The sequence below is a fragment of the Streptomyces akebiae genome (genome assembly GCF_019599145.1).
Lineage (GTDB): Bacteria > Actinomycetota > Actinomycetes > Streptomycetales > Streptomycetaceae > Streptomyces > Streptomyces akebiae.
This window is the reverse complement of sequence record NZ_CP080647.1, coordinates 1,776,503-1,889,852: the sequence shown is the minus strand read 5'-3', so window position 1 is coordinate 1,889,852 and position 113,350 is coordinate 1,776,503. Positions and strand designations below refer to the sequence as shown.

Annotated in this window: 107 protein-coding genes and 1 pseudogene (1 of these 108 only partly in view); 60 read left to right on the top strand and 48 right to left on the bottom strand. The window is 70.4% G+C overall.

Translation table 11 applies throughout. The features are described 5' to 3' along the window. The 4 genes in view from K1J60_RS08315 to K1J60_RS08300 are tightly spaced (at most 60 nt apart) and all read left to right on the top strand, a layout consistent with a single transcriptional unit that may run on beyond the window. Positions 1–237: the final stretch of a winged helix-turn-helix transcriptional regulator gene (locus K1J60_RS08315; RefSeq protein WP_259407622.1), read on the top strand. The gene continues 651 nt to the left of window position 1, outside the view; 237 of the gene's 888 nt are visible here — the last part of the coding sequence; the start codon falls outside the window, past its left edge; the stop codon is at positions 235–237. Then, positions 234–755 (top strand): hypothetical protein, encoded by a 522-nt coding sequence (locus K1J60_RS08310; protein ID WP_220645618.1) that lies wholly within the window; start codon positions 234–236, stop codon positions 753–755. Before K1J60_RS08315 ends, K1J60_RS08310 begins: the two co-directional genes overlap by 4 nt. Beyond that, the gene (locus K1J60_RS08305) at positions 752–1,993 is read left to right on the top strand and encodes an MFS transporter (RefSeq protein ID WP_398683153.1); all 1,242 of its coding nucleotides are present in this window, start codon (positions 752–754) and stop codon (positions 1,991–1,993) included. The genes K1J60_RS08310 and K1J60_RS08305 overlap by 4 nt, the downstream gene beginning before the upstream one ends. Positions 1,994–2,053: 60 nt before the next feature. Then, on the top strand, positions 2,054–2,383 hold the full coding sequence (locus K1J60_RS08300; RefSeq protein WP_398683152.1) for a hypothetical protein: 330 nt from the start codon (positions 2,054–2,056) through the stop codon (positions 2,381–2,383). A 192-nt stretch (positions 2,384–2,575) separates the two neighbouring features. Here the strand turns inward: K1J60_RS08300 and K1J60_RS08295 are convergent, their stop codons facing one another. The 6 genes from K1J60_RS08295 to K1J60_RS08270 form a co-directional block, all read right to left on the bottom strand. Beyond that, positions 2,576–3,238 (bottom strand): class I SAM-dependent methyltransferase, encoded by a 663-nt coding sequence (locus tag K1J60_RS08295; protein WP_220645617.1) that lies wholly within the window; start codon positions 3,236–3,238, stop codon positions 2,576–2,578. 75 nt (positions 3,239–3,313) lie between these two features. Continuing rightward, the gene (locus tag K1J60_RS08290; protein ID WP_220645616.1) at positions 3,314–4,018 is read right to left on the bottom strand and encodes a cation transporter; all 705 of its coding nucleotides are present in this window, start codon (positions 4,016–4,018) and stop codon (positions 3,314–3,316) included. Then, a complete protein-coding gene (locus K1J60_RS08285; RefSeq protein ID WP_220645615.1) occupies positions 4,019–4,354 on the bottom strand; it encodes an ArsR/SmtB family transcription factor in 336 nt (111 codons plus the stop codon). 42 nt (positions 4,355–4,396) lie between these two features. Next, positions 4,397–6,916 (bottom strand): hypothetical protein, encoded by a 2,520-nt coding sequence (locus K1J60_RS08280; protein ID WP_259407621.1) that lies wholly within the window; start codon positions 6,914–6,916, stop codon positions 4,397–4,399. Continuing rightward, complete coding sequence (locus K1J60_RS08275) at positions 6,917–7,231, bottom strand: helix-turn-helix domain-containing protein (RefSeq protein WP_220651351.1); 315 nt, start codon at positions 7,229–7,231, stop codon at positions 6,917–6,919. A 48-nt stretch (positions 7,232–7,279) separates the two neighbouring features. Next, positions 7,280–8,386, bottom strand: a complete 1,107-nt coding sequence (locus K1J60_RS08270) for a tyrosine-type recombinase/integrase (RefSeq protein ID WP_220645614.1) — start codon at positions 8,384–8,386, stop codon at positions 7,280–7,282. 196 nt (positions 8,387–8,582) lie between these two features. On the opposite strand from K1J60_RS08270, the gene K1J60_RS08265 reads away from it, so the two are divergent. From K1J60_RS08265 to K1J60_RS08250, 4 genes are all read left to right on the top strand, one after another. Then, a complete protein-coding gene (locus K1J60_RS08265) occupies positions 8,583–9,806 on the top strand; it encodes an ATP-grasp domain-containing protein (RefSeq protein WP_220645613.1) in 1,224 nt (407 codons plus the stop codon). 74 nt (positions 9,807–9,880) lie between these two features. Further along, on the top strand, positions 9,881–10,987 hold the full coding sequence (locus K1J60_RS08260) for an MFS transporter (protein ID WP_259408240.1): 1,107 nt from the start codon (positions 9,881–9,883) through the stop codon (positions 10,985–10,987). Next, a complete protein-coding gene (locus K1J60_RS08255; protein WP_220645612.1) occupies positions 10,984–11,667 on the top strand; it encodes an HAD family hydrolase in 684 nt (227 codons plus the stop codon). The genes K1J60_RS08260 and K1J60_RS08255 overlap by 4 nt, the downstream gene beginning before the upstream one ends. Positions 11,668–11,714: 47 nt before the next feature. Further along, on the top strand, positions 11,715–12,578 hold the full coding sequence (locus tag K1J60_RS08250; protein WP_220645611.1) for a DUF317 domain-containing protein: 864 nt from the start codon (positions 11,715–11,717) through the stop codon (positions 12,576–12,578). Positions 12,579–12,646: 68 nt separating this feature from the next. On the opposite strand, the pseudogene K1J60_RS08245 reads toward K1J60_RS08250, so the two are convergent. Next, a pseudogene (locus K1J60_RS08245) lies at positions 12,647–13,842 on the bottom strand (IS110 family transposase). Between the two features lie 460 nt (positions 13,843–14,302). Here K1J60_RS08245 and K1J60_RS46855 point away from each other — a divergent pair. From K1J60_RS46855 to K1J60_RS08190, 11 genes are all read left to right on the top strand, one after another. Continuing rightward, positions 14,303–15,052 carry a DUF317 domain-containing protein gene (locus K1J60_RS46855; RefSeq protein WP_220645610.1) on the top strand — a complete coding sequence of 250 codons (750 nt, stop codon included), beginning with the start codon at positions 14,303–14,305 and terminating at the stop codon, positions 15,050–15,052. Further along, positions 14,986–15,873: a hypothetical protein gene (locus K1J60_RS08235; RefSeq protein WP_220645609.1), complete on the top strand. Its 888-nt coding sequence runs from the start codon at positions 14,986–14,988 to the stop codon at positions 15,871–15,873. Before K1J60_RS46855 ends, K1J60_RS08235 begins: the two co-directional genes overlap by 67 nt. Positions 15,874–16,173: 300 nt before the next feature. Beyond that, entirely contained in the window at positions 16,174–17,112 is a 939-nt protein-coding gene (locus K1J60_RS08230) for a SpaA isopeptide-forming pilin-related protein (protein ID WP_259408239.1), read from the top strand. Positions 17,113–17,193: 81 nt separating this feature from the next. Then, entirely contained in the window at positions 17,194–18,555 is a 1,362-nt protein-coding gene (locus K1J60_RS08225) for an ABC-three component system protein (RefSeq protein ID WP_220645607.1), read from the top strand. Further along, positions 18,552–19,040 carry a three component ABC system middle component gene (locus tag K1J60_RS08220; protein ID WP_220645606.1) on the top strand — a complete coding sequence of 163 codons (489 nt, stop codon included), beginning with the start codon at positions 18,552–18,554 and terminating at the stop codon, positions 19,038–19,040. Before K1J60_RS08225 ends, K1J60_RS08220 begins: the two co-directional genes overlap by 4 nt. Beyond that, a complete protein-coding gene (locus tag K1J60_RS08215) occupies positions 19,037–20,980 on the top strand; it encodes a DUF3732 domain-containing protein (RefSeq protein ID WP_220645605.1) in 1,944 nt (647 codons plus the stop codon). The genes K1J60_RS08220 and K1J60_RS08215 overlap by 4 nt, the downstream gene beginning before the upstream one ends. A gap of 416 nt (positions 20,981–21,396) precedes the next feature. Then, on the top strand, positions 21,397–21,750 hold the full coding sequence (locus K1J60_RS08210) for a DUF317 domain-containing protein (protein WP_398683151.1): 354 nt from the start codon (positions 21,397–21,399) through the stop codon (positions 21,748–21,750). 95 nt (positions 21,751–21,845) lie between these two features. Continuing rightward, a complete protein-coding gene (locus K1J60_RS08205; protein WP_317619702.1) occupies positions 21,846–22,154 on the top strand; it encodes a hypothetical protein in 309 nt (102 codons plus the stop codon). Positions 22,155–22,232: 78 nt separating this feature from the next. Continuing rightward, positions 22,233–22,919, top strand: coding sequence for a DUF317 domain-containing protein (locus tag K1J60_RS08200; protein WP_220645604.1), 687 nt, complete (start codon positions 22,233–22,235; stop codon positions 22,917–22,919). Positions 22,920–22,934: 15 nt separating this feature from the next. Next, on the top strand, positions 22,935–23,510 hold the full coding sequence (locus K1J60_RS08195) for a hypothetical protein (RefSeq protein WP_220645603.1): 576 nt from the start codon (positions 22,935–22,937) through the stop codon (positions 23,508–23,510). Next, on the top strand, positions 23,495–24,388 hold the full coding sequence (locus K1J60_RS08190) for a hypothetical protein (RefSeq protein ID WP_220645602.1): 894 nt from the start codon (positions 23,495–23,497) through the stop codon (positions 24,386–24,388). Before K1J60_RS08195 ends, K1J60_RS08190 begins: the two co-directional genes overlap by 16 nt. Positions 24,389–24,534: 146 nt before the next feature. Here the strand turns inward: K1J60_RS08190 and K1J60_RS08185 are convergent, their stop codons facing one another. From K1J60_RS08185 to K1J60_RS08135, 11 genes are all read right to left on the bottom strand, one after another. After that, the gene (locus K1J60_RS08185) at positions 24,535–24,987 is read right to left on the bottom strand and encodes an NUDIX domain-containing protein (RefSeq protein ID WP_259408238.1); all 453 of its coding nucleotides are present in this window, start codon (positions 24,985–24,987) and stop codon (positions 24,535–24,537) included. A 176-nt stretch (positions 24,988–25,163) separates the two neighbouring features. After that, positions 25,164–25,859 (bottom strand): hypothetical protein, encoded by a 696-nt coding sequence (locus K1J60_RS08180; RefSeq protein WP_220645600.1) that lies wholly within the window; start codon positions 25,857–25,859, stop codon positions 25,164–25,166. A gap of 103 nt (positions 25,860–25,962) precedes the next feature. Beyond that, on the bottom strand, positions 25,963–26,409 hold the full coding sequence (locus K1J60_RS08175) for a hypothetical protein (protein ID WP_259407618.1): 447 nt from the start codon (positions 26,407–26,409) through the stop codon (positions 25,963–25,965). An 81-nt stretch (positions 26,410–26,490) separates the two neighbouring features. After that, entirely contained in the window at positions 26,491–28,218 is a 1,728-nt protein-coding gene (locus tag K1J60_RS08170) for a relaxase/mobilization nuclease domain-containing protein (RefSeq protein WP_220645599.1), read from the bottom strand. Beyond that, on the bottom strand, positions 28,215–28,610 hold the full coding sequence (locus K1J60_RS45685; RefSeq protein WP_259407617.1) for a MobC family plasmid mobilization relaxosome protein: 396 nt from the start codon (positions 28,608–28,610) through the stop codon (positions 28,215–28,217). The genes K1J60_RS08170 and K1J60_RS45685 overlap by 4 nt, the downstream gene beginning before the upstream one ends. A gap of 263 nt (positions 28,611–28,873) precedes the next feature. After that, positions 28,874–29,146: a hypothetical protein gene (locus K1J60_RS08160; RefSeq protein WP_259407616.1), complete on the bottom strand. Its 273-nt coding sequence runs from the start codon at positions 29,144–29,146 to the stop codon at positions 28,874–28,876. Positions 29,147–29,208: 62 nt separating this feature from the next. After that, entirely contained in the window at positions 29,209–29,382 is a 174-nt protein-coding gene (locus K1J60_RS08155; protein ID WP_239757810.1) for a hypothetical protein, read from the bottom strand. A gap of 14 nt (positions 29,383–29,396) precedes the next feature. Next, positions 29,397–31,040: a hypothetical protein gene (locus K1J60_RS08150; protein WP_220645596.1), complete on the bottom strand. Its 1,644-nt coding sequence runs from the start codon at positions 31,038–31,040 to the stop codon at positions 29,397–29,399. Next, positions 31,037–31,654 (bottom strand): WhiB family transcriptional regulator, encoded by a 618-nt coding sequence (locus tag K1J60_RS08145; protein ID WP_220645595.1) that lies wholly within the window; start codon positions 31,652–31,654, stop codon positions 31,037–31,039. The genes K1J60_RS08150 and K1J60_RS08145 overlap by 4 nt, the downstream gene beginning before the upstream one ends. A 117-nt stretch (positions 31,655–31,771) precedes the next feature. After that, positions 31,772–32,527: an ATP-binding protein gene (locus K1J60_RS08140; protein WP_220645594.1), complete on the bottom strand. Its 756-nt coding sequence runs from the start codon at positions 32,525–32,527 to the stop codon at positions 31,772–31,774. Beyond that, on the bottom strand, positions 32,524–33,576 hold the full coding sequence (locus tag K1J60_RS08135) for a hypothetical protein (RefSeq protein WP_220645593.1): 1,053 nt from the start codon (positions 33,574–33,576) through the stop codon (positions 32,524–32,526). Before K1J60_RS08135 ends, K1J60_RS08140 begins: the two co-directional genes overlap by 4 nt. A gap of 818 nt (positions 33,577–34,394) precedes the next feature. On the opposite strand from K1J60_RS08135, the gene K1J60_RS08130 reads away from it, so the two are divergent. Beyond that, positions 34,395–35,300, top strand: coding sequence for a helix-turn-helix domain-containing protein (locus K1J60_RS08130; RefSeq protein WP_220645592.1), 906 nt, complete (start codon positions 34,395–34,397; stop codon positions 35,298–35,300). A 39-nt stretch (positions 35,301–35,339) separates the two neighbouring features. On the opposite strand, the gene K1J60_RS08125 is transcribed toward K1J60_RS08130, so the two are convergent. Genes K1J60_RS08125 through K1J60_RS08115 form a run of 3 tightly spaced genes read right to left on the bottom strand, consistent with a single transcriptional unit; the run spans position 35,340 to position 38,230 of the window. After that, the gene (locus tag K1J60_RS08125; protein WP_220645591.1) at positions 35,340–36,539 is read right to left on the bottom strand and encodes a metal-dependent hydrolase family protein; all 1,200 of its coding nucleotides are present in this window, start codon (positions 36,537–36,539) and stop codon (positions 35,340–35,342) included. A gap of 29 nt (positions 36,540–36,568) precedes the next feature. Further along, the gene (locus K1J60_RS08120; RefSeq protein WP_220651345.1) at positions 36,569–37,675 is read right to left on the bottom strand and encodes an MAB_1171c family putative transporter; all 1,107 of its coding nucleotides are present in this window, start codon (positions 37,673–37,675) and stop codon (positions 36,569–36,571) included. 12 nt (positions 37,676–37,687) lie between these two features. Further along, entirely contained in the window at positions 37,688–38,230 is a 543-nt protein-coding gene (locus K1J60_RS08115; RefSeq protein ID WP_220645590.1) for a hypothetical protein, read from the bottom strand. Between the two features lie 701 nt (positions 38,231–38,931). Here K1J60_RS08115 and K1J60_RS08110 point away from each other — a divergent pair. Next, a complete protein-coding gene (locus K1J60_RS08110; protein WP_220645589.1) occupies positions 38,932–39,372 on the top strand; it encodes a pyridoxamine 5'-phosphate oxidase family protein in 441 nt (146 codons plus the stop codon). 419 nt (positions 39,373–39,791) lie between these two features. Here the strand turns inward: K1J60_RS08110 and K1J60_RS08105 are convergent, their stop codons facing one another. After that, positions 39,792–40,997, bottom strand: coding sequence for a hypothetical protein (locus tag K1J60_RS08105; protein WP_220645588.1), 1,206 nt, complete (start codon positions 40,995–40,997; stop codon positions 39,792–39,794). Positions 40,998–41,167: 170 nt separating this feature from the next. Here K1J60_RS08105 and K1J60_RS08100 point away from each other — a divergent pair, with 170 nt between their 5' ends. Continuing rightward, a complete protein-coding gene (locus tag K1J60_RS08100) occupies positions 41,168–41,686 on the top strand; it encodes an NUDIX hydrolase (RefSeq protein WP_317619701.1) in 519 nt (172 codons plus the stop codon). A 20-nt stretch (positions 41,687–41,706) separates the two neighbouring features. On the opposite strand, the gene K1J60_RS08095 is transcribed toward K1J60_RS08100, so the two are convergent. From K1J60_RS08095 to K1J60_RS08035, 13 genes are all read right to left on the bottom strand, one after another. Next, positions 41,707–42,258 carry an NUDIX hydrolase gene (locus tag K1J60_RS08095; protein ID WP_220645587.1) on the bottom strand — a complete coding sequence of 184 codons (552 nt, stop codon included), beginning with the start codon at positions 42,256–42,258 and terminating at the stop codon, positions 41,707–41,709. Next, entirely contained in the window at positions 42,255–43,097 is an 843-nt protein-coding gene (locus K1J60_RS08090) for a class I SAM-dependent methyltransferase (RefSeq protein ID WP_220645586.1), read from the bottom strand. Before K1J60_RS08090 ends, K1J60_RS08095 begins: the two co-directional genes overlap by 4 nt. Positions 43,098–43,160: 63 nt before the next feature. Then, complete coding sequence (locus K1J60_RS08085; RefSeq protein ID WP_220645585.1) at positions 43,161–44,078, bottom strand: DUF2797 domain-containing protein; 918 nt, start codon at positions 44,076–44,078, stop codon at positions 43,161–43,163. A gap of 28 nt (positions 44,079–44,106) precedes the next feature. Beyond that, the gene (locus K1J60_RS08080; protein WP_220645584.1) at positions 44,107–44,802 is read right to left on the bottom strand and encodes a dTMP kinase; all 696 of its coding nucleotides are present in this window, start codon (positions 44,800–44,802) and stop codon (positions 44,107–44,109) included. A gap of 22 nt (positions 44,803–44,824) precedes the next feature. Further along, positions 44,825–45,892, bottom strand: coding sequence for a nucleoside phosphorylase-I family protein (locus K1J60_RS08075; RefSeq protein WP_259407615.1), 1,068 nt, complete (start codon positions 45,890–45,892; stop codon positions 44,825–44,827). After that, entirely contained in the window at positions 45,889–46,707 is an 819-nt protein-coding gene (locus K1J60_RS08070) for a hypothetical protein (protein WP_220645583.1), read from the bottom strand. Before K1J60_RS08070 ends, K1J60_RS08075 begins: the two co-directional genes overlap by 4 nt. Beyond that, a complete protein-coding gene (folE, locus tag K1J60_RS08065) occupies positions 46,707–47,351 on the bottom strand; it encodes a GTP cyclohydrolase I (RefSeq protein WP_220645582.1) in 645 nt (214 codons plus the stop codon). Before folE ends, K1J60_RS08070 begins: the two co-directional genes overlap by 1 nt. A 59-nt stretch (positions 47,352–47,410) precedes the next feature. Then, complete coding sequence (locus tag K1J60_RS08060; RefSeq protein ID WP_259407614.1) at positions 47,411–48,157, bottom strand: 7-carboxy-7-deazaguanine synthase QueE; 747 nt, start codon at positions 48,155–48,157, stop codon at positions 47,411–47,413. Next, positions 48,154–48,564: a 6-pyruvoyl trahydropterin synthase family protein gene (locus K1J60_RS08055; protein ID WP_220645581.1), complete on the bottom strand. Its 411-nt coding sequence runs from the start codon at positions 48,562–48,564 to the stop codon at positions 48,154–48,156. Before K1J60_RS08055 ends, K1J60_RS08060 begins: the two co-directional genes overlap by 4 nt. A 309-nt stretch (positions 48,565–48,873) precedes the next feature. Continuing rightward, positions 48,874–49,548 carry a hypothetical protein gene (locus K1J60_RS08050; protein ID WP_259407613.1) on the bottom strand — a complete coding sequence of 225 codons (675 nt, stop codon included), beginning with the start codon at positions 49,546–49,548 and terminating at the stop codon, positions 48,874–48,876. A gap of 28 nt (positions 49,549–49,576) precedes the next feature. After that, on the bottom strand, positions 49,577–49,975 hold the full coding sequence (locus tag K1J60_RS08045) for a DUF6415 family natural product biosynthesis protein (protein WP_259407612.1): 399 nt from the start codon (positions 49,973–49,975) through the stop codon (positions 49,577–49,579). Next, positions 49,975–50,418 carry an ATP-binding protein gene (locus K1J60_RS08040; protein ID WP_259407611.1) on the bottom strand — a complete coding sequence of 148 codons (444 nt, stop codon included), beginning with the start codon at positions 50,416–50,418 and terminating at the stop codon, positions 49,975–49,977. The genes K1J60_RS08045 and K1J60_RS08040 overlap by 1 nt, the downstream gene beginning before the upstream one ends. A gap of 14 nt (positions 50,419–50,432) precedes the next feature. Beyond that, positions 50,433–51,233: a TauD/TfdA family dioxygenase gene (locus K1J60_RS08035; protein WP_220645579.1), complete on the bottom strand. Its 801-nt coding sequence runs from the start codon at positions 51,231–51,233 to the stop codon at positions 50,433–50,435. Positions 51,234–51,401: 168 nt separating this feature from the next. On the opposite strand from K1J60_RS08035, the gene K1J60_RS08030 reads away from it, so the two are divergent. The 3 genes from K1J60_RS08030 to K1J60_RS08020 all read left to right on the top strand — a co-directional run bounded on the left by K1J60_RS08030 (position 51,402) and on the right by K1J60_RS08020 (position 54,496). Next, positions 51,402–51,821, top strand: a complete 420-nt coding sequence (locus tag K1J60_RS08030) for an NUDIX hydrolase (RefSeq protein ID WP_220645578.1) — start codon at positions 51,402–51,404, stop codon at positions 51,819–51,821. Positions 51,822–51,842: 21 nt separating this feature from the next. After that, positions 51,843–52,991, top strand: coding sequence for a helix-turn-helix domain-containing protein (locus K1J60_RS08025; protein ID WP_220645577.1), 1,149 nt, complete (start codon positions 51,843–51,845; stop codon positions 52,989–52,991). A gap of 260 nt (positions 52,992–53,251) precedes the next feature. Then, on the top strand, positions 53,252–54,496 hold the full coding sequence (locus K1J60_RS08020) for a helix-turn-helix domain-containing protein (protein ID WP_220645576.1): 1,245 nt from the start codon (positions 53,252–53,254) through the stop codon (positions 54,494–54,496). A gap of 67 nt (positions 54,497–54,563) precedes the next feature. On the opposite strand, the gene cutA is transcribed toward K1J60_RS08020, so the two are convergent. Further along, a complete protein-coding gene (gene cutA / locus K1J60_RS08015) occupies positions 54,564–54,890 on the bottom strand; it encodes a divalent-cation tolerance protein CutA (RefSeq protein WP_220645575.1) in 327 nt (108 codons plus the stop codon). A 1,224-nt stretch (positions 54,891–56,114) separates the two neighbouring features. Between cutA and K1J60_RS08010 the strand changes: the two genes are divergently transcribed. From K1J60_RS08010 to K1J60_RS07990, 5 genes are read left to right on the top strand one after another with little or no spacing between them, the layout of a single operon-like run. Further along, a complete protein-coding gene (locus tag K1J60_RS08010; RefSeq protein WP_259407610.1) occupies positions 56,115–57,320 on the top strand; it encodes a site-specific integrase in 1,206 nt (401 codons plus the stop codon). Next, positions 57,230–57,760 carry an HNH endonuclease gene (locus tag K1J60_RS47100; protein WP_398683150.1) on the top strand — a complete coding sequence of 177 codons (531 nt, stop codon included), beginning with the start codon at positions 57,230–57,232 and terminating at the stop codon, positions 57,758–57,760. The genes K1J60_RS08010 and K1J60_RS47100 overlap by 91 nt, the downstream gene beginning before the upstream one ends. A gap of 49 nt (positions 57,761–57,809) precedes the next feature. Continuing rightward, positions 57,810–59,114, top strand: a complete 1,305-nt coding sequence (gene pcaDC / locus K1J60_RS08000) for a bifunctional 3-oxoadipate enol-lactonase/4-carboxymuconolactone decarboxylase PcaDC (protein WP_220645573.1) — start codon at positions 57,810–57,812, stop codon at positions 59,112–59,114. Positions 59,115–59,157: 43 nt separating this feature from the next. Then, a complete protein-coding gene (locus tag K1J60_RS07995) occupies positions 59,158–59,793 on the top strand; it encodes an MBL fold metallo-hydrolase (protein ID WP_220651338.1) in 636 nt (211 codons plus the stop codon). Between the two features lie 59 nt (positions 59,794–59,852). Next, positions 59,853–60,632, top strand: a complete 780-nt coding sequence (locus tag K1J60_RS07990; RefSeq protein ID WP_033529863.1) for an exodeoxyribonuclease III — start codon at positions 59,853–59,855, stop codon at positions 60,630–60,632. 60 nt (positions 60,633–60,692) lie between these two features. Here the strand turns inward: K1J60_RS07990 and K1J60_RS07985 are convergent, their stop codons facing one another. Next, positions 60,693–62,552 (bottom strand): SGNH/GDSL hydrolase family protein, encoded by a 1,860-nt coding sequence (locus K1J60_RS07985; RefSeq protein ID WP_220645572.1) that lies wholly within the window; start codon positions 62,550–62,552, stop codon positions 60,693–60,695. A 158-nt stretch (positions 62,553–62,710) separates the two neighbouring features. Here K1J60_RS07985 and K1J60_RS07980 point away from each other — a divergent pair, with 158 nt between their 5' ends. Further along, the gene (locus K1J60_RS07980) at positions 62,711–63,160 is read left to right on the top strand and encodes a DUF6278 family protein (RefSeq protein ID WP_220645571.1); all 450 of its coding nucleotides are present in this window, start codon (positions 62,711–62,713) and stop codon (positions 63,158–63,160) included. A 150-nt stretch (positions 63,161–63,310) separates the two neighbouring features. Next, positions 63,311–64,054 carry an amino acid ABC transporter ATP-binding protein gene (locus tag K1J60_RS07975; protein WP_220645570.1) on the top strand — a complete coding sequence of 248 codons (744 nt, stop codon included), beginning with the start codon at positions 63,311–63,313 and terminating at the stop codon, positions 64,052–64,054. 155 nt (positions 64,055–64,209) lie between these two features. On the opposite strand, the gene K1J60_RS07970 is transcribed toward K1J60_RS07975, so the two are convergent. Together K1J60_RS07970 and K1J60_RS07965 are read right to left on the bottom strand one after the other, a co-directional pair. Further along, positions 64,210–65,808: a CocE/NonD family hydrolase gene (locus K1J60_RS07970; RefSeq protein ID WP_220645569.1), complete on the bottom strand. Its 1,599-nt coding sequence runs from the start codon at positions 65,806–65,808 to the stop codon at positions 64,210–64,212. Positions 65,809–65,915: 107 nt separating this feature from the next. Next, a complete protein-coding gene (locus K1J60_RS07965; protein ID WP_220645568.1) occupies positions 65,916–66,671 on the bottom strand; it encodes a hypothetical protein in 756 nt (251 codons plus the stop codon). Positions 66,672–66,802: 131 nt separating this feature from the next. Here K1J60_RS07965 and ggt point away from each other — a divergent pair, with 131 nt between their 5' ends. After that, the gene (gene ggt / locus K1J60_RS07960) at positions 66,803–68,608 is read left to right on the top strand and encodes a gamma-glutamyltransferase (protein WP_259407609.1); all 1,806 of its coding nucleotides are present in this window, start codon (positions 66,803–66,805) and stop codon (positions 68,606–68,608) included. On the opposite strand, the gene K1J60_RS07955 is transcribed toward ggt, so the two are convergent. Together K1J60_RS07955 and map are read right to left on the bottom strand one after the other, a co-directional pair. Next, complete coding sequence (locus K1J60_RS07955; RefSeq protein ID WP_220645567.1) at positions 68,601–71,180, bottom strand: ATP-dependent Clp protease ATP-binding subunit; 2,580 nt, start codon at positions 71,178–71,180, stop codon at positions 68,601–68,603. The genes ggt and K1J60_RS07955 overlap by 8 nt on opposite strands. A gap of 202 nt (positions 71,181–71,382) precedes the next feature. Then, positions 71,383–72,150 (bottom strand): type I methionyl aminopeptidase, encoded by a 768-nt coding sequence (gene map / locus K1J60_RS07950; protein ID WP_220645566.1) that lies wholly within the window; start codon positions 72,148–72,150, stop codon positions 71,383–71,385. A 73-nt stretch (positions 72,151–72,223) separates the two neighbouring features. Between map and K1J60_RS07945 the strand changes: the two genes are divergently transcribed. The 9 genes from K1J60_RS07945 (at position 72,224) to K1J60_RS07905 (ending at position 83,728) form a co-directional block, all read left to right on the top strand. Beyond that, positions 72,224–72,496, top strand: coding sequence for a helix-turn-helix domain-containing protein (locus K1J60_RS07945; protein ID WP_220645565.1), 273 nt, complete (start codon positions 72,224–72,226; stop codon positions 72,494–72,496). A 179-nt stretch (positions 72,497–72,675) separates the two neighbouring features. Continuing rightward, on the top strand, positions 72,676–74,310 hold the full coding sequence (locus K1J60_RS07940; RefSeq protein WP_220645564.1) for a hypothetical protein: 1,635 nt from the start codon (positions 72,676–72,678) through the stop codon (positions 74,308–74,310). 247 nt (positions 74,311–74,557) lie between these two features. After that, on the top strand, positions 74,558–75,400 hold the full coding sequence (locus tag K1J60_RS07935) for a nitrilase-related carbon-nitrogen hydrolase (protein WP_220645563.1): 843 nt from the start codon (positions 74,558–74,560) through the stop codon (positions 75,398–75,400). Between the two features lie 63 nt (positions 75,401–75,463). Continuing rightward, the gene (locus K1J60_RS07930; protein ID WP_220645562.1) at positions 75,464–76,750 is read left to right on the top strand and encodes an aspartate aminotransferase family protein; all 1,287 of its coding nucleotides are present in this window, start codon (positions 75,464–75,466) and stop codon (positions 76,748–76,750) included. Between the two features lie 48 nt (positions 76,751–76,798). After that, complete coding sequence (locus K1J60_RS07925; protein ID WP_220645561.1) at positions 76,799–78,364, top strand: PucR family transcriptional regulator; 1,566 nt, start codon at positions 76,799–76,801, stop codon at positions 78,362–78,364. 155 nt (positions 78,365–78,519) lie between these two features. Beyond that, positions 78,520–79,362 carry a nitrilase-related carbon-nitrogen hydrolase gene (locus K1J60_RS07920; protein WP_220645560.1) on the top strand — a complete coding sequence of 281 codons (843 nt, stop codon included), beginning with the start codon at positions 78,520–78,522 and terminating at the stop codon, positions 79,360–79,362. Positions 79,363–79,527: 165 nt separating this feature from the next. After that, complete coding sequence (gene hydA / locus K1J60_RS07915) at positions 79,528–80,931, top strand: dihydropyrimidinase (protein WP_220645559.1); 1,404 nt, start codon at positions 79,528–79,530, stop codon at positions 80,929–80,931. Between the two features lie 11 nt (positions 80,932–80,942). Continuing rightward, positions 80,943–81,962: a TIGR03842 family LLM class F420-dependent oxidoreductase gene (locus K1J60_RS07910; RefSeq protein WP_220645558.1), complete on the top strand. Its 1,020-nt coding sequence runs from the start codon at positions 80,943–80,945 to the stop codon at positions 81,960–81,962. Between the two features lie 197 nt (positions 81,963–82,159). Next, positions 82,160–83,728 carry an NCS1 family nucleobase:cation symporter-1 gene (locus K1J60_RS07905; protein ID WP_220645557.1) on the top strand — a complete coding sequence of 523 codons (1,569 nt, stop codon included), beginning with the start codon at positions 82,160–82,162 and terminating at the stop codon, positions 83,726–83,728. A 44-nt stretch (positions 83,729–83,772) separates the two neighbouring features. Here the strand turns inward: K1J60_RS07905 and K1J60_RS07900 are convergent, their stop codons facing one another. Beyond that, a complete protein-coding gene (locus K1J60_RS07900) occupies positions 83,773–84,444 on the bottom strand; it encodes a hypothetical protein (protein ID WP_220645556.1) in 672 nt (223 codons plus the stop codon). 190 nt (positions 84,445–84,634) lie between these two features. On the opposite strand from K1J60_RS07900, the gene K1J60_RS07895 reads away from it, so the two are divergent. The 14 genes from K1J60_RS07895 to K1J60_RS07830 all read left to right on the top strand — a co-directional run bounded on the left by K1J60_RS07895 (position 84,635) and on the right by K1J60_RS07830 (position 100,577). After that, positions 84,635–85,330: a DUF4232 domain-containing protein gene (locus tag K1J60_RS07895; RefSeq protein ID WP_259407608.1), complete on the top strand. Its 696-nt coding sequence runs from the start codon at positions 84,635–84,637 to the stop codon at positions 85,328–85,330. A gap of 58 nt (positions 85,331–85,388) precedes the next feature. After that, on the top strand, positions 85,389–86,246 hold the full coding sequence (locus tag K1J60_RS07890) for a class I SAM-dependent methyltransferase (protein ID WP_220645555.1): 858 nt from the start codon (positions 85,389–85,391) through the stop codon (positions 86,244–86,246). A 64-nt stretch (positions 86,247–86,310) separates the two neighbouring features. Beyond that, the gene (locus K1J60_RS07885; RefSeq protein ID WP_220645554.1) at positions 86,311–88,173 is read left to right on the top strand and encodes a gamma-glutamyltransferase family protein; all 1,863 of its coding nucleotides are present in this window, start codon (positions 86,311–86,313) and stop codon (positions 88,171–88,173) included. A 118-nt stretch (positions 88,174–88,291) separates the two neighbouring features. Then, positions 88,292–89,140: an inositol monophosphatase family protein gene (locus K1J60_RS07880; RefSeq protein ID WP_220645553.1), complete on the top strand. Its 849-nt coding sequence runs from the start codon at positions 88,292–88,294 to the stop codon at positions 89,138–89,140. 278 nt (positions 89,141–89,418) lie between these two features. Beyond that, on the top strand, positions 89,419–90,831 hold the full coding sequence (locus K1J60_RS07875; protein ID WP_220651335.1) for a phytoene desaturase family protein: 1,413 nt from the start codon (positions 89,419–89,421) through the stop codon (positions 90,829–90,831). 104 nt (positions 90,832–90,935) lie between these two features. Then, a complete protein-coding gene (locus K1J60_RS07870; RefSeq protein WP_220645552.1) occupies positions 90,936–91,928 on the top strand; it encodes an SCO3242 family prenyltransferase in 993 nt (330 codons plus the stop codon). 32 nt (positions 91,929–91,960) lie between these two features. After that, positions 91,961–92,809 carry a sugar phosphate isomerase/epimerase family protein gene (locus tag K1J60_RS07865; RefSeq protein WP_220645551.1) on the top strand — a complete coding sequence of 283 codons (849 nt, stop codon included), beginning with the start codon at positions 91,961–91,963 and terminating at the stop codon, positions 92,807–92,809. Positions 92,810–92,911: 102 nt separating this feature from the next. Beyond that, positions 92,912–93,697: an EboA domain-containing protein gene (locus K1J60_RS07860; RefSeq protein ID WP_220645550.1), complete on the top strand. Its 786-nt coding sequence runs from the start codon at positions 92,912–92,914 to the stop codon at positions 93,695–93,697. A 320-nt stretch (positions 93,698–94,017) separates the two neighbouring features. After that, a complete protein-coding gene (locus K1J60_RS07855) occupies positions 94,018–94,872 on the top strand; it encodes a TatD family hydrolase (RefSeq protein WP_220651334.1) in 855 nt (284 codons plus the stop codon). 10 nt (positions 94,873–94,882) lie between these two features. Next, complete coding sequence (gene eboE, locus K1J60_RS07850; protein WP_220645549.1) at positions 94,883–96,115, top strand: metabolite traffic protein EboE; 1,233 nt, start codon at positions 94,883–94,885, stop codon at positions 96,113–96,115. 103 nt (positions 96,116–96,218) lie between these two features. Further along, positions 96,219–97,619, top strand: coding sequence for an alkaline phosphatase family protein (locus tag K1J60_RS07845; protein WP_220645548.1), 1,401 nt, complete (start codon positions 96,219–96,221; stop codon positions 97,617–97,619). Then, entirely contained in the window at positions 97,616–98,809 is a 1,194-nt protein-coding gene (locus tag K1J60_RS07840; protein WP_220645547.1) for a cytochrome P450, read from the top strand. The genes K1J60_RS07845 and K1J60_RS07840 overlap by 4 nt, the downstream gene beginning before the upstream one ends. Positions 98,810–98,978: 169 nt before the next feature. Then, positions 98,979–99,488 carry an O-acetyl-ADP-ribose deacetylase gene (locus K1J60_RS07835; protein WP_220645546.1) on the top strand — a complete coding sequence of 170 codons (510 nt, stop codon included), beginning with the start codon at positions 98,979–98,981 and terminating at the stop codon, positions 99,486–99,488. A gap of 234 nt (positions 99,489–99,722) precedes the next feature. Next, the gene (locus K1J60_RS07830; RefSeq protein ID WP_220645545.1) at positions 99,723–100,577 is read left to right on the top strand and encodes a hypothetical protein; all 855 of its coding nucleotides are present in this window, start codon (positions 99,723–99,725) and stop codon (positions 100,575–100,577) included. An 86-nt stretch (positions 100,578–100,663) separates the two neighbouring features. On the opposite strand, the gene K1J60_RS07825 is transcribed toward K1J60_RS07830, so the two are convergent. Continuing rightward, positions 100,664–101,032, bottom strand: coding sequence for an ArsR/SmtB family transcription factor (locus K1J60_RS07825; protein ID WP_033529834.1), 369 nt, complete (start codon positions 101,030–101,032; stop codon positions 100,664–100,666). Between the two features lie 57 nt (positions 101,033–101,089). Here K1J60_RS07825 and K1J60_RS07820 point away from each other — a divergent pair, with 57 nt between their 5' ends. The 3 genes from K1J60_RS07820 (at position 101,090) to K1J60_RS07810 (ending at position 105,272) form a co-directional block, all read left to right on the top strand. After that, the gene (locus K1J60_RS07820) at positions 101,090–103,054 is read left to right on the top strand and encodes a heavy metal translocating P-type ATPase (RefSeq protein ID WP_220645544.1); all 1,965 of its coding nucleotides are present in this window, start codon (positions 101,090–101,092) and stop codon (positions 103,052–103,054) included. 179 nt (positions 103,055–103,233) lie between these two features. Then, on the top strand, positions 103,234–104,718 hold the full coding sequence (locus K1J60_RS07815) for an AlkA N-terminal domain-containing protein (protein WP_220651333.1): 1,485 nt from the start codon (positions 103,234–103,236) through the stop codon (positions 104,716–104,718). A gap of 62 nt (positions 104,719–104,780) precedes the next feature. After that, complete coding sequence (locus tag K1J60_RS07810) at positions 104,781–105,272, top strand: methylated-DNA--[protein]-cysteine S-methyltransferase (RefSeq protein ID WP_220645543.1); 492 nt, start codon at positions 104,781–104,783, stop codon at positions 105,270–105,272. A 21-nt stretch (positions 105,273–105,293) separates the two neighbouring features. Here K1J60_RS07810 and K1J60_RS07805 read toward each other — a convergent pair whose 3' ends face one another. The 4 genes from K1J60_RS07805 to K1J60_RS07790 all read right to left on the bottom strand — a co-directional run bounded on the left by K1J60_RS07805 (position 105,294) and on the right by K1J60_RS07790 (position 110,562). After that, positions 105,294–106,028: an SIR2 family NAD-dependent protein deacylase gene (locus tag K1J60_RS07805; RefSeq protein WP_220645542.1), complete on the bottom strand. Its 735-nt coding sequence runs from the start codon at positions 106,026–106,028 to the stop codon at positions 105,294–105,296. A gap of 56 nt (positions 106,029–106,084) precedes the next feature. Beyond that, the gene (locus tag K1J60_RS07800) at positions 106,085–108,514 is read right to left on the bottom strand and encodes a protein kinase domain-containing protein (protein WP_220645541.1); all 2,430 of its coding nucleotides are present in this window, start codon (positions 108,512–108,514) and stop codon (positions 106,085–106,087) included. 394 nt (positions 108,515–108,908) lie between these two features. Further along, positions 108,909–109,400, bottom strand: coding sequence for an NUDIX domain-containing protein (locus K1J60_RS07795; RefSeq protein WP_220645540.1), 492 nt, complete (start codon positions 109,398–109,400; stop codon positions 108,909–108,911). Between the two features lie 64 nt (positions 109,401–109,464). After that, a complete protein-coding gene (locus tag K1J60_RS07790) occupies positions 109,465–110,562 on the bottom strand; it encodes an ADP-ribosylglycohydrolase family protein (RefSeq protein ID WP_220645539.1) in 1,098 nt (365 codons plus the stop codon). Between the two features lie 200 nt (positions 110,563–110,762). Here K1J60_RS07790 and K1J60_RS07785 point away from each other — a divergent pair, with 200 nt between their 5' ends. Beyond that, a complete protein-coding gene (locus K1J60_RS07785) occupies positions 110,763–111,932 on the top strand; it encodes a glycerate kinase (RefSeq protein ID WP_220645538.1) in 1,170 nt (389 codons plus the stop codon). A 3-nt stretch (positions 111,933–111,935) separates the two neighbouring features. Here K1J60_RS07785 and K1J60_RS07780 read toward each other — a convergent pair whose 3' ends face one another. After that, a complete protein-coding gene (locus K1J60_RS07780) occupies positions 111,936–113,159 on the bottom strand; it encodes an alpha/beta fold hydrolase (protein ID WP_220645537.1) in 1,224 nt (407 codons plus the stop codon). Between the last annotated feature and the right edge of the window lie 191 nt (positions 113,160–113,350).

The following is a 113,350-nucleotide window of genomic DNA, read 5'->3' as shown; positions in this document are numbered from 1 at the left end:
TACCCCCTCGCCGAAGCTACCCACTCCCTGTGGGGCCAGGCCCTGACACCGTCTCCCTCAGCCCGCTCGGGACCATGGCTGACCACCCAGTCCCGACTTCCCGCGCCACCGGCCGCGCCCGCCCCGGGCCAGATGGCCAAGGCCCCGGCCACACCGTGGCAGCCCGGCGACCTCTTCTCCCACCCGATACCCGCCCGCCCCCTGGCGATCTCTCCGGCAGGAGGCCCGCGCCGATGACCAGCACCGCGATCCTCAACCAGCCGCACACCGGCCAGGTCATCAACACCTTGTCCCTGCCATCCCTGATCCGGCTGGTCAGCGAGATCGACGACAACGGCCCCATCAGCCACCAACGCGGCAGCCTCCAGGGCGCCTTCGGCGACCTCACCCGCCACCAGCTGCGCTACGCCATCGACGTCGCCCGCGCACTGGGCCTGGTGCATTTCGCCGACCACGCACCGGCCCGCTACCGGCTCACCGAAGCAGGCGAGGATCTCGCCGAGCTGTACGACACCGTCGCCCGCTGGTCCCGCACCCACCAATACCCCAGCACCGTCAGCGACTTCGTCACCCGCGTCCAGCACACCCTGAAACTGCTCGGGGACAACGGCGCCGTCTTCCCCACCGAGGCGGCCTTCGCGCTTGGTCAGCTGCGGACCACTCTGGCCGACTGGCTCCAGACGCATCCGCAGGTCCTTGACGCCGTGGCATCCCGCTCCTCCCACGCGGCGGATGAGACGGAGCACGCTGCGTGAGAGCCCGTACCGGAAACCGGCCCTCCCACCGACCGGTTTCCCCCCTGCTGCGCAGTGTCTATCTCCCGCGCAGCATGGACGCCGCCGCGTTCGCCATGACGACGTACGGCATCCCCCTGCTGGTCCTCGCCACCACCGGATCCGCGGCCCTCACGGGCTTGGCCTTCGCCCTGGAATGGGCGCCGCGGCTGATGGCCTTCGCCGTGGCTGGTGCCCTGGTCGACCGCCACGGCACCACCCGCGTCTTCCGCCTCGCGGCCACCGCCCGGGCCACCCTCGTCCTGGCCGCCGCGCTGCTCCTTGGGGCCCAGACGGGCGGGCCGGGGAAGACAATCACGGTGATGGTGCTCGCCGCCGGCACCGGTGTGCTCACCGAGTTCAGCTACGTCGCGGCCGAAACCGCGGGCGGGCTGGCAAGCCGTACCGCCGGTGCGCGTGCTCACCGTGTGCAGTCGGTGCTCCTCGGCATCGATCAGACGGCGACCCTGGCCGGACCCGCGCTCGCCGGACTGCTCCTCGCCCACACCGGCGCCACCGGCGTGCTCGCCGCGACCGCCGCCTTCTCCCTGCTCGCCGCCGCCCTCGCCCCCAAGCAGCACACCGACCAGCACGCCACTACCCCGGCGGCCGTACGGCAGGGATGGAAGACGGGCTGGCAGACCCTGCGCGCGCTGCCGGCACTCGGCTGGCTCGTCGCGGGGCTGACACTGTCCAACCTCGCCGTCGGCCTCCTGCAGGCCGCCGCCCCGGTGATCGTCGTCCAGCAGTTCGGCCACTCCAGCGCCGATGTCGGCCTGCTCTGGTCGGCAGCCGCCGCAGCCTCCCTGATCGCGATCTCCCTGTGCCGCCACGCCATCGACCGCTGCGGTCTGTGGCCCGCCGGGGCCGTCTGCGCGACGACCACGGCCTCGGCCTGCCTCACCCTCGCCCTCACGCACACCTACCCCGCCTATCTGGCGTTGATCGCGCTCTTCATGGCCGGCGAAAGCGGCATGACCGTCGTGCTGCGCACCCTGCGCTCCCACCTGATCCCCGCCGACGTCTTCGGCAACACCCTCGCGGTGACGATCCTGCTGCTCCTTACGCCCTTCCCGGTCGCAGGCCTGCTCGTTGCCGCCATCCCGCCCAGCCAGCTCGGCCATGCGATCACCGCCTGCGCCGTCCTGCAGGCAATCGGCCTCGCCACCGCCTTCACCCGGCTGCGCACCCTCCCGGACCTGCGCCCGTCAGCCGCCTGACCTCCACCTCGCACCTGCCTCGCCCACCCGTCCGCCTTCCTGGAGGGCTGCCCGATTCCCATGCCCTACGCCGTCAAGCAGGACGTCCTGCCGCTTCCCGAACCTGTTGGCCTTCGTATCGACAGGCGAACGATCACGGAGCAGTTCCACGACTTCGACACTGAACACCCATACGTCTACCGCGCGTTGGAGCGGCTCACCGCAGACCGGATAACGGCGGGAGCTACCCGCATCGGACTGAAGGCCCTCTTCGAAGCGCTGCGTTGGCGACTCCCGCAGGGCTTGCGAGGGCTGAACAACAACTGCACGGCCTTGTACGCCCGCAAGCTGATCGCCGATCACCCCGACTGGGCTGGCGCGTTCGAACTGCGCCGCCGACGTACCCCCTGACTCGACGGCGAACCAGACCAGACCAACTCCCCTCACCGCAACGCCAATTTGGAGCACTCTGTTGCCGTTTCGTATTGGTAATCACCGCGATCAGAACTTGCTGAATCCGTCGCTGCAGTACGAGGCGTACGGCTGTGGGTACGGCGGATTCGGTGAGGGCTCCGTGCTCGTCCGCGCTCGGCGCGGTGGTCTTCAGGGGCGAGTCTGGGTGACGCGCCACAGGCGGCGAGGCAGCTCGCCTTCCTCGAAGGCGTGGACTTCGTTGAGGGTCCAGCCGTCGGCGAGGGAGTCGACGAGGTGACGGGGGAAGAAGTGCACGGCGAAGCCGCCGTGCTCGTAGATGTCGTCGCCGTGCGGGGTTCCGGTGCCGTAGTGGGCGTCGCCGGTGTGGCGGACGGTGTAGATGAACACGCCGCCCGGACGCAGGACGCGCCGGATGTCGCGGACCAGGGCGTGGATCTCCTGGGTGGACAGGGCCATGCACAGCAGCATGTGGGCGAAGACGGCGTCCACGGAGGCGTCGGGCAGTGGCAGGGGCTCGCGCACGTCGTGAACAGCGGTGGTCATGCGCTCGGCCAGGCCCTGGCTCCGAGCGGTGTCTTTCAGTTGTTCGAGGCCGGTGGCGCTGAAGTCGGTCGCCTGGACGGTGAAGCCCTCATGTGCGAAGTACAGGGCGTCGCGACCGTGTCCCGCGCCGAGTTCCAGCACATCCTTGGCACCGTTGGCGCGGAAGACCTCGGCGGCGTGGACGGCGGGCGCGGAGGGCTCCTGGCCGTACATGCCGGGGTGGACGGCGTAGGTGCGCTGCCAGTGTTCCTGCTGGGTGTCGGCGAGGTCGCCGTCGTGGTGCTGCATGGCGTCTCCCGCAAGGGTTGCTGGTCGCTGTTCGTAGGGTGCTACGGCCGATCTTTCCACGGGGGGTGGGGCAGTTCAGCAGCAGGAGCAGCCGGGCTGGCATCCGCACGTGTCGGCCTGTGTGCCAGCGGGGGTGAGCTGGGCGGAGGGGGCGCAGCAGCCTTCGCCTCGCCAGGCGTCGCGTCCTTCCTTGGCCGCGATGGCGGCGATCACGAGGGCGGCGATGGGGTCGGCCCAGGACCAGCCGAGCAGCAGGTTCGCCAGCAGGCCGACGAGAAGGACGGCGGAGAGGTACGTACACAGGAGGGTCTGTTTGGAGTCGGCGACGGCGCTGGCGGAGCCGAGTTCCCGGCCTGCCTTGCGCTGGGCGGCGGACAGGAACGGCATGACGGCCAGGGAGAGGGCGGCGAGGACGATGCCGGGGAGGGAGTGGCCGGCTTCGCCGGTGCTGGTGAGTGCGCGGGTGGACTCGATGGTGACGTAGAGCGCGAGCGTGAAGAAGGAGACGGCGATGATCCGCAGGGTCGTCTTCTCCCGGGCCTCGCGGGCGGCGTGGTCGCGGGCGGAGAACTGCCAGGCGACAGCGGCGGCGGAGGAGACCTCGATGACGGAGTCGAGGCCGAATCCGATCAGAGCGGTGGAGGAGGCGAGGGTGCCCGCGGTGACCGCGACGATCGCCTCGACGACGTTGTAGGTGATGGTCGCGGCGACCAGAAGGCGTATGCGACGGGTCAGTGCGTCGCGGCGGGCGGAGCTGAGGCCGAGGGATATCGCGGTCATTCAGCAGCAGCCCTTCTCGTCGGCGTCCGTGCAGGTGCGGTCGGCCTCGACGGCGACGACCGCGTTGCGCAGGTCGTCCAGGGCGTGGCCGAGGCGCTCGTCGGCGAGTTCGTAGCGGGTGCGGCGGCCGTCCGGGACGGTGACGACGAGGCCGCAGTCGCGCAGGCATGCCAGGTGGTTGGAGAGCCGGGTGCGGGAGATCTCCAGTGCGTCGGCGAGGTCGGCGGGGTAGGCCGGGGCGTCGCGCAGGGCGAGCAGGATACGGCAGCGGATCGGGTCGGCCAGGGCCCGTCCGAACCGGGCGAGCACTTCGATGTCGGCAGCGAGAGTCAGCACTCCACGACAGTACAGCCAATCCTGAATTCACGAAACCGTGGACTAATCGGGGGTGGTTCGGCGTCGGGAGACTTCGGCGGCGTATTCGGGACCGAAGCCTGGGCGTTCGCGTTGCCAGGTGTCGGCGGTGTTCTGGTGGAAGCCGAGCAGGCGGCTGACGACGACGGACGGCACCTCGGAGACGATGTCCATCAGGGCCGTGTTGCGGCCGAGCCGTGGGCGGATGCCGATGACTTTGAGCCGGTGGTTGAGGTGGGAGGCAGCGAGCGGACGTCCGGCCTGCCCGCCGGGGAACAGCCACTTCCCCTCGCCTGCCGGGCTGGCATGACCCTTGCGGCGTCGTACGAGCTGGCGGACGAGATCGCCCAGAGGGGCGGGCAGCTCCACCGGGACGCGCCCGAGCTGCAGGGTGACCTTGTCGCCATGGTCGGCGACCTGGTCCGTGGTGAGCAGGGTGATGCGGCTGGTCGGCTGGGCGAACAGCAGGAGCAGCAGTCCGGCGGCGCGGTCGACGGCCTGCAGGTCCTCGTCGCCGACGAGGCGGCGAACCATGGCCCAGCGCTGATCCGGGACGAGGAGGTTCACGCTGAAGTCGGTGGACGGCAGGGGAGTTTGGAGCCGTCGGGTGTAGCCGCGGCGGCTGGTCCAGTTGAGGAACACGCGCACCAGGCACCGGGCGGCGGGTCCGTCGGCGAGCCAGGCGTCGAGGTGGTCCTGGGTGCATTCGGCAAGGCGGACGCCCTGCTGGTGCAGCCATTCCAGCAGCCGCACGATGTTCCTGACCTCATGCCGGACGGCGATGATCTGGCCGTAGGTGGTCGGTCTGCGCTCGGACAGGCGGCGCAGCCGTCGCAGTTGTGTCCAGGTGATGAAGCTGCGCAGCAGGCGACGGTCGTCGGCGTGCGGGACGCGTGCGTACGTCCTGCTCAGCCATTGCTCCAGGGTGGCGAGGTGTTCGTCGCGCTCGGACAGGGCGCCTCCGGCGACGAGCGTGGCGCGCAGGGCCTGGACGGCTTTGACCGGCGTCATCCGGTCCAGTGTGGCGTGGGTGACCGGTCCGTGGCCGGCCGCCAGGGCCGTGAGCAGCCTGTGGGTGGGCCGGTCCGCCAGCAGCGATCGCAACAGCGTGGTCGGCGACGTTTGCAGCAGAGCGTGGAAGACCGGCTCCAACTCCGGGCGCATCGCCACGCGGGTGCCGGACAGCACGGCGGCCAGGCGACGGCGGGCGGCGCACGGCGGGCACAGCCCGAAGTGGAAGAGCCTCACGACCGATTCACAGTCGGTGCAGGCACGTTGCGAGACGGGATGGGCCCGCCAGCAGCTCTTGCACAGCCTCTCGCCCTCCAGGGTCCGGCCGTGACAGCGGCGGGCTTGACCGCACTGGGAGCAGGTCGGTTTGGGCGCCCCGCACGGCTTGCACAGCGGCTCGCCCTCGGGGCTGCGGTACATCATGCGCCGCACGGTGTTGCAGCGGCTGCACGGCCGGTGTTCGCGGGCGTTCGAGGCGCAGGTGCTGCAGGTGGGGTGATCGGTGTCGGCGTAAAGACACGGGAGGGTGCGGGCGCAGGTGACGCACGTGGCCGTGGGCAGCTGGTAGCAGCGCCTGCAGACCGCTCCGGCCTCGGTCCGGGTGATGACTTCACCGGGCGTGCCGCACTGGCTGCACAGGTCGAGGTTGAGCGGGTCGGCCCGGTTGCAGTTCTGGCACAGCGGCCTGCCGTCGAGGGTGCGTCCGGCGACGTACCGGGACTTCCCGCACTGTGCGCACGACTGAGGCCGGGCATCGCGCCAGCAGATCCGGCAGCAGCGGAGGCTGTCGAGAACCATGTCCAGCTCGGCGGCGCGGCGGCAGAAGGGGCAGGGCGGGACGATCAGGCCGGTGGCACCGTGGTCGAGCAGAGCCCGGATGAGCGGGACGGTCTTGGGCGGTCCGGCGGCTCCGCCGCCGGTGAGCAGGTCGGGGTGGTCCTCCCACGCCCACAGCAGCCTCAACTGCCCTTGGCGGCTGCGTTCCACGGACCGGATCGCCGCGGCAGCGGCCGAGTGCGACAGCCCGATGGAGAGGGCGGCGATGTTGCGGGACAGTTCGTCCAGGGGATCACGTCCTTCGTCCGGAGGGTGGCGCCGGCAGCGAGGCCGCCCGTCGCGGTCGCGGCCCTGGTAGTTCCGGCTCCCGCAGATCACGCAGGGGTTGGCCCGCTGGATCTGCCGGCCCTTGCAGTACGAGCAGATCCTCAGCCCGTTCATCAACGCCCTCAGTGGCTTCTGCGCTCCGCACCGCGCGCACTCCGGCGGCCTCAGGCGCAGCGCGCCGTGCTGGAGCAGCGCGGTGATCAGACGCTCGATCGACCGTGGACCTTCGGGGCGGCCGGAGGTGAGCAAGTCCGGTGCGGCATCGAGGACTTCGGCGAGCCGTCGCCGTTCCGGGCGGCGCTTGACGGTGGCCACCAGGACGGCCTCGATCACCTCGGCCGTCAGCTGGGGTTCGACCATGCGCACCGTCTCGGCGATGAGCTGCTCGGGCTCGGCGGCGAACCGCGGCAGCACCGCGTCGGCAGCCACTCACCGGTCCTTGTCGGTCACGATCCGGGCCCGGCGGGGCCTAAAGTCCCCCACGCCCGCCGAACCGGGCTCGGCCGGGTCAGCCTCTGCCGCGGTGGCGCTCTTGCGGCGCCGGGCGCCTGCGGCCGGGACCGGCTCGATCAGGTCTTCCATCGAGCAGCCGAGGATGTCCAGCAGGGCCATCAGGGTCTTCAGGCTCAGGCGTTCGGGACGCTCGACCACCAGCCGATAGGTCTGGCTGGGGGAGAGATCGATCCCGCGCTCGGCCAGTTTGGGCCGCAGATCCGTGGTCGAGAACATGCCGCGGGTGGCCATCACCTCCCGCAGATGCCAGCGATAGTCCAGCTTCGCCACGTCCACTCCCTACTGTCCGCTGTGCAGTGCCCGGTCCAGGACCCTACGCATCATGCTGTTCATGAAGTCGCCGCTCACCCCGGTGTACAGGGCGGTGGTCGAGGCGAAGCGATGCCCGACCTGGTTCTGCACGAACACCGGGTCGGCGCCGTCCTCGATCTGGTGGGTGACGTGGCTGTGCCGCAGGCAGTGCGGCACCAGTTCCTTGCCCAGACCCAGCGCGTCCCGGTAAGCGGCGAACCGGTCCTCGATGTCCCTCGGCTGCAGCCGGCCGCCCCGCTCCGTCAGCCACAACGCCTGCTTCTTCGCCGAACCGGCATAGCGGGAGCGGACGTTGACCACATAGTCCTCGACCGCTTCCACCGCCCAGGGCATCACACTCAGCACCATCCGGCGACGCGGAGGCGAACCTTTCGACCGCTTGCCGTAGCGCACGTGCAGGGAGCCGAACCGGCCCAACTCCGGTGCCTTCGGGTTGCGGTAGAAGTCGGTGACGTCCAGCTTCGAGGTCTCCGTGCACCGCAGCCCCCAGCCGTAGATCGCCTTGAACACGGTGGCGTCCCGGTAGGCGGCCAACGCCCCCTTGCGGCCCAGCCGGACCGCCCGCTCGACCTGGTCGTCCGCGTAGTCGAGGAAGAGCTGGATCTCCTCGCGCGTCATCGGCCGGCGCTCCGGATCGCCCTCGTAGTCGACCAAGTGCGCGACGGTGTTCCACTCGTGGCAGATCTGGATGGGATGCGTACCGAACCGGGTCTCGCACTCGCCGGGCCACTGGTAGTGCGGCGAGGTGACGTAGTCGCAGAACAGCCGCATCGTGGTCTGGTAGCTGCGGATCGTCGACTCTTTGCGCCTCAACTCGGCGATCAGGTAGGTCATCCACTCGTCGAGGTCCGCCGCGGACCACTGCCACGGATAGCCGTTGGTGAACGCGCCGAAGCGACGCACCAGGTTCTGCCTGCGCATGACGGTCTTCGGCTGAAGGCGGCGGCCTCCGCGCTGCTGGCGGCCCCAGCCCTCCAACATCGCCTCAAACACGGCGTCTTCGGGATGCAGCAGCGAGACGCCGTCCAGCAGCACCAGTCGCGCCGAGCCCTCGCTCAAGCCTGACTTCGACACACGCCCTCCCGGCCGTCAGGTGCGCGAATCATGCATCAGATGCATGCCTGCTCGCAAAGGTGCAGGTCATGGCTCCCCATTCAAGAGAAAGGAAGGTGGCACAATGTCGCAGGTCACCAGCTCAGACGACTCGCAATCGTGCATCAAACGCAATTCCCCGGGGTCCCCCGTCGTCCTGATCGTCGCCGCCGCTGACATGGAGTCCGAGGCATACCGCGCGTACTGCCTTGAGAACGTCGCCGCCCACTACGACGTCGTCCTGATCACCGATGCCGAACCGACGTGGGAACGCCCCTACCTTCTGGACTGGGAGGTCGCCGACCCGACGGACCAGGCGGCCCTGAGCGCCGCCGCCCTGGCCCTGGCCGAGCGGCACCCGGTGGCTGGGGTGATGACGTGGACCGAGTGGTACCTCGTGCCCGTGGCCCGCCTCGCCCGCCGCCTCGGCCTGCCCACCCCCGGCCCGGAGGTGATGCAGGGCTGCCGCAACAAGGCCACCTCCCGTGCCCTGTTCGCCCGGCACGCGGTGCCCTCGGCAACCTCGAACGGCGTCCGCACCGTTGCGGAGGCGGCCCGCGCCGCACAGCACATCGGCTACCCAATCGTCCTCAAGCCCGCTGCGCGTGCCGCGAGCGCCGGAGTGATCCGCGTCGACACCCCCGAAGAACTGCCGGACGCCTACGCCTTCGCCGCCCAGGCCGCCCGCCTCGGGGCCGAGGGCACCGAGGTGCTGGTCGAGGAATACCTCGACGGTCCGGAGGTGAGCGTCGAATGCGTCACCTACCACGGCACCACCACCGTGGTCGCCGTCACCCGCAAGACGGTAGGACTCCCGCCGTACTTCGAGGAGATCGCGCACGCCGTCGACGCCGCCGACCCGCTGCTGGCCACTGTTGCCCCAACTGCCCAGGCCGCCGTGCAGGCCCTCGGCGTCACCGACGGCGTCAGCCACGTCGAACTCCGCCTCGTCGACGGCCGCCCCCGGTTGATCGAGGTCAACGCCCGCCTCGGCGGGGACATGATCGGTCACCTCGTGCACCTCGCCACCGGCGTCGACCTTGCCCGGGTGGCGGCGGACATCGCCTGCGGACGTGCCCCGGACCTCACCCGGACGCACAGCCGGGCAGCGGCGATCCGCATGATCTACCCCGCCCACCCGGGCACCCTCACCGCACGCCACCTCACCGACGGCTTCGGCGAGCAGGCGCCGTGGCTGGAGCGGGCCCACTTCCACCGCGATGTCGGCGACCAGTTGATGCTGCCGCCGGACGGCGACCTGTTCACCGCCCGCATCGGGTTCCTGATCACCACCGGCCCGACCGCCGACGTGGCCCAGGACCGTTCCCAGGAGGCATACCGCCACCTCACTGTCCAGGTCGCCCCGCATCCGACCGCCGTCCCCGCGGACTCGGCCACGTGAGCACGACGACTGCTCACGCCCCGGTCCACGGCCGCCGTCTGCTGACGGGGTACTTCGCCGCGCTCGGGGTCGTGATGGCTGTCTGGGGCGCGCGGATGCCGGCCGTCCAGCAGGCGGCCGACCTGAGCACCGCGGGTCTCGCCCTGGTCCTGCTCGCCGCCGCCGTCGGCATGGTCATCGGCCTTCACGTCGGCGGGCGTCTTGCCGCTCCTGCCCGGGAGCCGCTGCTGCTGACCAGCGGCGCTGTCGGCCTCGCCGCCGCCCTGGCGGTGATCGGCGTCTGTCGCACGCCGATCACCCTCGCTCTGGGGGCGTTCGTGTTCGGTATCGCGCACGGTGTGCTGGACGTGGCTCTGAACGCCGCGGCGGTCCGCTGCCAGGACCGTCTCGGACGTTTCATCATGTCGTCCTTGCATGCCGCCTACAGCCTGGGCGCGCTCGGTGGGGCCGGACTCGCCGCTCTCAGCGCCCACACCTCCCACACCTGGCTGTTCGCCGTCACCGGCCTCGCCGTCGCCTCGGCTGCTGTGGCCATGGCTCCAGTGGCCCGCACCCTCGGCATGTTCGAGCCCACTACCCCCGCCATATCCCGGCGTTCGCCGGACCCGAAGGACTCGAAGGACTCGAAGGACTCGCCGGGCTTGCCCCGGGCGCGCTTGTGGCTGCTGGGGGCGCTGGCCGCAGCGTGTCTGCTGGGGGAGGGGGCCGCAGCCGACTGGGCGGCCGTGCACCTGCACAGCCTGGATGCCTCGACGGCGGTCAGCGCCTCCGCGTTCGCCCTCTACAGCGCGTCTATGGCCGCCGGAAGGATCGCCGGGGACCTCCTCATCGCCCACTTCGGCGCCCCGATGGTCGTACGCATCGGGGCCGTCTTTGCCGCGGCCGGGCTCACAGCCGGCCTGGCCCTGGCCACCGTCCCGGCGGCCCTGGCCGGCTGGGCGGCACTGGGCCTGGGCCTGTCCGTCACCATCCCCAGCCTGATCACCGCCGCCGGACGCGGCGGCCCCGGCGCCGTCGCCACCGTCTCGGTCACCGGCTACGCCGGACTACTCGCCGGCCCCGCTCTCATCGGCGCCCTCGCCACCCTCACCGCCCTGCCCCACGCGCTGCTGCTGCCCGCCCTCCTCGCAGCCGCCGTCGCCGCCCTGTCCCGCAAAGCCCTGGAGAACCCCACCCCTTGACCAGCACTTCCCTCACTCTGACAGGCGTGGACGCCGTGATCGCCGACTACAACGGTGTCGTCGGTCTGCAGCCCACCAACGCCATGTGGACCCGCCTCGCCGACATCGCCGAGTGGCCCAGCGGGCAACTCGACTCCTTCCAGGACGCCTTCTGGGCTCCCCGGAATGAGTACGACGCCGGAGAACTGAGCGATCTCGCCTACTGGGCCAAGGTCCTCGGCCACCACCCCAGCCCGCGGTGGCTGCGCACCCTACGCGCCGCAGACACCGCCATGTGGATCCGTACCGACAACCGCGTCCTCGACATCCTGCACCGCGCCCGCCAGCCGGGACTGCCCATGGTGCTCCTCTCCAATGCCCCGCACTTCCTGAGTGACGTCCTTGACGCCACCGACTGGCGGCGCGAACTGATGACCGACGCCCTGTACTCGGCCCGCCTGGGCCTGTGCAAGCCCGACCCGGCCGCCTACAAACACGCCCTGGCCGCCACCGGCATCGACGACCCCGAACGCGTCCTGTTCATCGACGACCGTGAGGACAACTGCCAGGCCGCCGCCGAGCTGGGCCTGCGCACCCTGCACTACACCGGCCAACCCGCCCAGCTGGAGGCACAGTTGCTCCGCCCCCGCCCAGCTGTGGCCTTCCGCGCACCCGCGTACCCGCGCGGCACCAGCCGCTGACTGCCTCCCCTCCGCTCGACACCCCCACCCCGACCCTCAGGACCTTCGTGCCCGACACCGAAGAGATCGACGGCGACGTCTACGTGACCCCCCGCTACCTCGCCGGAACCACCTGGACCGGTGACCCCGCCCTGGCCCCGCTGCTCGCCCTGGGCTGGGGCCTGCAGCATGACGAGAACGGCAACGTCTACGTCACGGCCCCCGACCGCAAGGTCCGCCTCGGCTATCTGCCCGAAGGCCCCGACGACGGCCTGTGGCGGATCACCGCGTACGAGGACCCCTTCGCCCAGCCGAAGTGGGGTGCGTCCTTCAACAACATGTGCCCCACGGAATTCGTCACGGCCTTCACCGCCGCCCTCGCCGATGCTTACACGACCGGCCCGGCCGCCTACCTCCCCGAACCCGCCGACGACCCGGAACTGGACGCCTTCCGGGCCGTCGCCCCTCTCATCCAGCGTGGCTGGGCGATCCAGCACCCGAGGTGGGGCGTGCTGGAGGTGCGCACGCCCGACGGCCTGGCGAGCCTGGAGTACACCACTGGCCGCCTCGACGCCGGCCAGGAACTGACCACCCTTCAGGCCCGCTGGTATCTGCAGGGCGGACCTGCCGCCGCCGGCTGGTACGCAACCGCCTCCACCCACACCCCTGTCCACCTCGTCACGGCCCTCACCACCTGCGTCTCCGACCCCGAGCCCCTGCCCCGCTGGAAGGACTCGATGCTCCACTACCTCACCGACCGCGCCCAGCTCACGCCCGTGACCCCTCCCGGGCCCCCGATGCCGACCCCGCTCGACGTGCACCGCGCCGCCATCCGCCGCAGACCGGCCCTCACCGCCCGCAGTGTGCCGCGCTGGAGCACCAGCAGCCCGCCCGCCGCAGCCATCGCCCCGCGTGCACCCGTGCGCCGCTGACCCATCGGGCGCACGGGTGCACGTGACCTTCAACCCCGGCTCACCGAAAGGACTTCCCAATCGTGATGTCAAGCCGCTGCCGTGACGGGAGGTGAACCTTGGTAGCACTGTCCGTCACGCATCATCGCCCACAGCACATTGAGCCTGCGACGGGCGAGAGCGAGGAGAGCCTGCTTGTGCCCCTTCCCCTCGCTTCGTTTGCGCTGGTAGTACGCCTTGGAGGCGGGGCAGGCCGTGATACTGACCATCGCCGAGAGGTACATGCTCCGCAGCAGGCCGCGGTGGTATCGCCTGGGCCTGCGCAGGTTGCCGCTGACGCGGCCGGAGTCGCGTGGTCTGGGGGCCAGGCCGGCGAAGCCGGCCAGGCGGTCGGCACTGCCGAAGGCCTCCATGTCGCCGCCGGTCGCGGCAATGAACTCGGCGCCGAGTTTGGGGCCCATGCCGGGCAGGCTGCGGATCACCTCGCCGTGCGGATGCTCGCGAAACTTGGCCTCGATCAGGGCGTCGAGCTCGGCGATCTCCTCATCGAGGGCCATCACCCCTTGGCGAGGCGGGCCACCATGGCAGCGGCCAGCTTCTCGCCAGGCAGCGCGGTGTGCTGGGCCTGGGCGGCCTCCGTGGCCGTCTTCGCCAGGGCTGCGGCGCCGCGGACCTTGCGGTTCTTCAGCCAGGTCTCGATCCGCTTGGTGCCGGCACGGCGGATCGCAGTCGGGGTCTGGTAGCCGGTCAGCAGCATCACCGGCCCTTTGTTGACCAGCTCCAGCGACCGCTCCAACGCGGGGAAGATCTCCAGCAGTTGGGCGCGGAGCCGGTTGATCTGCCGGGTGCGGTCGAAGACCACATCCAGGCGCCGGGTGGTCAGGGTGCGCAGGTCGACGGCGATCTCGTCGCCAGGCCGCAGCAGGCCGAGGTCCCGGCGGACACGGGCCTGGTCGGCGATGACGAATGCATCCTTCGCATCGGTCTTGCCTTCGCCCTTGTAAGTGGCCGAGGCCCGGTGGACCGCCAGGCCGGTGAGGTAGGCCATCGGCTGGCCGTGGCCGAGGAGCAGGCCGATCAGCAGTGCGGCACCGCCGTGGTTGAGGTCGACAGCCCACAGCACGTCGGTGGATATCTCCAGGACATCACCGATGAGCTGAAGCAGCTCGGTCTCGTCGTTCAGGACCCGGCGGGACAGCAGCCGTTCACCGTCCCCGTTGATCACCACGCAGTGGTGATGTTCCTTGCCGATGTCCACTCCGGCCCAGATCTCGGGCACGGCCACCTCCGCCAGCTCGCCGTCTCACATGTCACCCGCAGACGACCTCGCCGACGTTGTCCTACAGCAGCGATCGGAGTCGCGTCTCCCAATTGGCGGTCGAGTCGTCGCGGGGCTCCGGGCGGCCAAGTCCTTTGAGCCATCCAACGGCTTCCCTGTGACAGCCATACCCAGAATCCCTGGGCCCTCCGATCTTACGAATGACCGGAGCAACCACCCTTGAAAGGTAGGACCTTGTGTCGCTCGGCCCTCTGGACGATCTCGACGACCATGGCGTGGTCGAGGTCCTCCCGCGCCACCTCGCCGGCCCCGGCATCCACGAGCTCGTCGACGTATGGCCCCCCTTCCCCTTCGACCAGGACTGGACCCTCAACCGCTCCGAGGACGGACCTGCCATCGCTATCAGTTTTGGCATGCGGCTGCTCGCCGGACACATCCCGTCTGAGACCCATCCACGCGGCGGCGAGTGGCTGGTCGCCGCGCACAAGGATCCCTTCCGACCCGCGACCTGGACGGCCACGCTCGATGCCAGCACCCGGTCGAACTCGTCCGCGACTTCTACGCCGAAGTCCTCGCCCTATGCGAGGCCGATGCCCGGGGCGAACGCGACCTGCTGCGCCCAGACGACGTTCGCCCCCAAGACGTATATCTGCCACTGCTCGCCGCAGGGTGGAGACACACGGTCAAGACGGACGGCACCCAGTGCTTCCGCAGTTCGGACGGATACGGTGTGCTCGAACACGCCTACGTTCGCAAGAACCCGGCCGCGCCTGTCTGGTCCGCCTGGGGTGGACCACCGGGTAGCACTCTGTGGAAAGCCACGTTCTCCTCCGCCGTCCCCGCCTCCCTGGTCGCGGCGTTCGCCTCGTCCCTGGCCTCCACCGTGCCGCTCGCGCGCGCCGTGTGGAGCGTTCCGGCCGAGGCCCGCCTGCACCTCACCCTTCCGAAGCCCGGACCGACTCAGTCGGACACAAGCCCGGACTGCCGCTCAGCGGGGCACCTTCGCCGGCGGCCACCGCGTCGCGCACGAACGCCAGGGCCTCGGCACCGAGCACCGGCCCAATGCGCCTGTCCGGTTCCGGACTTCCTGCCGGCCGCCGCAGGTGACCGCCCCTGCGCCCCTTCTGCTGTTGAGGAGCACCACCGCATTTGTCCCTGCACGTCCAGCACTTCTTCACCGAACTCCTCGACCTGCCAGTCCACGAACGACGGGTGATCGGCGACGCCTGTTACGCGGTGATCTCGCCCGATTCCCCGCTGCGCCTGCGCATCGAATTCGCCCAGACCATCCGACACCGCGAGTACGGCGGACTGCGCCTGAGCATCCTCCACCCGGATCAAGGCGTCCTCGACAACGCGTACCTGTCCTTCGCCGACCACAGCACCTTCACCGTGCGGGACTCCCGCATCGGCAGACAGCCCGGACACGACGGGTACGGCGTCATACGGGACTGGCACCACGACGACATCTCACCCTGGATCGGCGCGGCCCTCACGCCCCTGAGCCATGCCATCCAGGACTACCTAAACGTATGGGTTCCCGGACTCGCCCCGACCACTACGGCCGTCGCCGAACGGGATCGGTCGGTGCAGCACGACACCGATCCTGCGCCGGCGCGAGGATGCTGGCTCACCGACGCCGACTTCCTCACCCGCCTCCACCGCGCCACGCCGCTCTGGCTGGACATCGTTGACAGCGTCCTCGACGACGACTTTCCCCTCACTGAGGCCCTGACCGGAACCCGCGATCACGCCGCCCAACTGCTCGGCATCCCACCGGCATTCGGCCTCCTGATCGAAGCCGAGGCCGCCGCCCAGATCGTCCAGGCCGCCGGCCTGCCCGTCGGCTCACCTTTCGGCCCGGCCCTCGCCGCAGGCATCGACCACATCGCCGGCCTGCCCGCCGAACAGCAACAGCAACTCGTCAAGGCCGCTGCCCGCCGCTGCGCCCTCACCACTCCGGTCCCCGCGAGCCTCCGGCCAGCCATCGCCCCACCACGGTCCTCCAATCCGGCGCGGCCGAGCCGGGGACGGTGAGCTGCTCACCGTCCCCGGCACACGGCAAGAGGCGGCGCCGTCCTCGGCGCCGTCCTCTGGACCACACCCGGCAGGCGTCTGCCACGCCGACATCGGCACCGACGTCCGGATCCTGTTGCACGTCCTCGCGTCCACTCTGCGCCGGCACGCACCCACGTGCGACTTCGTATGCCACGCCGCCGACCAGTCGACCTGCTCAACATCGCTTCTCCCTGCACACTCCAGGAGCCATTGCTCTTGACCCGCATCGAATCCACTTGCCGTACGGCTTCGGCCGCTGTCGTCACGCTCGCCACCGCCATGGCCGGAACCCTGATGTGGGCGCCGGCCGCTGTGGCCCAGGACCCCACCCCGTCACCGCCTACCGCGCTCAGTGCCACCGAGACCGGCGGCTTCGCCATCCACAAGAAGGACTCCGCTGGCGCCGTCCTTGCCGGCGCCACGTTCACCCTCTTCGACTCTGCGGGCCAGCAAGTCGGCACCGGCATAACCGACGCCGACGGCCAGCTGGCCTTCAAGGACCTGGCCCCTGGCGTCTACCGGCTCAAGGAGGTCTCCAGCGGCAGTCCGCTGCACGACGTCGTGGACGACCAGGACGTCATCGTCACCCCGGGTACCGACGCGCCGCTGACGATCATTGACCCCTTCAAGCCCGCCACGGTCACGCTCAAGGCCAAGGCCAGCAAGAGCGGCAAGCCGCTGCCCGGATCCACCGTCAACATCGGCACCGGCGACGAGGTCGTTCTCACCCTCACCACCGGCTCCAACGGCACCGCGTCTGCCAAGCTGCCCGTGAACAGCCGTACCGGAACCGCCTTCTGGGTCAAACAGACAAAGGCACCCGAGGGATACGACCTCTACAAGCCCTCACGTGCCTACACTGCGAAGCCCGGCGCCCCGGTCACCGTGACCGTCACCAACGCCAAGACCGCCAGTACGACACCGACGCCCACAGCCACCCAGACGCCGTCCGGCAAGCCGACGCAGGACACCTCCGGCCAGGGCGACAGCACCGTCTCCTCGGCCCCCTCCACCGCCGACTCGACGTCCGACACCACGATCGCGGACAAGCCCGCCGCGAGCACCCTCGCCACTACAACCGAAGGCACTCTCGCCCACACAGGAGCCGACGCCACCCCCTGGCTGATCGGCGGAGCCGGACTGTTCCTCGCCTCCGGCGTGGGCGCGGTCGTCGCCACCCGCCGACGCCGTACTGAGGCCGGCGCACTCGAGAACTGACTCATCTGAGCCCGCCCGCTGTGAGCCCCAGGCATCCACCGGATGCCTGGGGCTCACGCACGTCCGGACACATTGTGGGCTGTGCCCAATCCCGCTCTAGCCTCGGCCGCTGTCGTCAAGGACAGTAAGCGCAACTGGCTGATCGTCCCCGAACCCCTTAACCAGGTGCAGTCCGGTCGCTACGATCTCCGGGCGGGCACGATGGAGCAGGTCGGAGCGGGGGATGCAATGAGCGGCAAGTCTGATCCCTTTGAGGCGTCCGCAGCCGCGCTCGGCTACCTGTACCAGCTGCGCATGGCTTTGCTGGTGTGCGTGGAGCATCTAGAGACAGGTTTCGACTGGACGGTTGCCATCGAGGCCGCAGACGACATCGAAGCCGTGCGCGATGCGTCCACAGACTGGTGGCAGCTCAAGCACCGGGCACCCGGGACGCGGATGACCGATGCCAGCAGCGACCTGTGGAAGACGCTGCGGATTTGGGCGACAGCCGTTTCCGGCCAGCAGATTGACCTGGAGCGGACGAATCTTTTTCTGCTGACAACCGGTATCGCGCCTGAGGGGACCGTCGGGTCCTACCTGGCGCCCAGTCGGCCAGGCGGACCACGGAATGAAGCAGAGGCGCTGAAGCTGCTGAATGCGGCCCGCGACAACTCGGCTGCGAAGAGCCCGACCGTCCTAGCCAACTTCGCAGCTTGGGACGCTCTGGATCAGGATCAGCGGTTGAACCTACTCAAACGCATCCAGGTACTCGATGAGGCCGACAACATCATGAAGGCCGGTGACCAGCTGCAGGGCCGGGCTGCCCTGGTTGTCGGTCACGCCCACGCGCAAGCCTTCCTTCAGCGTTTGGAGGGCTGGTTCTTTCAGCGCTGCATCGCCCACCTGGCAGGCAAGGGATCCGGTCCGGTCACTGGAGTCGAGTTCGATGACGTCTTTGACCAGCGCCGTAACCAGTTCCGGCCCGACAACCTTCCCATCGATGCCGACGTCGTCGACCTCACCGGCGAGGTCACCGAGCACACGGAGAAGACCTTTGTGCGCCAGCTGACGCTCGCCGGGATCGGTAACCGCCGGATCCGGATGGCAGTCAGGGACTACGTCCGGGCATATGAACAGCGCTCCCGGTGGTCCAACGAAAACCTTCTGCGCCCCGGCGAACTCGGCAACTACGAGCGGCGCCTGGTCGAGGAGTGGGAGAGACGCTTCAATGTCATGGTCGACGACCTTGGCGAGGACGCGGCCGAAACCGAGATGCGTGCACAGGCGAAGAAGATCTATGCCTGGGTCGAGCAGGACGCCCGGACCAAAATCAGGGAGGGCTGCGACGAGGCGTTCGTGACGACAGGCTCCTACCAGATGCTGGCCGACGAACAGCGTGTCGGCTGGCACCCAGACTTCGAAGCCCGGCTGATGGCCCTACTGGAGCCGGCGGCGGGCCGATGACCGCCCCCGTCGAGTTCAGCCGCGAGGAACGGGCCCTGTTCAACCCGGCGTTCATGGCTCTCGTCAGCTGCCGCGCCGTACAGGGACATCAGCGCGATGCGGGCTCCTGCCCGCTGCCCATTGCGGTCACTGCCGCGGTGATGGCTCTCCAGCCAGCCATTCGGGCGATCCTGCCAGGAACGACGAGGGCGAGCTTGCCCAAGTGGGCCGAGGACAACCAAGCAGTCCGTGTCCTGATGGCAGCCAATGCACCCGGCCTGGCCGCAATGGTCCGCCCCGGCATCCTTCTCTCCCTGCAGACGGATCTACTCAGCCTCGACCAGAGTGCACTACTGACCCTGCGCCCCCGCGCGATACCGGCAACGATCACCGGCACCTCAGATACCGTCGTCGCGATCCAAAAGACGGCACACATGCTCGGCCGCTGGCTGCCCACCGGCGGAAGTACCGCCACGACCCTGACTTTGCTCGGAGTGCGCCCGTGACCTACCAGATCAAATCGCTGGCCTTGTACGGGCACCGCCCCGGGCAGATGCGAGTCCTTGCACTCAACCCGGGCCGCCTCAACATCATCACCGGCGACTCCCGCACGGGTAAAACCTCGATCTGGACCATCACCGACTACTGCATGGGTAGCAGCGACTACCCCGTCCGCGCCGGCAAGGTACGCGACTACACCAGCATCTTCGCCCTGCAGCTGGTGCGCGGCGACCAGCAGCTGTTCATCGCCCGTTCGGCTCCCGAGAACAGCACCACTCCCGCTCCCCGGCTGTGTCTGCAGTTCCAGAGCGCGGGCGCACCCCCGCTGACCCGAGACGACATCGACTTCACCTTCCCGCTGGATGCCGCTCGCCGTCTCCTCAGCGAGTTCTGCGGCATCGACCGGACCATCCGTATCCCCGCAGCACGCGGCACCACCATGTCGCCGTCCATTCGCCACGCCCTGTTCTTCTGCCTCCAGGCACAGAACGAAATCGCCAACCCCGACCACCTCTTCCACTCCCAGGGACATGAGTGGCGGCCGCAGGCCATCCGCGACACGCTGCCCTACTTCCTGGGCGCAGTCGATCCGGAACAGGCCATACGCCACGCCCGCCTCAGACAACTGCGCACCGAACTGAAAAACGTCGAGCGGCAGATCACTCAGGTCGCCCAAGCAGCTCCCGCGCCCGGACAAGCCCGCGCCCTCATAGCTGAGGCCGAGAGCGCAGGTCTCCTGCCTGCACCGGTCGACGACACCGTCAGTCTCGACGAGGCACTGAGCATCCTTGCGTCCGTGCTCACCCACGCCCCTGGCGAACTCGGATACCCCGACTCCACCGACCACACTGCCCTGTTGGACCGCGAGCGACAGGAATTGCGCTCCCGCCATCAGCAGATCAGAGCGCGAATCACCGAGCTCCGCCAGACCCTGGCCGAAGAGAGCAGCTATCTGGTTCAGGCCAGGGATCAGCGAGAACGACTCGCCTCCCTCGGCCTGCTGGGGACCGCAACCGACGGCACCGGCCAGCACTGCCCCGTATGCGACAGCGTGGTCTCCCCGGCACAGCAGACGATTCAGGCGATCCGTGAGGATCTGGAGCGTCTGGACTCCGACGTCGCCTTCGTTAGCGACGACAGCCCTCTCGTCCAAAGCATGATCGCCGCCGAGGAAGAGCAACTTCAGCAACTGCGCGCCGAAGTGGTCCGCAACCGTGAACAGCGCCAAGCACTCGACGCTGGCGTACGAGAGGCGGCCCGCTACCGCAGCCAAGCCCTGCGCGCGGCTTCCGTCCAAGGCAGGATCAGTCTCTTCCTCGAAAACGCGGCCCGAGCGGAACACGCTCCGCCCATCGCCGACACGCGCGAGGAACTGAACCGGGAAATCACGGACCTTGAGGAGGTGCTCGGCTCCGACACGCAGGCCGACCGGCTCTCCAGCTGCCTCTCTTTGATCAACCAGAAGATCGCGACCAAGGCCCGCACACTTGGCCTGGAACACTCGGAACACCCCGTACGGCTGGACCTGCGCCGCCTCAGCATCGTCGCCGACACTCCTCGCGGCCCGGTGCCACTGAGCGACATGGGTAGCGGCGAGAACTGGCTGGGTTACCACATCGCGGCCTTGCTAAGTCTGCATGAGTGGTTCGCTGAGCAGGGACGCCCCCTGCCGCGCGTCCTGGTCCTAGACCAGCCCTCTCAGGTCTACTTCCCTTCCGACTACGACGGACCACAAGTGGATCTCGCCGGCGAGGACCGCACTTCACTTCTGCGGGTCTACCAGGCCATCAATGACACCGTGAGCCACCTCGACGCAGGCTTCCAGGTGATCGTTATGGAGCACGCGGACCTGGAAGACGACATCTTCCGCACTGCGGTTGTGGAACGCTGGCGCGGCGGGCGCGCAGCTCTCATCCCACCGGCCTGGATCGACCAAGGAGACTGACCCACCTCTGGGCGAAATTGCTGGCGGCGCCGGATTCCAACGCCCCGGCGCTCTCGGTGATGAGCTTCGCAATGGAGGCTCAAGTGCTACCGATGTGCCCTCGTGGCTGAGAACGTGGCACGAAATCTGAGACCCCACAATCGTCAAGGACACCAGTTGTCCGTTGAAGTCAGCCGGGCGCTGCGACGACTCACTTCCATGGCAAGGCAGTTTTGTGTCGCCGAGCGGCTCCAGCCCGCTGCGACCTGCGACGAGCGGATTGGATGGCAAGGAATGCCATGGGCTGGGTTCGATGCAGCGGTCACCAGTTCGCCTGGGGCAGACATGAAAGATCGCGGAAGGACTGGCCAACGCTCCTGGAGCATGTCAACGTGGACGCCTTCCAGGAAGAATACCAGGTCAGAGAGGTGATGCCGGTGGCCGTAGAGGTTACCCAGCCCGGATTTGCCGCGACTGTCGCGGCCCTGAGGCTGCGCTCCTGGAACCTCGGTCCGGGCCAGCCGACGCTGGTGACCGACCAGTTTACGGACGCCGACTTCAAGTTGGTCGTGGACGACCGCGCCGATGTCCATGTGAACAGCAAGGACGGGCGCTTCTACCTCGGGTGGTTCCCGACGGGTCGTCCCGGCACCGACGGTGAGGGCTGGGTGATCGCGGTCACCGGCACCGCGAAGGTCCGCGGGTACCGGATGTCGTTCGACACCGAGACTCCGGCGGCCATCGTCGCCGCTGCCGTGGCCCAGGTCCTCGCCACCTCCCAGCCGCTCTGAACAGCGGGACCGACGCCACACCACCGGGCGCCCTGCGCGCCGCATACCCTGCCCAGCTTCGGGACACCCTTGTCCGCTACCGCGAGGAGAACGCTGTGGACGAACCGCATCTGCACGAGATGAACGTCGGCGAACTCGTCGACTTTCTGGCCGCCTGCGACCGTGAAGCGACGGCCCGGCTCGCCATCAACCCGCTCTTTCCCATGGCCCACCGTATCGGCGGGGTGATCGCTGCCCAGGATGAGAACGGCGACCCGCTGGTCTTCATCACCGAGGCCAAGGACGCCGAGCAGGTCGGCCACCTCCCACCGGACGTCGCCGTCGAACTCACCTGGCACGAGCGGACCGAGGCTCCCGCGCGCCGCCGTCGCAGGGCGACCGGGCCACGCGACGACGGCAGCTGAACCACCAACGACCCTACGGAGGCGCCCCTGCACCCGCACGACCCCTACGACCCTGCCCACCCCGACCCGCAGGAGGCGGTGTACTGGGTCACCCCGCGCCACCTGGCCGGCGATGACGGCGCGCTCGGCGAGCGGATCGGCGACCTGCTGACCGGCCTGGGCTGGCGGCTGTGGCCGACCTCCCGCCACACCCTGCTGTACGTGAGCCCGGACGAGCTGCGCGGCGCCGAGTGGATCCTCGCCAGCTACCCCTTTGAACTCGGCGGACTGCCCGTGGCGTGGCAGTTGTCCGCCCGTCCGCATGCCGCGAGCGCCCTGACGGAGTGGAACGCCTACTTCACCACGGGTGTCCCGCACGAGGCGCTTGCCGACCTCCTCGTCGCGCTCGATGCCCGCGAGGCGCCCGACACCGGGTTCGACGGGCCTCAGGCGGTCATGGCCGCGCTTGTCTCACAGGGCTGGATCCGGGACGTGGACCGCCCTGCGACCGCGGCCACGGACCCCGGCTTCGCTTCCAGCGTGTCGCTGGAGGAACTGCCCAAGCTCATTCAGGACGCCGACCCGCGCCCCGATCTGATGGGCTGGCAGGCGTGGGCGGAGCCTGTTTTGGGCGCCCCCTATCTGTGGTGCGCCAGCTTCAGCGCCAGCGTCCCGCACGACCTGGTCGCGGCCTTCGCCGCCTCGCTCGCCTCCCCGGTCCCCGTGCCTCGGCGCACCCTGCCCGAGGGCGCGCAAGAGCGGCTCACCGTCGTGCGCCGTGACTGACGACGACGCCTCCTCATGCCGGCCGCCCCTCGCCCCGGGCGGTCGCTTCCGCTGCGTAAGGACACCGATCTGTCGGTTTCATACCTGTCCCCTGGACGACTCGCGGTCGCCAATGCCATCGCGGCGGCCGGGCCGGGACGTCACTACCTACGCGTCATCCGGCCGCTGGTTGCCCAGGAAGTGCTCGCCGAACTCCTCTACCTGGGCGGCAACACCCTTGTGCTCGGGCCGGTGAGCATGGAGCGCTTTGACCGTCTGACGCGCCTGGTAGACCGGGCCCTGGAGGATGCGGGTAATCGGTGCGGGTCGTCGGTGCTGTCGCTGGTGTCCGATGCCCCCACCGACTCGGGCCCGGCCCGGACGGTGACCCGGTACATCATCGAAGACGGGCAGTGCACCGAGGCCGGAGAGCTGAACGCGCGCGAGTACGGCGAATGCGCGGTCACGCTCGCCCGCGTCGAGGCTTACAGACGGCCGAGGACGCGCGCACGCTCGCCACCCTGCCCGGCCGTTTCGACTTTCTCTGACGAGCCTTTCGTCACCCACCCGCCCCACACTGACCCTTGGAGGTCTGCTTGCCCCTGCCCATGATCCGGCTGTCCATCTCTCCCACGAACGGGACCGCTCACCACGGCGTCCTGATCGACACCGAACCGTTGACGGTGTGCGCTACGCACTCGACCGATCTCGCACCGATCGCGGAGAACACCACGCACTCTTTGTGCCAGAGCTGTACACGCGCCTGGCTGATTCTGACAACGCAGCCGCACCCCGGCGGCGAACGAGATCTCCGGCCCGCCGCCGGCACCGGCAAGGGCGCCACCGCCCACCTACCGATCCCCGGCCATCTGCTGGGCTACTGCGGCAAGTCCCTTGACCCTCACTCGACTTCGGCCCGCCGGGTGTGCGCCAACTGCTCGGCGCTCGCGGCGGCCCTGGAGCGCTTCCACGGGCTCGCGGGCGAGGTGAGCGTGTCCTTCGACGGATCCTGCCCGCGCGACGAGGACCTGCTGTGGGCACCCAAAGGCCACGCCAATCTCGTCACGGGACACCGCCGCCGCGCCGCGACCGGCACCGGCCTGTGCGACACGCCGCTGGCCGGACCGAACCCCGAGGCCACCAACGAATGCTCCCCCTGCCGCCGAGCATGGAGGACCGAGCGTGACCGGCGGACCGCCGCGCTTCCCCACATGAGGGCACGCGCCCGCTGGTGGGACCAACGCCGTGAACTGGACACCTTCCAGGGCCGTGCCGATGGCCTCAACTCCGGCGACGCCTATACGCTTTCCGGCTGCCCGGACCAGCACCACGTCCTGACCGTGACCCACCCCGGCCGGAGTCGGCGACTTGCCGCCCTGGTCTATGTCCCCGCCGCCGACGAGATCGTGGAACTGGGCCTTCACCCCGATCGCCTGCTTGCCATCGAACGGCCGCACGCGCCGGAGGCGGGCATGCCCACGCTGCCATGACCACCTGTGGCGGCACGCACCAGCCTGCTCTGGACGCGCCGTGCCTGGCCGCCGCGTCACCCAAGGGCCCGGTTTCCTCGCCTTCGTAAGGTGAGGAAACCGGGCCCGTTTTCGTTGCGTCAGGCTGTGCCGTTCCGTCTCGGTGCTCACAGGAACTCGGAGGATGTGGGTGGCGTGGGGTCGTTCCTACGGGGTGGCAGACGCAGTGCGAGCTGTTCGACGTAGTGCCGGACATGGGGCGGCATCGGCTCGGGCAGAGCGTCCAGCGGGAACAGACGAAGGGCCTGCCCTTCGCCGAGGACCAACTCGCTCTCGGTGCCGTCCCAGACTGCGGCGAACACGTGGGGTGGCGTCTTGCCCTCCTCGTAGGCGGTGACAGCCACTTCCTCGATCACCGCCGGTACGATGCCAGTCTCTTCCAGCAACTCGCGCAGGACCGTCTCGAGCGGCGTCTCGTCCGCCTCACGTCCGCCGCCGGGAAGCGACCAGCGCCCCGGCCAGCCGATGCCGGCCTTGTCGTCCCGCAGCTGCAGCACGACCTCACGGCGCGGTGTAGTGACGAATGCGAAACACCCGCGGGTCTTCGTGGGACGGTCCACCACGCCGGTGACCTCTCTTCGTACGACAGCGTCCGGATGGCCCACGGCCGAAGCCGGAGCCGGAGCATGGCCCTCGCTGTGTGCAGGGCCCTGCAGCACGGTAATGCTGGATGAACAACGCCCCGTTCTCCACTGCCTGGCAGCGGGGAGAACGGGGCGCGACGGAGCGTCGAGTGTCAGCGGGCCTGCGCCGCCTGGACGGCGTCGGCGAGATGGGCGTCGACGAGAGCGGGCGCCCCGGACAGGACCACCAGAATCGTGCCGGTGCGGATCGCCGTCTGCTTGACGACGCTGCGCTGCCCGCCGACCGCGTAGGTGAGCAGCTGGCTCCACTGCTCGTCACCCAGGTCCGGGGCGGCCGTCTGCTTCGTGCCGATGTCGATGACGATGCTGCCCGACACGAGCTGGTACGTGGGGCAGGCGGTCATCGCGTCGAAGATCTCCCCGATGCCCTGCGAAAGCTTCGTCGCGGTGTCGCTGTACAGCTCCTCGGACACCTCGGAGTCGCTGCCGCCGGCGTAGGTGAAGGACGCCTTCGCCTTGCGGGGGAAGGACGGGCCGGTGCCGGTGGCCGCGCTGCTGCCGAGCTTGGCCAGTGCCGGGCAGCCGATCACGGTGACATCGTCGTGCGTGGCCGGGCGCTGCGGCTTGCGGCTGTAGCCCTCGCCGAGGTCGCTCTCGTCAAGGAGCCGCTTGCTCAGTGCGGCCGAGGACAGCGGCGCCGACGCTGCGGTATTCGAGCCCACCTTGCGCGGCGCGGCGGTTGTGGGGGAGGCCGGCTCGGCGGAGGTGGTGCTGCCCGTCGAGCAGCCGGTCAGAACCAGAGCGGCGAGAGCGCTGAGGCTGAGGATGGTCGTGGTGGGAAGGCGCATGCGAAACCCCTAAGTGGCCTGCGAAGCGGACAGGTTGACTGCGCCGGCCCTCCGGGAACCGGCAGAGAGAAGGGGAGTTGGGGTTTCAGGGGTTTCGCCGGCTTCAGTGGCCGAGGTGGCGCAGGCCCTCGTCGAGGGTGGGGTGGAAGTGATCGACCGGACCGGAGTTGCGGTTGAACCACACCGGGTCGAGGCGGGGCTCCGGCGTTGTGTGGCCGGCCCGGCAGCGCAGGTGGATCGTGTCGTCGCACATGCTGAAGATGATCCAGTCCCGGTATGCGCCGCACTCGGGGCACGAACGGACCTCGCCGTCGATGACGAGTGGCTGCTGCCAGCGCATCATCAGGCCCTCGACCTCCTGACGCGAGGGGACCCGCAGGTCCGGCGGCAGGAAGTCGGGCACCACCGCCTCCGCGGCCGGGTCCGGAGCCTGATCAGCAGTGGGTGCCGGGGGCTGGAAGCCGGGATGCGACTGCATGGTGTGCAGCAGGGCGTGGCCGGCACGCTGGGCTTTACGGAATTCACGGTGGGCACGAGCACGTCCGAACATCCGCTCTCCTTCTCTTTGTCTGACAGGCCACAAGGAGGGTGCCTCATACGCCTGACCTGCTTCAACTCTCAGACTCCGTAATCAGCGGGCCTTGCCCGGACCCTCGCCGCGGCCCGCTGCGGGCTTTGTCGCACGCCCCGGCGTACTGGCCGAGGTAGGGATGGAGCCGATGGGCATAGTGGTCGCGTCGGCGGGCAGATCGGCCATGCGGCGCAGCCGCCACACCAGCACGTCGCTGATGGAGTCGGCGGTGCCCAGCTCTCGCCGCTCGGCGGCCTCGGCCAGCAGCACTGCCGGATCGTGGCCGGCGCTCTCGGCGTCGGCGAGGGTGGCCGCGAGGGCGTACCAGCCCGGCTCGGCCAGGATCTGCTCGGCCAGCTGCGGCACCGCCGCTCGTAGGCAGGCGGCCTGTTTGTGCCGCAGTGGCTGCGACAGGTGCCGTCCCCGCTGGTACAGCACCCCCAATGGGATGCCGGCGGCGGCCTGGTAGGCGGCGCGCAGGTGCTCGGCGGCCTGGCGGGCGGCGGCGGCCTGCTGGGCGTGGTTCTTCTTCGCGTGCCAGTGGGCTGCGGCCGTGACGAGGAAGAACGCCATGTCGATCAGCATCGCCGTGGTGGCTCCGTCCTCTCCGCGGCCGAGTGCGGGTCCGCTGTAGACGAGGTCGCGGGCGGCTTCGCGCAGGGCGCGGTCGTGCCCGCGTTCAGCTCGTACGTGAGAGCGGGTGGCCCGTTCGAACGCGAAGGCCGCATCGCGCAGTTGGGTACGGGTGTGGGCGGCTGAGGTCTGGGCGAGTGCGTCCAGGATTTCCCCGGCCGCCGCGATCTGCGCGGCCACCGCCGCGTCCTGGCCGCCGTCGATGACCAGCACCGCCTGCCATACGGCCGTGGCTGCCCGGCGCCTGGCCGTGGCCGGGCCGCTCGGCGCCAGGGGGGTGGCTTGGTCCGAGGACGTGTCGGCGCTCGGTGAGGGGGTGTCGTTGGAGAAGCGTTTACGTATACGGGGCAGGGACAGGTCGGGGGAGAGGGTGGAACCGGCGTAGTAGACGGGCTCCTGGTCTTCGTTGCGGTCGTCGGGGAGCGCGACCTTGTAGCCGAGGAGGTCGCCGGAGGGCGCGACGCGTTTGTGGATCAGTACGCCGGCGTCGGCTAGGCGGTCGAAGAACTCCTCCTCACTCGTGGCGCCGGCAACTGCCTGCCGTACGGTCTCGCGCAGTTCCTCGCGGGCGGGGCGCTCGCGGCCCTCGCGTTTGGCCTTGTGGCGCTCGGCGCTGGTGGGACGTTTGGCGGCGGTGCCGTCACCGGTGTTGAGCTGCTTGAGTCCGTACTCGGCTTCGATCAGCCTGGCTTCGGTCTGGGACCGGGCGGCGTCGTTGTTCAGCCGTGGCTGGCGGCGGTCCTCGCGGACGAGTGTGGCGATGATGTGGATGTGGTCGTCGGCGTGCCGTACGGCGGCCCAGCGGCATGCCGCGTCGTCGCCGTCGGGGGCGATGCCGGTGGCCGCGACCATGCGCCGGGCGATGTCGCCCCACTGCTCGTCGCTGAGGATGGGGTCCTCGGGGGCTGCCCGGACGGACAGGTGCCATACGTGCTTCTTGGGCCGACGGCCTTTGGCGAGGGCCTCGACGGGCATGTCCAGCAGCTGCTGGAGGTCGGCGTATGTGGCGTTCGGGTCGCGGCCGGGATCGGGGGCGAGGCTGTCCCAGGCGGCAACCAGGTGGGGGTCGATGTGCTCCTCGTGGGTGCCGGGCCCGTAGAGGTAGTAGAGCAGGCCGATGGTGCGCTGCCCGCGATCGTGGACTCGGGGAATCATGCCGCGGTGGTCTCGGTCTCCAGGTAGTGCCGGGTGAAGGCGTCCACGCGGCGGGCCGCGCGGGTCACGGCGTCGAGGACCGCCACCGTGTTCGGGGCGTCCGCACCCGAGTTCAGGGCCTTGGCCACCTGATTGACGTTGTTGCCGATGTGTCCGAGGTGCCGGCGCAGGGCGAACAGCTCGTTCAGCACTTCGCGTTCGGTGGCGATCTCGGCGGCGGTGCGGTCGAGATCGCGGGCGGCTTTGAGAGCGGCGTGGGCAAGGAAACTGGCGACGCTCATACGGCACGCGGACGCTGCACGTGCGAGCAGCTGGTACTCGTCGTCGTTCATGCGGCAGCTGGGCTGGCGCACGCGCTTGTGCTCGTCACGCAGGCGCTCGCGCTGCTGCACGTGCGGCTTCGACGGTGCGGTGTGGGCGCACTGCTCGGTGTGGCAGGTATGCGTGTGATCTTCCCCCGGACGCGAGCCGCCCTCGGTCGCGTCCTGCTCGTTCGGCGCCCCCTGGCGCCGGACTTCTCCCGCCACTTCAGGGGCGGGGGAGGCAAGAGCATTGCTCCCGTCGGGAGCAATGCTCTTGCGATAACTTGCTCGCTCAGCAAGCGAGTTGGGGACCGGCTCATCCGGTGTGGGAGTGGGGCTCGTAGTCGAGTTCGTCATCGGGTGCGGTTCCTGGTGGCGCGGAGTCGGTGCTGGATTTCGGCGGCGAGGTCCACCATGGCGGCCGGTCCGTCGAGGACTCGGACGCGCGTTTCGGGTGTGTCCTGGACGAGCCACTGGCCGTTCGGTGCCAGCACTGCCGCGTGCAGGAGCTGGTGGGGGATCAGGGCGTCCGCCCAGGCGGCGGCCTCGGCGGCGGTGGGGGTGTACGTCCGTGGGCGTGGGCGTCGGATGGCGTTTTCCTTCCGGAGGGGGCGGTGGCCCCGCACGAAGCCGGGCCACCGCAGCGATTGAGTGCAGTGGAGTCGCCTGACCTGCGTCTAAGCAGGTGTCAGCCGCACTCGGGGCAGCGGGCGAAGTGCCGGCTCATCGCCCTGGCCATATTGCCTTTGAGCGTGATCGCCTGCTTCGCGCTGGTCTTGGCCGATGGGGTGCCGGCTTTGCGCTCCGCATAGGCGGTCAGGAAGCGGATGTCCTTCTCGAAGTCGGACTTGATGTGCGACATGCGCGGGCACGTCCTCACCGTGCACTCCTCTTCTTCGTGGTGGACGTGGCCGTTTCGTGGCGCAGACGCTCCAGGACCGGCGTAAGGCGGTCGTTGCGGATGCCGATGTCGTGCGCGCGCATGATTTCCCTGAGCTGGCTGCGCGTGACCTCGGCGTTCCCGTCCCGTTCCAGCAGCTTGGGCACGTGGGGACGGAGCTGGGTGACGAGCTGGTCCACACTCACCTTCCCCTGCCTTCGGGACGGCTTGCCCTGACCACCTCGGGACCGGTTCCGGGACGCCTTCGGCCTCCTGCGCGCGGGGACCGAGTGGGGACGGTTCCCGCCCGACTCGGTCCCCGTTCCGGTGTCGGGGTCACCGTGGTCCCCCTCGTTGGGGACCGGTTGGGGACGGTCCCCGTTGGACTCGGTCCCCGTTACGGAGTCGCGGGCATCGTGGTCCCCATTGGGGACCGGCGTCGGGGACGGAAGATCTGGGCTTTGAGCTGCGGTTTTGTCCCCGTGTTCCGGGCTCGCGTCTGTGCGGTCCCGTGTGGTGTCGGTCCCGGGGAGCGCGTGGTCCCGGTCCCCAGTCGGCGTGCGGTCCCCGGTTTCCAGGGCCGCGGGGGGACGGTCCCCGCTTTCGGCAGGTGCCATCTCGGGGACCGGATCTGCATGGTCTCCTTCGGGACCGTCCCCGATCGGTGTGGTGTTCGCATTGGGGACCGTGAGCAGGCGGATCGGCCGGTCCCCGGATGCCGTCCCGTCGGCGAGGGACGGGCGGACGGGATCGTGGGCCGTGTGGTCCGCGTCCTGTGACGGGTGAGTCCAGGGCGAGGGCAGGTCGACCGTCGCGAGCGCGGTGGCATGGCGGCGGGCGGCGAGCTGGTCCAGGAGAGCGCGCCTCTGCTTCAGGTCGGTGCCGACGTCGGCCTTGGCGAGGGCCTTGGACAGCCGCCGGGTGATCCGCCGTCCCCGCCAGCTCTCGCGGCTCTTGGCGGAACGTTCCGCCAGGCGGGCGGCCAGGGCGACTGCCTTGGCGGTGGCGCGGTCGCGGGTGATCTGGGCGGCGTCCCGGTCGCGTTCGGCGATGCCGAGGCGGGAGAGCAGACGCTCGCGTGCTTCCCGTCCGAGGGTGGCCAGGATGCCGTGCGAGGCGGCGCCGGGTTTGCGTAGTCGCAGCTCGATACCCATGGCCTGGTGCCACAGCATCGCCGCCATGATGGGGCCGACGAAGGCCCTCACGGTCCCGCCTACCGGGCCGGACTCGGCGTAGGCGGGGATCACCTGCACGCCGGTGATCATCCAGACCAGGACTCCGGGCAGGCCCGGTGCGCCCTGGGAGGTGAGGTTCTGGCGAGCCATCAGCGCGGTGGCGAACAGCGCCAGTTCGGCGGCGCCGAACATGGCGGCACGCTCGGTGGTGCCAGCCATGTCGAGGTAGTCGGCGGCGAACCGCCAGCTGGTGTCGGCGCTGTAAGCGGTGCAGCCGATTGCGGCGAGCGCTGCGACCCACACCGCCAGCGCAGACGACCGTTCCGTTCTGGCGCGGTCGCGGCTGCGCAGGGTAAGCCACCCGCCCACGAGTACGGCGAGGACCGGCAGCGCAACGGCGGCGGTGATCACGGGCGACAGCCCGAAGGCGACGGCAGCCAGGGGGATAGCGGTGGGGTGGGTCATGCTGCCCTTCCGAGCGCGGTGATCAGGGCATGGGTGTGCACCTGCCGGGGCACGGGCGAGGAGGTGGCCTCGTCCTCCTCGTCGTCGGGCGTGGGCTCGGCCTCGTCGTACAGGCCCCAGTAGCGGTCGCGGTCGGCGACGGCATGGGCCGCTCGACGCATCAGGTCCCGGGCCCAGTCGAGTTCGAGCTGGAGGGTGTAGGCGAGGCGCTCGGGGGACCATCCGCGGGCGTAGGCGTGGCGGACGACGGCCTCACGTTCGGCGTCGCTGAGGTGCACGTCGCGGCCCTGGAAGGCTGCCTTGACCCGCGCGTAGTCGAGGCGCTTGCTGACCCGGGCGTGCCAGGGGCGGCGCTCGATCTCGGTCAGCCCGCCCCACATCCCGTGCCGGATGTCGTTGTCCAGGGCGTAGTTGAAGCAGTCCTTCTTGACCGGGCATCGGCCGCAAATGGACTTGGCTTCCGAGGCGGCCTCGTGGTCCCGTGGGGCGTGGAAAAACAGCTCGTCGGCGTCCTCGGCCGGCATGCCGTAGCACAAGCCCCGGGCGTTCCAGCTGTGGTCGGCGATCCCGCGCAGTGTCGGGCGCGCGGTGTCGTTCGTGGTGATGGTGCGCAAGTCAGTCTCCGGGTACGCCTCAGCGGCGGCACCAGCGTGGGTGGGCGCGGTGATGAGGCGAGGCAGGGGCGCGGCGGTGCCGCACCGGAGGTGAAGTCGGTTGCGAGAGCGGCCGGTTCAGCGGCGCTGGAAGCGCCGGTCCGGGCCGCTGAAGTGGACCGGTGTGCACATGCCGGACAGGCGGGACAGGACGCGGTCGCCGATCACGTCGCGCAGGACCGGCTGCTGCGGGGGCACGCCCCGGTCGCGGACCGGCGGCAGGTTCGTGGTGAAGATCGTCGGCAGGCGGTTCTGGCAGCGCCAGTTCACCAGCCGGAAGGTGATCTCCTCCGTCCACTGCGAGCCCTTGGCGGCGCCGAGGTCGTCGAGCAGCAGCAGCGGCACCCGCACGATCCGGCGCAGCATGTGCTCCGGATCCACCCCGGACTGCGGGCGCATATCGGCGTACAGGTCGGCGGCAGTCGTCGCCTGCCAGGACACGCTGCACCCGGCGGCGGTCAGGGCCCGGATCGCGCCGTACGCCTGATGCGTCTTGCCCGCCCCGGTGCTGCCCCACAGCAGCAGCGACGGGCCGTGCGCGATCCGCCGGCGTCCGGCCTTGCCGTAGTGCGGGTTGAGGCCGCCGGCGTTCGGCTCGACCGCGGCCTCGGTGATGGAACGGACCCAGGCGGCGACGTCGGGGTGCTCGACCACGGCGTCGCGGTAGTCGACCGGGATACGCGCCTGCGCGGCCTCCAGCGCCGGGATCGGCTCCGGGGTGTCCGGCAGCGGCGCAGTCGGGTCGATGCCGCGTTCGGTCAGCCTGGCCTCCAACCGGGCGCGCAGCCGCTCGCCGATGGCGGGCTGAGGGTCGGCGAGGTGTGCGCGGGTCACAGGTGGCCTCCGAACGTCGTCGGCTCGGTCGGGTTGAGGTAGGGCGTGTATCCGGAGGTGCTGGCCCAGGGCCCCGCGCCGGAGGCGGATGACGCCGCCGAGGTGGCCTGCGGGGCTGCGTTGACGACCTCGTTCACCAGGCTCGGCAGCACGCTCGGGTGCAGGCCCTTGGCCCGCAGCCGCTCCAGGGCCGTGCGGATGTCCTGCGGGTCGAAGCGCTCGTCCAGCAGAACCCGGATCTTGCGCCCCAGCAGCCCGAGGACGTCCTCCGGCGGTCGGCGCTGGCAGTCCCTGACGTACTCGGCGACCAGCTCCTTCGCGGAGACCGATCTGGAGACGGCGTCGGGTGCGGGCGCCTCGCGCCCCCTAGGTACAGATCCAGGATCCAAGATCCTAGATCCAGAGCGGGAGTCCTCCGGGAGTCCTCCCGTAGTCCTCCGGGAGTCCTCCGGGACTGCCGTCTGACCTGCACTTTTCCCCGGCGGTGCCGCAGCGGATGCAGCCGGGCCGGTCTGCGGCACGGACAACGTCTCTCCGGGGCCCGTGGTGGTCTCTGCGGGCTGAGTGGCGTCCGCGACCGGGCGGTGCGCCCCTCCCTGCGGGCTCCCGGAGTGCTCCGGGAGGGTTCCGTGAGACGTCACGGACGGTGCCGTGCGCGTGGTGGGGCAGGCGCCGGTCTGGCACTTTCCGCACGGCTGGTGGCCCTGGTGGCGGGTGCAGCGCGGCACCCGGGACACCGTGGCCTTGTTGATCTTCTGGTGCTGCTCCCACGTCACGACGTGCAGCCAGGTACGTCCGTCGCATCCGGTGTAGCGGCATATCAACCCGGCGGTGGCCAGCTCCTCCAGGTCCTGGGCGACGTGGGCGGCGGTGTGCTCCGGGCGTAGTGCCCACAGGCGTCCGGCGATGATCGCCGGGTGGTCGCGGTGACGGCCGGAGTCGTCGGCCTGGGTCAGCAGCCCGATGAAGGTGAGCATGGCGGTCACTGAGCACTCCGCCAGCGACTCCGACTCGAACATCTCCGGCTTGACGGTGCGGATACGTGCCATCAGGCAGCACCGCCACTCCGCCGCACTGACGGGGTGGCAGGGGCACAGGCTGCCGCGCAGGCCGGGGTCTTCGGCCTTTCACGCAGGGCAGTCGGCATGCGAAACTCTCCCTTGAAGCAGATCCGTTCCGGTGCTGGTGGAAAGGGACCAGAGCGGATTCGTTGGGTGATCTCCGCGCCCTTCCCGGGGCGCGGGTGTCCTGGCCGTTTGGCGTCTGAGAGTTCCCGCTCTCAGGCGCCGTCGGCGTTTATGGGGCCGTGGCCCGTTGCGGTGGGCGGTGCGCGCCTCACGCGTCTCCTTCCGTGTCGGTCGCCGGGCGGATGCCCGGCGGGGGACCAGCAACATACGTGTGGCCTGCGAAGACATCCAGACTTAGCTCTTGCCTTCTCGACAACTCGTCGGGCGGCGCCCAGGGCGGGTCGAGGAGGCGGAGCGAGGCGAAGGAGAAGTGAGCCCCGGAGTCAGGCGTCGCACGCACCGAGCGGACTGGCCGCTGGGCTTAAGGGGTGCTGCGGCATGGCGCGGACTTCCTGACGGAGAGGGGAGAAACGGGGTATCCACTGCGGAGCCGGGGGGACTACTGCTGGGACTGCTGACCCCCAGGTACGCGGTGGAACACGCCGCGCCGCCGCGAAGAGGGGACCTCTCACACGAGGTGCGGGACCTCACCGCAGCCCAGAGGTGCTGGTGGGGAGGCCGAATCCAGAGGGCGAGCGGTATGCGAAGGCGCTCTGTTTTCGCTACGCTGAAGCTATTCCCACCAGAAGTAAAAGTCAACAAGATGCATTCACTTCAACTTGGAGAAAAAGCGAGGTCTGATGCCTGCCCGTCACTTCGACCGAGACCGTGCTCGCGCGGTACGGCGAGCTGCCGACATCTTCCAGAGTGAGGTGGCGGCAGAGCTGGGCGTGTCCGACTCCGCGGTGGCGAACTGGGAGGCCGGCCACTCCTCGCCCGATCCGGAGAAGCTGCCCGCATACGCGGCGGCCCTCAGGGGTGACCTGGACGATCTGTTTCCCCGTCGCGGCCTGCCCGATCTGGCTGATCTGCGCTGCGACGCCGGCATCTACCAGTACGAGACGGCCGCGGTGATCGGAACCAAGAGCGCCGGACCGGTCGCGGGAGCCGAGCGAGGCGACCGTCGGCTCAAGGACAGATACGTCCCGGCCCTGGCAGAGAAGTATGGCGTCAGCGAAACAGAGTTGCGCCGGGCCGAGGATCGTTCCATGGCCGCCGCAGAGGCGCGGAAGAACGGCACGGCGGAGGAGCCTGGAACCCAAGACACCACGGCTCCGGACTCGAGCGGGGTGCCGGGATCCCTCGCCGAGAAGATCACTCTGCTCCTGCAGCGCTCCTACCCCGGTCCGCAGGGACCCCCCTCGGACGCCGAGATGGCGGCCGAGGTGAATGCCCATGCCGGGGCGGAGATCATCACCGGGGAAGACTTCGCCGATCTTCGGGCCGGCGTCACGGAAACGGCGCCGCCCGTGGTCCTGGATGCGCTGGCCGCCGTTGTCGGTGTGTCCCGGATGTACTTCGAGCCGGACGAGGCCGTGGCCGCCCAGGTCTATGAGGGTCTCCAGTTGCTGGCCGCCGCGAAGAAGGGCGCCGTGGGCCGGGTGCGAGCTCGCGGCCTGGGTTCGAGGGGTCTGTCGCCCAAGGCGTTGGCGCTGGTCAACGAGCTGGTGGCGGAGATGACGGAGAAGGAAGCGGACACCAAGTAGTCCGGCCCGCAGCTTCTGGGCTGCGGGCCGGCGGCGTGGCTACTGCTGCTTCTCTGCTGGCCAGCTTGCCTCGTGCACCCGTCCTGCCGCGATCACGGCACGGATCTGCTGGAGGGCACCGAGGTCGTCCAGCGGATCTCCGCCGACGATCAGCAGGTCCGCGCGGAGCCCGGGCGCGATCCGGCCCGCCTTCCCGCCTAGCCCCAGGGCTCCGGCCGCGTCCACGGTGGCCATGTCGAGGATCCTGCTGTTGGGCAGGCCCAGGTGCTCGTAGAACGCGAGCGCCGGCACGAGCCCGTCGAACCCGGCCCGCTGAACGCCTGCGTCGGTGCCGGCGATGAGCTTGGCGCCGGCTTCGGCCATCTCGCGGACCAGGGCGAACATGGCTGCTGCCCGCTCTTCTCCGAAGAAGCGGGGCAGCATCTGCCAGTGCGGGCTGACGGCCGGGCAGACCGCGATGCCCTGGTCGATGATTTTTTTCAGGACGTCCTGACGGAGGTCGAAGCCGTCGCTCGTCATCCAGGTGCAGTGCTCGATCGTGTCCACGCCGGCGTCCACGGCCGCTGCGATGCCGTCCGCTCCGTGCGCGTGCGCGGCCACCGGCACTCCGGCCTGGTGTGCCTCGTCCACCAGGGCCTGGAGTTCCTCTGCGGAGAACTGGCTCTGCCAGCTCTTCGGCCCGTCCTTGGTCAGGCCGCCGCCGGTCACCATCGCCTTGATCACGCCGACACCCCCAGCGAGGTTGCGGCGCACGAGATCACGGACCTCGGCCACGCCGGAGACCTCACCGCCCAGGAAGTGGCAGTGGCCTCCGGGCGGGGTGGCTGGTGTGCCCGCGGACACGATGCGCGGGCCGGGAGTGCTGCCCCGGTTGATCTCCGTGTCGAGGCGGAGGGCCAGGCCGTTGCGGTCGCCCAGGTCGCGGACCGTCGTCACACCGCTGGACAGGAGCTGCTTCGCGCGCTGGCGCATGTCCTGCAGCAGTCTCTCGTCGCTGGACTCGTGGAGAGTGGCCACAGGGTCGCCGCCGCCGTCGAACGCGAGATGCACGTGGGCGTCGATCAGCCCGGGCACCACCGTCTCGTCGGGAAACGCCAGGAGGATCCCGTCTGCCCCGGCGCGGTCAGCGAGCTGCGTGCGCGGCCCGACTTCGATGATCGAGTCGCCCTCGACGAGGACGGCACCGTCCTCCAGGTACGTCCCGGACCCAGTCAGGACCCGGCCGGCTGTGATCAGCATCTCGTCTCGTCTCCCTCGTTCTTCCACGGTCACGCAGTCAGCCGGAGCGCTTCCGACACCGCGATCAGCTGACGGACATCAGCGTTCCGGTCGTCTTCCTGCGGCACTGCCAGGGCGACCGCCTGACCCGGTGCCGGGACGCCGTTCTTGATCATGGTCGCGGCGGATCGCAGGCGCCGGGCCAGCTGAGTCGGATCAAGGTCCAGCAGGCCGGTGCCGTCCTCCCCGCGGACCAGGTAGGGGCTGATGTCAACCAGTCCGTCCCGGCATTCCACTATCCGCCGGTGGTAGCGGCGGTGCACGCCACGCGCCCGCCACCGGTCCCAGAGCCCGCGGGAAGCAGGGCGCAGCTCATTCTCCGGATAGACCTCGATCAGCAGCTGCCACAGCGGGATCAGCCGACGGTGATCCCGCCGCCGGCGCAGCCACAGCCGCGTCGCCGTGATCCTGGCGCGAACCCCCGAATAGGTGATGCCCGCGACGAAGAGCAGACTCGACACCACCAGCCCGACCGCCACGCTCGCCGTGAGCTGGTGCGGCACGGACCCCCCGCTCCACCGGACGGCGACGAAGACCGCGCGGACGGCGCAGGCCGCCGCCATCGCGCCGAGGCCGATCGCGGTCATCCACAGACCCGTCGCGTGAGGGCGACGGGACATGCGGGCGTAGCGGGCGGACCACCGTCCGGCAGCACCGAGCGCATACATCAGGTACAGGCCGGCGCCGGTGTAGAAGAAGGCGACCTGGGGGATCGTCATGTCTGCCGTGCTGAACGAGCCGGCGAGCGCCTCGTGCGGCACGCTCACGGCCGCCAGGATGATCGCCGCCGTGACTGCGGCCACGACGGCGGCTTCCCACCGGGCACGACGCCGCGCTGCGTACCCGTCGGCCGAGTACAGGTAGAAGCACATCAGGAAGTAGACCGTCAGCAACAGTAGGACGTTCTGGACCAGCTTCGCCGTGCCGTGCCCGGCCACGGTGTCGATGCCGGTGGTGCCCCCCGGCATGGCCACCGGATACGACAGGCCCGCGCTCAGGAGGGAGAGGGCGACCGACCGGGTGGGAGCGTCGTGCGGGGCGCGCGACCACAGGTAGAGCCGCCATATGACGGCAGCCGCGATGATCAGCAGGAGCATCTCGGTCACGGACTACAACCATCCTCGCCGGTCGCCCAGGGCGGACTGCACTCGACGTACTTCCGGGTCGTCGGACAGCGGCGGGAGTTCGTCGAGCACCGAGGACCACTCCAGGATGATCGTGGCAGCGAGCTCGACCGAGCACTCCTCCTCTTCCTCGTACGAGCAGCGGCGGGCGACCCGCCGGATCAGCTTGGGATCGAGTACGGGGATGAGGGTCGCCCAGCCCTCGACGAAGTCGTCCGGGGACTCCTCCGGCGACTCCTCGGCCTGGTCCTCCTCCCACTCGGCGACGAGGATATGGAGGATCTCGTGGAGGATGATCTGCCGCTGGTGCAGCCGGGTCGTCTCCTGCTGGTAGAGGATCACGTCCATCTGCGGCATATCGATCCACAGCCCCGAGGGTCCCGGCTTCTCCAGCGGGAAGGGGCGCAAGACGATCGGGCGTCCGCGCCTCTCACTGAGCGCCCGGACCAGCTCCTCCACGTCCAGGGGCGGGTGAATGCCGAGGTTGCGCAGCTCTTGCCGCAGCCGCCGGTGGAGGTCGCGTTCCACGGTCCGCCTCTCAGCCGCACGCCACCGCCCCAGCCGCCGACGGCTCGCCTGCTCTCGCGCAGGCACCGGAGATTCCGGAGCGCCGCGACTTTCTCCCGGAGACATTGAGCAATCCCTTCGTACCGGCCGATCGGGGCTCTTACTCGGAGCCGGGCGCCAGCCACCACGGGTCAACGATGTTCGGGTCCCCGGACGGCATTCGTGAAGGTGATCACGGACGCCGACACCAGCACCGACCGAAGGGCACACGCCGCCCCAGCGATTGAGCCGCGAGGACACGCTCGATCCCCTCCGGACACACGGTCGCTAGCGCGAACGAGCATTCGGCCCGGTCGAAGCCCTTCGGTGAGGCTCACGGGAACAGTCTCGGACTTTACGTGAGGCCCGCATGAGATCAAGGCCGGAAAGCGACATCTTGAAGATCAATGAAAGGTGGTGATCAGTACCAATAAAACCTGCCAAATCATCCATTTCCGAGTTTTGATCATGGCCCTGAACTGCTGATTCGCTTGTGGTCATTTTGGTCGCTCGCGCATGGCGAGCTCGCGTTTCTGTTACCGGTTTGAGATATTCTGCAACGGAGTAATGCGGGCATGTCGTAGTCAATGCCGCATAATGTCGACGCTCTGAGTGTGAGGGCTTGTGTGGAAGCGGTCACTTCTGTGTCAATCCGCGAGGTGCTTCGCGTTACGATCCCGGGCATGCCTAGTGACAAATTCAGCCAGACGCTTGAACACTCTGAGTTCTGGAATGAATACCATCTGTGCACACTGACCACTCTGCGGACCGACGGAAGTCCGCATGTGGTGCCCGTCGGAGTCACCGTTGACGCCGACGCCGGAGTCGCCCGGGTTATCACACGCAAATCAAGCAAGAAGGTCGCCAATATTCAGGCGTTCCGTCCCGGCGAAGCCCGCGTGGCCGTTTGCCAGGTCGACGGAGGACGCTGGGCCACCCTGGAAGGACTGGCCGAGGTGCTCACCGACGCCGCAGCGGTCGACGATGCCGTGGCGCGCTACGCCGACCGGTACGGACGGACTCCGGCCCCGGACCCCGAGCGCGTGGTCATCGAGATCAAGATCGAACGGGCCATGGGACTGGCCGCACTTACCCGCCCTGCGTCGACTGAACGTGCCGCGTGATCTGGCCTCCTGCCCTGTTGCCGTACAGGCGGCGGCACGCGGCGTAGGCCGATCCCCACACAGCCCTCGGTGCCGCCGGGCACTTGAGGCTGGCGCTGGCGCGGCGTCGCAGGTGACGTGACGCTCAGTTGTTGGTGATGGCAGCGTCGCGGAGCATCTCGAAGAGCCTCGGAATCTCGTCCTCCGTGGCCTTCGTCGACATCGCGAGGTAGCCGATCACTTGCGTCATGTCGGCCGTCGTCATGATGCTGCGGGCCCTTCACGTGGACTGCCGCCCCAGCCCATCGGGCGCACATGTCGATGTGATCCGCGGTGCGGCAGTTGGTGATCCCGGACATGACGATGGTCAGTACGCCGCGGGCAGATGAGGTTTCGGGGCGATCCAGTCCTCGCTGCTGCCCAAGTGGCTCAGCAGATGATCAGTGCGTCGGCATCAACTCGGGTCGGGCGGCGACGGCATCGCGCAGGAAGCTGAGCTTGGAGTAGAAGGTGCTTCCCTTCGTCAGGCCACGTGCCGCGAGGTACGAGAGGAGCCAGTGATCGATGCGCTCCATCTCCCGCAGCACCGCTTCCTCATCGTGGTCGAGGAGGCTGCGCGAGCGCCGGTACTCCATCTCGCACTGCGAGAGCACGACGTCCGGTGCGGCCAGGAGCGAGCAGCGGTCGAAGAAGATGCCGAAGACGTGGCCGGTACGCATCGATTCGCACTGGATGTCGTAGCGGACACGCCGGAATGGCGGCAGCGCCTGCACCTGGAGGCCCAGCTCGGAGCGCAGGTACTCGCCGAAGCTGTCCGGGGAGATCTCGATGTCGGTGGAGATCTGCTCGCGGCGGGCGAAGGTGTCCTCCTCGAACCACTTGCGCTTGAGCACATGGGTTCTGTTGACCGTGGGGATGAAAGAGGCGTAGCCGCGCTCCTCGTCGGGACCGACGACGTCGAACATGTGGTTGTCGAAGTAGTGGATCTGGAATTCGTCCCGGTATTCCGGGCGGCAGTCGGCCAGCTCGCCGTGGCGAAGGGATTTGAGCAGCTCCATGGAGACGGGCCAGATGTCGGGGGCGGGCTGGAGGTTGTACTTGTACTCCAGCTCAGTCCCGGCGAAGTGGGTGTGGAAGTAACGCAAGTGGTTGTTGAGCCGCAGCGCCGACTCGGCGTGCGCGGTCAGCACCGGGTCCAGCCAGCGCAGCGCCTCCACCGGGCCGTTGCCGACGGGTTCGCGGGTGGTGCGGAGGAAGCAGGCGTCGTCGGCGTAGAACCGGATCTGCGCGTACACGTGGTAGCCGCCGCCGGGGTGCTCGGCCAGGTAGCACAGCGGTACGAGTCCAGGTGCCGCGGCCGTCCCGACCATCTCGCGCAGCGCGGTACCGGCGGTGGCGTCGGGGAACAGGTCGCCGCCCTCGATCCGGGTATCCGCGAGCCGGTCGCCGGCTGCGGTTAAGGCGGTGGTGGGGCACGTACCGAGCGTGTCCCACCGTACGACGACGGTGGTGCTGGGGAGACTGACCTCTTGCGGCGTCACTCGAACCAGCACGATCGGGTTGTCAGGGCGGCGGCTTGCGGTCTGGTTGAGCAGGTGGATTCCGCCCAGGACGATCCAGGCGGCTCGCGCCATGTCGCTGCTCATGGCTGGTACCCCTTTCTGGAAGCGGACGCCGCGATGGTGCCCTTGCTGCTGACCGCCCCCACGCCGCTGTCCGCGACGCGCCGTCTACAGCTCAGAACTGACCTGGTTGGGGGGCGTGATCGGGAGGCAACGCGCCCTGCCCGGGGCGCCTTCGGCATAGGGTGAGTCAGATGATCGACCAGGTGACCTTGGAAGCGGCGCTCGCCGATGCCCGCCTTGCCGCGCTGGAGTTCGACGGCGCACGGGCATGGTTGGAGAACGCCCGGCAAGGGCCGATGGAACCGCTCGCGGCCGAGGTCTGGGTTACCGACCCGACCTTCAGCCACGTCCTGCTCGTGAAGCACAGGGTGCGTGGATGGGTACCGCCTGGCGGCAAAGTCGAGTTGGGCGAGACACCGCGGGAGGCCGCTGTCCGCGAGCTGTGGGAGGAGACCGGCCTGCGCGGTGAGCTGCTGCCCGCGCCAGCGGCTGTCGCTGTGCGTTCCTACCGGGCCGACTGGTCGGCGACGCTGGGCTTGTCGTACGCCGCGGTCATCGGCCGCGACGTGCCACTCGGTGGGGAGAGCGGGCAGCCGCCGAGGTGGGTCGCCCTGGAGGAGGAGTGGGAGAGCGCCTTCCCCGAGGACCGCGACCGCATCGGCGCGCACGTCCGCCGACTGGCGGCCGGGCAGTCGGTCGGGGCGTACTGAGCCTCGCTCCAGGCTTACCGTCAGATGACCCGGTCGATCAGGTCCAGGGCTTCGGGGGCCAGCGTTACGAGCTGCAGGTCGTGCAGGAAGCGGACCCACACCGGCGCAAGACCGGGCTTCGCCGTGAACTCCGATTCGCTTATTCGGCCTTCGGCGTAGGCCGCGGTGCGGTGCGCGTGCTGCTGGAGCTGGTCGGGGTGTATCCATCGGGGGTCGCGCACCTCTCGGTCGGACGGTCGAATCGGCCCGGATACCTGGGCCTGGTAGATCCACCAGCGGTGGCCCACGGTCTGACAGGTCGGGCGGCGGCACCGGTTGGGCCGCCACCGCTCCAGCAGCAGATGAAGATGCGTGACGGCCAGGCCGACTTCCTCAGCGACCTCCGCGCGGGCTGCCTGGCCGGGGCCGCCGTGCTGGTCGACATGGCCGGCCACCGGGGCGATGCCGGCCGGGGGCGTCGCACGCTCGAAGACGAGCAGTCCGCCCGGTGAGGAGATGAGTACTCCGACGCTGGTGTGGTCGCAGCACGCCGCGCCGCTGTCGTCGCTGGTGGGTGGAGAAAACGCGGTCAACGCTCGCCCCAGGGCCGCTCGGCTACCACCACGAGCCAGCTCGTCACAGTCGGCGCGCCGGGTGAGGTCAGGGCGTACGCCTTGGACAGGATGTCCATCCGCTGGGCGTGGGTGAAGTCGCCGTCGGGCCGGGCGAAGACGGGTATCGACAGCCACGCCGCCTTCTCCGCCACGGTGCCGTGCTGGGCGACGATCTCGGTGTCCCGTACGGACAGCTCGGCGGCGGACAGGTGCTCGGCGACCGCTTCCAGCGGCAGCTTGGGCGGAGCTTTGTCGGACAGGGGTGGGGTGTAGCCGTAGTCCCGGGCGGCGATCTGTTGGATCAAGCTGTTCAGCGACGGCCTGGTGCGGGCGGCCTTCTCGTCCTCGTGGCGGACTCCGGCGAACCCCCCGCCCACGTTGAACACGAAAAGGCCGCCCGGCCGCAGGACTTGGCGAACAGCGGCGAACACGTCCGGCACGTGGGTCTTCCAGATCGCGGAATTGCACACCACGGCGTCGACGCCACCGGCATGGACATGGTCGGTCAGTTCTTCGGCCGGCGCCGCGACCCAGGTCAGACGCGTGTCGCTCACGGTGCGGCGGCCGACGCGCTGCATGGCGGCGGCGCTGTCCAAGGAGACGACTCTCGCTTGGGCCGGGGCGAGGGCGAGGATCGCCTCGGCGGTCGCTCCCGCACCGCCGCACAGATCGACCACCAGGCGGCTGTCCGCGAGGCGGGCGCGCTCGGCGAGGTCGCGGCTGGTGGCGCTGTACATGGGGTAGTTGCGGGTGAAGGCGGCGTACGCCTCGGCGGTGGAGTCCTCGTCCCAGCCGAGGACGGCGTCATGGGGTGCCACGGTCGGATGCCTCGCTTCGCAGAAGACCCCGGCCCGGCCGACCGGGCCGGAGTCGGCCGGGGGTCAGAACAACGCTGATTGGACGGCCGTACCTGGGGAGCTGAACGAGCCGAGCATGATGCGGCGGCCCTTCAGGGTGCCGAGGTCGAGCAGGTAGCCCACGTCGTCGTTGTCCAGGGTCGCGAGGACCTGGGAACCGACGCACGAGACGGGCGTGAATCCGTGCTCACCCTCGCGCAGGTCGTGCGGGTACAGCACCCGCGCGGCACCGGGGGCACGCAGCCGGTCGCCTTGAGCGGGCGGCGCCCACGGCTCCAGTACCGAGGGGATGTTCATGTCGGCCAGGGCCTCGACGGCGCGAGCGATGTCCTTCTCATGCGCCGCGCGGGCCGTGGACAGGTCCGGCAGGGTGGCGAGCGATTGGAGCTTGGCTGCAGCCCGCACAGTCTGGGGCAGATCAAGACGCCTGGTCAAGGCGTCTTCGAGATGGCGCACAGCGCGCCCGTCGTCGGCCTTGGCCAGATAGGTGGCGAACAGGGCGCCCTGTTCGTCGAGGCGGGAACGCTTGCGCGGCTCCGCCGCGGTGCCGACCTTGGTGGTTCCGTCCGCGAACGTGGCCGCGTACAGCCAGTGGGACTGGGCCATGTACTGCACGAGGGCCGCGGGAGCGTGGCCGCCCTGGTGCACTTGGTGGGCGAAGCGGAAGTCGTCCCGGCTGGCGCAGTGGGCGCACTGGCCGCTCTGTTCGGCGGGCGCGCGGTTGGGGCAGGCGACGGCTTCGACGCGGACGGTGTCGGCGAACTCGTACCGGCCGGTGCACCACCGGCCCGTACCGGCCTGGTATCCGAGCCGCCGGTTCATGATCTCGGCGTAGGCCAGCGGCCCGCCGGACAGCGGCGCTAGCAGCAGCCGGGGGTCTCCGGTCGCCCAGGTGACGCCGTGGCACACGTACTCGCCGTCGCGGGGTGGGGTCACCGGCATGGTGCGTTCCTCGACGTAGTTGGGGCGGTCAGATGCTGAGCTGGAGACGGCCGGCCAGCGCTTCGACGGCGGCCTTGTAGACCGCGTCGCGGTCCATGTCGGTCACGTCCATGGACAGCCATCCGCCGCGCTGCTCCTGCTCGCGCAGTTGCGCCAGGACGCTGTCCTGGTACCGAATGAAGTCCTCGTCACCGCTGCCGGAGTGGCCGGTCTCCAAGGAGGTGAACGAGCCTTTTCGGCGCAGGGCTTCACGGGCTCCGATACGCAGGAAGATCACCAGGTCGGGTTCGGTGAGGTGAGCGAAGACCTGTTCAGCGAGACGGGTGGGCACATCCGGATTGGCCGCGTAACGGGCGAGGATCTTGTGGTGCGCGTTGTCGAGGATCACGTGCGTGCCGGCGGTGAGCGCGGGCTGGATCACGAGCTTGTCCTGGAGCGTGTACCAGGTGGCCAGCGCCAGCAGCCAGTAGTGGTCGCCGCATGCCTGGGCGACGCGGGCATCTCGCCGGTAGACGAGCGCGTTGAGGCGGTCGACGTAGGCGGACAGTTCCTCGTCCATGGGGACGGTAGTGCAGTGCTTGCCGATCAGAATGGCCGGGTGGCCAGCGTCCTTGAGGGCCTGGTGCAGGTGGCTGGCAAGGGTGGACTTGCCGGCCCCGTCGATGCCCGTGACTGTGATCTCCAGCCCCCGCGCGGGGGTGTCTGTGTGGGCTGCGACCGTCATGGTCGTGTTCCTCCGGGGATGTTCAGGTCGGGCGGATCGCCAGGCGGTTCGCGATGATGTCGCGGATGTGGTCGACCAGGAGGGCCCGTCGTCGGATGACGTCACTGTGCCGCTCATTGGACAGGTCAGCGGGGTAGTGGCGGGCGAGGTTGTTGGAAATGACGTGGAGGTAGCCGAATCTGATGCCCGCTTGGCGCGCAGCCGCCCCCATGGGACCGATCTCCGGATCGACGAAGGCGTGCTCGGCGTGTTCGGACAACCAGTCCCGGTCTTCCAGGAGGATCGACGGCGAGGTGACGTGGACGCCGGTGTGCACACCGGTTTGGGCGGCGGCGAAGTCCCCGAAGAAGTCATCCCACTCCACGGGATCCCCGCCGACGAGGCTCTCGTTGCCAGTGGCGAGCCAGGCGTTGGGCTCGATCTCGGGGGACAACGCCCCGACCTTGCCGACGTAGACGACATCTCGGGCGCCGAGTTCGGCCAGGCGCGTGACGACGCGGCCGGCGACGTCACCCCAGATACTGTGCCGGAAGCCGAGGTACACCACCCGGCGGCCGTGTACGACGGCACGCTGCCATGCGTAGCCTGGGCCGCGCCTCCACACGCCGCCAGCTGGCGCGAGGTACTGCAGGCCCCAGCCGACGATCACGAGGTCGCTGGCGAGGTCGAGATCGATCGGTTCCACGGCCGCGCGGCATAGCGCGGTCTCCGGCAGCTGGTAGGTGACGGTGTCGGCCGGACGGCCGGTCATGGCCAGATAGGTGGCGATGATCAGGGCGTAGTGATGCACGTAGTCGTTGCCGGGGAACGCCTTGATCATCAGGTCATGGCCGTGGACCTCGGCGGTGGGGCGCTCGAAGTTGAACGGTTTGCCGGTCTTCTCGTGCTGGGAGATCGCGGCCTGGCGGTCGTAGCCGCCGACGACGCGGATGCTGTGCCAGCTCCGTTCCTGGATGAGGTGGTGGACCTTGATCTGCAGGTAGCGCAGCAGACTGTCCGGGCCCATGGTGTGCCCGTCCACCGCGATCGGAGCCGCACGCAGTGCCGTGTCGGTGCCCTGGGCGAGGACGAGGTCGGGTCGCAGGCTCACGCGCGGGCCTCCGGGATCCGCACGCTGCTGCCTGCCGCCTCGCGTACGACCGTGATGTTGCGCTGGATCAGGCCGAACCGGTCCTCGGGGATGGGGCCCAAGTTCTCGATGCGGGGCGTGCTGGGCTTCTCGTACGGGCCGCCGGGCAGCATTGCTATGCCCATGGCGCCGAGGATGACCGGGGCGGCGCCGTCGACGGAGGCGATCCACTCGTGCTCGCGCTGCTCCAGCAGCTCCAGGTGCCCGGTCCGGCCCAGTCCGAGAAGTCGATAGACGATCCGCTCCTCGACCATGCCGTTCTCCTCCAAGTAACGGGTGGCCGTCCAGCGGGTACGGCACAGCTGCTCCTCGGGCGCGGGGCGTCGAGAAGCGGGCAGGGCTATCGCGCCGACGTAATCGATGGAGGCGAAGTGGTCGTAGCAGCGCAGCCACTCCTCGTCGTCCGCGGCGTGCACCACGGCGCACAGGCGGAAGTCGTCGCTCAGGTCGCGGATCTCACGGGCGGCCTTGTCGCTGGCCTTGATGGTGGCGCGTCCGTCCTGCATGACGTCCGGAAGGATGATCTCCCGGGCCCCGACTGCGCGGGCCGCCTCGATCAGATCGAGGGCTGGCAGGGCATGGCCGAGCTCGAAGACGCCGTTGTCGACGATGACCTCCGCGCCGCGCTGCGCCTCGTGTTGGAAGAACGTCCTGTAGGCCGGGTCGGTCAGAACGCGTTGCGCGGCCACGTGGTGGATGCGGGCAGGTTCCTGGGCGACGAAGGCGTCCAGGTAGGCAGGCGGGGCGATCACGGAGACGTCGATGCTCTTGGCCATCACGCGGTCTTCCACTGGTTGGTGACGAGGGTGAGGAACTGCTGGGAGAGGATCGGATCGCTCTCGAATCGGCCGCCGGCCTGGAGCGTGGAGGTTCGGGCGGGCTCCATGCGTACGCCGCGCATGCTCATGCACAGGTGAGTGCCGCGCACGGCGACGGCCACGTCCTGACTGTCGATCACCCGGGAGATCTCCTCGGCGACCTCCCGGGTGAACCGCTCCTGCACTTGGAGACGACCGGCGTATCGCTGCGCGATCCGCCCGAACTTCGACAGGCCCACGACCTTGCCGAGCGGGACGTACCCGACGGCGACCTCCAGGTTCATCGGCAGCATGTGGTGCTCGCAGAGCGCCCAGACGCTCATGCCGCCGACCACAATCAGCTGCCCGCTGAGGGGCTTCTCGGTGAAGCACGTCGGCGCGACGACCGAGGCCGGAGACAGAAAGTCGCGGTACCAAGCCGCGACGCGGGCCGGAGTGCCTGCCAGTCCCTCCCGGTCGGGGTCCTCGCCGAGCGCGGACAGGAGCTGACGGACCAGATCTGCGACGCGTTCGGTGTCGACCGGCGTCGGTTGGGCCGGGCTGGGCTGCTCGGGCAGGGCAGGGCTCTCGCCGGCGGCCGGGCTGCAGAGGGCGTGGGTCATGGACTTCGCCTCGCTTCCAGGGACTGGGGAACATGGGGGGCGAGCAAGGAAGTCATCGGTCAGCGTCCGCGGGCTTCGGCGAACGCGAGGACGTGCAGACGCTGGGTGAAGTGCCAGCGGTGGATCGCGACGGCGTCCGCGAGTGTTCGGGTGGTCTCGATCAGGCCCTCCGGCGTAGTGCCCTCGGGCACCACCCACACCGGGTCCAGGCCGTACCGGTCCACCAAGGCGCGGATCTCGTCCAGCTCGGCCACCGTGCAGGTGACGAACTTGAACGCCGCCCGGCCGCTCGCCGCGAATGTTTCCAGCGCCGCGGGGACGATGCGTTTGGCCTCAGCTACACCGGAGTTGGAGAGTTTGGGCGAGACGTTGAAGCGGATGTCGTCGACCAGTAGCTCCCGATTGGGAGCGATGGTGCCGTTCGTCTCGAACTCCACCCGCTTACCGGCAGCCAGCAGTCCCCGAACGAGCGGGATCAGCTTCTTCTGCTGGAGCAGGGGCTCGCCGCCGGTGATGACAACCAGCTCCACGGCCGACCCGAGCGCCCACGCGAGCAGGCTCGCGACAGTTCGTCGCTTCGACTCCTTACGGGGGTCGAACTGAGTCCAGTCCCATGTGTACTTGGTGTCACACCAGTCGCACGTCAGATTGCAGCGCGAGAGGCGGACGAACAGTGCCGGCACTCCGCAGCTGGGGCCCTCGCCCTGGAAGGTCGGCTGTTCGACGCCGAAGCATTCGGCGACGATCAGCTCGAACTCCTCGTCGATCCCCGCGAGTGCCATCACGGGGGCCTCTGCGGCCGTCATCGCTGTTCCACGTCGAAGCGTGCCCAACTGCGTTCGGTCTCGCGCACTCGGACGGCGATCAGCCGCCCGAGTACGGCCGGCTCGACGTTCTGGATGAACCACCCGGCCAGGAACTGGGCCAGGCGCTCCGAGGTCGGCTCGAAGGGGAGGAGCTCGTCGAGGTTGCGGTGGTCGAGTTCGGCGTCAAGGAATTTCTTGAACGGGGCGAGGTCACCGAAGTCGGTGACGAAGCCTGGCTCCTCCAAGTGGAGTGCGGTGAGGATGACCTCGACCTGGTAGCTGTGGCCGTGCTGTCGCGAGCACTTGTGCTCGGACGGGAGGCTGGGCAGCCGGTGGCCGGCCTCGAAGTCGAAGGTCTTGCCGATGGTGAACGTGCCGGACGGGAGCGGTACGGAGATGAAAACCATGGGACCTTTCCCTTGGGACTCGGCGTCGCGGGCTGCGAACGGCGGCCCTGGTCGCGGGCGGACCAGGGCACGTACGCAGGGGCGGCGTGCCAGGAATGACGGTTCGGGCGTAGGCGGCTCAGCAAGTGATCAGCACTTCGGCACCAACTCGGGCCGGACGGCGATCACATCGCGCAGGAAGCCGCCCCTTGGAGTAGGAGGTGCGCTCCTTCGCCGGGCCACGTGCCGCCAGGGATGACAGGGGCCAGTGGTCGATGCGACCGATCTCCCGGGGCCGGGACGAGAACGGTCGGACAGCCGAGCGGCTGCCTAGGCGGCGGGAACGAGGTCATCCAAGTCGACGACGGTGACGCCTCGGAGCTCGCGCACGAGTTGCGAGGCCAGGAACCATGGGGTCAGCTGTCGCTGCTTGTACGGCAGAGGGGTGGTTGCCGACTCGCCGTCGAACTCGACGGGCTCAGGTTCGCCGTCGGGTCCGGTGCGGTAGAGCGTCCCGATTACTCCGTACAGTCGTGGGACCCTGACCCGGAGCGTGACGGCCCCGGCCCGCACGAGGTGTCCGCACTGCTCGACTGCGGCCTTCGCGTGTTCCAGACACAGGGGCGGCTGAGCCGTGAGGTGGCCCTCCCAGCCGTCCGCCGGCACGTCGGTCTGTTGCGCGGCCAGGAACAGGTATCCCAGCGCGGTGCGGCTGGACTGCTGTACGCACACCTGGCATCGCAATTCCTCCATGCACTCCCGCTGCCGCGAAGGGTGCACTTCCCGCCACCGTGGTCTTCCGGTGATCTCGTTGCCATAGCGGGACTGGGAACAGCGTGCCCAGAGCACGCCTCGCTCGTCTCGGTCGCGCGGCCCTTCGTCCAGGTAGAACAGGCCCTTGCTGCCGGGCCGCAGGCTCAGGTTCGAGAGTGAGTCGGCTTGTTCGCCGTGGCGGGCGGTGATGTACGGCACGAGGCGACTGGCTGTGACGGGCGTGTTGGTCATGCGGTTGCTTCCCTCGGCGTAGCGCGCGTCATGAGGCGGTATCTCCCATCAGGTCGAGAATCGCGAGGATGGCCAGGGCGAGCCGTCGGAGGTGGCCCGGTGCGTTATCGGAGTGGGGGTGCTCGGCGCTCAGGTAGATCAGGCGCCGCATCTCGTCGATCGGGTACGGCCGCACGAGGTACGGAACGACCTCCACGAACTTGGTGGTCGCCTTGCGGAACCGTTCCGCGATGGTCGTGACCTCATGCGGGGCGAGGTGCGGGTACTCGCCGAGTACGGCCTCCAGGCCGTCGTACAGCTGCTCATCGATCGCCTCGCTGGCGAGGGAGCGGCGCAGGGAATAGAGGAGCGTGCCCAACGTCTCGTGATCGTCGGAAGTCCGCCGACTCAGCAACTGTGTGGCGACGTCGGCCGTCACTGTGACCATCACGACCTCCCTTCGGGAATCGCGAGGGAGCACCACGTCATACTGCCGTCGGTACTGACCCCCCACTCCTTCGCGAGCGCGGCGATGAGCAGCAATCCGCGGCCGTTCTCGGCGGATTCGCCCGCCTCACGCAGCCGGGCCGGAGTCGGATTTCCGTCAGTGACCTCGATGCGCAGTTCGTCGTCGGAGCTCGTCACCCTGAGTCCGACCGGATTCCCTTGGCCATGTCGCAGGGCATTGGTCACCAATTCCGAGACGGCAAGGGTGGCCGTGTCGCACAGTGCCGTGAGGTCCCAGAGGCGCAGGTGGGCCGACGTGATCCGCCGCATCTGTCCGACACGGAAGTCAGCCGGGAGGAAGTCCACCTCGAAGCCACGCATGCCCGATTGATCCGAGCGTGAACCGGCCGTGGCGGCCGTCAACGCTCCGGCGGGGACCGTCATGGTTCGTTCCGTCGTCATCCCACCTCCGAGAGCATGGGCGGAGGAACCGCCTCCGGGGCAGGGGTGAACCCTCGCAGCATGGGAAAGCGGGGATGGCCAAGGGCACGCCAGCAGAGCCGATCTCCAGTGAAGGCGCGGCGCCCGTGCAGCCAGCGTTCGTTGTCCAGCAAATAGCCCTGACCGGGCGCCAAGGCCAGGGGCATCTGATGGTGTATGGCTGCGGCCCGCAGCTGTGGGATGTAGGGCAGAACGGTCGGACTCCAGCGTGCGAGCCCGTCAAGCCGTAGGCGTACGGACACCCGCTGGTCGCGGTGGAAGGTGAAGACCTGCGTGGTGTGACCGTCTCCGGCTCCGAAGAACGCTGTGCGAGGCTGTGCCAGCGCCGGCCCGGCCTCGCGCCCACCGATGAAAAGGCTGGTGTGGACAGCCTGTCCGTCGGTGAGCAGGGACTCCCCACCCGTCACTGCGGCCTGCCCGCACACGAGAAGCATCAGGCGGGGAGGATTGGGTGTGCCGGAACGCTCGGTGTGGGTATCGAGATCCCCGTTGCCGAATCCGGCGAAGCCCACCCGGTGCGTGTGGCGGCCTGTGTCGCGGATGGTGGTCAGGCCGTCCGAGTCGCTGTCGCGGTGCGGTACGAGGTTCATGATCCGGTTGGCGAAGGCGAGCACAGCGTTGCGTGAGGTGAGGCCATCGAGAGTGACCAGGCCCACGTCCCGCAGCTGTGCCGCGATCGTCGCCTCTGCCCCCGGCGCCGTGAGGTTGATGTGGTGGTGCGCGAAAGCGTCGGCGTATGGCTGGTGGGCTCGGCGCATCACGGATCTCCTTCGCTGCGATGTGGTGCTCCCACTGTTGGGAGCCGCTGGGCCTGGGGTAAAGCGACAGATTGTCGACTCGGGCAATTCGCCCACGAAGGAGTTCGGTTGGGGCTTGCGTGGTACGTTCCGAGCACCCCTGGCCATCCGCGAATTCCGAGGAGAGCGATGGCGTACACGCCCCCTACCTGGCCCGTCTCCGTCAAGGGTGTGGCAGTGGACAGCCGTCGGCGTGTCCTGCTGCTGAAGAACGAACGCGAGGAATGGGAGCTGCCCGGGGGCCGACTCGAAGCAGGCGACCCCACACCGGAGTTGACGGTGGAGAGGGAGATCGGGGAGGAGACCGGCTGGACAGTGAAGACGGGCCCTCTCCTGGACGTGTGGATCTACCAGCCCTTGCCGGAGACTCTGCCGGAACGGCGCGTAGTGATCGTCACCTACGGCTGCACCGTGCTCACCCCGGATATCGAGCCCGTAGTGAGTAACGAGCACAAGGAGATCGGCCTGTTCGCTGCGGACGAGGTGCCCGGCCTGACCATGCCGGATGGGTACAAGCAGTCCATCGCCGCCTGGTACGAGCGGATGTAGCCGGCCGTGGCCAGCGGGGAGGTGACACGCCGGGCTCAGCACGTCCTGTGGCACTGGGCCACGCCACAGGCCGAGGCGATCCTCGCCACGCGCGATCTCGGCGCCATCCTGCGGTTTCACCGCACCGTGCACGGCATGAACCAGACCGAACTCGGCCAGCTTCTGGGCTACGACAAGACGTACATCTCTCATCTCGAACTCGGCAAACGGAGCCTTGATGACCTCGGCTCCCGTCGGCATGTCGCTGACTCCCTGCGGCTTCCCCCGCACGTCCTCGGCATCACCGACCCTGCCGACACTGACCACCGCGCCATGCTGCAGTTCGGTGAGTCCACCGTCCGCCTCGCTGAAATCGCTCGGCAGTCCGGGCACGCGTCCGAAGCCGTCGCCGAGTTGTGGCCGCTGATCGCCCGGCTGGAAGCACGGGTGGAGGACGGACACACGGAACGGGACGTCCTCCACCTCCTGGCCCGAGCCCGGGTCGGCCTCGGCGTCGCACTCGGCAACGTCCTGCCGGAGGAGCGGCTGAGCACCGCTGCCCGCTGGACCGCGAAGAGCATCGACATCGCTCGATACTTCGGCGACCCGAGCTTCACCTCCTACGTGCTGCGCATGCACGGCAACGAACTGCGCAAGGCTCGTCTCCACGGAGCCGCCGTCGACCGACTGCTGCACGCGGTTGCCCTCGCGCCGAACCAGAAGGCAAGAGCCGCCGCACTTCCCCTCCTCGCCCGCGCCGCCGGCACACTCCGCAACCAGCCCTTGTTCGACGAGGTAATGCGGGAGACCGACCAACTCCTCGACCAGACCGAACACACGTCGCTGTTCAACCCCTATGCCCTGCATGAGATTCGGTTGCGCGGGCTGATCTCCACCGGCCGGATCGATCTCGCCATACAACTGGTCGACCAGGACAGCCCAGTTCCGACGACCACCGTCGCACCGCAGTGGCGCGTGATCGAGCTCATCACGGTGGCCCAGGTACGGCTGGCCGCTGACGACTGCGGCGGCGGCGCCCAGTCCCTGCACACCGCGGTTGATGAGGCAGTCCGCCAGCGGCTTCCCCACCAACTGCAACGCATTGTGCGCGCGGCGGGGAACCGGCTGCCGGACATCAAAGAGGCCGCAAGCCACGCCCTGGACCGGATGCGGCACGAGATGGCTGCCTAAAGCGGTCCTCTTCCAGACCATCACCGGCAAGCCCAGGACGACCGCCTCATCTGAACGTGAGGCGGCCGGGGCACGGTGGTCGCGATGCGGTCGGCAGCCCTCATGGGCGGGCGCCTTGCGGAACGTGGTCATGGACCCATCGCACCGCGTGTCCAGGTGGCCTGCCAGGGGAATCCAGAGGGGGAAAATCCTGTCAAGGGGGAAACTGCAGGGGGATTGGAACCATGATTGGGTTCAGTCCACCAACAGGGGTCACACTCATGCCAGCAGATCCGTTCGCCGAACTGCTTCTCCGGCTCCGGCAGGAGTCAGGACGCACGCAGGAGCAGCAGGCATCCGCGATCAACGCTGTCTCCGGCCGAGACACCATGACCCGCCGCGAGATCAACCGCTACGAACACGGTGAGAACATCCCCACCAACCACACGATTGCGCATATTGCGGTGGCCTGCGGCGTTCCCCCTGAACAACTGCGGCGGGAGGCGGCGGCCGCCCGCGGCCGGCGAAGGAAGGGGTACCGCCGTGAAGGGGAGGACCTGGACGACGTGAAACGCCGCACGCTGATCGGGGGTGCTGTCCTCGGCGCAGCCGCCGCTGCAGAGCCATGGGGCCGCCTTGCGCATGCCCTCGGCAGGGGAACCAAGATCGATTCGACCGCAGTTGCCACTCTCATTGATCGAGCCTGTGCTCTTCATGTGACCGAGCATCACCTCACGGCCCACCGGCTACAGAGCATGGTTGAGACGCACCTTGACGCAATCACTGCCGTGCTACCGCGCGCCGGCGAGCACGAGCGGGCTCTGGCTATTGCTGCCGGAGAAACAGCTGCCTTGGCCGGATGGGTCGCTTGGGACTTGGGCGACTACCAGAGGGCGCGCGCCTACTACGAGGTCACGCGGGACTGTGCAGAGGCCGCCGGGCACCCGCCGCTTCGGGCACTGGCCCTGACCTATGCAAGCTACGGAGCGGCTACACCTGAGAAGGCGGTAGAACTCTTGGCCCATGCTGCCCAGGACGTGCGGGGGCAGGGTAATGCCACCGCTGCTGCCTGGGTGCACGGCCGCTATGCGGAGGAAGCCGCGAATGCCGGAGACGACACGGGCGCTCTGCGAGCTCTGGACCGTGCCCGCACTGTGTACGACTTCGCCGACCACACCGAGGAACAGGCATGGGTGCGTTTCATGACCCCATACCGACTCGACTCCCTCTCGTTGTCGGTATATGGGCAGCTAGGACGGCACGAGTTGACCGAGACCGCAGACAACGCGGTAAGTCGTCTCGGCGGGGCCCTACCAGACTCAGGCGTTGTAGTCCTGGGTGACCTGGCCTCCGCACTATTGCGCGGAGGAGATATCGATCAAGGTGTGTACGTATCACGCCAGTTCGCAGCGGCGGCAGAGGCCCGGCCGAACACCATGGGTAGGGCTCGCGCCAAAAGTGTGGCTGCCCGGCTCCCCGACAGTGAGCAGGAACTCGCGCGTCACCTGGAACAGTTCGCTGCGTGAGCCCTCACGCTCTTGCTGTAGGTGAGGGTCTGTCCGCAAGCGCGACCGGACGCTCACTTCTGTGGATCTACTGCGCGGACGATTCTTCGACCACCCACGACAGGTATGCCTCGGACCCGCCGGTAACCGGGACGGTGATCCACTCCGGAACCTCGTAGCTGTGTTCCTTTGCCACCCACGCTGCAAGCTCCGGAAGCCGGTCCGTGGTCGTCTTGTATGAGATCCGCCATTCCTGGACCGTCTCGATGGCCCCCTTCCACCGGTAGACCGCGGTGAGCGGCTGGTCGATGTGGGCGCCGGCGGCCAGCCGGTTCTCAACCGCACCCCGCGCCAACGCCTTCGCCTGGTCCTCGTCGTCGATGGTCGTCTGCGCGATCACGATCTCGCTCGCCATGCAACTGCCTCTCCTGGTCGATGTACTACGACCCTACCCAGCCGACTACAGGTCCTCGAAGCCCGCCGGCCGTCGCCGGACAGTGATACGAGTCCGCAACTTCGCGGGAACGTGCGCAGTTGGGGGGTTGTCCACGCCCCGCTGCCTCGCCGCGACGGGCCAGAAGAGGGCCGCTGCCGAAACGCTGGTTCGCGCGGGCGGCGACGTCTCTGACGTTTCCAGTTGGCCTCCCGCGACCCGGCATTCGCCCACGGCAGACGAGAAAGAGCCCCAAAGGACTGGAACCTCCGCCGGGACCATGTCAACGTACAACGTCCCGGAAAACACCAGGTCAGTGACGGGATTAGGGCTTCCGGGCCGACCTGCAGACAGGTCGGTCATGACGGCAGCCGGTACCTCATGCTGCTCGGCCTCCTCGGAGAGGCCCCGACTCAAGGAGCACGACCTGTCGAATGCCGCTCTCCGATCCGCCAGTTTCACCGTTCGTGTCCCCTTGGCGCTCGGCGCCCTGAACGCGTGGACCGCGCAGGATCATGACCTGGCCGGGGTGCCGCGCCGTCCGTTGGCTTTCGTCCTGACCTCCAGGCAGGCTGGCGAGCCTCTGCCTTCCCGGGGGTGATGGCGCGTCTGAGGCTGCCTGGCGGAGAGGGGCGGCCTGGACGAGACCGGCCGCCAAGGCGAATTTTTCCTGTGTCATCAGGCCGACTCGGTATTTCGCCCAGGCAGACGTGAAAGACCCTCGAAAGACTGGAACCCTCTCCGGGGATATGTCAACTTACAGCACCCCGGAAGTGCGAGGTCGGTAAGCGACCCCCGGTTGATCCGATACCCCTTCTGTCGACGCACGCCCTCCGATCTGTCTGGCCGATCGTCTCTGTCTCCTTGCTATTTGTGCGCTATACCGCCTCACATCGAATGCAAATTCGGGGGCGCATCGATCGGCGTCGAGACTGGCAGTCGGGGACAAGCCCCTTGGCGGAGCGCGAGCGCAACATAGACCACGATCGCCGGTTAGCCAAACCGGCGATCCTCGCGACCATTGAGCGGTCCGCATTCGGCTGTGCTTGGCGGTGGAGCCGTAGCGGACGCAGTAGACGGCGCGCCCCAAACCCACCGAGGAGGCAGAGAGGGGCGCCGTCTGCTGCAGCCCTGATGGCCCACGGTCCCTTCGCTGAAGCGCAGCGGCGCCTCCGCTCCTGTGCTGTTTCCACACCCTCAAGGAGAGTGAGTTTCCTGGCCGAGCCAATAAAGAAGCTTCCGCCGAACGCAAAGGGGCAGATTCGGTACCGGTTCGTGGTCGATGTAGGGATCGACCCCGAGACCGGGAAGCGCAAGCAGCTAACTCGTACGTTCGGCACGCTGAAAGAAGCGAAGGCCGAGTATGCGCGCATCACCAACCGTCGCCAGGAAGGGACGTTCGTACCGCCGAATAAGGTCACCGTGAATGAGTGGCTCGATCGATGGCTAGCCATGAAGGCTGACGACCTGGAAGAGACCACCATCTACAATTACCAGATCACCTTGGACCGGGTGCGGGGGAGGTTGGGCAATATCCGTCTTCAGGAACTCACTGAAGAGGACATAGAAGAGTGGATGCATTGGGCTCTGAAGCACGGGCGCGTACGCGGTGAAAAGGCCGGCACTCCGCTCGGAGTGACCAGCGTGGACATGAGCCTTGCTCGGCTGAAGGACGCTCTAAACCGAGCCGTGACGCGTCGGCTGGTGACCATGAACGTGGCCCAGCACGTGACCATTCCGCGAAGGGCGCGCAAGGAAGAACGGAAGAAGAAGGAGGAGGTGAAGCCCTGGAACGTGCAGGAGGTTCAGGCATTCGTTCATGGCGTCAAGAGAGAACGGCTCTACGCCCCGCTTTTGCTGTCCCTCATGGGACTACGTCCGGCTGAAGTCTGCGGACTCCGGTGGGAAGACGTCGACCTGGACAACGCCACGATCATCATCGCCAACACGCGCACGATGATGGGCAACCGATACGTGGTGGAGAAGGACACCAAGTCCCTGGCCGGTGAGCGGGAACTTCCGGTGCCCGCTCCGGTGCTGGCTGCCCTCAAGTTGTTCAAGGCCCTCCAGGCCAAGGAGAAGCTGGCTCTGGGTGAGGCTTACGGAGACTCCGGCTATGTCTTGGTGCACGAGACCGGAGAAGCCTTCACGATCAAGCAGCTCCGCCGACGCGCGTACCGGCTCATGGAGATTCTTGGTCTCCGCCGAGTCCGTCTCTACGACGCTCGTTCGTCGTGCCTCACATACCTGGCCAACAACGGCGTGCCGGATCACATCCTTGCGCGATGGGCCGGACACACAAACGTGAAGACCACCAAGAAGTGGTACGTGAAGCCGGACGTAGAAGATCTTCGCGAAGCCGCCACCACTTGGGATGGCCTGCACGGGGTTGCGACGGAGGGGCAAGCGTGAGCCCGGCGGTCTACCAGCCGAGCGACTTGCCAAGCCGCATAGCCAGCAAGATCGAGGTGGATTCGGAGTCCGGCTGCTGGTTGTGGACCGGTAGCTGTAATCGAGAGAGCCCGTCCGGCTACGGCACCGTCGCCTACCAGGGGAAGACGCAACTCGTTCACCGTGTGGTGTTCAAGTTGCTGGTTGGGGAGATCCCGGAAGGCTTTCAGGTGAGTCACGCCGAGCCACGGGGGCCCAACCACACTCGATGCTGCAACCCGCATCACCTGGAAGCCGTGACGAGAGAGGAAGCTCTTCGGCGCCGGGACTGGGAGAGGGCACGCGCCCGCAGGACCCATTGTCGACACGGTCACGAGTACACGCCGGAAAATACGTACCTGGACCCCCGAGGGTTCCGGCAGTGCAGGGCCTGCCGTAGCGAGAGGGACAAGAGCCGTTAGGTTGGGACCGGCCATGTGAGATCCCGTGAGAGATGAGAGGGTTTGACGGGTGAGCGAGACACCACCGAACACCCTGCAATACCGCTTTGACGGGCCAGAAGAGGCTCCGGTCCTGATCTTGGGTCCCTCCCTGGGTACCACATGGCACATGTGGGACCGTCAGATCCCGGAACTGACCAAGCAGTGGCGGATCTTCCGCTTCGATCTGCCGGGCCACGGCGGCGCGCCGGCGTACCCCGGCGGCTCGGTCACCGAACTGGCCGCCCGCCTGCTGGCCACGCTCGACGCCGTCGGCGTGCAGCGCTTCGGCTACGCCGGCTGCGCGTTCGGCGGCGCCATCGGGGCCGAACTCGCGCTGCGCCACCCCGAACGCCTCGCCTCGCTCGCGCTGATCGCCGCCTCGCCCCGGTTCGGCACGGCCGACGAGTTCCGCCAGCGCGGGGTCATCGTGCGGACCAACGGCCTCGACCCCATCGCCCGGACGTCCCCGGACCGCTGGTTCACCGCGGGGTTCGCGGCGGCGCAGCCCGCGATCACCGAGTGGGCCGTGCAGATGGTCCGCACCACCGACCCCGGCTGCTACATCGCCGCCTGCGAGGCGCTCGCCTCGTTCGACGTGCGCGCCGAACTCGGCCGGATCGGCGTCCCCACCCTCGTCCTCGTCGGCTCCGACGACCAGGTCACCGGCCCCGCCGAGGCCCGTACGCTCGTCGCGGGCATCCCGGACGCCCGGCTCGCGGTCGTCCCCGGCGCCTCCCACCTCGTCCCGGTCGAGCAGCCCGCCGCCGTCACCGACCTGCTCGTCCGCCACTTCTCCACCGCCTGGCAGCCCGCCTACGACTCGGCCACCGGCCAGGTCGCCATCCCGGCGGCCCCGGTCAAGCCGGCCCTGGCCGCCGTCGCCGTCCCGCCGCAGACCGGACCGGTCGCCGAGATCGGGCCGGCCGTACTCCAGCCGGAGGCGACGGGCAGACCCGACCCGTACGACGCCGGGCTGAAGGTCCGCCGTGAGGTGCTCGGCGACGCGCACGTGGACCGGGCGCTGGCGTCGGCGGACGAGTTCTCCGGCGACTTCCAGGAGTTCATCACCCGCTACGCCTGGGGCGAGATCTGGGACCGGCCCGGCCTCGACCGCCGTTCCCGCAGCTGTGTCACCCTGACCGCGCTCGTTGCCGGTGGGCACCTGGACGAGCTCGCCTTCCACACTCGCGCCGCCCTGCGCAACGGGCTCACCCCGAACGAGATCAAGGAAGTCCTCCTCCAGGCGGCCGTCTACTGCGGGGTACCGTCCGCGAACAGCGCGTTCCGCGTGGCCCAGCAGGTCATCCGCGAGGAGACCACCCCCGAGGAGTGAGCCACCGCCGGCCGCCCGCCCGGGGCAGGATGGATCCATGACCATGAAGCTCACCAAGAAGTCGCACGCCTGCGTCCGGCTGGAGAAGGACGGACGCACGCTCGTCATCGACCCGGGCGGGTTCAGCGAGGAGGACGCCGCGATCGGCGCGGACGCCGTGCTGGTCACCCACGAGCACCCCGACCACTTCGACGAGGGACGGCTGCGGGCGGCCCTGGACGACAATCCGGGCGCCGAGATCTGGACCCTGCGCTCGGTCGCCGAGAAGATCTCCGCCGCCTTCCCGGGCCGGGTGCACACGGTCGGCCACGGCGACACCTTCACCGCAGCCGGCTTCGACGTGCAGGTCCACGGCGAACTGCACGCCGTGATCCACCCGGACATCCCGCGCATCACCAACGTCGGCTACCTCGTCGACGGCGGCCGCGTCTTCCACCCGGGCGACGCCCTCACCGTCCCCGACCACCCCGTCGAGACGCTGATGCTCCCCGTCATGGCCCCCTGGAGCAAGATCTCCGAGGTCATCGACTACGTCCGCGAGGTCGGGCCGCAGCGGGCGTACGACATCCACGACGCCCTCCTCACCGATCTCGCCCGCCCCATCTACGACCGCCAGATCGGCGCCCTGGGCGGCGCGGAACACCTGCGCCTGGCCCCCGGCACCTCGGCGGACGTCTGAGAGCGGCCGCTCTCCGGGCGGGACCGGCGTTGTCAGACCCGCCCGGTAGGTTGTGGGGCATGCGCATCGCGACCTGGAACGTGAACTCGATCACCGCCCGCCTCCCGAGGCTCCTCGCCTGGCTGGAGAGCAGCGGCACGGACGTGCTCTGCCTCCAGGAGGCCAAGATCGCCGAGGCCGGCTTCCCGTTCGACGCGCTGCGCGAGGCGGGCTACGAGGCCGCCGTGCATGCGACGGGGCGGTGGAACGGCGTGGCGGTGATCTCCCGCGTCGGCATCGAGGACGTCGTCAAGGGCCTGCCCGGCGATCCCGGCTACGACGGTTCCGTGGAGCCCCGCGCGATCTCCGCGACCTGCGGCCCGGTCCGCGTCTGGTCGGTGTACGTGCCGAACGGCCGCGAGGTCGACCACCCGCACTACGCCTACAAGCTCCAGTGGTTCGAGGCCCTCAAGGCGGCCGTCGCCGGTGACGCGGCCGGCAGCCGCCCCTTCGCCGTCATGGGCGACTACAACGTGGCACCGACGGACGACGACGTGTACGACGTCGCCGCTTTCGAGGGCCTCACCCATGTCACCCCCGCCGAGCGCGCCGCCCTGGCCTCCCTGCGCGAGGCGGGCCTCTCCGACGTCGTCCCGCGGCCCCTCAAGTACGAGCACCCGTTCACGTACTGGGACTACCGCCAGCTCTGCTTCCCGAAGAACCGGGGCATGCGCATCGACCTCGTCTACGGCAACGAGGCGTTCGCCAAGGCGGTCACCGACTCGTACGTGGACCGGGAGGAGCGCAAGGGCAAGGGCGCGTCGGACCACGCGCCCGTCGTGGTGGACCTGGAGGTCTAGGGGCGGTGGTTCGACAGCCCCGCACTGGACTGTCGAACCACCCCTGGGCTCCGTGGGCCGTCACAGCAGGCCGAGGTCCACCGCATCGGCGAGTGCGGCCAGCCCCGCCTCGTTCGGGTGCAGATGGTCCCCGGTGTCGTACGCGGGGAGCAGCCGGGCCGGACGAGCCGGGTCGCGCAGCACCTCGTCGAAGTCGAGGACCCCGTCGAACGCCTCGCCCGCCTCGCCGCCCCGGATCCACTCGTTCACCGCGACCCGCTGGGCGTCGACGGCCGCCGTGCAGCGTGCCTCGCCCTCGCAGGGCGCCACGGTCGCCACGAGCACGCGCAGCCCCCGTGCGTGTGCCCGCGCCGCGATCTCCCGCAGCCCGGCGACGACCTCGCCCGCCGTGGCACCCCAGCGGACGTCGTTGACGCCCTGGAAGACCACCACGGTACGGGCGGAGGTCTGGGCGAGGACGTCGCGGTCGAGGCGGTGCAGGGCGCTCACGCCGCCGGTGTCGGTCGAGACACCGTCACCGGGGTAGCGGTCGGTGACCACCCGGTTGGCCGAGATCCCCTGGTTGAGGACGCCGTAACGCGGGACCTCGTCCTGGCTCAGCAGCCGACGGGCCAGCGCGTCGGGCCACCGCCGGTTCGCGCCGACCGTCGTCGCCTCTCCGTCGGTGATCGAGTCCCCGAGGAGCACGACGGAGCCCGGCCCGCCGCCCACGTCCACGCCGGTCAGCAGCGGCCAGGACGAGATCGTGGAGGTGTACGCCGTGGCCGAGCCGTCCCTCGCGTGGTCCCCCGGTTCGCTGACGTACGACGTCTGCCGGGCCAGCCGGTGCACGGGGGCGGCCGTCACCGTGCCGGGCAGGTGGAAGCTCACCAGCAGATCCGTGTCGGGCGGCACCTCGAAGCCCAGCGGATCACTGAACGCCTGCGCGCCGGCCGGGATGTCGGTCCCGGCCGCACCCCGGAAGGACAGGGGTACCGGAGCGCTCCGGGCGGCCGCGCCCGTCGCCCGCAGCGCCACTGTCGCACTCCCCACCCGTACCGGCGCCGACGCGAAGGTGTTGTCGAGCCGGATCCGCACCCGGGGCCCGCCCGCCGAGGTGTGCACGACGAGCCGCAGGGTCCGGTCCGTCCAGGGTCCGACGGCCGGGTAGCCGGAGGTGGAAGCGGCCCAACTGCCTGTCCACGCCGCAGAGTCCGGGCGCACCGACAGGGCGAACACATGGAGGTCGGGGTTGCGCGGCAGGGTCACCGAGGCGACCTCGCGGCCCCGGGCGAGGGGCACGGTGACGACGTAGAGCCGCGCCTTCTCGGTGAGTTGGCCGTCGGGGGTGTTCACGTGGGGGAGGGCCACGGCCTTGGTGGCGAGCGGGCCGGTGCGCCAGTCCGGGGCGGTCAGATCGTAGGGGGAGCGGGCCCCTCCCCGGTAGCGGATCACCCCGGTGCCCGCGGCGTCGGCGCCGCCCGTGGCGGCGACGAGGAAGGCGAGGGCGTCGCCCCGGCCCCGTACGCGCACGGACTGACCGGCGGCGCGCACGTTGTCGGGCTCGCCCGCCGCGCGGCGCGGCCAGGTCAGGCGCGCGCCCTGAACGGTCAGCGTGCGCCCGGGAGTCCATCCGGCGGCGGTCAGGTCGGCGGCGGAGAGGGAACCGCCGGAACCGTCGAAGTCGGCCTCGGTGGGCCGCACGTCGTCGCTGACGGCTCTGTTGTCGAAGAGGTGTTCCAGCGGCGCCGGTTCGGCCGTGGGGCCGGCGGCGGCTCGGGCGGTGGCGACGGGTGCGACCGCCGCCAGAAATGCCAGGACGACGGCCGTTCTCCAGACGCGTCGGCGCACGCGCGATCCCTTCTGCTCGCTGAACACCACGAGGGCGACGATGCCGACGGGTGCGACACCGCTACAACGACGAGACGACAGATGTGTCATGACGCCAGAGGTGTCATGACGACGGATGCGCCATGAAGCTAAAGACGTGTCGGAGGCCCGTCAATGAGGCCGGCGGGAACCACGGCCGAACTCCCGGCGAACAAGCGTTTTCCGCGCGCCTGTGGTGCGAAGGGTGAGGCGGATGACACGCTGAGCGCATGAACATCTCTTTCCTGGGCAACTGGCGCAAGAGGCGTGACCCCGCGTTCGGGGTCGCGGTGTTCACCGGCGGCGACGGTGACGACGACGGTCACGAGGGACTCGCCGAACTCCTCTCCGAATGCGAACTGCTGCGCGCGCAGGCCGCGCGGTCCGGCGTCGAACTCGACGACTCCCCCGCCTCGTTGGAGGCGATCGATCAGTTGGTCCCGCGCTGGCGCGACGACGAGGAGACCGTGGCCTGGCTAGGGAACGACGCGGGGCTCTACCTGGGCACGGTCGTCGTACGGACCGTGCCGGGCGCCCGCTGGGAGATCTGGCCCAACGGCCAGCCCGTGGTGCGGCTGGACTCCGGCCGTGAGATCGACGTGGTCGAGGCAGGCCAGGCGTGGGCCGCCAGCGGTGCACCGGAACTCTCCCAGCTCTACGCCGAGGTCGCCGAGCATTGAGGGCCCCGGCGCGCGCTCTCCGGCGCGGCCGATTCCCGACAATACGGCTAATCCCCGCGAGTGCGTGTCGCGTATTGAGGCCCCCTCGGTGCGGATAGTTTGCGGCACCTGCGACACCACACGGTCGAGGGCGAGTAGGGCGGGCTGGGCATGGCGGTCGAACCGCTGATCGAGATGCGGGACGTGAACAAGTACTTCGGCGAGCTGCATGTCCTCCAGGACATCGACCTCACCGTCGGCAAGGGGGAGGTGGTCGTCGTCATCGGCCCGTCGGGGTCGGGGAAATCGACACTGTGCCGGGCGATCAACCGGCTGGAGCCCATCCGCTCCGGCACGATCCGGATCGACGGGCAGCCGCTGCCGAGCGAGGGCAAGGCCCTCGCGGCGCTCCGCGCGGACGTCGGCATGGTCTTCCAGTCCTTCAACCTCTTCGCGCACAAGACGGTCCTGCAGAACGTGTCGCTCGGTCAGGTCAAGGTCCGCAAACGGAAGAAGGAGGACGCCGACCGGCGCTCGCGCGAACTCCTGGACCGGGTCGGTCTCGCCGACCAGGCGCCGAAGTACCCGGCCCAGCTCTCCGGCGGCCAGCAGCAGCGGGTGGCCATCGCCCGCGCCCTCGCCATGGACCCCAAGGTCATGCTGTTCGACGAGCCGACGTCGGCCCTCGACCCCGAGATGATCAACGAAGTCCTCGAAGTCATGCAGCAGTTGGCGCGCGATGGCATGACCATGGTCGTCGTCACCCACGAGATGGGATTCGCCCGCTCGGCCGCCAACCGCGTCGTCTTCATGGCGGACGGCCGCATCGTCGAGGACCGCACTCCGGACGGTTTCTTCACCAGCCCGGAGAGCGACCGTGCCAAGGACTTTCTCTCCAAGATCCTCAAGCACTGACCACCGGCACCGGACCGGCCGCGGGCCTCGACTACGATGAGCGGTTCATCCACTTGGGGTGAGCGAGGCCGTGGACGCCACCCCCGGCCGAAAAGGGACGCTGCTGCCAGGCGCGCAGTGGCCATGGGCCAGGCCCGCCCGGCGGCAGCCGGAGATCACTGCTCGCGCAGCGGGATCGACACGTACGACGGGTCGTTCGGCGGCGAGGAGAAGGTCAGCTGCGCGCCGGTCGGGTTGTGCTCGATGTAGAGCGGGTCGACCGTGTCGACGACCAGGGCGAGACGGTGGCCCGCCGGAACGTCGTAGGCCGTGGAGAGCAACTCCAGGTCCACGCCGAACGGACGGCCGGGTGTCTCGCCGTGGAAGGTGTACGGCGCGTGGCTGACCAGCTTGCCGAGGCCGAGCGGGCCCACGTCGTACAGGTACGCGACGAGGGTGCCGCTCTCCTTGGTGGCCGTCACCGTGGTGTGCAGCTTCGCGGTGCCGCGCACGGCCTGCGGCGTCGGGTACTTCTCCGACTGCCACACGGCCGCCCAGCGACGCGGCAGCAGCGGTATCGAGGCCACGGGCGGGAGTTGGGCCACCTGGTCCAGGATGCTGGAGAGGAAGACGACCCCGCCGTTCGCGCCCGAGTCGACGTTCGCGCGGATCGTGGTGCCGCTCGCCAGGGCGATCTTCTTCCGGGTGGCGGTGACCGACTTCCAGTCCGGGTAGCCCTCGAAGGCGCCGCCCGTACGGGACTTGAGCTGGACGGGCTGCTCACGGTCGATGCCGTTGGCGGTGCCCTTCAGATAGCGGTCGAACCAGCGCCGGGTGTCCGTCCACACGTCGTTGGGCAGGCCGAACAGGCCGGTGAGTTCCGTGGTGGCGTGGTCGCCGGGGCGCAGCTCCAGCCGCTTGGGGCCGGTGAGCTTCTCGTAGAAGTCGGCGTACTGGTTGGGCGGGAAGATCGAGTCGCCCCAGGCGTTGGCGAGCATGACGGCCGTGCCGTGGGTGTTGAGCTGGTCCAAATACGTCTCGGGGGAACGTTTCTTCCCCCAGGCGATCATCTCTTCCTCCTTCGCCAGGTCGGAGGCGTAGAAGTTCTTGAAGATCTGCTGGATCTCGGGGCCCTGGCGGCCGGTGATCCGCCCCGCGCCGTCCAGCAGGGCGGCCGCCTGGAGGTGCTGGGTGCGTCCGCCGTAGATGGAGTCGATCAGGTCCGCCCAGCCGCTCAGCGCGGCCACGGCCTTGACGCGCTTGTCGTGCGCGGCGGTGAGCAGACTGATGCCCGCCCCGTACGACAGCCCCGCCATGCCGATGTGCGCGGCGTCGGCCGGGGTGTTGGCGAGCGCCCAGTCGATCACCTTGGAGGCGTCGGCGGTGTCGGGTGGCCCCGCGACCTCTATGTATCCACCGGATTCCCAGAAGCCGCGCACGTTGTAACCGACCACGACGTAGCCCGCGTCGGCCAGCTTCCGGGCCTGGGCCAGATATTCGACCTGGGGCAGGCCCCAGCTCGTGGGCAGGACGAGGAGCGGGTAGGCGCGTGAGGTGTCGGCGGGTGCGACGACATTGGCCTTGAGGACGGTCCCGCCCTCGCCCTCGATGTCGACGAAACGGGTGGTGGGGGCCGCTGTGGCGCCGGACGCCGCCTGGGCGGCGGGGGCGAGGCCGAGGGCCGTGCCGGCGACCAGGGTGGCCGAGACGGCGCCCACGGCGCTTGTCCGCAGTGCCCTGGTCGTACGCGATGTGGTGACGTGCGGGTGTCTCACGGGTCGCTCCTCACTCGTGTAAGTGCAAAGTGACCCGACGGTAACCGGACGCCCTTACCGGAAGTAACTCCTCGGTAAGTTACGTGACGGTAACGTTCGGCGGTGAACTATGGGGCGCGGTGCGAGACCTGGGCGGGGGCGGTCGGTGCCGGGGTCTGGGCCGCTCGGGTGACGTCCGACACGAGTTCGACCACATCGGGGCCGTATGCCTGCGAGTTGACGACCTTCAGCAGGAGGACGAACGAACCGGTGCCGTACTTGCGGTGCAGGCGCTCATGGTTACGGGCCAGATAGCGCGTAGCGGCCTGGTTGGTGATCGCCCGCTGACCGCAGAAGAGAAAGACGGGCCTGGCCTGGTCCGGCTGGCCGGTGGTGAGGCGGGCCAGGATCACGTGCTCGGTGACGCCGGGGTCCAGACGGTAGCGCTCGCTGCCTATGTGCAGGGCTGCCCGGTCGGGGCCGGGTTCGGGGTCGAGGTTGAAATGGATGCCCGGCAGCATCGCCGTGATATGAGCGGCCATGCGCCGGTTGGAGCCGGGCCCGCCCACGCAGAACTCGGTCCGCTCGCCGAACCCCTGCTGGGCCGCGTCCTGGGTGATGATCTGGGCGTGCGCTCCACAGTCCTTGATCAGTGCGGAGAGCTCCAACAACGCGAACACGTCGAAGCGGTGCACCGCCAGATTCGCGCTCGACGGATCACGGCTGACCACCAGCAGGGACTCGGAGTTGTCCGGCAGCCCGAAGAACGCCTGCTTGCGTCGGAGCTTCCGCCTCCACAGATACGTCCGGACGAACCACCCCAGCGAGGCACTGAGCCCCGCCGCGATCACGCCGAGGACGATATTGCGCACGTCGTCATTCATGGCCGCGCATGGTAGCGGGCGCCGTCGAACAGTGCTCGAATCCATGTCCGGTTCGGAGCTCCGGAGCGCCTCCTGACGGGACCATGGCAACCGCGTTAGTCTGCGCGGACGGTCCTGGACTGGAGGTACGGATGCGTCTGCGTCGCCCTGTCGCGCGGAAACTGGCTGTACTGGCGGCGACGTCCGCCGTGATGACGGTGGGGGCGGCCCCGCCGACCTCCGCCGCGACGGACACCGTCCCGAAGACCCCGGTCGCCGTCGGCTACGGAGGCGCCGTGTCCAGTGTCGACCCGGACGCCTCCGCCGCCGGGATCGAGGTGCTCCGCAAGGGCGGCAACGCGGTGGACGCGGCGGTCGCCACGGCCGCCGCGCTCGGTGTCACCGAGCCGTACTCGGCGGGCATCGGCGGTGGCGGCTACTTCGTCTACTACGACGCCGGGTCACGGTCCGTGCACACCATCGACGGCCGCGAGACGGCGCCCCTGAGCGCCGGCGAGGACCTCTTCCTGGAGAACGGGCAGCCGATCCCGTTCGCGGAGGCCGTCACCAGCGGGCTGAGCGTCGGCACGCCCGGCACCCCGGCGACCTGGCAGACGGCGCTGAGGAGTTGGGGCAGCAGGCCGCTCGGCACCCTGCTGAAGCCCGCCGAGAAGCTCGCCCGCGACGGTTTCACCGTCGACGCGACCTTCCGCTCCCAGACCGCCGCCAACGAGGCCCGGTTCCGCAACTTCCCCGCCACGGTCGACCTGTACCTCCCCGGCGGCGAGCTCCCGGTGGTCGGCTCGACCCTCAAGAACCCCGACCTGGCGCGCACCTACGCCGAGTTGGGCCGCAAGGGCGTCGACGCCCTCTACCGGGGCGACCTCGCCCAGGACATCGTCGACACGGTCAACAAGCCGCCGGTGGACCCGAGTTCGGGCTACAACGCCCGCCCCGGCGACCTGACGACGGCCGACCTCGCCCAGTACCGCGCCAAGCGCCAGGCTCCTACCAGGACGTCGTACCGCGGCCTCGGCGTCTACGGGATGGCGCCCTCCTCCTCCGGCGGCACCACGGTCGCCGAGGCGCTCAACATCCTGGAGCGGACCGACCTCTCCCGGGCGAGCGACGTCCAGTACCTGCACCGCTACATCGAGGCCAGCCGGATCGCGTTCGCCGACCGGGGCCGCTGGGTCGGTGACCCCGCCTTCGAGGACGTACCGACCAAGGAACTGCTCTCGCAGCGGTTCGCCGACTCCCGTGAGTGCCTGATCAAGGACGACGCGGTCCTCACCAGCCCCGTCGCACCGGGCGATCCGCGCAACCCCACGCCCTGCGCGACCGGCGGTACGGCCGCGCCGACGACGTACGAGGGTGACAGCACGACCCATCTCACGGTCGCCGACAAGTGGGGCGACGTCGTCTCCTACACCCTCACCATCGAGCAGACCGGTGGCAGCGGCATCACCGTGCCGGGCCGGGGCTTCCTGCTCAACAACGAGCTGACGGACTTCTCCTTCACCCCGGCCAACCCGGCCGTGCACGACCCCAACCTGCCGGGGCCGGGCAAGCGGCCGCGCTCGTCGATGTCGCCGACGATCGTGCTCGACAAGCACGGCAAGCCCGTGGTGGCGCTCGGCTCACCCGGCGGCGCGACCATCATCACGACCGTGCTGCAGACCCTGACCGGCTTCCTCGACCGGGGTCTGCCCCTGGTGGACGCGATCGCCGCGCCGCGCGCCAGTCAGCGCAACCAGACCACCACCGAACTCGAACCGGGCCTGTGGAACAGCCCGTTGAAGACGGAACTCGAAGCCATCGGACACGGCTTCCGGCAGAACCCGGAGATCGGGGCGGCCACCGCCGTCCAGCGTCTGTCGAACGGCAAGTGGCTGGCCGCCGCGGAGACCGTACGACGCGGGGGCGGCGCGGCGATGGTCGTGCACCCCGTCAGGTAGTGCCCTCGGAGGCGGGCGGCGTCGTACGGAAGGCCAGCCGCCCGTCCTCCACCTCCGCCACCACCCGGCTGCCGGACGGCAGTCGCCCGTCGAGCAGCAGCCGGGACAGGGGGTTGTCGACCTCCCGCTGGATCGTGCGGCGCAACGGCCGGGCGCCGTACTCGGGTTGGTGGCCGTGACGGGCGAGATGGTCGACGGCCTCCTCGTCGAACTCGATCCGGACGCCCCGCGCGTGCAGCCGCAGCCGCGTCCCCTCCAGCAACAGGTGGGTGATCCGGCGCAGTTGGTCGTCGTCGAGCCGGCGGAAGACGACGATCTCGTCGATGCGGTTGAGGAACTCGGGCCGGAAGTGCTCCCTGAGCGGCCGCAGGATCCGCTCCCGTCGGTCCTCCTCGTCCGCCTCGGCGCCGCCCGCCGAGAAGCCCAGCCCCGACCCGCCCCGGCCGATGGCCTCCGAGCCCAGGTTGCTCGTCATGACGACCACGGCGTTGGTGAAGTCGACCGTGCGGCCCTGGGCGTCGGTGAGCCGGCCGTCGTCGAGCACCTGGAGCAGCAGGTTGAAGACGTCCGGGTGGGCCTTCTCCACCTCGTCCAGCAACAACAGCGAGTACGGGTGGCGGCGTACGGTCTCGGTCAGCTGGCCCGCCTCCTCGTGGCCGACGTAACCGGGCGGGGCCCCGACCAGCCGACTGAGCGTGTGCCGTTCCTGGTACTCGCTCATGTCGAGCCGCACCATCCGGTCCTCGCTGCCGAAGAGGGCCTCCGCCAGAGCCCGGGCCAGCTCCGTCTTGCCGACGCCGGTCGGGCCCAGGAACAGGAAGCTGCCGATCGGCCGTTCGGGACTGGCGAGCCCGGCGCGTGAACGCAGCACGGCGTCCGCCACCACGCTCACCGCCTCGTCCTGCCCGACGACCCGCCGACGCAGCCGCTCCGCGAGACCCAGCAGCCGTTCCCGTTCCTCCTGGGTGAGGCTGCTGACGGGGATGCCGGTCTGCCGGGAGACGACCTCGGCGATGTCCTCGGGACCGATCTCCAGGCCCTGCCCGTCGTCGGCCCGCGCCCGATCGCGCCCGGCGTCGATCCGCTCCCGCAACTCCCCGATCCGGTCCCGCAGCCGCGTCGCCTGCTCGTACCGCTCACCCGTGACCGCCTGGTCCTTGTCCCGGGTCAGCTGCTCGATCTCCCGCTCCAGAGCCCGTACGTCCGTGCCCTTCGTCCGGGCCCGCAGCCGGACCCGGGCCCCGGCCTGGTCCATCAGGTCGATGGCCTTGTCGGGCAACCGGCGGTCGGTGAGATAGCGGTTGGACAGTTCCACGGCGGCCGCCAGTGCCTCGTCCGTGTAGCGGACCTGGTGATGGGCCTCGTAGCGGTCGCGCAGCCCGCGCAGGATCTCCAGGGCGTCGTCGCCGTCCGGTTCGGGGACCAGCACCGGCTGGAACCGGCGGGCCAGCGCCGCGTCCCGCTCGATCCGCCGGTACTCCTCCAGCGTCGTGGCCCCGACGATGTTCAGCTCGCCGCGCGCCAGGGCCGGCTTGAGGATGTTGCCGGCGTCCATCGCGCTGCCCTCGCCCGAGCCGGCGCCCACGACGGTGTGCAACTCGTCGATGAAGACGACCAGTTCGGCGGAGTGCGCACGGATCTCGTCGACGATGTCGGTGAGCCGCTCCTCGAAGTCGCCCCGGTAACGGGTCCCGGCGACCACGCCGGACAGATCCAGGGCGACCACCCGGCGCCCGGCCAGCACATCGGGCACGTCCCCCTCGGCGATGCGCTGGGCCAGGCCTTCCACGATCGCGGTCTTGCCGACGCCCGCCTCACCGATCAGCACCGGGTTGTTCTTGCCGCGCCGGGACAGCACCTCGACGGTCTGCTCGATCTCGGCCTCCCGTCCGATGACCGGGTCGATACGGCCCTGGAGGGCGAGGTCGGTCAGATCGCGGCCGTACTTGTCGAGCGTCGGGGTGGCGGTGGCGGAGCGGCGCGGCAGGTCGGAGCGCGGGAACCCGGACAGGGGGATCCCCACGGGCGGGGTCGGTGCCGACGGGTCCGCCGCGTCCGGCGGCAGGGCTCCGGCCGACAGGCGCGCGGCGCCGAGGATGTGTGCGGCGGCCGAGTCCGGGTTGGCGGCGAGGGCGCTGAGGACGTGTTCGGGGCCGATGTGGCCGGAGCCGGTGACCCGGGCCAGTTCGTGCGCGTCCAGCAGCGCACGTTTGACCGCCGGGGTCAGCGCGAGCGACGCGGGCGCCGGGCCCTGGCCGGGTTTGTGCCGCTCCGGTCCAGACCGCTCGTCGATCGCGCCGGCCAGCGCGTCGGGATCGGCGCCCGCGCGGGCCACCAGACTTCGGGTCGGCTCGGCGGTCAGCGCGGCGCGCAGCAGATGCTGGGTGTCCAGGTCGGTACTGCCGTGCCGCGCCGCGTACGCCGCCGCGTCGGCCACCAACTGGCGGGCCTGGCCGCTCATCAGCCGGCCGATCTCGATCCGCTGCGGGCGCGGGCCGCCGAAGAAACGGGCGAAGAACTCAGTGAAGGGGTCCGGACCGTAGCCCTCCGGCCCCGGGAATCCGCTGTTCATTCGCCCCCGGGTTCCCGTGCGTCGGGGTACTACACCGTGGGGCGATGGGGTTTGGGTTCGCACCCCCTCAAGCATCGGGCCCCGCGTTCCTGAAGGCACGGGCCGCGCCCCGTGCCTTCAGGGACGCGGGGAACTGCGCGAGCAACCCCCACTCACCCGCTGCCGGCCCCCTCAACGGCCTGGTGGCCTGTGAAGAGAAACCTCACCGCGCGGTCAGCACCCGCGGCCCCGCCTCCGTGATGGCCACCGTGTGCTCCACGTGCGCCGCCCGGGACCCGTCGTTCGTGCACAGCGTCCAGCCGTCCGGGGCCGCGTGGTACCCGTCCGTGCCCCCGCCGATCAGCATCGGCTCGATCGCCAGGACCATCCCGTGCCGCAGCTTCATCCCCCGCCCGGGGCGCCCCTCGTTCGGGACGCCCGGGTCCTCGTGCATCTCGCGCCCGATGCCGTGCCCGCCGAACCCGTCGGGGATGCCGTATCCGGCGGCCCGGCACACGGTGCCGATCGCGTGTGCGATGTCGCCGATGCGGTTGCCGACGACGGCCGCCTCGATGCCCGCCGCGAGGGCGCGTTCGGCTGTCTCGACGAGCCGGAGGTCGGCCGCGCGCGGCGCCCCCACCGCGAAGCTGATCGCCGAGTCCCCGGCCCAGCCGCCCAGTTGTGCGCCGAAGTCGAGGGACACGAGGTCCCCGTCGCGCAGCCGGTACGAGGTGGGGATGCCGTGCACGATCGCGTCGTTCACGGAGGCGCAGAGCACCGCGGGGAAGGGCGTGGGCGCGAACGAGGGGTGGTAGCCCAGGAAGGGTGAGGTGGCACCGGCCTTCCGGAGCACCTCGTGGGCCAGCTCGTCCAGTTCGAGCAGCGAGACCCCCACGTCGGCCGCGTCCCGCACGGCCGTGAGCGCCTGGCCCACGACCTGCCCGGCCTCGTACATCGCGTCAATCGACTCATCCGTCTTCAGTTCCACCATGCCAATTACTATACCGCCAGGCATCCAATTCTAATACCGGTCCATCGGTGAGGATCGGTATTAGAATGGGGTCATGGTGCGCACCCCTCTGACCCCCGAAGAGCGCGAACGCGGCGAGCGGCTCGGCCGGTTGCTGCGTGACGCCCGTGGCGGCCGCAGTATGGCGGAGATCGCCGCCGGCGCGGGCATCTCCGCGGAGACCCTCCGGAAGATCGAGACCGGCCGGGCCCCCACCCCTGCCTTCTTCACGGTCGCCGCCCTCGCCCGCACGCTGGGCCTGTCGATGGACGACCTCGTGACGCGGTGCGGACCGGCCGTCGTGGCGCCGGTGGCGGCTGTGGCGTGAGGCGGGCCGCCGCCCTGGCCGAAGTCGTTCGCCGCCCTGGCTCGAACCGTTCACGCACAGCCGCCGGGTCGGCGCACACGGCACACTGCGTCCGCTCTGAAAACTTCACGTAGCCCTTCCGTAACACAACTGGTGTTTTCTTTCGGACCGGACCACTCCAGTCTGCCGGGGAGTATGCGATGGCTGTGGATCAACTCCCGGGTCAAGTACGGGAGTTCGCGGGATACCTGAACAAGCTGATGTCCAAGCTCGACCAGGGCGCCGGTTGGTGCGCCGTCTTCTGGCAGCGTGATCCCGAGGGCATGCGCGCCTGCCTGGACGGTCTGGAGGTGCCGCCCTGGGACGTCGTGGAAGCGCTCATGCACGACCTCGACACCGCGTACGGACCCGCCGCCGCGGCCCAGGAGACCGAGCGGGCCCGCGCACTGCACCGCGCCTCACTCGCCGCGTACGACTCCCGGCCCGGTGGCCGCGAGGCCCTCGGCGACCGGCTCGACGTCATGCTCCGCGAACAACGCTACGCCGCCGATCGCACCGCCGAACTGACCCGCAGGCTCCAGGCCGCCGGCACCCGGGAAGAGGCAGACTCCCTCCGCCTGGACCTGGCCTGGGCCCACGACGACCACGAACGCGCCACCGCCCGCTGTGCGGAACTGCGCACCCGCATCGAGGACGCCGCCCGACGCGCCCCGCACGACCCCGTGCGGGGCGCGTCGCGCGTCACGGGGAACACCGCCGTCGACGGCCGGATGAACGACGGCCGGATCCCGGACGGCTGGACCTCCGACGGCCGCGCTCCCGACGGCCCTACCTCGGACGGCCGTGGCCCCGAGAGGACCTCCCCGCACGACGCCCGGCGCGAAAGCTACGCGGGCGCCTTCCCGGCCCCCGGCGAACCCGAGTCGGCCCCCGTCACGCCCGTGCCGACCTGGGACCGGCGGCCTGGCACCACCGGTGGGGGAGTCGACGACCCTCGCCCCGCAGCGACCTCCACCTCCACCTCCGCTCCCACTCCCACCCTCGAACCCGACGCCCGAGACCAGGACCCGGAAACCGCCGCTCCCGCCCCCGCACCGACCAAACAGCGCTCCAAGCGCCGCCCCCGAGGCGGTGCCCGTTTCGCCGGGGTGGCGCAGGCCGAGGAGGCTCCGCCCGTGGCCGTGCCCAAGGCCGGGCCGAGCGGGGGTCGCAAGGGGCGTGCTCCCCGGGGCGCCCGGTACGCCGGGGTCGCGGAGTCGGCCGGGGCGGTGGCGCCGAAGCAGCCGCAGGCGAGGCAGGCGCTGGACGACGAGGCGCGGCGGGAGATCGCCGGGGCCGTGGAGCGGCTGGTGCGGCTGCGCCGGGAGAGCCGCAGTGGGGAGGCACACGCCCTCCTCGTGGAGGTCGCGCACTGGCCCGCCGCTCGTTTCCCGTTGCTCGCGGCCGAGTTGCACCGCGCGGGGCTGGGCGCCGACTGGGCCACCCTGCTGTGGGAGGCCGGCTCGTTGCCCGCCGACCGGCTGGTCGCGGTCGCGGACGCCCTGAACGCGGTCGGTCGCGCCGCGGACGGGGAGCAGATGCTGCGGCAGGGCGTCACACGGCCCGCCGAGGAGATCGGCGAGGCGGTGCTCGGGCTGGTCGCGGAGGGGCGTGAACGGGAGGCGCGCGCGCTGCTCGACATCTACGTGCGCGTGCGTACGCCGGAGGAGGCGGCGCGCAGCGCGGAGGCCGATCCCCGGCGGCTCGCGCCCCTGGTCCTGGCGACGGCGCGCGGTGTTTCGGAGGAACGCCACCGAGACGTGGCACACGCCCTGCGCGTCCAGGGCATCACCTGACCCCGCCCGGTACCCCCGCCCCACCCGCCGCGCCCGGCGGCAGCCCGGCCGTGCGGTCGGCGGTACGACCGGTTCGATGAGTGAAACGCAGGCGTAATCGCCCACTGGAGTGCGAAACGTGATCGACTCGGCCGGTTGACGACGATGGTCTTGCCCAGCCCGTCGACGGGGCTTAGTTTCAAGCCTCTACGGCCTGCGTCTACGGGCGTAGAGGCTCTCTGACGTCCCTGTCGAAGGAGCAGCTGACATGGCCAACGTCGTACGCGCCGCCCTGGTCCAGGCGACCTGGACCGGTGACACCGTGTCCATGGTCGACAAGCACATCGAGCATGCCCGCGAGGCGGCCCGGCAGGGCGCGAAGGTGATCGGCTTCCAGGAAGTCTTCAACGCGCCCTACTTCTGCCAGGTCCAGGAACCGGAGCACTACGCCTGGGCGGAACCCGTGCCCGACGGCCCCACCGTCACGCGCATGCGGGAGCTGGCCCGCGAGACCGGCATGGTGATCGTCGTCCCGGTCTTCGAGGTCGAGCAGTCCGGGTTCTACTACAACACCGCGGCGGTCATCGACGCCGACGGCACCTACCTCGGCAAGTACCGCAAACACCACATCCCCCAGGTCAAGGGGTTCTGGGAGAAGTACTACTTCAAGCCCGGGAACCTCGGCTGGCCGGTCTTCGAGACGGCCGTCGGCAAGGTCGGCGTCTACATCTGCTACGACCGCCACTTCCCGGAGGGCTGGCGCCAGCTCGGTCTGAACGGCGCCCAGCTCGTCTACAACCCGTCCGCCACCCACCGCGGGCTCTCCGCGCACCTCTGGCAGCTGGAACAGCCGGCGGCGGCCGTGGCCAACGAGTACTTCATCGCCGCGATCAACCGGGTCGGGCGCGAGGAGTACGGGGACAACGACTTCTACGGAACCTCCTACTTCGTGGACCCGCGCGGCAAGTTCGTGGGCGAGGTCGCGAGCGACCAGCGCGAGGAACTCGTCGTCCGGGACCTCGACTTCGACCTCATCGAGGACGTACGACAGCAGTGGGCGTTCTACCGGGACCGCCGGCCCGACGCGTACGAAGGACTCGTACAGCCCTGACGTGGGCACGTACAGGCGTGACACCCGCAGAACCCGTACCGCAGTGAAAGGAGTGGTGCAGCCGTGACCGACGAACTGCTCGGGCGCCACAAGGCCGTACTGCCCGACTGGCTCGCGCTCTACTACGCGGACCCGCTGGAGATCACCCACGGCGAGGGCCGTCATGTCTGGGACGCCGCCGGCGAGAAGTACCTCGACTTCTTCGGCGGCATCCTCACCACGATGACGGCGCACGCGCTCCCCGAGGTCACCAAGGCGGTGAGCGAGCAGGCCGGGCGGATCGTCCACTCCTCGACGCTCTACCTCAACCGGCCGATGGTCGAGCTCGCCGAGCGCATCGCGCAGATGTCCGGCATCCCGGACGCCCGCGTCTTCTTCACCACCTCCGGCACCGAGGCCAACGACACCGCGCTGATGCTGGCCACGACGTACCGGCGCAGCAACCAGATCATGGCGATGCGCAACAGCTACCACGGCCGCTCCTTCAGCGCGGTCGGCATCACCGGCAACAAGGGCTGGTCCCCGACCTCGCTGTCCCCGCTCCAGACGCTGTACGTGCACGGCGGTGTCCGCACCCGAGGCCCGTACGCGGACCTCAGCGACGCGGACTTCATCACCGCCTGTGTCGCCGACCTGGAGGACCTGCTCGGCCACGGCCGCCCACCGGCCGCGCTGATCGCCGAACCGATCCAGGGAGTCGGCGGCTTCACCTCACCGCCCGACGGGCTGTACGCGGCCTTCCGCGAGGTGCTGCAGCGGCACGGCGTGCTGTGGATCGCCGACGAGGTGCAGACCGGCTGGGGCCGCACCGGCGACAACTTCTGGGGCTGGCAGGCGCACGGGCAGAACGGGCCGCCGGACATCCTCACCTTCGCCAAGGGCATCGGCAACGGCATGTCCATCGGCGGTGTCGTCGCCCGCTCCGAGGTCATGAACTGCCTGGACAGCAACTCGATCTCGACCTTCGGCGGCACCCAGATCACCATGGCCGCCGGCCTCGCCAACCTGAACTACCTGGTCGAGCACGACCTCCAGGGCAACGCGCGGCGCGTCGGCGGGCTGCTCATCGAGCGGCTGCGGGCGATCACCGCGCAGATCCCGGCGGTCAAGGAAGTACGCGGCCGGGGACTCATGATCGGCATCGAGCTGGTGAAGCCCGGCACCGACGAGGCCAACCCCGAGGCGGCGTCAGCCGTCCTCGAAGCCGCCCGCCGGGAGGGCCTGCTGATCGGCAAGGGCGGTGGTCACAACACCAGCGCGCTGCGTATCGCGCCCCCGCTGTCGCTGACCGTCGCCGAGGCGGAGGAGGGCGCCGACGCCCTCGAACGCGCTCTGAGGAGCATCCAGTAACGCCGGACGCAACAGATGTGATGCGACAGATGTAAGGAAGCCCGCGCCATGACCACCGCCTTGGAACCCGCCCTGTCGGTACGCCAGGTCCTCGCCCTGGACCGGGTCCTCGCCGGGGAGCCCGAGGTGGTGGCCGGGGCCGGTCAGCTCGACCGGCCCGTGCGCTGGGTGCACGTGGCCGAGGCGCCCGACGTCGGCGTGATGCTCAGCGGCGGCGAGATGGTCCTCACCACCGGGGTCCTGCTCGCCGGCGACGAGGAGGCACAGGCCGAGTACATCCGCTCGCTGTACCGGGCCGAGGCCGCGGCGGTCGTCCTCGGCCTCGGCCGGGCCTTCCCGACGCCGCCCGACGTGATGCGGCGGGCGGCGGAGCGGTGCGGTCTGCCCATGGTGGTGCTGCACCGGCCGTTCCCCTTCGCCGAACTGACCGAGGAGGTGCAGTCCCGGCTCGTACGGCGGAAGTTCGCGGCCGTGAGCCTGTCCGAGGCCGTCCGCACGGCCCTGACCGGGCTCATCACCGCGGGCGCCCCGCTGCAACGGCTGCTCGACGAGATCGCCCAGCACGCGGGCTGTCCGCTCGTCGTCACCAACCTCGCCCACCGTGTCCTCGCCACGGCGGGGGAGCGGTCGGCGGTCGACGACGTGCTGCGCGACTGGGAACGCATCTCCCGCCAGGCGGGCGGCACCCAGGGCGACGGCTGGGTCCGGGCCGAGCTGGGCGGACGCGGGGAGCGCTGGGGGCAGATCGTGCTGTGCGGCTACCGGGGCGACACCGCCACCGGGCGGCTGCTCGCCGACCGGGCCGCCGAGGCGCTCGTCCTGCACCGCATGCTCGGCGGCGCGGCGCACTCCTGGGAGGAACAGTCCGCCCAGAGCCTGCTGACGGACCTCGTCTCCGGGGTCGTCCCGGCCCGGCAGCTGCTGCCCAGGGCGCGGGCGGCGGGGCTGCCGGTCAACCGCCGGGCCTTCGTGCCCCTCGTCGTACGCGACGGCGATCCGGCCCAACTCGACCGCGTGCTGCGGATGTTGGGCCTTCCCGGCCTCGTCGCCGAACTGGCGGAGGGGGCCACCGCCATACTCCTCAGTCTCGCCCGGGACCAGGACGCGACCGCGCTCACCGCGCACTTCGCGACGCGGCTGCGGTCCGAGTCGGGGGTGGGCCGGACGGTCGTGGCCGCCGCCGAGGCGCGGACCACCTGGGAGGACGTGCCGGGCGGGCTGCGGGAGGCGCGTCATGTGGCGGACGCCGTCGCCCAGTCCGCCACGACCGGGCTGGACCTCCCCGTCGTCGTACGCCTCCGTGATGTCCATCTGCGGGGCCTGATCCGGCTGTTGCGCGACGACCCGCACGTGCAGGCCTTCGCCGAGAGGGAGTTGGACGGGCTGCTGTGCGGCGACGGACACACCGAGCAGGATCTGCTGCCCGTCCTGCGGACCTATCTGGCGACCGGCCGCAACAAGTCGCACACCGCTCAGCTGCACCATGTGAGCCGGCCCGCGCTGTACCGCCGGCTGGAAGCCATAGAGGCCCGGCTGGGTGTGGACCTCGACGACTTCGAACAGGCCGCCTCCGTCCACATCGCCCTCCTCGCCCACGACGCGCAACAGGCCTGAAACATGCCGGGACCTGCGAAAACGGCGGTGAAACATGCGCCCACGAAGGGGTGACACGGTGGAACGGAGAAGGCCCGCAGACGTGACACCGTGCAACTCAAACCGGCTTCCCGGACTTCCTACTCTCGCTGCACACCGAGTGACCGGAGGTCCCGATGAGCAGAGTCATCCGCGCAGCCATCTTCCAGACGGCCTGGACCGGCGACAAGGAGTCGATGATCCAGGTCCACGAGCAGGCGGCCCGCGACGCGGCCGCCCAGGGTGCTCAAGTGCTGTGCTTCCAGGAGCTGTTCTACGGGCCCTACTTCTGCCAGGTCCAGGACAAGGCGTTCTACGAGTACGCGGAAGCGATCCCCGACGGCCCCATCGTCAAGCGCTTCCAGGCGCTCGCCAAGGAGCTCGGCCTCGTCCTCGTGCTGCCGATGTACGAGGAGGAGCAGCCGGGCGTCCTCTACAACACCGCCGCCGTGATCGACGCGGACGGCAAGTACCTCGGCAAGTACCGCAAGCACCACATCCCCCAAGTCCCCGGATTCTGGGAGAAGTTCTACTTCCGCCCCGGCAACGCGGGCTGGCCCGTCTTCGACACGGCGGTCGGGAGGATCGGCGTCTACATCTGCTACGACCGGCACTTCCCGGAGGGCTGGCGTGCGCTGGGTCTCGGCGGCGCCGAGATCGTCTTCAACCCGTCGGCCACCTCGCGCGGCCTGTCCCGCTACCTCTGGCAGCTGGAGCAGCCGGCGTCGGCCGTCGCCAACGAGTACTTCATCGGCGCCATCAACCGGGTCGGCGTCGAGGAACTCGGCGACAACGACTTCTACGGCACCTCCTACTTCGTGGACCCCGAGGCCCAGTTCGTCGGCGAGGTGGCCAGCGACAAGGAGACCGAACTCGTCGTCCGCGACCTGGACCTGGCCAAGCTCCGCGAGGTCCGCGACCGCTGGCAGTTCTTCCGCGACCGCCGCCCGGACGCGTACGGCCCGCTGACGGCGCCGTAACGAAGCCTCCCCGCGCCCCGCTGCCTTCAAGGGGCGCGGGGCTGTGCCTGATATGCGGCTTCCGCCGCGATGGGGGCCCCTCCCGCTCGAGCGGAGTCGAGAGTGGGGGAGCGACCAGCCACGAACGACCGGCACTGTCCCGACAACCGAACGGAGCGTGACCGAATGAGCGGCCGTACAGTCATCCGCGGCGGTCTCGTCATCACAGCCTCGGATGAGATCCACGCCGATGTCCTGATCGAGGACGGCCGCGTCGCCGCCCTCGCCGCCGCCGGCACAACCGCCGCGGAGGCCTGGACCGCCGAACGCACCATCGACGCCACGGGGAAGTACGTGATCCCCGGCGGCGTGGACGCCCACACCCACATGGAACTCCCCTTCGGCGGCACCTTCGCCTCCGACACCTTCGAGACCGGCACCCGAGCCGCCGCCTGGGGCGGTACGACGACGATCGTCGACTTCGCCGTGCAGAGCGTCGGCCACACCCTCCGCGAGGGCCTCGACGCCTGGCACGCCAAGGCGGAGGGCAACTGCGCGATCGACTACGGCTTCCACATGATCGTGTCGGACGTGAACCAGGACACGCTCAAGGAGATGGACCTGCTGGTGCAGGAGGGCGTGACCTCCTTCAAGCAGTTCATGGCCTACCCGGGCGTCTTCTACAGCGACGACGGCCAGATCCTGCGGGCCATGCAGCGCTCCGCCGACAACGGCGGCCTGATCATGATGCACGCGGAGAACGGCATCGCGATCGACGTCCTGGTCGAACAGGCCCTGGCGCGCGGCGAGACCGACCCCCGTTACCACGGCGAGGTCCGCAAGGCCCTGCTCGAAGCCGAGGCCACCCACCGCGCCATCAAGCTCGCCCAGGTCGCGGGCGCCCCCCTGTACGTCGTGCACGTCTCGGCGATGGAGGCAGTCGCCGAGCTGGCACGGGCCCGCGACGAGGGGCTCAACGTCTTCGGCGAGACCTGCCCGCAGTATCTGTTCCTCTCCACGGACAACCTCGCCGAGCCGGACTTCGAGGGCTCCAAGTACGTGTGCAGCACGCCCCTGAGGCCGCGCGAACACCAGGCCAAGCTGTGGCAGGGCCTGCGCACCAACGACCTCCAGGTGGTCTCCACCGACCACTGCCCCTTCTGCTTCGTCGGGCAGAAGGAGCTCGGCCGCGGGGACTTCTCCAAGATCCCCAACGGTCTCCCGGGCGTCGAGAACCGGATGGACCTCCTGCACCAGGCGGTCGTGGACGGGCACATCTCGCGCCGCCGCTGGATCGAGATCGCCTGCGCGACCCCGGCCCGGATGTTCGGCATGTACCCGAAGAAGGGCACGATCGCGCCGGGCGCGGACGCCGACATCGTGATCTACGACCCGCACGCCGAGCAGGTCATGTCCGTAGAGACGCACCACATGAACGTCGACTACTCGGCGTACGAGGGCAAGCGCACCACCGGCCGGGTCGAGACGGTCCTCTCGCGCGGCGAACTCGTCATCACCGAGCGGGAGTACACCGGGCACGCCGGGCACGGTGCCTACACGCCCCGCTCCACCTGTCAGTACCTCAACTAGGAGTGGAGCACATGGACTTCGGACTCGTCCTGCAGACCGACCCGCCGGCCTCGCGTGTCATCGAGCTGATGAAACGCGCCGAGGACAACGGCTTCACGTACGGCTGGACCTTCGACTCCGCCGTGCTCTGGCAGGAGCCGTTCGTCATCTACAGCCAGATCCTCTCCAGCACGACGAAACTGACGGTCGGCCCGATGGTCACCAACCCGGGCACCCGCACCTGGGAGGTCACCGCCTCGACCTTCGCCACGCTCAACGACATGTTCGGCAACCGCACGGTCTGCGGCATCGGACGCGGCGACTCGGCGATGCGGGTCGCGGGCCGCAAGCCCAACACGCTGGCCCGGATCAGCGAGGCGATGAAGGTCATCCGCTCGCTGGGCAGTGGGGGAGAGGCCGACCTCGGCGGCACGGTCATCCGGTTCCCCTGGATCAAGGAGGGCGCCGAACTCCCGGTCTGGATGGCCGCGTACGGCCCCAAGGCCCTGAAGATGACCGGCGAGGAGGCCGACGGCTTCATCCTCCAGCTCTCCGACCTGTACCTCACCGAGTACATGGTCAAGGCGGTCAAGGACGCGGCCGTGGCCGCCGGGCGCGATCCGTCCGAGGTGAAGATCTGCGTGGCCGCCCCCGCGTACGTCACCGAGGACGACTCGCCCGAGGCGCTGGCCCACGCGCGCGAGCAGTGCCGCTGGTTCGGCGGGATGGTCGGCAACCACGTCGCCGACCTGGTGTCCAAGTACGGGGAGCACTCGGCGGCCGTACCGGAGGAGCTGACGGACTACATCAAGGCGCGCGAGGGGTACGACTACTCCCACCACGGGCGCGCCGACAACCCCGACACCCAGTTCGTGCCCGACGAGATCGTGGACCGGTTCTGCGTCATCGGCACCCCCGCCATGCACATCGAGAAGCTGAACGCGCTGCGGGCGCTCGGCGTGGACCAGTTCGCCGTCTACGACATGCACGACGCCCAGGAGAGGGTGATCGACGCGTACGGCTCGACGGTCATCCCGGCGGTCAACGGCTGACCGGGCTTCCCCGAACAGCTCGGCGGCTGCGACAATCCGGCCACCCCGAACCGGAACCAACCGCTCCGAACCGGTCCTCAAGACCCCTCAAGACCCCCCACACCTTGTCTCCTTCCCCTCCGCCGTCCCGGAGGGGAAGGGCCCAAGGCCTCCGCACGGCCTTTCTTCCCGTCCCGCCTCCCCTGATTGGCCTGCCCATGACCGACATAGCTCCCCCGGGGGCGCCGACAGCCCAGTCCGCCGACCCCTCCGGCCGGATCGAGCTGGCCCCCGGGGCCTTCCCCGCCGACAGCCCCTTCGCCAACGAGGACCTGCGCCCCGTACCCGTCTCCGAGCGCAAGTGGACGACGTACAACTTCGCGGCGCTGTGGATCTCCATGGCCCACTGCATCCCCAGCTGGACCCTCGCCTCCGGCCTGGTCGCCCTCGGCATGGACTGGAAGCAGGCCGTCTTCACCATCGCCCTGGCCAACGTCATCGTGCTGCTGCCGATGCTGGCCACCGGACACGCCGGACCCAAGTACGGCATCCCCTTCCCGGTGCTGGCCCGCGCTTCCTTCGGTCTGCGCGGCGCCAACATCCCGGCGATGATCCGGGCCGCCGTGGCCTGCGGCTGGTTCGGCATCCAGACCTGGATCGGCGGCTCCGGGATATTCGTTCTCGGCTCCAAGCTCACCGGCGGCGAGTGGGAGAGCGCGGGGAAGATCGCGGGCAACCCGTGGCCGCTGTGGCTCTGCTTCATCCTCTTCTGGGCCCTGCAGATAGCGATCATCTACCGCGGCATGGACTTCCTGCGGCACTTCGAGAACTGGGCCGCGCCGTTCGTGATCGTCGGCGCGCTCGTGCTGCTGATCTGGATCGCGGTCAAGGCCGACGGCTTCGGCGCACTGCTCGACCAGCCGTCCAAGCTCGGCTGGGGCGCCGACTTCTGGCCGGTGTTCTTCCCGTCCTTGATGGGAATGATCGGCTTCTGGGCCACTTTGTCCCTGAACATCCCTGACTTCACCCGCTTCGGCGCCAGCCAGAAGGCGCAGACCTGGGGTCAGTCCCTCGGCCTGCCCACCACGATGACGCTCTTCGCGATCCTCGCCGTGCTGGTCACCTCCGGCTCCGAGGTCGTCTACGGCGAGGCCATCTGGGACCCGGTCACGCTGGCCGCCAAGGCCGACAACGTCTTCGGGCTCCTCTTCGCCCTGATCACCGTGCTGGTCGCCACCATCTCCGTGAACATCGCGGCGAACGTGGTCTCACCGGCCTACGACCTGGCGAACCTGGCCCCGAAGCTCATCAACTTCCGTACGGGCGCGCTCATCACGGGTGTCGTCGGCATCCTGATCTTCCCGTGGAAGCTGATCTCCACGCCCGAGTTCTACATCTTCACCTGGCTCGGCGTCGTCGGCGGTCTGCTCGGCACCGTCGCCGGCATCCTCATCGCCGACTACTGGATCGTCCGCCGTACCGTCCTGCACCTGGCGGACCTCTACACGCCCGGCGGGCGCTACTGGTACGCCTCCGGCTGGAACTGGCGGGCGATCGCGGCCTTCGTGGTCGGCGGTCTCCTCGCGGTCGGCGGTTCGTACTCGACCGTCTCCGAGGACGGTGTGTCGTCGGGACCGTTCCCGCACGACGGCCTGATCCCGTTCCTCAAGCCGCTCGCCGACTACGGCTGGGCGGTGGGCCTGGGCGCGTCGATGCTGCTGTACGTGGTGCTCATGGCCGGCGAACGGGAGAAGATCCGGACCGAGAAGGAGCGGGTGACCGTCTGACGGACGCGTGATCGCAGCGGCGGCGGCCGTGCCGGAAGACGCCCCTACACGGTGTCCTCCAGCACGGCCGCCGCTTCCTTCGCGGCCTTGATGGCGCCCTTGTTGATCTCGTCCGTGCCGGGCGCCTTCCGTGACTCGAAGTCGCTGCCGTTGTAGGTGACGACCACCAGGGCGTTGGACATCCGGACGTACACCACGCCCTCGCGGGTCTGCTGCTTGTCCTCCGTGGTGAGGTTCACGACGGAGTAGGCCTCGTCACCGAGACCGGGCACGGCGCCGCCGCCACTCTTCTCCGTGGTGCGCGTCCTGTAGGCGCTTTCGGCCTTGTCGTCCGACTGCTGGATCTCGTACGAGACGTCCAGCCAGCGGTAGTCGAAGCCCTTGAGCGCGTTCCACGAGCAGGTGCGGCGTACGGACTCGTTGGTCGACGCGATCTCCTTGCCGGCCGTCTTCGCGCCGGGAACAAGTGATGTGACCGTTTTCTCCGTAACGCCGGAGCAGGGCGAGGGCGCCTTCTCGTACGTCTTGGTCACCGTCGTCGTCGACGGCGCGGACTCGTCGGTCGAGACGGGCCCCGACGCCGTGTCCTGCGCGGAGTCCTCCCCGGCCGGGCTCGCGGACAGCGGACCGGACGACAACGCCCAGCCCGCGACGGCGAGTACGGCGACGGGCATCAGTCGCGCGGTGAGGGCGAGCGGCAGAGGGAGATCACGCACAGCGCACTTCTCGGGGTCGAGGCGGCGGTACCGCCGGGCGGTGGGGTACGCCAGTGTCACACGACTGCCTGTGGGACGAAAGTGCGAACGCGCTCCGTGCATACACGGTGACTGGGTCTCCCACGTGCGCAGTGGTGGCGTCCCGCCCGGAGTCACGGCGTCCGCGCCGCGTTCGTGTGAGGATCGGCCCGTGATCCCGATACGCGGCCGTACGGCCTTCCCCGCGCTCCTGGTGGCGGCGCTGACCCTGGCCGTCGGTGGCTGCGGACTCTCGGACGAAGTGGACCGCGAACTCGATCCCGACCGCGCGGCACCGCAGCGATCGGCCTCGCCGACGCCCCCGCACGTGCCGGAGGGGCTGCGGGTCTCGGAACCGCCCGTGGCCCCGGAGACGGAACCCGGCGCGGGGCCCGCCGAGGCCGCCTCACCCGATGCCACGGCCGCCTGCCCGACCTCCGGAGTGCGCATGCTGCCCGGCCTCGTGGAGGCGGCGATGGGCTTGCGGGCGATGAGCGTGACCCTCACCAACTGCGGCGAGAAGACGTACACCGTCGAGGGCTACCCCTCGATCCAACTGCTCGACGCGGACGGCGAGGCCTATGACGACGTACGCGTCCTCCAGGGGCCCCAGGACGTCACCACGGGCGTGCCCGACCTCGGTCCGCACCAAGTCACCCTGAAACCCGGCGAATCCGCGGCGACCTCGCTGGTCTGGCGCAACACGGTCACCGAGGCGGACGTACCGGCCGTCAACGCCCCCGGCCTGCGCATCGCCCCGCTCCCCGGCCGCCCCGCCGAAGTCCTCACCCCCGACGGCGGCCTCGACCTCGGCAACACGGGCCGCCTCGGCACGACGGCATGGACGCAGCTGGCCCCGGATTTCTGACCCGTCCCGGGTTCATAACCGGTTGCGGGTCCGTCGCGGTGATCAGCACCCTGGAACCATGAGCCGGTCACCGTACGACACCGAGCCCCAACTCCCTGCCCTGCCCCAGGAGATACTCGCCTACTACGAGCAGGGAGGGGAGCTCACCCGCCTCAGACAGGGCGCCGGTCGGCTGGAGTTCTGGCGCACCCAGGACCTCCTTCGCCGACTGCTGCCCGGGGCCCCCGCGCGGGTTCTGGACGTCGGTGGCGGCACGGGGATCCACGCCGAATGGCTGGCCGAGGACGGGTACGAGGTCGAGGTCGTCGATCCCGTGCCGATGCACGTGGAGCGGTCCGGGCGGCTGCCCGGAGTCACCGCCCGGCTCGGCGACGCCCGTGCGCTGCCCGCCGACACCGCCGCGTACGGCGTCGTGCTCCTCCTCGGACCGCTCTACCATCTGCCCGAACGCCCGCACCGGGTAAGGGCTTTGGCGGAGGCCCGGCGGGCGGTGCGGCCGGGGGGCGCGGTCGTCGCGGCCACGATCAACCGCTTCGCGGGGCTCAACGACAGCCTCATGCAGGGGAACTACTTCATCCCGGAGCGCCGCGAGCGCACCGACGCAGTGTCGGCCCACGGCAGGCACCGGTACTCGGCGGCGGACCCGCACTTCACCACCGCCTACTTCGCCGATCCGGCCGACGTGCCGCGCGAGTTCGCCGAGGCCGGGCTCGCGCCCGAGGGGCAGTACGGCGTCGAGGGCGTCGCCTGGCTGATGGGCGGGGTGGAGGAGTGGCTGGACGACCCGGAGCGCCGGGAGGCCGTGCTGGCGGCGACCCGACGTATCGAGTCGGAGCCCACGCTGCTCGGGGCGAGTGGACATGTGCTGACGGTGGGGCGGAGGTCGGGAGAAGACCCGGAGGGCCGCCTCGGCTGAGCCGCGGTGCGACGCGCGCTGCGTACGATCACGGAACGCCCGTCGCGCAGTGAGGAGTCCGCCCGTGTTCACCACTCGACCGACGCTCCAGGGGACCTTCGGCATGGTGTCCTCCACGCACTGGCTCGCCTCGCAGTCGGCGATGGCGGTCCTGGAGGACGGCGGCAACGCCTTCGACGCGGCCGTGGCGGCCGGCTTCGTCCTGCACGTCGTCGAACCGCACCTCAACGGCCCGGCGGGCGAGGTGCCCATCATCCTCGCCCCGGCCGGCGGCGAGGTCCGGGTGCTGTGCGGACAGGGCGTGGCACCCGCCGGGGCGTCCGCCGCGCACTACCGGGAGCTCGGCCTGGAACTCGTCCCCGGCACGGGCCCGTTGGCCGCCGCCGTGCCCGGCGCCTTCGACGCGTGGATGCTCCTCCTGCGCGACCACGGCACCAAGGACCTGGCCGACGTCCTGAAGTACGCCATCGGGTACGCGGAGGACGGACATCCGCCCGTGGAGAACGTGGGGGCGACCGTCGAGTCCGTGCGGGACCTCTTCGAGAAGGAGTGGCTGTCGTCGGCGGAGGTGTACCTGCCGGACGGACGCGCCCCCCGACCCGGCGAGCTCTTCCGCAACCCGGCCCTGGCCGCCACCTGGCGGCGGCTGCTCGCCGAGGTCGAGGGGGCCGGGGACCGCGAGGCCCGGATCGAGGCGGCGCGCGCGGTGTGGCGCTCCGGCTTCGTCGCCGAGGCCCTCGTCCGCCAGGCCGGCCGGCCCACCCTCGACACCACCGGCGAACGGCACACCGGCACCCTCACCATGGCCGACCTGGCCGCCTGGTCCGCGACCTACGAGGCACCGGCGACGTACGACTGGAACGGCTGGACCCTGTGCAAGGCGGGCCCCTGGAGCCAGGGCCCGGTCCTCCTCCAGCAACTCGCCCTGCTGCCGGGCGACCTGCCCCCGTACGGGTCCTCCGAGTACGTCCACCTCCTCGTCGAGGGCTGCAAGCTCGCCATGGCGGACCGGGAGGCCTGGTACGGGGACGCGGCGCCGGTGCCGCTCGCCGAACTGCTGTCCGACGAGTACAACGCCGCGCGACGGGCGCTCGTCGGCGACACGGCCTCGTACGACCTGCTGCCGGGCGCCCCGGGCGGCCGTACCCCGCGGCTGAGCGCGTACGCGCGCGTGGTGGCCACCGACGAACCGGGCTTCAGCGCGCTGGGTGTCGGCGAGCCCACGGTCGCCAAGGGCCTCGGGGGAGCCGGCGAGCCCACCGTGGCGAAGAGTCCCCGGTCGCCGGTGCCGGGGGAGCCGGAGGTCGCGGCGGACGGCGCCACCCGGGGCGACACCTGCCACCTCGACGTCGTCGACCGCTGGGGCAACATGGTCGCGGCCACGCCCAGCGGCGGCTGGCTGCAGTCCAACCCGGTGGTGCCCGAGCTGGGCTTCCCGCTCGGCACCCGGCTGCAGATGGCCTGGCTGGACGAGGGCCTGCCCAACTCCCTCACCCCTGGCCGCCGCCCACGCACCACGCTCACCCCGTCGCTGGCGCTGCGCGACGGTGTGCCCGTCATGGCCTTCGGCACGCCCGGCGGCGACCAGCAGGACCAGTGGCAGCTGCACTTCTTCCTCGCCGTCGCCCTCCGTCCGCGGGTGCGCGGCGGCCTCGACCTCCAGGGCGCGATCGACGCCCCCAACTGGCACAACGACAGCTTCCCCGGCTCCTTCTACCCGCGCGGCATGCGTCCCGGCAGCGTCACCGTCGAGTCCCGGACGCCCCGGCGGGTCGTCGAGGAACTGCGCCGGCGCGGCCATGACGTCGTCGTCGGCGAGGCCTGGTCCGAGGGCCGTCTGTGCGCGGTCGCACGCGACCCGGAGACCGGCGTGCTGTCGGCGGCGGCGAATCCGCGCGGCATGCAGGGGTACGCGGTCGGGCGCTGAGCCGGGGCGGACCTCGCGCTTGCGACGCACACCGGACGGACCCGGGAATTCACGGCGATTCCATGCTGAATACATCGAACGGGTGGGGATTGTCAGTGCCGCGTGCTGTCATGGAGGCATGATCGAAGACAACGAAACCATCGACGAGTTTCTCGCCCGCCACGCCTCGGACGTCGAGGAAGCGATCCGCAAGGCCGCCGCCACGGAGATCATGCCGCGCTTCCGGCAGCTCGCCGCGCACGAGGTCGACCAGAAGAGCGGCCCGCACGACCTGGTGACCGACGCCGACCGCAAGGCCGAGCTGTACCTCACGGAGGCGCTCCCCGCGCTGCTGCCCGGGTCGGTCGTGGTCGGCGAGGAGGCGGTGCACGCCAACCCCGCGTCTTACGAGGCGCTCCAGGGCGAGGCGCCGGTCTGGATCGTCGACCCGGTGGACGGCACCCGGCAGTTCGTGCGCGGCGAGCCCGGCTTCTGCACCCTCGTCGCCCTCGCCCAGGGCGGGGTTCTGCTCGCCTCCTGGACGTACGCCCCCGCCCTCGACCGGCTCGCCGTGGCGATCCGGGGTCGGGGGGCCACGCTCGACGGTGAGCCGCTGCGCGCCGGGTCGCCCGAGCCCGGCCGCGACCTCGACATAGCCACCTCCCACCCGGACTACACCACGGAGGAGCAGAAGCGGGCCCTGCTCGGCCTCTGGACCGACGGGGTGTCCCCGCGCGCCTGCGGCTCGGCCGGGCTGGAGTATCTCGCCATCGCCGAGGGCAACCTGGACGCGGTCGCCTTCAGTTGGGAAGCGGCCTGGGACCACGCGGCCGGCCTCCTCCTGGTCGAGGAGGCGGGCGGCGCCCACCTCACCCTGTCCGGCGTGCCCTTCCGCATCACGGGCGGCAACGCCCTGCCCTTCACCGCGTCCCGGGACGCGGCCACGGCCCGCCGGGTGGTGGGGCTGCTGGCGGGCGGGGCCGCCTGAGCGGAGGGAGCGGCCGGCGCGCGAGGACGCCCGGACCGGACGCGCTGTCCCGCGCAGGACGCCACGCGGCCCGGAGTGCCAGTCGTCCGGCGCGGGTCACCGTGACCTGAGGATGCCGAGCGGTCCGCAGTGTGAGTCCTCCGGCGCGGGCCACCCGTGACCGGCGCTGTCGGTGCCGCGGCATATCCTGAGCGCAGGTCTTGCCCACGGCGGGAGCCCGGTGGCGAGGCCTGGTGGTCATCGGCCGACGACGACGAAGGGGTCCGGACGTGCCGTCGATGCTCGACGCGGTGGTGGTGGGGGCGGGGCCGAACGGCCTGACGGCCGCCGTGGAGCTGGCCCGCCGCGGCTTCTCCGTGGCCCTGTTCGAGGCGAAGGACACCGTGGGAGGGGGCGCCCGCACCGCCGAGCTGACCCTGCCCGGCTTCCACCACGACCCCTGCTCGGCCGCCCACCCCCTCGGCGTCAACTCGCCCGCGTTCAAGGCGATGCCGCTCCACCGCTACGGCCTGGAGTGGCTGCACGCCGACCTCCCGATGGCGCACCCCTTCCTCGACGGCTCGGCGGCCGTGCTGTCGCGCTCGGTGGGGGAGACGGCCGCCTCGTTCGGGCCGCGTGACGCGGGTGCGTACCGCAGGCTGGTCGAGCCCTTCCTGCCCCGGTGGGACACGCTGGTGCGGGACTTCATGTCGCTGCCGCTGTCCGCCCTGCCCCGTGATCCGGTCACCCTCGCCCGCTTCGGCCTCGTAGGCCTGCCGCCCTCGACCTGGTTGATGCGCCGCTTCAAGGACGAGAAGGCCAAGGCGCTCTTCGCCGGACTCGTCGCCCATGTCATCGCCCCGCTCGGCGGCCTCGCCACCGGCGCCGTCGGCCTGGTCTTCGCCCTGGCCGCGCACGCCGCCGGCTGGCCGGTCGCCAAGGGAGGCTCGCAAGCCATCTCCGACGCGCTCGCCGCCTACCTGAAGGACCTCGGCGGCACCGTCCACACCGACTACGAGGTCAAGCGCCTCGACGACCTGCCGCCCGCCCGCGCCTACGTCTTCGACACCTCACCCACCGCGCTGGCCCGGATCGCGGGCTTCGGCGGCCACTACGACGCGTACCGCTACGGCGCGAGCGTCTTCAAGCTCGACTACGCGCTGGACGGCCCCGTGCCGTGGACCGCCGAGGAGGCACGCGTCGCCGGTACCGTCCAGGTCGGGGCGAGCCGGGCCGAGATCGGCGCGGCGCTCGACGCGGCCTCCCGGCAGGGCCGCGCGCCCGACCGCCCCTTCCTGATCACCGTGCAGCCCAGCCTGGTGGACCCCGGCCGAGCCCCCGAGGGCAAGCACGTCTTCTGGGCGTACGGCCACGTCCCGAACGGCTGGACGGGCGACCTCACGGACGCCGTCGAGCGCCAACTGGAGCGTTTCGCCCCGGGCTTCCGCGACCGCGTCCTCGCCCGCGCCACCGCCGGCCCGCCCGAACTCGCCGCGCACAACGCGAACTACGTGGGCGGCGACATCGCCTGCGGCGCCGCCTCCGGCCTCCAGCTGCTGCTTCGCCCCAAGCTCTCGCTCCGCCCGTACGACACCCCGCATCCGGCCGTCTTCATCTGCTCCTCCGCGACCCCGCCGGGACCCGGGGTGCACGGAATGTCGGGCCACAACGCGGCCAAGGCGGTGTGGCGGAGACTGCGACAGGAACCCTGAGTTCACCCGCGCGCCGAGCAACATCTCGGACAACATCACGAACAGGCAAAGGTCTTCACGCTTTTTCCGTGTGAATGTTCAAGTGGCGTGGGTAAGTTGCCGCCATGAAAGATCGGAGAGCGGTACCGGGCTCCGGCTCACGGCCTCGACCGGGCCTTGCCGACCTCGCACAACTCGTCCGCGCGCCCGCCGCGTTGAGCGTCCCGGGCGATGTGCTCGCGGGGGCCGCCGCCGCGGGGCACCCGCTGGGCCTGCGGACGGTCGGCGTGATGGGGTCGTCCGTCTGCCTCTACTGGGCCGGCATGGCCCTCAACGACTACGCCGACGCCGTGATCGACGCGGTCGAGCGCCCCGAGCGCCCCGTCCCGTCCGGCCGTGTCCCGCGCCGCACCGCCCTCGCCGTCGCGGGCACCCTGACCGCCGGAGGCCTCGCGCTCGCCGCCGCCTCGGGGGGCCGCCGGAGCCTCATGGGAGCGCTTCCGCTGGCGGCCGCCGTGTGGGCCTACGACCTGAAGCTCAAGTCCACCCCGGCCGGCCCGGCCGCCATGGCCTCCGCGCGCGCCCTCGACGTGCTCGCGGGTGCGTTGGCCGCCGGGCGCGGTCCGCACCGCACCACCGGAACCGGTGCCGCCCTGCTGCGCGGCACCGTCCCCGCCGCGCTGGTCGGCGCCCACACCTACACCCTGACCGCCCTCAGCCGCCACGAGATCTCGGGCGCCCCCGCCCGGCTCCCGGCCGCGACCCTCGCCGCCTCCACGACCACCGCCCTCGCCACGGCACTCCCGGCCGCCCGCACGGCCGCGGCCTGGCGTGCCGGGCGACTTCAGGGGCGCGCCGGCACCACCGCGGCCGCCCGGGCCGTCGTGGTGACCGCGGGCGCCCTCGCCTACCTCGGCAGCTACGGCACGGCTCAGGCCCGTGCCGTGGGGGAACCGTCGGGCGAGAACGTCCGACGGGCCGTCGGGGCCGGGATCCTCGGGCTGATGCCCCTGCAGGCGGCGTTGACCGCACGGAGCGGAGCCACGGCAGCGGCGGCGGCACTCGGCGTCGTACACCCCCTCGCGCGGCGGCTCGCCCGGCGCATCTCCCCCACCTGAACAGCACGGACCTCCGCAGGAGGAAAGCCGGAATGACCCCGCCCCCCACCCCCCTCAGATTCGGCTACGGCACCAACGGCTTCACCAACCACCGGCTGGGCGACGTCCTCGCGGTCCTCGCCGACCTCGGCTACGACGGTGTCGCCCTCACCCTCGACCACGGCCATCTCGACCCGTACGCGGACGACCTGCCCCGGCGGGTGGCCGAGATCGCCCGGGACCTGGCCCGGCACGGGCTGGACGTCACGGTGGAGACCGGCGCGCCCTACCTCCTCGACCCCTGGGGCAAGCACCAGCCGACCCTCATGGCCGACGGGGCCGAGCGCAGGACCGACCTGCTGCGACGGGCCGTACGCATCGCCGCCGACCTCGGCTCGCCCACCGTCCACCTGTGCAGCGGCCCGGCGCCCGACGACGGGCTGCCGGAGCGGGACGCGTGGAAACGGCTCGCGGCGGGCGTCGAGAGCGTCCTGGAGACGGCGGAGGAGTACGGCGTCTCGCTGGCCTTCGAACCCGAGCCGTACATGTTCGTCGACACCGTGGAGCGGTGCCTCGAACTCGCCGACCTGGTCGGTGGGCACGAGCTGTTCGGCATCACCCTCGACGTGGGGCACGCGCACTGCGTGGAGGACCGGACCGTGCTGGAGTGCGTCCGCCTCGCCGCGCCGCGTCTGCTGAACGTCCAGATCGAGGACATGCGGAGGGGCGTCCACCGGCATCTCGAACTCGGCACCGGCGAGATCGACTTCCCACCCGTGCTCGCCGCCCTCCAGGACCTCGACCACCGCGGACTGGTCTCCGTGGAAATCCAGGGCGGTTCCCTCGACGCCCCCGAAGTGGCCCGCCGCTCCCTCGACTTCCTGCGTGCGGCGACGACCTGACCGACCCTGCCCGACGATCTCACCCGCCACCCGTCACGTCGTGCCCCCTTCAGCCCCACCCCGCACTCCGGGTCCTCCACCCCCACAGGAGGTTGTTCCGTCATGGTCTCCACCCGAATGCCGCCCTCCGAGACGGCCGAACACTCCGATCCCCGAACACTCCTCGCCCACCACCCGCCGGCCCCGGCCGCCCGCGCCTGGCTCGACGAGGCCGTGGCCCGTGTCACCGCACACCCCGCTGCCGTACGCACCCTGTTCCCCGCCGCCCGAAGACGCTGCGGGCGTGCCCGGCTGGACGCGCGCTGGACCGTCGACGAGGCGGCCCGCGCCGTCCTGCTGACCGCGTTGCCGCTGGGCGGACAGCCGCTGGCCGACGAACTGGCCGGCCTGCACCGCCACGGCGACCCGGCCGAACAGCGGGCGGTCCTGCGGACCCTGCCGCTGCTCGCCGCCCCGGACGGCGGCGACGCGGCCAGGGAGCCCCTCGGCGACCTCGCCCTGCCACTAGTCCGTGAAGCCCTGCGGGGCAACGACAGCGGCGTCATCGAGGCCGCCCTCGGCCCGTACGGCGCGGCCCGGCTGCCGGACGCCGAGTACCGGCAGGCCGTGCTGAAGTGCGTGTTCCAGGAGATCCCACTGGGCCGGATCGACGGGCTTCCCGCCCGTGCCGACGCCGAACTCGCCCGGATGCTGGCCGACTTCGCGCACGAGCGGGTCGCCGCCGGGCGCGACGTACCGGCGGACATCTGGCCCGTCGTCCGGCCCTTCCCCGCAGCCGACCGGCTCACCGACGGACTCACCGCGGAGACGCGGGCCGCCGCGCCCGAGCGCCGAGAGGCCGCCGAGCACGCCCTGGAGGCGCTCCATCGGGCCACGGCCTCCCCCTAGCCACGGCCTTCCCCTGGCCCTTGCCTTCCCCTGGCCACGGCCTTCGCCTGGCCATTGCCTCCCGTAGACGCGACCTTCCCCAGCCCTCGCCTCTTCCCCTGGCCATCGCATCCTCGTGGCCACGGCCACCCCTAGCCGCTGCCTTGCCGCACCACCGCAGTAAGCGCAACACCACGGCCACCGCCACACCGCAGCCACCGCTCCCGCACGGCCACGGCCTCCGCATGGTCACCGTGTCCGTCCGGCCACCTCCCCTCATCGTCACCGCCACGGCCACCGCCGGCGCGGTTCACCGGATCACCCGAGGAAAAGGCCTGCCCGTGCGCATCTTCGACCCCCACATCCACATGACCTCCCGCACCACCGACGACTACGAGGCGATGCACGCGGCCGGAGTGCGCGCCGTCGTCGAGCCGGCGTTCTGGCTGGGTCAGCCCCGTACCTCGCCCGAGAGCTTCTACGACTACTTCGACGCGCTGCTCGGCTGGGAGCCCTACCGAGCCGCCCAGTTCGGCATCCAGCACTTCTGCACGATCGCCCTCAACCCCAAGGAGGCCAACGATCCGCGGTGCCGGCCCGTCCTGGACGAACTGCCCCGCTACCTCGCCAAGGACCGGGTGGTCGCGGTCGGCGAGATCGGCTACGACTCCATGACGCCGGAGGAGGACGACGCCCTGGCGCTCCAGCTCCAGTTCGCGATCGAGCACGAACTGCCCGCCCTCGTGCACACCCCGCACCGCGACAAGGCCACCGGGACCCGTCGGACCCTGGACGTCGTACGGGAGTCGGGCATCGCCCCCGAACTCGTCGTCCTGGACCACCTCAACGAGCTGACCGTGGGCATGGTCCTCGACAGCGGCTGCTGGGCCGGATTCTCGATCTACCCCAGGACCAAGATGAGCGAGGACCGCATGGTGACCATCCTCCAGGAGCACGGCACCGAGCGCGTCCTCGTCAACTCGGCCGCCGACTGGGGCCGTTCGGATCCACTCAAGACCCGGAAGACCGCGGACGCCATGCTCGCCGCCGGGTTCGACGACGACACCGTGGACCGGGTGCTGTGGCGCAACCCGGTCGCGTTCTACGGCCAGAGCGGACGGCTGGACCTCGACGAGCCCAAACCGGACGAGGAGTCGAGCTTCCAGGGCAACTCCGTCCGGCGCGGCGGGGAGTGAGGGGACCCCCATGCGCTTCCGGCATCCCGACGGCACCGCCGTCCACCTCGGCTACTGCAGCAACGTCCATCAGGCGGAGGACCTCGACGGCGTCCTCGCGCAACTCGCCGACCACGCGGAACCGGTGCGGGAGCGGCTGGGCGTCGACCGGCTGGGCATCGGACTCTGGCTCGCCCGTGACGTCGTCGCCCGACTGACCTCGGAACCGGGCGAGTCACGGCGCCTCAAGGACGAACTCGAAGCCCGCGGCCTGGAGACCGTCACCCTGAACGCCTTCCCCTACGCCGGGTTCCACCGCGAAGTGGTCAAGAAGGACGTCTACCTCCCCGACTGGGCGGACGAGGCCCGCCTGAGCCACACCCTCGACTGCGCCCGTGTCCTCGCCGCGCTCCTGCCCGACGACGCGGAGCGCGGCAGCGTCTCCACCCTGCCGCTGGCCTGGCGCACACCCTGGCCGCCGGACCGCGCCGACACCGCCCGCCGTGCCCTGGACCGGCTCGCCGCCGGGCTCGCCACGATCGAGTCGGACACCGGCCGCCGCGTCCGCGTCGGCTTCGAACCCGAGCCCGGCTGCGTCGTGGAGACCACCGCCCAGGCCGTACGGGAACTGCGCGGGCTCGACCCCGAACGGCTCGGTGTCTGTCTCGACGCCTGCCACCTCGCCGTGCAGTTCGAGGAACCCGGCGCGGCCCTGCGCCGCCTGGCCGAGGCCGGTCTGCCGGTCGTCAAGCTCCAGGCGTCCTGCGCGGTGGAGGCCGCCGACCCGGCCGACCCCACCGCCCGCGCGGCCCTGCGGCGCCTCGCCGAACCACGCTTCCTGCACCAGACGCGCACGGCGGCCAGATGGAAGGACCGGGAGCAGCGCACGGCGGCACGGTGGACGGACCCGGACAAGCGCACGCCGGCCGAGCAGGGGGATCCGGAGGTGCGGGGCGTCGACGATCTGCCGGACGCGCTGGACGGGGGCCTGCCCACGGACACCGGCCCCTGGCGCGTCCACTTCCACGCCCCGCTGCACGCCGACCCCGAACCGCCGCTGCGCACCACCGCCGACCAGTTGGGCGAGGTCCTGGCCGGACTGCTCGGCGGGCCCGCGGCCGACTGCGACCACATCGAGGTCGAGACCTACACCTGGTCCGTCCTGCCCGAACCGCCCACCGACCTGCCCGGTGGGATCGCCGCCGAACTCGCGTGGGCCCGCGACCGGTTGACCGGCCTCGGCCTCAAGGACGATCAGCGATGAGTCCCCGACACCGTCCCGCGGGGAAGCCCCTGACCGGGCTCCCGGCCCACCCTCAAGGAGAACCATCGATGAGCCTTTGGCCCAGCACCGAGGAGCACCGGCGATGAGCACCCGATCCCGCCGGCTCGTCGTACTCGACATCGTCGGACTCACCCCGAAACTGCTGGCGCACATGCCCGCCGTGGCCGCCCTCGGCGAGCGTGGCTTCCAGGCCCGGCTCGACCCCGTCCTGCCCGCCGTGACCTGCACGGTCCAGTCCACGTTCCTCACCGGCGAACCGCCCGCCGGGCACGGCGCGGTCGGCAACGGCTGGTACTTCCGGGACCTCGGCGAGGTGCTGCTGTGGCGCCAGCACAACGCGCTCGTCGGCGGCGAGAAGATCTGGGAGACGGCCCGCAGGACCGATCCCGGGTACAAGGTCGCCAACATCTGCTGGTGGTACGCGATGGGCGCGGACGTCGACCTCACGGTCACCCCGCGACCGGTGTACTACTCCGACGGCCGCAAGGAACCCGACTGCTACACCTGGCCGCCGAGCCTGCACGACGAACTCACCGACCGCCTGGGCCCGTTCCCCCTGTTCACCTACTGGGGCCCCAACGCAGGCATGCCCTCCACCCAGTGGATCCTGGGCGCCGCCCGCCAGGTCTTCGACGAGCACGACCCGGACCTCACTCTCGTCTACCTCCCCCAACTCGACTACGAGCCACAGCGATCCGGCCCGGACTCACCGGCCACGATCCGCGCCGCCCGCCAACTCGACGACGCGCTACGCCCGTTGCTCGACCACTTCCTGCGCGAGGACGCCACGGTCGTCGCCCTCAGCGAGTACGGCATCACGCCCGTGTCCCGCCCCGTCGACATCAACCGGGCCCTGCGCCGGGCCGGACTGCTCCAGGTGCACACCCAGGACGGCATGGAGTACCTCGACCCCTGGACCTCACGGGCCTTCGCGGTCGCCGACCACCAAGTGGCCCACGTGTACGTACGGGACCCGGCCGACACGGCGGAGGTCGCGAAGCTCCTGGCCGAACTCGACGGTGTGGAGGAGGTGTTGGACGCCGAGGGCAAGGCCGCGCACGGCCTGGACCACGAACGCTCCGGCGAACTCGTCGCCGTCGCCGACCCCGACGCCTGGTTCACGTACTACTACTGGCTCGACGACGCGCGTGCCCCCGACTTCGCCCGCCAGGTCGAGATCCACCGCAAGCCCGGCTACGACCCCGCCGAGCTGCTCTACGACGAGACCGTCCCCGCGGTGAAGCTGCGCGCCATCGGCCAGGTCGCCCGCAAGAAGCTGGGCTTCCGCTACCGCATCAGCACGGTGCCGCTGGACCCCGCCGGCATCCGGGGAAGCCACGGCCGCCTCCCCGCCGACCCCGACGACGGTCCCGTCCTGCTGTGCTCCACGAGCGAGCCGGCCCGCGACGCGTACGCCGCCACCGAGATCAAGTCCCTGCTGCTAGGCCTCGCGGGTCTGACGCGAGAGGAGCCGCACGCATGACCACCCACCCTTCCCACCCTCCCCTCCCCACCCTGCGCCCGCTGCTCGACCCGTCGCCGGAGTACGCCAAGTGGCGTTCCGAGGAGCCGATCCGGCGGGTGACGATCTGGGGTGACAACAGCCCGTGGCTGATCACCCGGCACGAGGACGCCCGCGCGGTCCTCGCCGATCCCCGCTTCAGCGCCGACGCGACCCACGACGGCTTCCCCGGCTTCCGCCCGCAGTCGCCGCCCCGCGCGCCGGGGCAGTTCTTCATGATGGACCCGCCCGACCACACCCGCCTGCGCCGCGTCCTGATCCCCGACTTCACCTTCCGCCGCATCGAACAGCTGAGGCCGGCGCTCGCCCGGATCTGCGGCGAACTGCTCGGCGCGATGACGGCGGACGGCGCCACGACCGCCGACCTGGTGAAGGCGTACGCCCTGCCGCTGCCCTCGCTCGCCATCTGCGAGCTGCTGGGCGTGCCGTACGAGGACCACGACTTCTTCCAGCGGCAGGCGAACGCGTTCAGCAGTCTCTCGTCGGGACCGAAGGAGATGATGGCCGCCCGCAAGGCCCTCCACACGTACCTGGGTGAACTGCTCGCCCGGCGCGCCCGGGAGCCCACCGACGATCTCCTCTCACGCCTCGCGCGGGACCGGGTGGCGACCGGCGAGGTGAGCGCGCCCGAGGCCGTCGGCATCGCCTCGCTGTTGCTGGTGGCAGGACACGAGACGACCGCGAACATGTTCCCGCTGGCGGTCGTGGCCCTGCTGCGCCACCCGGCGCAACTGGCCGCCCTGCGCGCGGAGCCCGGTCTGTGGCCCGGTGCCGTCGAGGAACTCCTGCGTCATCTGACCGTCGCGCACTCGGGACTGCGCCGGATCGCCACCGAGGACGTGGAGGTGGCCGGCGTCCGTGTCCGCGCGGGTGAGGGCGTGCTCGTCGCGCTCCAGGCGGCCAACCGCGACCCGTCCGCCTTCACCGACCCCGACACCCTGGACGTCCGCCGCAGCGCCGCCGGCCACCTGGCCTTCGGCCACGGACTGCACCAGTGCATCGGCCAGTCCCTCGCCCGCGCGGAACTCCAGGTCGGCCTGCCCGCCCTCTTCGACCGCCTGCCGGGACTGCGTCTGACCGTGCCTCCGGAGGACTTCGCGCTGACGATGACCACGGTCCACGGGGTGCGGTCGCTGCCGGTCGGCTGGTAGACCGTACGGGATCGGCCCCCGCCCCCGGGCCCGGCGAGGCCCGTGGCGCGGGCCGGTCCCGACCGCCGCCGAGGCTGGTTCCGTACGGTCACCGTCGCCGGTCGCGCCCGTCACGGAGCCGGTCGAAATCGGAGGCTCGCCCGTCCCGTCGGCTGATATAGAGGCGGGCATGACCACCATCACCCTCGTCCGGGGCGACATCACCCAGCAGTCCGTCGACGCCATCGTCAACGCGGCCAACTCCTCCCTCCTGGGCGGGGGAGGAGTGGACGGCGCCATCCACCGGCGCGGCGGCCCTGCCATCCTGGCCGACTGCCGCAAACTCCGCGCCTCTCATTACGGCAGTGGCCTGCCCACCGGCCAGGCCGTGGCCACGACGGCGGGCGACCTGGACGCGCGCTGGGTCATCCACACGGTCGGACCCGTCCACAGCCAGAGCCTCGACCGCTCCGCGCTCCTCGCCTCCTGCTACCGCGAGTCCCTCCGTGTCGCCGACGAGTTGGGAGCCCGGACCGTCGCCTTCCCCGCCGTTTCAGCCGGTGTCTACGGCTGGCCCATGGCGGACGCCGCCCGTATCGCCGTGGAGACGGTCCGCTCCACCGAGACCTCGGTCGAGGAGGTCAGGTTCGTCCTCTTCGACGACGAGGCGTACCAGGCGTTCGCCGAACAGGCGGGCTGACACCGGCACCGAGGGCGGGACGCGGCCCGGCGCCGCCCTCCCGCACTCCGACGGGCGAACGGCGAGGGCGAGTCGAACGGAGGCGTACGGAGCTGCCCGTCGCGGGAAACACGCTGGTCAGGGTCGGCGATGTCGTGGGGCGGCGTGCCTGGCCGGGGCGCCGCGCTCGTGTTGCGGCGCGTCGTGACGCCTCCCACCGTGAGCGCAAGGACAGCTGCTTCGAAAGGACTGCGCATGCGCGCCCTCGTCTCCCGTGCTCTTCTCCTGTCACCTCTGGTCTGCGGGGCACTGGTCCTCGGGCCGGTCGGTACCGCCACCGCGGCGGTCGACGCGGGCCGAACCGCCGCCGACCGTGCCGCGACCCGGGCCGCCGCGGTGCCCGAACCCGATCTGGACGCCTTCTTCGACTCGTTGGAGAAGGAGATCGACGCGCTCGTGGCGAACGAGGAGGCGGAGGCGGACGCCATCGTCGACAAGGAGATCGCCGACATGGAGGCGCTCTTCGCGCAGCTCGACAGCGACATGGACGCGCTGCTGGCGGACCTCGACGCCGACACGGACGCGGCCGCGGAGGCGGCGACCGGCACGGCCACGGCGACCGACGCCGTCGGCACCGACGTGGACGAGCTGCTCGGTCAGTTGGACATGCTCGACCGCATGGACCGCAGCGACGTGGTCGCCCCCCTGCTGGACGAGATGACCACCATCGCCAAGCTGGACGCCGACGAGCTGGACACCGCCGAGGCGGCCCGGCACATCGCGGCCCTGCGGACCGCCCACGCCACCGTTCAGCAGCGGTTGCAGAAGCTCGACGCGGCGGCCCCGGCCGGCTCCGACCGCGCCGCGGCGGCGGCCGACCCGGTCACGGATCTGCTGGCCGCGCTCCAGGCCGCGGTCGACGCGCTGCTCAAGGCGCTGACCTCGCTCGACCTGGGTGCGGTCCTGGGCGCGGTGACCGGTCTGCTCGCCCCGGTCCTCGGTGTCGTCACCGACCTCCTGCAGCCGGTACTCGGCCTGGTCACCGGCCTGCTCGGAGGACTGCTCGGCGGCCTGACCCCCTCGACGCTGCCGGCGGTTCCCGCAGCGTGACCCCACCCCGGGAGACTGCCCCGGCCCTCCGCGTCAAGCACCCGCCCCGGCCACCGGCCGGGGCGCTGCGGTGCCCGCCCGGTGCCTCAGTCCCCGTCCGGCGCGTCGCTGAGCCCCAGTCGCAGGTGTTCGACGTGGTAGACGGCCTGGTCCAGCAGCTCGGCGACATGGTGGTCGTGCAGCGCGTACACCACCGAACGGCCCCGGCGCTCGCCCACGACCAGGCCGAGGTTGCGCAGCAGGCGCAGCTGGTGTGAGCAGGCCGACTGTTCCATCCCGACCTCGGCGGCCAACTCGGTCGCCGGGAGCGGCCCTTCGCGCAGCCTGGCCAGGATCAGCAGGCGGGACGGGGTGGAGAGAGCCTGGAGGGTGGTGGCCACCTTGGCCACGTTGGCCGCGTCCAGACGCACACGAGGGGCGGCGTCCTGCGCTGAGGTGACGGCTCCATGACCCATGGCGAGTATCTTACCCATCGCATATGAAGGCATGAATGGGTCTTCATGTGTTCCTGTATGGTGGCCCGCGTGTCTGTCACCCTCACCCCCACCCCGGCCCGCCGTACGTCCGTGCCGACGGCCCCCCGCCGCCGCACCCGCGTCCTGGCCCTCCCCGAGGCCCGCTGGGCGCTGACGTCCACCCTCGCCTTCCTGCTCGCCTTCCCCCTGGACCTGGCCGGATCCTCCGCCTGGCTCTACGGCCCGCTCTACGTGCTCGCCTACGCGGCCGGCGGCTGGGAGCCCGCTCTCGAAGGGCTGCGGGCCCTGCGCGAGAAGAGTCTCGACGTAGACCTGCTGATGATCGTCGCGGCGCTGGGCGCGGCCGCGATCGGCCAGGTCCTCGACGGGGCCCTGCTGATCGTCATCTTCGCCACCTCCGGCGCCCTGGAGGCCCTGGCCACCGCCCGCACCGCGGACTCCGTACGCGGTCTGCTCGACCTCGCTCCCACCACCGCCACCCGGTTGTCGCCGGACGGCACGGCGGAGGAGAACGTGCCGACCGACCGACTCGCCGTCGGTGACGTGGTGCTGGTCCGCCCCGGCGAACGCATCGGCGCCGACGGCCGTGTCCTGGAGGGGCGGAGCGAGGCCGACCAGGCCACCATCACCGGCGAACCGCTGCCCGTCCCCAAGGCCCCGGGCGACGAGGTCTTCGCGGGCACCCTCAACGGCACGGGAGCGCTGCGCGTCCGCGTCGCACGGGACCCGGCCGACTCCGTGATCGCCCGCATCGTGAGCCTCGTCGAGGAGGCCTCCCGCACCAAGGCGCCGACCCAGCTCTTCATCGAGAAGGTCGAACAGCGGTACGCCGTAGGTGTCGTCGTCGCCACCCTCGCCGTCTTCGGCGTCCCCCTGGCCTTCGGCGAGGACCTCACGTCCGCGCTGCTCCGCGCCATGACCTTCATGATCGTCGCCTCGCCCTGCGCGGTGGTCCTCGCCACCATGCCGCCGCTGCTCTCCGCCATCGCCAACGCCGGCCGTCACGGTGTCCTCGTGAAGTCGGCCGTCGCGATGGAGCGGCTGGGCGAGATCGACGCCGCCGCGCTCGACAAGACCGGCACGCTCACCGAGGGCACGCCCGAGGTCGTCGCCGTACGACCGCTCCCGGGCTCCGGGCTCGACGAGGACGGGCTGCTGGCGCTGGCGGCGGCCGCCGAGTACCCGAGCGAACATCCGCTGGCCCGCGCGGTGGTGGCCGCCGCCGGGGCGCGGGGATTGCGGCAGGCCGTCGCCGAGGACTTCGTGGCCATGCCGGGCCGAGGGGTGCGGGCGACCGTCGAGGGGCACGTGGTGGCTGTGGGGCGGGTGAGGCAGCACGACGGCATCGGCGACGAGGCCGCCGGCGACGGGGCGGTCGCCGAAGGGACGACCGTTCTCGTCGAGCGGGACGGGGTCGCCGTCGGGACGCTCACCCTGGCCGACCGGCCGCGTCATGACGCGCCCGCCGCGGTGGCCGCCCTCACCGCCCTGACCGGTGTGTCGCCGGTCCTGCTGACCGGGGACAACGCGCGTGCCGCCGCCCGGGTGGCGGCCGACACCGGCATCGACGACGTGCGGGCCGGGCTCTTGCCGGAGGGCAAGGTGGAGGCGGTGCGGGAGCTGCAGCACGGGGGCGCGAAGGTCCTGTTCGTGGGCGACGGGGTCAACGACGCGCCCGCTCTCGCCGCCGCGCACGCCGGGGTGGCCATGGGCCGGGCGGGCTCCGATCTCGCGTTGGAGACCGCGGACGCGGTGGTGGTGCGCGACGAGTTGCGTGCGATTCCGGCGGTGGTGCGGCTGTCGCGGGCGGCCCGGCGGCTGGTGGTGCAGAACCTGGTGATCGCGGGGGTGTGCATCGCGGTACTGGTGGTGTGGGACCTGGCCGGGCACCTGCCGCTGCCCCTCGGGGTGGCGGGGCACGAGGGGTCGACGGTCGTGGTCGGGTTGAACGGGCTGCGGTTGTTGCGGGAGGCCGCCTGGCGGAGGGCCGCGCATGGCTGAAGCGGGCCGGGGCGCCTGAGGGGGGAGGAACTGTCCGTCGCACGGCGGCGGCGGGTGCGTGGGGGCCGGTCCCGCGGTCCCCAGGCCTCTTCAGGGGCCCCAGGCCACTCCACGCTGATGTCGGATTTCCGCCAGCCCTGCCTCCTCCCCTCCCCGATGCTTGAGTCATGCGGAACGGGATGTACGCGGACACGGAGCGGTGTGTGCGGGCCGTGCGGTCGAAGGACGCGCGGTTCGACGGGTGGTTCTTCACGGCCGTGCTGACCACACGGATCTACTGTCGGCCCAGCTGCCCGGTGGTGCCGCCCAAGGCGGAGAACATGACGTTCTACCCGAGTGCGGCGGCCTGCCAGCAGGCCGGGTTCCGGGCCTGCAAGAGGTGCCGGCCGGACACGAGTCCGGGGTCACCGGAGTGGGACCAGCGGGCGGACCTCGTGGCGCGGGCGATGCGGCTGGTCGGGGACGGGGTCGTGGACCGGGAGGGCGTGCCGGGGCTGGCCCGGCGGCTCGGCTACAGCGCCCGGCAGGTCGAGCGGCAACTGCTGGCCGAGCTGGGCGCGGGCCCCCTGGCACTCGCCCGGGCGCAGCGGGCGCAGACCGCGCGGCTGCTGATCGAGACGACCGCGCTGCCGATGGCGGAGATCGCGTTCGCCGCCGGGTTCGGGTCGATCCGGACGTTCAACGACACCGTGCGGGAAGTCTTCGCGCTGTCGCCCAGCGCACTGCGCGAGCGGGCCGCACGGTCGGCCCGCCGGCGCTCCGACTCCCCGGGCGCATCAGGGGTGTTGAGCCTCCGGCTGCCGTTCCGGGCCCCGCTCAACCCCGACAACCTCTTCGGTCACCTCGCCGCGACCGCCGTACCGGGGGTGGAGGAGTGGCGCGACGGCGCGTACCGTCGCACGCTCCGGTTGCCGTACGGTCGCGGCATCGTCGCCCTCACGCCGGAGCCCGACCACATCGCCTGTCGGCTCATCCTCGATGATCTGCGTGACCTGCCCGTCGCCATCAGCCGCTGCCGCCGCATGCTCGATCTGGACGCCGACCCGGTCGCCGTCGACGAGCAGCTGCGCACCGACCCCGTGCTCGCTCCGTTGGTGGACAAGGCACCGGGGCGCCGGGTGCCGCGGACCGTCGACGAGGCCGAGTTCGCCGTACGGGCGGTGCTCGGTCAGCAGGTCTCCACCGCCGCCGCCCGGACCCACGCGGCCCGGCTGGTCGTCGCGCACGGCGAACCGGTCGACGATCCGGAAGGGGGCCTCACCCATCTCTTCCCGTCTCCCGGGCAGCTGGCGGCCGTCGATCCCGAGACCCTCGCGATGCCGCACACCCGCCGGACCACCTTCACCACCCTGGTACGGCAACTCGCCGAAGGAACACTGCACTTGGGCGTCGACAGCGACTGGGCCGAAACCCGTGCCCGGCTCCTCGCCCTGCCCGGGTTCGGCCCCTGGACCGTCGACGTCATCGCCATGCGCGCCCTCGGCGATCCGGACGCCTTTCTCGCCGGCGACCTCGGAATCCGGCGCGCGGCACGGGAGTTGGGCCTGCCGTCCACCCCGGCCGCCCTCGCTAACCGGGCCGAGGCCTGGCGGCCGTGGCGGGCGTACGCGGTCCAGTACCTCTGGGCGACGGACAGCCACCCCATCAACTTCCTGCCCGTATGAGCCAGTTCCGGTGTCGGCCCGTCCGCCGGACGCCGGCCGACCGACCTCGCGAGGACCACCCCATGCAGCAGCAGAAGCGGCACACCGTCGTCGACAGTCCCTACGGCCCCCTCACCCTCGTCGCCGACGACGGTGTCCTGTGCGGGCTCTACATGACCGAGCAGCGCCATCGCCCGCCGGAGGAGAACTTCGGCGAACGCGACGACTCCGCCTTCGCCGAGCCCCGGGAACAGCTGGACGCCTACTTCACGGGCGAGTTGCGGGTGTTCACCCTCGAACTCAGGCTGCGGGGCACCCCGTTCCAGCGTCAGGTCTGGGAACAGCTCGTCCGGATCCCCTACGGCGAGACCCGCTCGTACGGCGAACTCGCGGGCGCCCTGGGCAACCCCAAGGCGTCCCGCGCGGTCGGTCTGGCCAACGGCAAGAACCCCGTCGGCATCATCGTCCCCTGCCACCGCGTGGTCGGCTCCGACGGCAGCCTCACCGGATACGGCGGCGGCACGGAGCGCAAGCAGCGCCTGCTGGACTTCGAACGGGGCACGGCACTCTTCTGAGCGGCCCGGCCCACGGGTCCCTCAGTCGCTCGCCGCGCGGATCCCCCGCAGCACCTCGGGCAACGCCGTCCCGATCGGCTCCCGTACGACCTCGTCCGCCCGCTCGTCGTACGGGGTCGGCTCGGCGTTGACGATGATCAGGCGGGCCCCGTGGTCGGCGGCGACGCCGGCGAGCCCGGCGGCGGGCTGCACCTGGAGGCTGCTTCCGACGGCGATGAAGATCTGGCAGGCCTTGGTGATCGCCACGGCCTCGCCGAGGACCACCGGGTCGAGGCGCTCGCCGAACATGACGGTGGCGGACTTCAGCACGCCCCCGCACTCCAGGCAGGGCGGATCGTCCTCACCGGCCTCGACCCGGGCGAGCGCGTCCTCCATCGGCATCCGGGCGTGGCACCCGACGCACACCACGGACCGAGCCGAGCCGTGCAGTTCGAGAACCTTGCGGGCCGGCATCCCGGCCAGCTGGTGCAGCCCGTCCACGTTCTGCGTGATCACCCGCACCGGCACCCCGGACCGCTCCAGCTCGGCCACCGCCCGGTGCGCCACGTTCGGCTCGGCCCGCAGCGTCCGGTTCTGCCGCCGCATCTGCCAGGAACGCCGGCGAATCTCCGGATCACCCATGTAGTACTCGTACGTCACCAGCTTCTCGGCCTCCGGATCACGTCGCCACAGCCCGTTCGGGCCTCGGTAGTCGGGGATGCCGGAGTCGGTGGAGATGCCTGCGCCACTGAGCAGGGCGACGAGGGGCTTGTTCATGGGGCGAGGGTAGGTCGGCTGTTCGGCCGGGGCGAGCGGATATCGGCGTGGCGCGGTCAGGGGGCGGGCAGGCCGTACGTGCGGTCGTAGTGCTGGGCGACCAGGACGCCGCTGTGGTCGCAGGCGAGTTGCCAGTCGTTGAAGCCGGTCTCCAGGCCGTCGGTGAAGTTCCACAGGAGTCTGCCCTTGGCGGCGCCGATCGCGTAGAAGCCGTCCTTGTTCTTGTAGGCGGGAACGTAGACCGCGTCGGGCCCCGCCGTGATCGGCTGGTCGATGTTGAGGCGCGGGGTGGGGCAGAACCAGCGGCGGGCACCGGTGCCGGCGTTGAACGCGTACACGCCGGCGGGGTCCGTGCCGGTGACGTAGACGGTGTTGCCGTAGCCGCCGAGGGAGGCGAACATGCCGCGCTCGGGCTTCACCCGCCAGCGGACCTTGCCGGTGGTGAGGTCCAGGGCCTTGAGCTCCTGGCCGATGACGAACACCGAACGGTTGACGACGGCGAGGCCCGGCCGCAGGTCGTAGCCGACCGGGTGCTTCCACAGAACGCCGGAGCTGGTGGTGTCCCGGACCGTGACGTTGCGCAGTCCGTCGGCGTAGACGAAATAGCCGGGGATGATGACCGGCGCCAGCTTGACGCCCACGTCCTCCGGGCTGATGGGGATGACCTCGGCGCGGCGGGCCGCGAGGTCGACCCCGAACACCGTGTCCGTGGACGTCGCGACGCCCTGCTCCTCTGACTCGCGCCGGAGCCGGACGCCGATGACGGAGATGGCCCGGTCGTCGACACCGCCGAGCAGGGTGATGAAGCGGAAGTCCGGCCCGAAGTCGATGGTGAAACGTTCCGTTCCGTCGAGCGGGTCGACCCCGATCACCGTCGATCCCTCGCCGAGCGCGATCGCCGCGTCGAAGGCCAGCACGGCCGGGGTGGGCGACTGGCTGATGCCCTCGTAGATCCATCTGGGCCGGGTGCCGTCCTTGAGGTCGAGACAGACCAGGTCACCCGGGCGGGTCTTCACCAGGGCCGTGCCGGCGTTGAAGACGGCGGGCGCCTGGAGCAGCGGACCGCTGCGGTAGGTCCACAGCGGCTTCGGAGCCGGGCCCGCGGGCTCGGTGGAACGCACGGCCGACGCCTTCCGGCGGCTGAGCACCAGGCCGGCACCGACCGCGGCCGCGGCGGAACCCGCCGACACGGTGAGGACCGTACGCCGCGACGGACCGGGCCGTGGTACGGCACGACGGTGCCCGGAGGCGCGGTACGGCTCCGGCTCCCCGGGAGCGGAACGGGGCTCAGCGCCCGCGGAGGGCGCCGCTCCGACCGACGACTCGCCGCCGGTCCGGCCCGAGCCGTCGTAGGGGCTTTCGTACGGGACGTTGTACGGGGCGTCGTACGGGCCGCCGGAGTTGCTCGTCGACGGACTGTCCGTGACGCGAGACACCTCCGCCGGCTCGAAGTCGTAGGCGGCTCGACCCCCCTGCGCGTCGTACGCGGCGCGGTCCGGCCGGGGCGCGTAGGCGAGACGTTCCTGCTGGAAGTCGTACGCCTCCCGCTCCCGTTCGGCCTCGGTGGAGCGGTAGACGACCGGGCCGTTCGGACCGGTTTCGAGGCTCTGTACCGCCGCCGCGCGGAGGGCGACCGAGGAGGCCACCGACGGGGGCAGCCAGCCGTCTGCCGTCAGGTGCTCCACACCGCCGGGCGCGCAGGCGGCGGCCAGCTTGTCCGGGGTGATCCGCAGCCGGGGGTCCTTGGTGAGGCAGAGATTGATGATCTTGTCGAGCGGTTCGGGCACACCCGTCAGATCGGGTGTGCTGTGCACCACCTGGTACAGGAGCGTGGCCGCCGCGCTGCCGCTGAACGGGGCATGCCCGGACGCGGCGAAGGTGAGCACCGAGCCCAGCGAGAAGATGTCCCCCTCGGGGCCCAGCGGCTCGCCCGTGGCCTGCTCGGGACACATGTACTCGAAGGAGCCGAAGAGCGCGCCGGAGCGGGTGAGATCGTAGCCGTCGCTCGCCCGGACGATGCCGAAGTCGATGACGCGCGGGCCGTCGGCGGCGAGCAGCACGTTGGAGGGCTTCAGGTCGCGGTGCACCAGCCCGGCCGCCTGCACCGAGATGAGCGCCTCGGCGATGCCGGCACCCAGCACGAGCACCGACTCCACCGGCAGCGGGCCGTGCGCGGCGACCGCCTCGGCCACGGTGGGGCCGGCGATGTAATCGGTGGCCAGCCAGGGGATGGGGGCCTCGGGGTCGGCGTCGACGACGGGCGCGGTGTATCTGCCGCCGACCGCCCCGGCGGCCTCCACTTCACGGCGGAAGCGGACGCGGAAGTTCTTGTCCCCCATCAGCTCGGGACGGATGGCCTTGACCGCGACGGTCCGCCCCTGCGGGGAGCGCGCCAGATAGACCCGTCCCATCCCTCCTGCGCCGAGCCGCGCCACGAGACGGTAGGGACCTAGCTCCTCGGGATCGTCTGAGCCCAGTGGTTCCATGACCTCAGCTGCCTGTTCGGTGATGACGGGCGGGAATCGGCCCGCAGGTGGGGGGAGACCGACTGCTCCGGGCGGCTCCCGGTGACCGTTCCCCCAGGGGCTCCGGATCTCCCGGCGCCACGGCCCGCCCCCGGGCCGCCGGTCACGGGTGTCCCAAGTGCTGCCCCGGTTCCCGAGTGAGGCAACGGGGCGCGATCGCTCGGACGGGGGTGACGTCAGCCTAGATGCTGAAGTGACAAACGGGCAGCGTTTTCGGCCAGCGCTTTAAACTTCCATTAAGTGGAAGGTTCATTCATTTAACGTTCTGTGCAGGGCCAGTTGACGCGAGGTCAGCTGACTCCTGTCAACGGTGGGCCGCGGCCGGACGGCATCGCGGTGGCCGGTCCTCGCCCGTTCAGACGACCCGCTCGCCGTTCTCCAGCTCGACCGGCCCCGTGCCCTCCGCCAGCGCGTCGAGGGCGGCGAGCACCCGGGAGCCGAGCGGTCCGAGAAGATACCCGGAGAGCTCGGCGCGTGGGACGAGCCGCCACGACAGCAACTCCTCCTCCTGCAACCGGATCCGCTTCAGATCGTCCTCGTCGAGCACCCCGCCGTCGTACACGTACGCCACCAGCGGCGGCCGCCCCACGCCCTGCACCCAGTCCACGGCGAGCAGCCGCCCCGGCTCGACGTCCAGCCCGATCTCCTCCAGCGTCTCCCGCCGGGCCCCCTGCCTCGGGGTCTCGCCGTCCTCCGACTCGATCGTCCCGCCCGGAAGGGCCCATCCCGCGCGGTAGTTGGGCTCGACGAGGAGCACGCGGCCCTCGGCGTCCCGGAAGATCGCGGCGGCGCCGGCGAGGACACGGGGCAGGCTCGCGATGTATGCGGCGAAGTCCTGAGTGGTCATCCGCCCAGCGTAGACGGCCCGCGAAGGCGGGAGATCGGCGCTCGGGGAGCGGAAGGACCGGCGCTCAGGAGCCGAAGTCCTCCGCCAACCGCACCGTGCGCTCCGCGAGTTGGCTGATGCGCACCCCGTCGAAACCGAACACGGCGCTGCGCACGGTGTCCTCCAACGGGTCCTTCCACCGGTCCGGGATCGCCGCCGCCCCGCACAGGACGCCCGCCACCGAACCGGCGGTGGCACCGTTCGAGTCGGTGTCCAGGCCGCCCCGGACGGTCAGCGCGAGGGTGCGGGTGAAGTCGCCCTCGCCGTACAGCAGCCCGGCCGTGAGCACGGCCGCGTTCGGTACGACGTGGATCCAGCCGAGCCCGGCCGTCTCCTCGTCCACCGTCGTGAGCGTCTCCTCCCAGGGGAGTCCGGCGTCGTACAGCGACACGACCCTCCGCACGGTCCGGGCCAGACGGCTGCTCGCCGGGATCACGGCCAGCGCCTCGTCCAGGGCCGCCCGCGCCCCCGGTGCGGTGAACGCCGCCGCGATCAGTGCCGCCGCCCACATCGCCCCGTACACACCGTTGCCGGTGTGCGACAGCACCGCGTCGCGCCGGGCCAGCGAGGCCGCACGCCGGGGCCGGCCCGGGGAGGTCCAGCCGAAGACATCGGCACGGATGAGGGCGCCGATCCACTCCTGGTAAGGGTTGTCGTAGGTGGCCGTCAGCGGTGGCTTCAGCCCGCCGGCCAGGTTGCGGTACGCCGCCCGCTCCGCCGTGAACGTCTGGAGGTACGGCAGCCGCAACAGCCACAGGTCACCGACCTGCTCGGTACTGAACGCGAAGCCGTGCGTCTCCAGCAGGTGCAGCCCGAGGATCGCGTAGTCCACGTCGTCGTCGCGGCAGCTGCCGTGGATCCGGCCCCGTACGCAGGTGCGCCACTCCGGCCGCAGCGCGAGCCTGTCACTCTCGGTGACCGGCTCCGGGAGGTAGTCGGTGAGCGGCAGAGCCCCCGCCTGCCGCAGATAGCGGTCGATCCGCTCCCGCGTCCACACCAGCCCCTGCTCGACCGGCTTGCCGAGCATGTTCCCCGCGATCCGGCCGAGCCAGCCCCCGAGCACCCGGTCGGCGAGCTCGGCACCGACCGGAGGCGTGAGGGGGGTCGTGGTCGTGGGCGTCATGTTCGAAGGTCTACCCGATTCCGCCCGATTCCGCGCACGGTCGCCCGGCGAGGCCCGTCGGGTGGCCGGTGCCTGCTGTCCGGTGCGTGGTGTTCGGTGGGCGGGACGGGGGCATGACGTACCGGGGCCGGGGCGGTTAGGGTCACAGCGGCGCGACTGCCTTGACGTGCGCAAGGCCCGACGAGCGAGGGGAACGCAAGGTGGCGAACGCCGCAGTGGACGGGATCGACACGGACACGGCCGACCCGCGGGTGCTGATCGCCGCGGACAAGTTCAAGGGCACGCTGACGGCCGTCCAGGTCGCCGAGCGGGTCACGGCGGGCCTGCGCCGGGTCCTGCCCGACCTGGAGGTCGAGGCACTGCCGGTCGCCGACGGCGGCGACGGCACGGTGGCCGCGGCGGTCGCGGCCGGTTTCGGACGGCGCGAGGTACGGGTCGCCGGCCCGCTCGGTGAGCCCGTCACCGCCGCCTTCGCGCTGCGCGGTGACACGGCCGTCGTGGAGATGGCCGAGGCGAGCGGGTTGCAGCGACTGCCCGCCGGGGTCTTCGCACCGCTCACGGCCTCCACGTACGGCTCCGGAGAGCTGTTGCGCGCCGCGCTCGACGCGGGCGCCCGCACGATCGTGTTCGGCGTCGGCGGCAGTGCCACGACGGACGGCGGCGCGGGCATGCTCGCCGCGCTCGGCGCGCGCTTCCTGGACGCGACGGGGGAGCCCGTCGGGCCCGGCGGCGGAGGCCTGCGCGACCTGGTGACGGCGGACCTGTCGGGCCTCGACGAGAGGCTCACGGCGGTCGACCTCGTGCTGGCGAGCGACGTCGACAACCCGCTGACGGGCCCGAAGGGCGCTCCGGCCGTGTACGGCCCACAGAAGGGCGCGAGTCCCGAGGACGTGGCGACGCTGGACGCGGCCCTGACGCACTTCGCGGCCGTGCTGGAGAAGACGGCCGGGCCGCGCGCCGCCGAGCACGCCCTCGCCCCCGGCGCGGGCGCCGCGGGCGGCATCGGCTACGGCGCCCTCGTCCTCGGAGCCCGTTTCCGCCCCGGCATCGAGGTCATGCTCGACGTCCTCGGCTTCGCGCCGGCGCTGGAGAAGGCCACGCTGGTGATCACCGGCGAGGGCTCCCTCGACGAGCAGACCCTGCACGGCAAGGCCCCCGCCGGGGTCGCCGCGGCCGCCCGCGCGGCCGGCAAGGAGGTCGTGGCGGTCTGCGGCCGCCTGGCCCTCCCACCGGAGGCCCTGGGCCGCGCCGGTATCCGCCGGGCGTACCCCCTGACGGAGGTCGAGCCGGACGTGGCACGCTGCCTCGCCGACCCGGGGCCGATCCTGGAGCGGGTGGCCGAACGGATCGGCCGGGACTTCCTGACCTGACCTCTACGGCAAGTGGATCAGATTGCCGTCGAACTCCCTGAAGTAGCTGCCGCTGCTGAGCCCCTCCACCTTGCCGTTCTTGAACCACTGCCTTGAGAAGCGGTGGATGTCCTTGGCGACGGTCTCCCACGCCAGGGAGTGGCCGGAGCCCTCGAAGCAGAACATGAGCTTCCGCGAGCCCTTGACGGCCGTGTAGAGGTCCGGAACGGAGAAGTGGAGGATGTCGGGCATCGGTGTCCGGGTGATGGCGGTCCGGTCCAGTTCCCCGTAGAGGATGAGCACGGGGACTCTGTCGCCGAGCACGTACTTGCCATCCTTCTTGTATGGCGCGGTCTGGTTGTTCCAGCCCCACCAGTAGGTGTTCCGGTACCGCAGGACGCCCTCGGGATCGCCGTTCACCTTGGGGCCCCACTTGCTGCCGAGGGGGTCGTCCTCCATGCAGGCGGCCCACACGCGATCGGCGATCCCGTCCTCCCACAGCGTGGGGGTACTGGTCAGCGACTGCTTGAATCCACTCCTGCTGGCCACGTGCATCGGGAATCCGAACAGGTGGGGCGGCTTGCCGACGGGCAGTGTCGCGGCTTCGGCAGGGCGCCCGAAGGGGTTGTCAGGGTTGCCCGACCAGCGTCCTCGCGGCGGGAACATCGGAGCGAGCAGGAACAGGCTCTCTACCTCCTCGGGATGCTTGAGGGTGTAGGGGCCCATGACGAACGCGGCCGCGGACCAGCCGACGAAGCGGATTCGCTTGCTCTCGCCGACCTGGGACTTGATGAACTTCACCACGGTCGCCAACTCCGCCTCGTCACTCTCCGAACTGCCCAGCTCCGACCGGTACGTGGGCTGGCCGGTCGCCGGGATGGTGTGGTCGACGAGGACCGCTTGCTGCTGTGCCGGGTTGGCGTTGTACGGATTGTCCATCTGCCCCGGACGGGGCGACCGGCCGGAGCCCTGGAGGTCCAGCAGGAAGACGTCGTAGCCGGCCGCCGCCAGTTCCTGCGCCCAGCTGTACCGGTTGGGGTCGCCGCCGGGCACGGGTGCGAGGTCGAAGCCCGGCAGAACCGGCACGCTTCTGCCGTGCAGCATCAGCACCGGCTCGCGATCCTGCGCCTGGCCGTTGCCGGGGGTGCCGTCGTACTCCCGGACGGGCAGCTCCAGCTCGATGTCCTTGGTCGCCGGAACCGTCGAAGTGTGCTTGACCTTGTGCTCTCTGAGTTCGTACGAGGTCATGCTCTGCTCCTGACGCTCGAAAGATGCCAAGTGATGTGAAACCCACCCCTTTCCACCGTCCCTCCCATCCTCACCCCCAGCAACTGGAGCTCCACACGAGGTAGTTGACCCCTCAAGGGCAAACCCCGACGCCCTTGAACACGAAACGGGTGTGGCCCGAGCCGAATCGGCTCGGGCCACACCCGTCAGTG

Excerpts from the sequence above, each read along its gene's own strand:
- K1J60_RS08310 (WP_220645618.1), top strand. The coding sequence starts at position 234 with ATGACCAGCACCGCGATCCTCAACCAGCCGCACACCGGCCAGGTCATC.
- K1J60_RS08300 (WP_398683152.1), top strand. The coding sequence starts at position 2,054 with ATGCCCTACGCCGTCAAGCAGGACGTCCTGCCGCTTCCCGAACCTGTT.
- K1J60_RS08295 (WP_220645617.1), bottom strand. The coding sequence starts at position 3,238 with ATGCAGCACCACGACGGCGACCTCGCCGACACCCAGCAGGAACACTGG.
- K1J60_RS08290 (WP_220645616.1), bottom strand. The coding sequence starts at position 4,018 with ATGACCGCGATATCCCTCGGCCTCAGCTCCGCCCGCCGCGACGCACTG.
- K1J60_RS08275 (WP_220651351.1), bottom strand. The coding sequence starts at position 7,231 with ATGGCCACCCGCGGCATGTTCTCGACCACGGATCTGCGGCCCAAACTG.
- K1J60_RS08265 (WP_220645613.1), top strand. The coding sequence starts at position 8,583 with ATGGAGTCCGAGGCATACCGCGCGTACTGCCTTGAGAACGTCGCCGCC.
- K1J60_RS08260 (WP_259408240.1), top strand. The coding sequence starts at position 9,881 with ATGGCTGTCTGGGGCGCGCGGATGCCGGCCGTCCAGCAGGCGGCCGAC.
- K1J60_RS08230 (WP_259408239.1), top strand. The coding sequence starts at position 16,174 with ATGGCCGGAACCCTGATGTGGGCGCCGGCCGCTGTGGCCCAGGACCCC.
- K1J60_RS08220 (WP_220645606.1), top strand. The coding sequence starts at position 18,552 with ATGACCGCCCCCGTCGAGTTCAGCCGCGAGGAACGGGCCCTGTTCAAC.
- K1J60_RS08195 (WP_220645603.1), top strand. The coding sequence starts at position 22,935 with ATGCCGGCCGCCCCTCGCCCCGGGCGGTCGCTTCCGCTGCGTAAGGAC.
- K1J60_RS08180 (WP_220645600.1), bottom strand. The coding sequence starts at position 25,859 with ATGCGCCTTCCCACCACGACCATCCTCAGCCTCAGCGCTCTCGCCGCT.
- K1J60_RS08175 (WP_259407618.1), bottom strand. The coding sequence starts at position 26,409 with ATGTTCGGACGTGCTCGTGCCCACCGTGAATTCCGTAAAGCCCAGCGT.
- K1J60_RS08170 (WP_220645599.1), bottom strand. The coding sequence starts at position 28,218 with ATGATTCCCCGAGTCCACGATCGCGGGCAGCGCACCATCGGCCTGCTC.
- K1J60_RS08155 (WP_239757810.1), bottom strand. The coding sequence starts at position 29,382 with ATGTCGCACATCAAGTCCGACTTCGAGAAGGACATCCGCTTCCTGACC.
- K1J60_RS08150 (WP_220645596.1), bottom strand. The coding sequence starts at position 31,040 with ATGACCCACCCCACCGCTATCCCCCTGGCTGCCGTCGCCTTCGGGCTG.
- K1J60_RS08135 (WP_220645593.1), bottom strand. The coding sequence starts at position 33,576 with ATGGCACGTATCCGCACCGTCAAGCCGGAGATGTTCGAGTCGGAGTCG.
- K1J60_RS08130 (WP_220645592.1), top strand. The coding sequence starts at position 34,395 with ATGCCTGCCCGTCACTTCGACCGAGACCGTGCTCGCGCGGTACGGCGA.
- K1J60_RS08125 (WP_220645591.1), bottom strand. The coding sequence starts at position 36,539 with ATGCTGATCACAGCCGGCCGGGTCCTGACTGGGTCCGGGACGTACCTG.
- K1J60_RS08120 (WP_220651345.1), bottom strand. The coding sequence starts at position 37,675 with ATGCTCCTGCTGATCATCGCGGCTGCCGTCATATGGCGGCTCTACCTG.
- K1J60_RS08110 (WP_220645589.1), top strand. The coding sequence starts at position 38,932 with ATGCCTAGTGACAAATTCAGCCAGACGCTTGAACACTCTGAGTTCTGG.
- K1J60_RS08105 (WP_220645588.1), bottom strand. The coding sequence starts at position 40,997 with ATGAGCAGCGACATGGCGCGAGCCGCCTGGATCGTCCTGGGCGGAATC.
- K1J60_RS08100 (WP_317619701.1), top strand. The coding sequence starts at position 41,168 with ATGATCGACCAGGTGACCTTGGAAGCGGCGCTCGCCGATGCCCGCCTT.
- K1J60_RS08085 (WP_220645585.1), bottom strand. The coding sequence starts at position 44,078 with ATGCCGGTGACCCCACCCCGCGACGGCGAGTACGTGTGCCACGGCGTC.
- K1J60_RS08080 (WP_220645584.1), bottom strand. The coding sequence starts at position 44,802 with ATGACGGTCGCAGCCCACACAGACACCCCCGCGCGGGGGCTGGAGATC.
- K1J60_RS08070 (WP_220645583.1), bottom strand. The coding sequence starts at position 46,707 with ATGGCCAAGAGCATCGACGTCTCCGTGATCGCCCCGCCTGCCTACCTG.
- folE (WP_220645582.1), bottom strand. The coding sequence starts at position 47,351 with ATGACCCACGCCCTCTGCAGCCCGGCCGCCGGCGAGAGCCCTGCCCTG.
- K1J60_RS08060 (WP_259407614.1), bottom strand. The coding sequence starts at position 48,157 with ATGACGGCCGCAGAGGCCCCCGTGATGGCACTCGCGGGGATCGACGAG.
- K1J60_RS08055 (WP_220645581.1), bottom strand. The coding sequence starts at position 48,564 with ATGGTTTTCATCTCCGTACCGCTCCCGTCCGGCACGTTCACCATCGGC.
- K1J60_RS08050 (WP_259407613.1), bottom strand. The coding sequence starts at position 49,548 with ATGACCAACACGCCCGTCACAGCCAGTCGCCTCGTGCCGTACATCACC.
- K1J60_RS08045 (WP_259407612.1), bottom strand. The coding sequence starts at position 49,975 with ATGGTCACAGTGACGGCCGACGTCGCCACACAGTTGCTGAGTCGGCGG.
- K1J60_RS08040 (WP_259407611.1), bottom strand. The coding sequence starts at position 50,418 with ATGACGGTCCCCGCCGGAGCGTTGACGGCCGCCACGGCCGGTTCACGC.
- K1J60_RS08035 (WP_220645579.1), bottom strand. The coding sequence starts at position 51,233 with ATGCGCCGAGCCCACCAGCCATACGCCGACGCTTTCGCGCACCACCAC.
- K1J60_RS08030 (WP_220645578.1), top strand. The coding sequence starts at position 51,402 with ATGGCGTACACGCCCCCTACCTGGCCCGTCTCCGTCAAGGGTGTGGCA.
- K1J60_RS08020 (WP_220645576.1), top strand. The coding sequence starts at position 53,252 with ATGCCAGCAGATCCGTTCGCCGAACTGCTTCTCCGGCTCCGGCAGGAG.
- cutA (WP_220645575.1), bottom strand. The coding sequence starts at position 54,890 with ATGGCGAGCGAGATCGTGATCGCGCAGACGACCATCGACGACGAGGAC.
- K1J60_RS07995 (WP_220651338.1), top strand. The coding sequence starts at position 59,158 with ATGAAGCTCACCAAGAAGTCGCACGCCTGCGTCCGGCTGGAGAAGGAC.
- K1J60_RS07990 (WP_033529863.1), top strand. The coding sequence starts at position 59,853 with ATGCGCATCGCGACCTGGAACGTGAACTCGATCACCGCCCGCCTCCCG.
- K1J60_RS07985 (WP_220645572.1), bottom strand. The coding sequence starts at position 62,552 with ATGACACATCTGTCGTCTCGTCGTTGTAGCGGTGTCGCACCCGTCGGC.
- K1J60_RS07980 (WP_220645571.1), top strand. The coding sequence starts at position 62,711 with ATGAACATCTCTTTCCTGGGCAACTGGCGCAAGAGGCGTGACCCCGCG.
- K1J60_RS07975 (WP_220645570.1), top strand. The coding sequence starts at position 63,311 with ATGGCGGTCGAACCGCTGATCGAGATGCGGGACGTGAACAAGTACTTC.
- K1J60_RS07965 (WP_220645568.1), bottom strand. The coding sequence starts at position 66,671 with ATGAATGACGACGTGCGCAATATCGTCCTCGGCGTGATCGCGGCGGGG.
- ggt (WP_259407609.1), top strand. The coding sequence starts at position 66,803 with ATGCGTCTGCGTCGCCCTGTCGCGCGGAAACTGGCTGTACTGGCGGCG.
- K1J60_RS07955 (WP_220645567.1), bottom strand. The coding sequence starts at position 71,180 with ATGAACAGCGGATTCCCGGGGCCGGAGGGCTACGGTCCGGACCCCTTC.
- map (WP_220645566.1), bottom strand. The coding sequence starts at position 72,150 with ATGGTGGAACTGAAGACGGATGAGTCGATTGACGCGATGTACGAGGCC.
- K1J60_RS07945 (WP_220645565.1), top strand. The coding sequence starts at position 72,224 with ATGGTGCGCACCCCTCTGACCCCCGAAGAGCGCGAACGCGGCGAGCGG.
- K1J60_RS07940 (WP_220645564.1), top strand. The coding sequence starts at position 72,676 with ATGGCTGTGGATCAACTCCCGGGTCAAGTACGGGAGTTCGCGGGATAC.
- K1J60_RS07935 (WP_220645563.1), top strand. The coding sequence starts at position 74,558 with ATGGCCAACGTCGTACGCGCCGCCCTGGTCCAGGCGACCTGGACCGGT.
- K1J60_RS07925 (WP_220645561.1), top strand. The coding sequence starts at position 76,799 with ATGACCACCGCCTTGGAACCCGCCCTGTCGGTACGCCAGGTCCTCGCC.
- K1J60_RS07920 (WP_220645560.1), top strand. The coding sequence starts at position 78,520 with ATGAGCAGAGTCATCCGCGCAGCCATCTTCCAGACGGCCTGGACCGGC.
- hydA (WP_220645559.1), top strand. The coding sequence starts at position 79,528 with ATGAGCGGCCGTACAGTCATCCGCGGCGGTCTCGTCATCACAGCCTCG.
- K1J60_RS07910 (WP_220645558.1), top strand. The coding sequence starts at position 80,943 with ATGGACTTCGGACTCGTCCTGCAGACCGACCCGCCGGCCTCGCGTGTC.
- K1J60_RS07905 (WP_220645557.1), top strand. The coding sequence starts at position 82,160 with ATGACCGACATAGCTCCCCCGGGGGCGCCGACAGCCCAGTCCGCCGAC.
- K1J60_RS07890 (WP_220645555.1), top strand. The coding sequence starts at position 85,389 with ATGAGCCGGTCACCGTACGACACCGAGCCCCAACTCCCTGCCCTGCCC.
- K1J60_RS07880 (WP_220645553.1), top strand. The coding sequence starts at position 88,292 with ATGATCGAAGACAACGAAACCATCGACGAGTTTCTCGCCCGCCACGCC.
- K1J60_RS07875 (WP_220651335.1), top strand. The coding sequence starts at position 89,419 with ATGCTCGACGCGGTGGTGGTGGGGGCGGGGCCGAACGGCCTGACGGCC.
- K1J60_RS07870 (WP_220645552.1), top strand. The coding sequence starts at position 90,936 with ATGAAAGATCGGAGAGCGGTACCGGGCTCCGGCTCACGGCCTCGACCG.
- K1J60_RS07865 (WP_220645551.1), top strand. The coding sequence starts at position 91,961 with ATGACCCCGCCCCCCACCCCCCTCAGATTCGGCTACGGCACCAACGGC.
- K1J60_RS07860 (WP_220645550.1), top strand. The coding sequence starts at position 92,912 with ATGGTCTCCACCCGAATGCCGCCCTCCGAGACGGCCGAACACTCCGAT.
- eboE (WP_220645549.1), top strand. The coding sequence starts at position 94,883 with ATGCGCTTCCGGCATCCCGACGGCACCGCCGTCCACCTCGGCTACTGC.
- K1J60_RS07845 (WP_220645548.1), top strand. The coding sequence starts at position 96,219 with ATGAGCACCCGATCCCGCCGGCTCGTCGTACTCGACATCGTCGGACTC.
- K1J60_RS07840 (WP_220645547.1), top strand. The coding sequence starts at position 97,616 with ATGACCACCCACCCTTCCCACCCTCCCCTCCCCACCCTGCGCCCGCTG.
- K1J60_RS07835 (WP_220645546.1), top strand. The coding sequence starts at position 98,979 with ATGACCACCATCACCCTCGTCCGGGGCGACATCACCCAGCAGTCCGTC.
- K1J60_RS07830 (WP_220645545.1), top strand. The coding sequence starts at position 99,723 with ATGCGCGCCCTCGTCTCCCGTGCTCTTCTCCTGTCACCTCTGGTCTGC.
- K1J60_RS07825 (WP_033529834.1), bottom strand. The coding sequence starts at position 101,032 with ATGGGTCATGGAGCCGTCACCTCAGCGCAGGACGCCGCCCCTCGTGTG.
- K1J60_RS07820 (WP_220645544.1), top strand. The coding sequence starts at position 101,090 with ATGGTGGCCCGCGTGTCTGTCACCCTCACCCCCACCCCGGCCCGCCGT.
- K1J60_RS07815 (WP_220651333.1), top strand. The coding sequence starts at position 103,234 with ATGTACGCGGACACGGAGCGGTGTGTGCGGGCCGTGCGGTCGAAGGAC.
- K1J60_RS07810 (WP_220645543.1), top strand. The coding sequence starts at position 104,781 with ATGCAGCAGCAGAAGCGGCACACCGTCGTCGACAGTCCCTACGGCCCC.
- K1J60_RS07805 (WP_220645542.1), bottom strand. The coding sequence starts at position 106,028 with ATGAACAAGCCCCTCGTCGCCCTGCTCAGTGGCGCAGGCATCTCCACC.
- K1J60_RS07800 (WP_220645541.1), bottom strand. The coding sequence starts at position 108,514 with ATGGAACCACTGGGCTCAGACGATCCCGAGGAGCTAGGTCCCTACCGT.
- K1J60_RS07795 (WP_220645540.1), bottom strand. The coding sequence starts at position 109,400 with ATGACCACTCAGGACTTCGCCGCATACATCGCGAGCCTGCCCCGTGTC.
- K1J60_RS07790 (WP_220645539.1), bottom strand. The coding sequence starts at position 110,562 with ATGACGCCCACGACCACGACCCCCCTCACGCCTCCGGTCGGTGCCGAG.
- K1J60_RS07780 (WP_220645537.1), bottom strand. The coding sequence starts at position 113,159 with ATGACCTCGTACGAACTCAGAGAGCACAAGGTCAAGCACACTTCGACG.